This is a genomic window from Halopiger thermotolerans (assembly GCF_054654555.1).
Genome location: NZ_BAAIEU010000004.1, coordinates 499532 through 612300 on the forward strand (window position 1 = coordinate 499532; position 112769 = coordinate 612300).

General features: G+C 66.5%; 103 protein-coding genes, 2 tRNA genes and 1 pseudogene (2 of these 106 running past the window's edge). 62 read left to right on the forward strand and 44 right to left on the reverse strand.

Annotation, left to right across the window (positions count from 1 at the left end):
• Positions 1 to 918, forward strand: the 3' portion of a protein-coding gene (locus tag ACYQ26_RS10145; protein ID WP_459808776.1) for an ornithine cyclodeaminase family protein. Its footprint begins 81 nt before the window's first position; 918 of the gene's 999 nt are visible here — the last part of the coding sequence; its start codon lies off the left edge, out of view; it ends in the stop codon at positions 916 to 918.
• 23 nt (positions 919 to 941) lie between these two features.
• Here ACYQ26_RS10145 and ACYQ26_RS10150 read toward each other — a convergent pair whose 3' ends face one another.
• Both ACYQ26_RS10150 and nirK read right to left on the reverse strand, forming a co-directional pair.
• On the reverse strand, positions 942 to 1382 hold the full coding sequence (locus ACYQ26_RS10150) for a helix-turn-helix domain-containing protein (protein ID WP_459808777.1): 441 nt from the start codon (positions 1380 to 1382) through the stop codon (positions 942 to 944).
• Between the two features lie 151 nt (positions 1383 to 1533).
• Complete coding sequence (gene nirK / locus ACYQ26_RS10155; RefSeq protein WP_459808778.1) at positions 1534 to 2631, reverse strand: copper-containing nitrite reductase; 1098 nt, start codon at positions 2629 to 2631, stop codon at positions 1534 to 1536.
• Between the two features lie 317 nt (positions 2632 to 2948).
• On the opposite strand from nirK, the gene ACYQ26_RS10160 reads away from it, so the two are divergent.
• Positions 2949 to 3953, forward strand: a complete 1005-nt coding sequence (locus tag ACYQ26_RS10160; RefSeq protein WP_459808779.1) for a DHH family phosphoesterase — start codon at positions 2949 to 2951, stop codon at positions 3951 to 3953.
• A gap of 69 nt (positions 3954 to 4022) precedes the next feature.
• Here ACYQ26_RS10160 and ACYQ26_RS10165 read toward each other — a convergent pair whose 3' ends face one another.
• On the reverse strand, positions 4023 to 4496 hold the full coding sequence (locus tag ACYQ26_RS10165) for an Hsp20/alpha crystallin family protein (RefSeq protein WP_459808780.1): 474 nt from the start codon (positions 4494 to 4496) through the stop codon (positions 4023 to 4025).
• A 152-nt stretch (positions 4497 to 4648) separates the two neighbouring features.
• On the opposite strand from ACYQ26_RS10165, the gene ACYQ26_RS10170 reads away from it, so the two are divergent.
• On the forward strand, positions 4649 to 5329 hold the full coding sequence (locus ACYQ26_RS10170) for a DJ-1/PfpI family protein (RefSeq protein WP_459808781.1): 681 nt from the start codon (positions 4649 to 4651) through the stop codon (positions 5327 to 5329).
• A 247-nt stretch (positions 5330 to 5576) separates the two neighbouring features.
• Here ACYQ26_RS10170 and ACYQ26_RS10175 read toward each other — a convergent pair whose 3' ends face one another.
• Positions 5577 to 5885, reverse strand: a complete 309-nt coding sequence (locus ACYQ26_RS10175; RefSeq protein ID WP_459808782.1) for a cyclin family protein — start codon at positions 5883 to 5885, stop codon at positions 5577 to 5579.
• A gap of 470 nt (positions 5886 to 6355) precedes the next feature.
• Between ACYQ26_RS10175 and ACYQ26_RS10180 the strand changes: the two genes are divergently transcribed.
• Positions 6356 to 6529 carry a hypothetical protein gene (locus ACYQ26_RS10180; protein WP_006674019.1) on the forward strand — a complete coding sequence of 58 codons (174 nt, stop codon included), beginning with the start codon at positions 6356 to 6358 and terminating at the stop codon, positions 6527 to 6529.
• 58 nt (positions 6530 to 6587) lie between these two features.
• A tRNA-Leu gene (locus ACYQ26_RS10185) sits at positions 6588 to 6672 on the forward strand.
• A gap of 339 nt (positions 6673 to 7011) precedes the next feature.
• On the opposite strand, the gene ACYQ26_RS10190 is transcribed toward ACYQ26_RS10185, so the two are convergent.
• Complete coding sequence (locus tag ACYQ26_RS10190; RefSeq protein WP_459808783.1) at positions 7012 to 7431, reverse strand: GlcG/HbpS family heme-binding protein; 420 nt, start codon at positions 7429 to 7431, stop codon at positions 7012 to 7014.
• Between the two features lie 180 nt (positions 7432 to 7611).
• Here ACYQ26_RS10190 and ACYQ26_RS10195 point away from each other — a divergent pair, with 180 nt between their 5' ends.
• From ACYQ26_RS10195 to ACYQ26_RS10225, 7 genes are all read left to right on the forward strand, one after another.
• Complete coding sequence (locus tag ACYQ26_RS10195; protein WP_459808784.1) at positions 7612 to 8109, forward strand: universal stress protein; 498 nt, start codon at positions 7612 to 7614, stop codon at positions 8107 to 8109.
• Positions 8110 to 8349: 240 nt separating this feature from the next.
• Complete coding sequence (acs, locus tag ACYQ26_RS10200) at positions 8350 to 10326, forward strand: acetate--CoA ligase (RefSeq protein ID WP_459808785.1); 1977 nt, start codon at positions 8350 to 8352, stop codon at positions 10324 to 10326.
• Positions 10327 to 10470: 144 nt separating this feature from the next.
• Positions 10471 to 12786, forward strand: a complete 2316-nt coding sequence (locus tag ACYQ26_RS10205) for a bacterio-opsin activator domain-containing protein (RefSeq protein WP_459808786.1) — start codon at positions 10471 to 10473, stop codon at positions 12784 to 12786.
• Positions 12787 to 13103: 317 nt separating this feature from the next.
• Positions 13104 to 15080, forward strand: a complete 1977-nt coding sequence (gene acs, locus ACYQ26_RS10210; protein WP_459808787.1) for an acetate--CoA ligase — start codon at positions 13104 to 13106, stop codon at positions 15078 to 15080.
• A 58-nt stretch (positions 15081 to 15138) separates the two neighbouring features.
• On the forward strand, positions 15139 to 15603 hold the full coding sequence (locus tag ACYQ26_RS10215) for a DUF4212 domain-containing protein (RefSeq protein ID WP_459808788.1): 465 nt from the start codon (positions 15139 to 15141) through the stop codon (positions 15601 to 15603).
• Positions 15600 to 17291 (forward strand): VC_2705 family sodium/solute symporter, encoded by a 1692-nt coding sequence (locus tag ACYQ26_RS10220; RefSeq protein ID WP_459808789.1) that lies wholly within the window; start codon positions 15600 to 15602, stop codon positions 17289 to 17291. The genes ACYQ26_RS10215 and ACYQ26_RS10220 overlap by 4 nt, the downstream gene beginning before the upstream one ends.
• Positions 17292 to 17295: 4 nt before the next feature.
• Entirely contained in the window at positions 17296 to 17748 is a 453-nt protein-coding gene (locus ACYQ26_RS10225) for a universal stress protein (RefSeq protein WP_459808790.1), read from the forward strand.
• A 686-nt stretch (positions 17749 to 18434) separates the two neighbouring features.
• On the opposite strand, the gene ACYQ26_RS10230 is transcribed toward ACYQ26_RS10225, so the two are convergent.
• From ACYQ26_RS10230 to ACYQ26_RS10245, 4 genes are all read right to left on the reverse strand, one after another.
• Positions 18435 to 19019 carry a hypothetical protein gene (locus tag ACYQ26_RS10230; RefSeq protein WP_459808791.1) on the reverse strand — a complete coding sequence of 195 codons (585 nt, stop codon included), beginning with the start codon at positions 19017 to 19019 and terminating at the stop codon, positions 18435 to 18437.
• A 416-nt stretch (positions 19020 to 19435) separates the two neighbouring features.
• Positions 19436 to 19783, reverse strand: a complete 348-nt coding sequence (locus tag ACYQ26_RS10235) for a hypothetical protein (RefSeq protein WP_459808792.1) — start codon at positions 19781 to 19783, stop codon at positions 19436 to 19438.
• A 384-nt stretch (positions 19784 to 20167) separates the two neighbouring features.
• On the reverse strand, positions 20168 to 20389 hold the full coding sequence (locus tag ACYQ26_RS10240; protein WP_459808793.1) for a DUF8119 family protein: 222 nt from the start codon (positions 20387 to 20389) through the stop codon (positions 20168 to 20170).
• 161 nt (positions 20390 to 20550) lie between these two features.
• The gene (locus ACYQ26_RS10245) at positions 20551 to 21027 is read right to left on the reverse strand and encodes a cupin domain-containing protein (RefSeq protein WP_459808794.1); all 477 of its coding nucleotides are present in this window, start codon (positions 21025 to 21027) and stop codon (positions 20551 to 20553) included.
• A 141-nt stretch (positions 21028 to 21168) separates the two neighbouring features.
• Between ACYQ26_RS10245 and ACYQ26_RS10250 the strand changes: the two genes are divergently transcribed.
• The 3 genes from ACYQ26_RS10250 to ACYQ26_RS10260 all read left to right on the forward strand — a co-directional run bounded on the left by ACYQ26_RS10250 (position 21169) and on the right by ACYQ26_RS10260 (position 25247).
• Positions 21169 to 21783 carry a tRNA (cytidine(56)-2'-O)-methyltransferase gene (locus ACYQ26_RS10250; RefSeq protein ID WP_459808795.1) on the forward strand — a complete coding sequence of 205 codons (615 nt, stop codon included), beginning with the start codon at positions 21169 to 21171 and terminating at the stop codon, positions 21781 to 21783.
• A gap of 168 nt (positions 21784 to 21951) precedes the next feature.
• Complete coding sequence (locus ACYQ26_RS10255) at positions 21952 to 23883, forward strand: hypothetical protein (RefSeq protein WP_459808796.1); 1932 nt, start codon at positions 21952 to 21954, stop codon at positions 23881 to 23883.
• A 23-nt stretch (positions 23884 to 23906) separates the two neighbouring features.
• Entirely contained in the window at positions 23907 to 25247 is a 1341-nt protein-coding gene (locus ACYQ26_RS10260; protein WP_459808797.1) for a DUF7405 family protein, read from the forward strand.
• A gap of 39 nt (positions 25248 to 25286) precedes the next feature.
• Here the strand turns inward: ACYQ26_RS10260 and ACYQ26_RS10265 are convergent, their stop codons facing one another.
• Positions 25287 to 25979 carry a hypothetical protein gene (locus tag ACYQ26_RS10265; protein ID WP_459808798.1) on the reverse strand — a complete coding sequence of 231 codons (693 nt, stop codon included), beginning with the start codon at positions 25977 to 25979 and terminating at the stop codon, positions 25287 to 25289.
• Between the two features lie 206 nt (positions 25980 to 26185).
• Here ACYQ26_RS10265 and ACYQ26_RS10270 point away from each other — a divergent pair, with 206 nt between their 5' ends.
• The 4 genes from ACYQ26_RS10270 (at position 26186) to ACYQ26_RS10285 (ending at position 28579) form a co-directional block, all read left to right on the forward strand.
• A complete protein-coding gene (locus ACYQ26_RS10270; RefSeq protein ID WP_459808799.1) occupies positions 26186 to 26464 on the forward strand; it encodes an amphi-Trp domain-containing protein in 279 nt (92 codons plus the stop codon).
• A gap of 144 nt (positions 26465 to 26608) precedes the next feature.
• Positions 26609 to 27136: a transcription factor E gene (gene tfe / locus ACYQ26_RS10275; RefSeq protein ID WP_459808800.1), complete on the forward strand. Its 528-nt coding sequence runs from the start codon at positions 26609 to 26611 to the stop codon at positions 27134 to 27136.
• Positions 27136 to 27807, forward strand: coding sequence for a DUF2110 family protein (locus ACYQ26_RS10280; RefSeq protein WP_459808801.1), 672 nt, complete (start codon positions 27136 to 27138; stop codon positions 27805 to 27807). Before tfe ends, ACYQ26_RS10280 begins: the two co-directional genes overlap by 1 nt.
• 1 nt (position 27808) lies before the next feature.
• Positions 27809 to 28579 carry a DUF5803 family protein gene (locus ACYQ26_RS10285; protein ID WP_459808802.1) on the forward strand — a complete coding sequence of 257 codons (771 nt, stop codon included), beginning with the start codon at positions 27809 to 27811 and terminating at the stop codon, positions 28577 to 28579.
• A 28-nt stretch (positions 28580 to 28607) separates the two neighbouring features.
• On the opposite strand, the gene ACYQ26_RS10290 is transcribed toward ACYQ26_RS10285, so the two are convergent.
• The gene (locus tag ACYQ26_RS10290) at positions 28608 to 29117 is read right to left on the reverse strand and encodes a chemotaxis protein CheW (protein WP_459810740.1); all 510 of its coding nucleotides are present in this window, start codon (positions 29115 to 29117) and stop codon (positions 28608 to 28610) included.
• Between the two features lie 160 nt (positions 29118 to 29277).
• On the opposite strand from ACYQ26_RS10290, the gene ACYQ26_RS10295 reads away from it, so the two are divergent.
• The 9 genes from ACYQ26_RS10295 (at position 29278) to ACYQ26_RS10335 (ending at position 40791) form a co-directional block, all read left to right on the forward strand.
• Positions 29278 to 29997 (forward strand): chemotaxis protein CheW, encoded by a 720-nt coding sequence (locus ACYQ26_RS10295; protein WP_459808803.1) that lies wholly within the window; start codon positions 29278 to 29280, stop codon positions 29995 to 29997.
• Between the two features lie 131 nt (positions 29998 to 30128).
• Positions 30129 to 30491, forward strand: a complete 363-nt coding sequence (gene cheY, locus ACYQ26_RS10300; RefSeq protein ID WP_013880061.1) for a chemotaxis protein CheY — start codon at positions 30129 to 30131, stop codon at positions 30489 to 30491.
• Positions 30488 to 31891, forward strand: a complete 1404-nt coding sequence (gene cheB / locus ACYQ26_RS10305) for a chemotaxis-specific protein-glutamate methyltransferase CheB (protein WP_459808804.1) — start codon at positions 30488 to 30490, stop codon at positions 31889 to 31891. The genes cheY and cheB overlap by 4 nt, the downstream gene beginning before the upstream one ends.
• Positions 31884 to 36149, forward strand: coding sequence for an ATP-binding protein (locus tag ACYQ26_RS10310; RefSeq protein ID WP_459808805.1), 4266 nt, complete (start codon positions 31884 to 31886; stop codon positions 36147 to 36149). The genes cheB and ACYQ26_RS10310 overlap by 8 nt, the downstream gene beginning before the upstream one ends.
• 67 nt (positions 36150 to 36216) lie before the next feature.
• The gene (locus ACYQ26_RS10315) at positions 36217 to 36822 is read left to right on the forward strand and encodes a chemotaxis protein CheC (protein ID WP_459808806.1); all 606 of its coding nucleotides are present in this window, start codon (positions 36217 to 36219) and stop codon (positions 36820 to 36822) included.
• The gene (locus tag ACYQ26_RS10320; protein WP_459808807.1) at positions 36819 to 38066 is read left to right on the forward strand and encodes a chemotaxis protein CheC; all 1248 of its coding nucleotides are present in this window, start codon (positions 36819 to 36821) and stop codon (positions 38064 to 38066) included. The genes ACYQ26_RS10315 and ACYQ26_RS10320 overlap by 4 nt, the downstream gene beginning before the upstream one ends.
• A gap of 4 nt (positions 38067 to 38070) precedes the next feature.
• Positions 38071 to 38592, forward strand: a complete 522-nt coding sequence (locus ACYQ26_RS10325; protein WP_459808808.1) for a chemotaxis protein CheD — start codon at positions 38071 to 38073, stop codon at positions 38590 to 38592.
• Positions 38589 to 39407 (forward strand): CheR family methyltransferase, encoded by an 819-nt coding sequence (locus ACYQ26_RS10330; RefSeq protein ID WP_459808809.1) that lies wholly within the window; start codon positions 38589 to 38591, stop codon positions 39405 to 39407. Before ACYQ26_RS10325 ends, ACYQ26_RS10330 begins: the two co-directional genes overlap by 4 nt.
• Before the next feature lie 118 nt (positions 39408 to 39525).
• On the forward strand, positions 39526 to 40791 hold the full coding sequence (locus ACYQ26_RS10335) for a hypothetical protein (protein WP_459808810.1): 1266 nt from the start codon (positions 39526 to 39528) through the stop codon (positions 40789 to 40791).
• A gap of 59 nt (positions 40792 to 40850) precedes the next feature.
• On the opposite strand, the gene ACYQ26_RS10340 is transcribed toward ACYQ26_RS10335, so the two are convergent.
• From ACYQ26_RS10340 to tatA, 9 genes are all read right to left on the reverse strand, one after another.
• Positions 40851 to 41621 carry a DUF7289 family protein gene (locus ACYQ26_RS10340; protein ID WP_459808811.1) on the reverse strand — a complete coding sequence of 257 codons (771 nt, stop codon included), beginning with the start codon at positions 41619 to 41621 and terminating at the stop codon, positions 40851 to 40853.
• Positions 41618 to 42148, reverse strand: a complete 531-nt coding sequence (locus tag ACYQ26_RS10345; protein WP_459808812.1) for a DUF7266 family protein — start codon at positions 42146 to 42148, stop codon at positions 41618 to 41620. The genes ACYQ26_RS10340 and ACYQ26_RS10345 overlap by 4 nt, the downstream gene beginning before the upstream one ends.
• Positions 42145 to 42588, reverse strand: coding sequence for a hypothetical protein (locus tag ACYQ26_RS10350; RefSeq protein ID WP_459808813.1), 444 nt, complete (start codon positions 42586 to 42588; stop codon positions 42145 to 42147). The genes ACYQ26_RS10345 and ACYQ26_RS10350 overlap by 4 nt, the downstream gene beginning before the upstream one ends.
• Positions 42582 to 43256, reverse strand: coding sequence for a DUF7288 family protein (locus ACYQ26_RS10355; RefSeq protein ID WP_459808814.1), 675 nt, complete (start codon positions 43254 to 43256; stop codon positions 42582 to 42584). Before ACYQ26_RS10355 ends, ACYQ26_RS10350 begins: the two co-directional genes overlap by 7 nt.
• 4 nt (positions 43257 to 43260) lie before the next feature.
• Positions 43261 to 43761: a DUF7287 family protein gene (locus tag ACYQ26_RS10360; RefSeq protein ID WP_459808815.1), complete on the reverse strand. Its 501-nt coding sequence runs from the start codon at positions 43759 to 43761 to the stop codon at positions 43261 to 43263.
• 94 nt (positions 43762 to 43855) lie between these two features.
• Positions 43856 to 45931 (reverse strand): type II secretion system F family protein, encoded by a 2076-nt coding sequence (locus tag ACYQ26_RS10365; RefSeq protein ID WP_459808816.1) that lies wholly within the window; start codon positions 45929 to 45931, stop codon positions 43856 to 43858.
• The gene (locus tag ACYQ26_RS10370; protein ID WP_459808817.1) at positions 45928 to 50040 is read right to left on the reverse strand and encodes a type II/IV secretion system ATPase subunit; all 4113 of its coding nucleotides are present in this window, start codon (positions 50038 to 50040) and stop codon (positions 45928 to 45930) included. The genes ACYQ26_RS10365 and ACYQ26_RS10370 overlap by 4 nt, the downstream gene beginning before the upstream one ends.
• 452 nt (positions 50041 to 50492) lie before the next feature.
• Positions 50493 to 50565: transfer RNA gene (locus ACYQ26_RS10375), tRNA-Arg, on the reverse strand.
• Positions 50566 to 50578: 13 nt separating this feature from the next.
• Complete coding sequence (gene tatA / locus ACYQ26_RS10380; RefSeq protein WP_459808818.1) at positions 50579 to 50881, reverse strand: twin-arginine translocase TatA/TatE family subunit; 303 nt, start codon at positions 50879 to 50881, stop codon at positions 50579 to 50581.
• Between the two features lie 431 nt (positions 50882 to 51312).
• Here tatA and ACYQ26_RS10385 point away from each other — a divergent pair, with 431 nt between their 5' ends.
• Both ACYQ26_RS10385 and ACYQ26_RS10390 read left to right on the forward strand, forming a co-directional pair.
• On the forward strand, positions 51313 to 51792 hold the full coding sequence (locus tag ACYQ26_RS10385) for a redoxin domain-containing protein (protein ID WP_459808819.1): 480 nt from the start codon (positions 51313 to 51315) through the stop codon (positions 51790 to 51792).
• A gap of 65 nt (positions 51793 to 51857) precedes the next feature.
• Positions 51858 to 52670 (forward strand): HD domain-containing protein, encoded by an 813-nt coding sequence (locus tag ACYQ26_RS10390; RefSeq protein WP_459808820.1) that lies wholly within the window; start codon positions 51858 to 51860, stop codon positions 52668 to 52670.
• Between the two features lie 322 nt (positions 52671 to 52992).
• Here the strand turns inward: ACYQ26_RS10390 and ACYQ26_RS10395 are convergent, their stop codons facing one another.
• On the reverse strand, positions 52993 to 53217 hold the full coding sequence (locus ACYQ26_RS10395) for a helix-turn-helix domain-containing protein (RefSeq protein ID WP_459808821.1): 225 nt from the start codon (positions 53215 to 53217) through the stop codon (positions 52993 to 52995).
• Between the two features lie 256 nt (positions 53218 to 53473).
• Here ACYQ26_RS10395 and ACYQ26_RS10400 point away from each other — a divergent pair, with 256 nt between their 5' ends.
• Positions 53474 to 53668 (forward strand): XapX domain-containing protein, encoded by a 195-nt coding sequence (locus ACYQ26_RS10400; RefSeq protein ID WP_459808822.1) that lies wholly within the window; start codon positions 53474 to 53476, stop codon positions 53666 to 53668.
• An 83-nt stretch (positions 53669 to 53751) separates the two neighbouring features.
• Here the strand turns inward: ACYQ26_RS10400 and ACYQ26_RS10405 are convergent, their stop codons facing one another.
• The 6 genes from ACYQ26_RS10405 to ACYQ26_RS10430 all read right to left on the reverse strand — a co-directional run bounded on the left by ACYQ26_RS10405 (position 53752) and on the right by ACYQ26_RS10430 (position 58924).
• Positions 53752 to 53940: a hypothetical protein gene (locus ACYQ26_RS10405; protein ID WP_459808823.1), complete on the reverse strand. Its 189-nt coding sequence runs from the start codon at positions 53938 to 53940 to the stop codon at positions 53752 to 53754.
• Positions 53941 to 54114: 174 nt separating this feature from the next.
• A complete protein-coding gene (locus tag ACYQ26_RS10410) occupies positions 54115 to 55950 on the reverse strand; it encodes an FAD-binding protein (protein ID WP_459808824.1) in 1836 nt (611 codons plus the stop codon).
• 8 nt (positions 55951 to 55958) lie between these two features.
• Entirely contained in the window at positions 55959 to 56843 is an 885-nt protein-coding gene (locus ACYQ26_RS10415; protein ID WP_459808825.1) for a succinate dehydrogenase/fumarate reductase iron-sulfur subunit, read from the reverse strand.
• 1 nt (position 56844) lies between these two features.
• Positions 56845 to 57210 carry a succinate dehydrogenase/fumarate reductase transmembrane subunit gene (locus ACYQ26_RS10420; RefSeq protein WP_459808826.1) on the reverse strand — a complete coding sequence of 122 codons (366 nt, stop codon included), beginning with the start codon at positions 57208 to 57210 and terminating at the stop codon, positions 56845 to 56847.
• A complete protein-coding gene (sdhC, locus tag ACYQ26_RS10425; RefSeq protein ID WP_459808827.1) occupies positions 57210 to 57638 on the reverse strand; it encodes a succinate dehydrogenase, cytochrome b556 subunit in 429 nt (142 codons plus the stop codon). The genes ACYQ26_RS10420 and sdhC overlap by 1 nt, the downstream gene beginning before the upstream one ends.
• 185 nt (positions 57639 to 57823) lie before the next feature.
• Positions 57824 to 58924: a succinylglutamate desuccinylase/aspartoacylase family protein gene (locus ACYQ26_RS10430; protein WP_459808828.1), complete on the reverse strand. Its 1101-nt coding sequence runs from the start codon at positions 58922 to 58924 to the stop codon at positions 57824 to 57826.
• Positions 58925 to 59077: 153 nt separating this feature from the next.
• On the opposite strand from ACYQ26_RS10430, the gene ACYQ26_RS10435 reads away from it, so the two are divergent.
• From ACYQ26_RS10435 to katG, 6 genes are all read left to right on the forward strand, one after another.
• Positions 59078 to 59827: a GNAT family N-acetyltransferase gene (locus ACYQ26_RS10435; protein WP_459808829.1), complete on the forward strand. Its 750-nt coding sequence runs from the start codon at positions 59078 to 59080 to the stop codon at positions 59825 to 59827.
• A gap of 309 nt (positions 59828 to 60136) precedes the next feature.
• Positions 60137 to 61609: a flippase gene (locus tag ACYQ26_RS10440; RefSeq protein WP_459808830.1), complete on the forward strand. Its 1473-nt coding sequence runs from the start codon at positions 60137 to 60139 to the stop codon at positions 61607 to 61609.
• Positions 61610 to 61804: 195 nt separating this feature from the next.
• Entirely contained in the window at positions 61805 to 62629 is an 825-nt protein-coding gene (locus ACYQ26_RS10445; RefSeq protein ID WP_459808831.1) for a manganese catalase family protein, read from the forward strand.
• Between the two features lie 220 nt (positions 62630 to 62849).
• Positions 62850 to 64193, forward strand: coding sequence for a RimK family alpha-L-glutamate ligase (locus ACYQ26_RS10450; RefSeq protein WP_459808832.1), 1344 nt, complete (start codon positions 62850 to 62852; stop codon positions 64191 to 64193).
• A 64-nt stretch (positions 64194 to 64257) separates the two neighbouring features.
• Positions 64258 to 64515 (forward strand): PRC-barrel domain-containing protein, encoded by a 258-nt coding sequence (locus tag ACYQ26_RS10455; RefSeq protein ID WP_459808833.1) that lies wholly within the window; start codon positions 64258 to 64260, stop codon positions 64513 to 64515.
• A 392-nt stretch (positions 64516 to 64907) separates the two neighbouring features.
• Positions 64908 to 67046 carry a catalase/peroxidase HPI gene (gene katG, locus ACYQ26_RS10460; RefSeq protein WP_459808834.1) on the forward strand — a complete coding sequence of 713 codons (2139 nt, stop codon included), beginning with the start codon at positions 64908 to 64910 and terminating at the stop codon, positions 67044 to 67046.
• Between the two features lie 210 nt (positions 67047 to 67256).
• Here katG and ACYQ26_RS10465 read toward each other — a convergent pair whose 3' ends face one another.
• Positions 67257 to 68570 (reverse strand): hypothetical protein, encoded by a 1314-nt coding sequence (locus ACYQ26_RS10465; RefSeq protein WP_459808835.1) that lies wholly within the window; start codon positions 68568 to 68570, stop codon positions 67257 to 67259.
• 286 nt (positions 68571 to 68856) lie between these two features.
• Positions 68857 to 69465 carry a DNA-3-methyladenine glycosylase family protein gene (locus ACYQ26_RS10470; RefSeq protein WP_459810741.1) on the reverse strand — a complete coding sequence of 203 codons (609 nt, stop codon included), beginning with the start codon at positions 69463 to 69465 and terminating at the stop codon, positions 68857 to 68859.
• 201 nt (positions 69466 to 69666) lie between these two features.
• Between ACYQ26_RS10470 and ACYQ26_RS10475 the strand changes: the two genes are divergently transcribed.
• A complete protein-coding gene (locus ACYQ26_RS10475) occupies positions 69667 to 70149 on the forward strand; it encodes a hypothetical protein (protein ID WP_459808836.1) in 483 nt (160 codons plus the stop codon).
• 260 nt (positions 70150 to 70409) lie between these two features.
• Here the strand turns inward: ACYQ26_RS10475 and ACYQ26_RS10480 are convergent, their stop codons facing one another.
• Complete coding sequence (locus tag ACYQ26_RS10480; RefSeq protein ID WP_459808837.1) at positions 70410 to 71561, reverse strand: acyl-CoA dehydrogenase family protein; 1152 nt, start codon at positions 71559 to 71561, stop codon at positions 70410 to 70412.
• 116 nt (positions 71562 to 71677) lie between these two features.
• Here ACYQ26_RS10480 and ACYQ26_RS10485 point away from each other — a divergent pair, with 116 nt between their 5' ends.
• Positions 71678 to 73648: a 3-hydroxyacyl-CoA dehydrogenase/enoyl-CoA hydratase family protein gene (locus ACYQ26_RS10485; protein ID WP_459808838.1), complete on the forward strand. Its 1971-nt coding sequence runs from the start codon at positions 71678 to 71680 to the stop codon at positions 73646 to 73648.
• 313 nt (positions 73649 to 73961) lie between these two features.
• Here the strand turns inward: ACYQ26_RS10485 and ACYQ26_RS10490 are convergent, their stop codons facing one another.
• Positions 73962 to 75134: an ISH3 family transposase gene (locus ACYQ26_RS10490; protein WP_459806279.1), complete on the reverse strand. Its 1173-nt coding sequence runs from the start codon at positions 75132 to 75134 to the stop codon at positions 73962 to 73964.
• Positions 75135 to 75302: 168 nt separating this feature from the next.
• On the opposite strand from ACYQ26_RS10490, the gene ACYQ26_RS10495 reads away from it, so the two are divergent.
• Both ACYQ26_RS10495 and ACYQ26_RS10500 read left to right on the forward strand, forming a co-directional pair.
• Positions 75303 to 75875 carry a HalX domain-containing protein gene (locus ACYQ26_RS10495; RefSeq protein ID WP_459808839.1) on the forward strand — a complete coding sequence of 191 codons (573 nt, stop codon included), beginning with the start codon at positions 75303 to 75305 and terminating at the stop codon, positions 75873 to 75875.
• A 240-nt stretch (positions 75876 to 76115) separates the two neighbouring features.
• Complete coding sequence (locus ACYQ26_RS10500; RefSeq protein WP_459808840.1) at positions 76116 to 76547, forward strand: SPW repeat domain-containing protein; 432 nt, start codon at positions 76116 to 76118, stop codon at positions 76545 to 76547.
• Positions 76548 to 76614: 67 nt separating this feature from the next.
• Here ACYQ26_RS10500 and ACYQ26_RS10505 read toward each other — a convergent pair whose 3' ends face one another.
• The gene (locus tag ACYQ26_RS10505) at positions 76615 to 77769 is read right to left on the reverse strand and encodes an acyl-CoA dehydrogenase family protein (protein ID WP_459808841.1); all 1155 of its coding nucleotides are present in this window, start codon (positions 77767 to 77769) and stop codon (positions 76615 to 76617) included.
• A 117-nt stretch (positions 77770 to 77886) separates the two neighbouring features.
• Here ACYQ26_RS10505 and ACYQ26_RS10510 point away from each other — a divergent pair, with 117 nt between their 5' ends.
• Both ACYQ26_RS10510 and ACYQ26_RS10515 read left to right on the forward strand, forming a co-directional pair.
• Positions 77887 to 78555 carry a helix-turn-helix domain-containing protein gene (locus tag ACYQ26_RS10510; protein ID WP_459808842.1) on the forward strand — a complete coding sequence of 223 codons (669 nt, stop codon included), beginning with the start codon at positions 77887 to 77889 and terminating at the stop codon, positions 78553 to 78555.
• A gap of 56 nt (positions 78556 to 78611) precedes the next feature.
• A complete protein-coding gene (locus tag ACYQ26_RS10515) occupies positions 78612 to 79877 on the forward strand; it encodes a sensor histidine kinase (protein ID WP_459808843.1) in 1266 nt (421 codons plus the stop codon).
• Between the two features lie 18 nt (positions 79878 to 79895).
• On the opposite strand, the gene ACYQ26_RS10520 is transcribed toward ACYQ26_RS10515, so the two are convergent.
• The 4 genes from ACYQ26_RS10520 to ACYQ26_RS10535 form a co-directional block, all read right to left on the reverse strand.
• Positions 79896 to 80342, reverse strand: a complete 447-nt coding sequence (locus ACYQ26_RS10520) for a hypothetical protein (RefSeq protein ID WP_459808844.1) — start codon at positions 80340 to 80342, stop codon at positions 79896 to 79898.
• Between the two features lie 146 nt (positions 80343 to 80488).
• Entirely contained in the window at positions 80489 to 80866 is a 378-nt protein-coding gene (locus ACYQ26_RS10525; RefSeq protein WP_459808845.1) for a cupin domain-containing protein, read from the reverse strand.
• 97 nt (positions 80867 to 80963) lie between these two features.
• Positions 80964 to 81392, reverse strand: coding sequence for a nickel-responsive transcriptional regulator NikR (gene nikR, locus ACYQ26_RS10530; RefSeq protein ID WP_459808846.1), 429 nt, complete (start codon positions 81390 to 81392; stop codon positions 80964 to 80966).
• 120 nt (positions 81393 to 81512) lie between these two features.
• A complete protein-coding gene (locus ACYQ26_RS10535; RefSeq protein ID WP_459808847.1) occupies positions 81513 to 82283 on the reverse strand; it encodes a creatininase family protein in 771 nt (256 codons plus the stop codon).
• Between the two features lie 1013 nt (positions 82284 to 83296).
• Between ACYQ26_RS10535 and ACYQ26_RS10540 the strand changes: the two genes are divergently transcribed.
• A complete protein-coding gene (locus ACYQ26_RS10540; protein ID WP_459808848.1) occupies positions 83297 to 84103 on the forward strand; it encodes a mechanosensitive ion channel family protein in 807 nt (268 codons plus the stop codon).
• A gap of 22 nt (positions 84104 to 84125) precedes the next feature.
• On the opposite strand, the gene ACYQ26_RS10545 is transcribed toward ACYQ26_RS10540, so the two are convergent.
• A complete protein-coding gene (locus ACYQ26_RS10545) occupies positions 84126 to 84647 on the reverse strand; it encodes a hypothetical protein (protein ID WP_459808849.1) in 522 nt (173 codons plus the stop codon).
• A gap of 130 nt (positions 84648 to 84777) precedes the next feature.
• Here ACYQ26_RS10545 and ACYQ26_RS10550 point away from each other — a divergent pair, with 130 nt between their 5' ends.
• The 5 genes and pseudogenes from ACYQ26_RS10550 to ACYQ26_RS10570 all read left to right on the forward strand — a co-directional run bounded on the left by ACYQ26_RS10550 (position 84778) and on the right by ACYQ26_RS10570 (position 90320).
• The gene (locus ACYQ26_RS10550) at positions 84778 to 85227 is read left to right on the forward strand and encodes a DUF1467 domain-containing protein (RefSeq protein WP_459808850.1); all 450 of its coding nucleotides are present in this window, start codon (positions 84778 to 84780) and stop codon (positions 85225 to 85227) included.
• 112 nt (positions 85228 to 85339) lie between these two features.
• A complete protein-coding gene (locus ACYQ26_RS10555) occupies positions 85340 to 87484 on the forward strand; it encodes a PAS domain-containing protein (RefSeq protein WP_459808851.1) in 2145 nt (714 codons plus the stop codon).
• A gap of 52 nt (positions 87485 to 87536) precedes the next feature.
• Entirely contained in the window at positions 87537 to 88709 is a 1173-nt protein-coding gene (locus ACYQ26_RS10560) for an ISH3 family transposase (protein WP_459806279.1), read from the forward strand.
• Positions 88710 to 88900: 191 nt separating this feature from the next.
• Positions 88901 to 89761, forward strand: a pseudogene (locus ACYQ26_RS10565) (sensor histidine kinase); the annotation flags it as partial.
• 106 nt (positions 89762 to 89867) lie between these two features.
• Entirely contained in the window at positions 89868 to 90320 is a 453-nt protein-coding gene (locus ACYQ26_RS10570; protein WP_459808852.1) for a hypothetical protein, read from the forward strand.
• Here ACYQ26_RS10570 and ACYQ26_RS10575 read toward each other — a convergent pair.
• Positions 90305 to 90988: an O-methyltransferase gene (locus ACYQ26_RS10575; protein WP_459808853.1), complete on the reverse strand. Its 684-nt coding sequence runs from the start codon at positions 90986 to 90988 to the stop codon at positions 90305 to 90307. The two genes, ACYQ26_RS10570 and ACYQ26_RS10575, sit on opposite strands and share 16 nt — an antisense overlap.
• Positions 90989 to 91083: 95 nt before the next feature.
• On the opposite strand from ACYQ26_RS10575, the gene ACYQ26_RS10580 reads away from it, so the two are divergent.
• The 4 genes from ACYQ26_RS10580 (at position 91084) to ACYQ26_RS10595 (ending at position 95537) form a co-directional block, all read left to right on the forward strand.
• Positions 91084 to 92160: a DUF2891 domain-containing protein gene (locus ACYQ26_RS10580; protein ID WP_459808854.1), complete on the forward strand. Its 1077-nt coding sequence runs from the start codon at positions 91084 to 91086 to the stop codon at positions 92158 to 92160.
• 81 nt (positions 92161 to 92241) lie between these two features.
• Positions 92242 to 92745, forward strand: coding sequence for a dCTP deaminase/dUTPase family protein (locus ACYQ26_RS10585; protein ID WP_459808855.1), 504 nt, complete (start codon positions 92242 to 92244; stop codon positions 92743 to 92745).
• A 164-nt stretch (positions 92746 to 92909) separates the two neighbouring features.
• The gene (locus ACYQ26_RS10590; RefSeq protein ID WP_459808856.1) at positions 92910 to 93887 is read left to right on the forward strand and encodes an ROK family protein; all 978 of its coding nucleotides are present in this window, start codon (positions 92910 to 92912) and stop codon (positions 93885 to 93887) included.
• Positions 93888 to 93980: 93 nt separating this feature from the next.
• Positions 93981 to 95537, forward strand: a complete 1557-nt coding sequence (locus tag ACYQ26_RS10595) for an LVIVD repeat-containing protein (RefSeq protein WP_459808857.1) — start codon at positions 93981 to 93983, stop codon at positions 95535 to 95537.
• 46 nt (positions 95538 to 95583) lie between these two features.
• Here the strand turns inward: ACYQ26_RS10595 and ACYQ26_RS10600 are convergent, their stop codons facing one another.
• Complete coding sequence (locus ACYQ26_RS10600) at positions 95584 to 96015, reverse strand: PPOX class F420-dependent oxidoreductase (protein WP_459808858.1); 432 nt, start codon at positions 96013 to 96015, stop codon at positions 95584 to 95586.
• 159 nt (positions 96016 to 96174) lie between these two features.
• On the opposite strand from ACYQ26_RS10600, the gene leuS reads away from it, so the two are divergent.
• The 4 genes from leuS (at position 96175) to ACYQ26_RS10620 (ending at position 102263) form a co-directional block, all read left to right on the forward strand.
• Positions 96175 to 98835: a leucine--tRNA ligase gene (leuS, locus tag ACYQ26_RS10605; protein ID WP_459808859.1), complete on the forward strand. Its 2661-nt coding sequence runs from the start codon at positions 96175 to 96177 to the stop codon at positions 98833 to 98835.
• Positions 98836 to 99030: 195 nt separating this feature from the next.
• Positions 99031 to 99327, forward strand: a complete 297-nt coding sequence (gene ddfA, locus ACYQ26_RS10610; RefSeq protein WP_459808860.1) for a DdfA family disk-determining factor — start codon at positions 99031 to 99033, stop codon at positions 99325 to 99327.
• A gap of 82 nt (positions 99328 to 99409) precedes the next feature.
• Positions 99410 to 100012: a DUF420 domain-containing protein gene (locus tag ACYQ26_RS10615; RefSeq protein ID WP_459808861.1), complete on the forward strand. Its 603-nt coding sequence runs from the start codon at positions 99410 to 99412 to the stop codon at positions 100010 to 100012.
• Between the two features lie 136 nt (positions 100013 to 100148).
• The gene (locus ACYQ26_RS10620; RefSeq protein WP_459808862.1) at positions 100149 to 102263 is read left to right on the forward strand and encodes a PAS domain S-box protein; all 2115 of its coding nucleotides are present in this window, start codon (positions 100149 to 100151) and stop codon (positions 102261 to 102263) included.
• 21 nt (positions 102264 to 102284) lie between these two features.
• Here the strand turns inward: ACYQ26_RS10620 and ACYQ26_RS10625 are convergent, their stop codons facing one another.
• Both ACYQ26_RS10625 and ACYQ26_RS10630 read right to left on the reverse strand, forming a co-directional pair.
• Positions 102285 to 103058, reverse strand: a complete 774-nt coding sequence (locus ACYQ26_RS10625; RefSeq protein ID WP_459808863.1) for an ABC transporter permease — start codon at positions 103056 to 103058, stop codon at positions 102285 to 102287.
• Positions 103055 to 104038, reverse strand: a complete 984-nt coding sequence (locus tag ACYQ26_RS10630; protein ID WP_459808864.1) for an ABC transporter ATP-binding protein — start codon at positions 104036 to 104038, stop codon at positions 103055 to 103057. The genes ACYQ26_RS10625 and ACYQ26_RS10630 overlap by 4 nt, the downstream gene beginning before the upstream one ends.
• Before the next feature lie 237 nt (positions 104039 to 104275).
• On the opposite strand from ACYQ26_RS10630, the gene ACYQ26_RS10635 reads away from it, so the two are divergent.
• Entirely contained in the window at positions 104276 to 105415 is a 1140-nt protein-coding gene (locus ACYQ26_RS10635; protein ID WP_459808865.1) for a GNAT family N-acetyltransferase, read from the forward strand.
• A 71-nt stretch (positions 105416 to 105486) separates the two neighbouring features.
• On the forward strand, positions 105487 to 106443 hold the full coding sequence (locus tag ACYQ26_RS10640) for a TIGR03557 family F420-dependent LLM class oxidoreductase (protein WP_459808866.1): 957 nt from the start codon (positions 105487 to 105489) through the stop codon (positions 106441 to 106443).
• Positions 106444 to 106491: 48 nt separating this feature from the next.
• Here ACYQ26_RS10640 and ACYQ26_RS10645 read toward each other — a convergent pair whose 3' ends face one another.
• Positions 106492 to 107592, reverse strand: coding sequence for an NADH dehydrogenase subunit (locus ACYQ26_RS10645; RefSeq protein ID WP_459808867.1), 1101 nt, complete (start codon positions 107590 to 107592; stop codon positions 106492 to 106494).
• 208 nt (positions 107593 to 107800) lie between these two features.
• Between ACYQ26_RS10645 and ACYQ26_RS10650 the strand changes: the two genes are divergently transcribed.
• The 3 genes from ACYQ26_RS10650 (at position 107801) to ACYQ26_RS10660 (ending at position 111000) form a co-directional block, all read left to right on the forward strand.
• The gene (locus tag ACYQ26_RS10650; protein WP_459808868.1) at positions 107801 to 108463 is read left to right on the forward strand and encodes a helix-turn-helix domain-containing protein; all 663 of its coding nucleotides are present in this window, start codon (positions 107801 to 107803) and stop codon (positions 108461 to 108463) included.
• Between the two features lie 93 nt (positions 108464 to 108556).
• On the forward strand, positions 108557 to 109546 hold the full coding sequence (locus ACYQ26_RS10655) for an aldo/keto reductase (protein ID WP_459808869.1): 990 nt from the start codon (positions 108557 to 108559) through the stop codon (positions 109544 to 109546).
• A 248-nt stretch (positions 109547 to 109794) separates the two neighbouring features.
• Positions 109795 to 111000, forward strand: a complete 1206-nt coding sequence (locus ACYQ26_RS10660; RefSeq protein ID WP_459808870.1) for a PQQ-binding-like beta-propeller repeat protein — start codon at positions 109795 to 109797, stop codon at positions 110998 to 111000.
• Positions 111001 to 111013: 13 nt separating this feature from the next.
• On the opposite strand, the gene ACYQ26_RS10665 is transcribed toward ACYQ26_RS10660, so the two are convergent.
• Positions 111014 to 112288, reverse strand: a complete 1275-nt coding sequence (locus ACYQ26_RS10665; protein ID WP_459808871.1) for a DUF418 domain-containing protein — start codon at positions 112286 to 112288, stop codon at positions 111014 to 111016.
• Positions 112289 to 112483: 195 nt separating this feature from the next.
• On the reverse strand, positions 112484 to 112769 hold the 3' portion of the coding sequence (gene folP, locus ACYQ26_RS10670) for a dihydropteroate synthase (RefSeq protein ID WP_459808872.1). It continues 2195 nt past the right edge of the window; the window shows 286 of its 2481 coding nt (coding positions 2196-2481); the start codon falls outside the window, past its right edge; the stop codon is at positions 112484 to 112486.

A 112769-nucleotide genomic window follows, 5' to 3' on the forward strand; every position in this document is an offset into this window, starting at 1 on the left:
GGCTACCGCCAACGCGGCGAAGGGGCACCCGCCCAGCCCCGGTCGAAGTTCTTCCGGAGCGAACCGGCCGGGATGCTCACAAGCTACGCCGCCGTGCTCCCCGAGACGGGCGCGATGGGCGGCTACATGTACACCGCCGGCTTCGGCGCCGAAGACGCCTGGTTCATGACGCCGCTGTTCGACGCCGAGAGCGGCGAACCGCTCGCGCTGCTGGACGGCGCGAGCATGAACCCGTTCAAGACCGGCGCAGCCGGCGCCGTCGGCGTCGACGCGCTCGCCCGCGAGGACGCCGACACCCTCGGGATCATCGGCACCGGCGCGCAGGCCCGCGGCCAACTCCGGGCGACGGCGACGGTCCGAGACTTCGCGGACGTTCGCGTCTACTCGCGGACGCCCGAGAACCGCGAGTCGTTCGCCGACGACTTCGACGAGCGACTCGCGGCCGACGTCCGGGCGGTCGACTCGAGCGAGGCGGCCGTGTCCGGCGCGGACGTCGTCATCACGGCGACCACCGCGAGCGAGCCGGTGTTCGACGGGTCGAATCTCGAGCCCGGAACGCACGTGACGGCGATGGGGCAGTACAACCCCGAGAAGCGCGAACTGGATACGACGACGATCGAGCGCGCGACCTACGTGCCCGACCTCCGCGAGCGGGCGACCTTCGACGCCGGCTCCTTTATCGCGGCGCTCGAGGAAGGCGTCGTCACTGAAGATCACGTCCACGCGGAACTGGGCGAGATCGTCGCGGGCGAAGCGCCCGGCCGGACGAGCGACGACGAGATCACGGTGTTCGACAGCGGCGGCACCGGGATCGAGACGGTCGCCGGCGCGTACCTGCTCTACGAGCGGGCGCTCGAGGACGGGGTCGGCAGCGAGATCGAGTTCGCGCCGGCCAGCGAGGCGCTGACCGGGGAGTGATCGAGCGGGAGAGCCGCCGGCTGCTACCGCTCTCCGGGATCCGGGTCGGGCGACGATTCGCGGTCGGCGCCGGCCGCCGACTCGAGATCTGGATCCGACCGCGAGTCCGCCGGCTCCCGAGTCGCGGCCAGCACCGCGTGTACGAGCGTCGACTCGGCCGCGCGGAGCCGCTGGGAGACGGCCGATTTCGAGATCGAAAGCTCGGTCGCGAGCGCCTCGAGGTCGACTTGCCGGGGGCAGTCGAAGTACCCCAACTCGTCGGCTAACTCGAGGGCCTCCCACTGTTTCGGCGTCACCTCGCGGACGTCGATCCGAAGCACCGGCGGTCGGCCGGTCGAATCGATATCGTCGACGACGCGGGCGTCGAGGACGTCGTCGACGCACTCGACGAGCCGCTCGATGGAGTCGTCCTCCGCGAGCGCCACCGTGACGCGGATTCGGTCGCCGTCGGTATCGCTGGTCATTGGAATCCACCGCGGTGATCGCGATCGGTTCTCGCGCTCACTCCGCTATCGGATACTCGTCCGCGGCGTCGCTTTTTGATTCGCATCGTTCCGACTGCGCTGGAAACGGGCGTCGATCACCCGTGGTACGTCGGTTTTCGAAGTGCGCCGGTCACGGGTTCGGGTCGTAGACCTCGGGGTTCTCCTCGCCCTCGACGTCGATGACGGCCAGGGCGCCGCGACGAGCGGCGCGCGTGAGCGCGTGGTCGACGATCTTGACCGGCCCGGGGACCGGGAACTCCAGTTCGGCCGCGGCGGTCGTCCCGGGGGCGACGGGCGCCGTTTCGACGTTCCGATCGGGGGCGGTCAGGAGGTCGCCGTCGCGGTAGAAGCGGCTCCAGACGTTGCCGATCGGGTGCCACGAACTCAGCAGGTTCGGCCCGCCGTTGGCGAAGTACACCCGTGCGGTTTCGCCGGTTTCGGCGTGCATCGGGCCGACGCCGTCCGCGGTGAAGCCGTAGGCCTGGCCGTTGAAGACGACGTACGTGGGCGCTTCGGCGAGCATGTCGTCGAAGTCGAAGCCGTGGTGGCCCTTCTCGCCGAGGTCGCCGTCGGTGTAAATCTCGTGCTGGCCGAGGTAGAACTCCCGGTCCACCTCGGGGAGCCCCTCCTCGGGCTCGACGAGGATCGAGCCGAACATGCCCGAACTGATGTGCCGGTCCATGTTCGGGATCGCACAGTGGTAGATGAACACGCCCGGGTACTCGGCGGTGAAACTGATCCGGGCCGGATCGTCCCCGGGACTGATCGTCGTCGCGTCGGCCCCGCCGCCCGGTCCGTAGACCGCGTGGAAGTCCATGTTGTGATTCGTCGCGTTCAGGTCGTCCGGCACCTCGAAGGTGAGGTTCACGCGGTCGCCGCGACGGACCCGCAGCATCGGGCCGGGCACCCGCCCCTCGAAGGTCATGTAGTCGAACGTAACGCCGGGTTCGATCTCGGCGGTCAGCCGTTCGGTCGCGATCGTGACGTCGTGTTCTCGGGGCTCGGTCCAGTCGACCGGGTCCGGAACGTCGGTCGGGTCGCGGGCGATCCGCTCGACGTCGACGGGCTTCGCCGCCGTCGAACTCGACTCGTTACCGGCTGCGGTGTCGTCGCTCGTCGCTCGATCGTCGCTGCGCGTGTCAGAACCGAGACAGCCGGCGACCGCCAGCGCCGTCGCCGCACCGGCCGTTTGCAGGAACCGTCGGCGGGGTTGGGTACGTCGGGTCATCGTCTGACATCGGATCATCGATTGGTTCGATTATTGAATCGGAGCGTGCGTTTCTTCGGCGTGAGAAGCGTTCTTGAGGGGTTCAGTCCCGTTGCCTCCCGCTGAGAACGCCGCCGAAGATGTTCCGAGTCGACACATAAATCGACGCGACGGTCGCTCGAGCGCAGCGAATCGCCTCGCATCGGCCGTCGGCGGGCGAGACGCGGGCGCTCGAGCGCGCTTGAACCCGTTCCGGCTCGTCCCCTCCGCGGGACACCACGTATCGCCTTCCTGAGAGGCGACGCGGGATTCAAGCGTCTCGTCGTCGTACACCGGGTATGTCCCGCGCGGCCGAGCTCGCGTCCGTCCTCGAGAAGGCCGACTCGCTGGCGATCGTCTGTCACGACAACCCCGACCCGGACTGTCTTGCCAGCGCGCTCGCGCTCGAGGCCATCGCCGTCGAGCAGGACGTCGACGACGTGACGATCGTCTACGGCGGCGAGATCTCCCACCAGCAGAACAGGGCGTTCGTCAACATGCTCGACATCTCCCTGGAGCCGGTCGAGGACGCGTCGATCGACGACTACGGCTGCATCGGCTTCGTCGACCACGCTCGGCCCGGCGCGAACACGCAGGTGCCAGCGGACGTCACGCCGGACATCGTCGTCGACCATCACCCGGGCGAGCCGGGCGACGCCCGCTTTACCGACGTCCGAACGCAGTACGGGGCGACCGCGACGATTTTCGTCGAGTACCTGGGGGAACTCGAGGTCGAACCGACGACGCGGCTCGCCTCGGCGCTGCTGTTCGCCCTCCACCGCGAGCGGCTCGACTTCGTCCGGGAGCCGACCCGCCGCGAGTACGAGGCCGCGCTCGCGGTCTACCCGAACGCGGATCTCGAGACCCTCGAGCAGCTGTACGGCAGCGCGTTCTCGCCGGGGACGATCGACGCGATCGGGCGGGCGATCGCGACCCGCGAACGGCGGGGCTCGTCGCTAGTCGCCAGCGTCGGCAAGACCGCGGAGACCGATGCGCTCCCGCAGGCGGCCGACTACCTGCTCAACCTCGAGGGCGTGGACACGGTGCTGGTCTACGGGATCGTCGACGACGCGATCCGGCTGAGCGGCCGCTCGATCGATCCGCGCGTCCACATGGGCGAGACGCTCGAGGACGGCTTCGAGGGCCTCGGCGCGGTCGGCGGCCACCACGACATGGCCGGCGGCCGCATCGAGTTGGGGCTGTTCGCCGACGAGGCCAACGACGACGAGCAGTTACTCGAGTTCATCGGCGGACGGCTGACGCGGCGGTTCTTCGACGCGCTGAACCTCGACGGCGAGGGGTAACCGCGCCTCGAGGTCGGGGCGCCCGCCGTTGCGGTCGACGGCGAGGGACGTCTGCGAGCGCCGCTCCGCTCACTCGACGTCGATCGACGTCGACTCGTCCGACGGTTCGCGCTTCGGCAGCCGAACCGTCAGGATCCCGTTGTTGACGGTCGCGCTGACCTCGTCGGCGTCGACCGGTTCGGGTAGCCGCACCTGGCGGCTGAACGACTGCACCGCCCGCTCGCGGCGGATGTAGTTCTCGTCGTCGCCCGCTTCTTCCTCGCGCTCGCGTTCGCCCCTGACCGAGAGCGTCTCGCCCTCGAGTCGAATCTCGAGGTCGTCGGTGTCGTAGCCGGGGACGTCGACGGTGACGACGAACGCCTCGCCCTCGTCGGCGAGGTCGAGGCTCGTCGACGACTGGCTCATCGAGAAGTCGAACCGGCCCCCGCCGCCGTCGCGGACGTCCATCTCGGCGTCCCACGAGCGAGCGGCCGTCTCGAACTGCCGGGAGAGTCTGTCGAACAGGTCCGCGATGCTGTCGAAGGGGTCCGATCGGTCTGCCATGGTATCACCTAACACTTCTACGCGGTGAACGGCGAAAAAGACTGTTCGCACTCGACGTGACGATCACCGTCTCGAACAGGTTGTACGCCCGGATTGCGGCAGAATCGAGGGGTGGGCTGGACGTTTTAACGCTGCTGCCCCTATGGTCGCACATGACCGACGCACTGTTCGTCGTTAGCGAGGAGGGGTACTGGGGAGAAGAATGCGTCGAGCCGCTCGAGACGCTCTCGGAGGCGGGCGTCGAGATCACGGTCGCCACGCCCTCCGGGTCGCCGCCCAAGATCGACGAGCGGTCGATCGATCCCGATGAGGTCGGCGAGGAAGCCGCCGAACACATCCAGGAGGTCCACGAGACCGACGAGCGACTGAACGATCCGATCCCGACCGCGCAGGCCGACGCCGACGACTACGACGCCGTCGTCTTCCCCGGCGGCCACGGCACCGAGTGGGACGTCAACCAGGACCACGACGCGCGACGGATCCTGCGGGACGCCGTCGAGGGCGACGACGGAAAGGCGCTGGTCGTCTGCCACGCCGTCGGCATCCTCGCGTTCACCCGCGACAGCCACGGGGCCTTCCTCGTCAACGGCCGCGAGGTGACCGGCTTCCCCAACGAGTGGGAGGAAGGCATCGTCGACGAGAACGACCTGATGCCCAGCGGCCGCAAGCTCCCCTACTGGGTCGAAGACGAGGTCAAAGCCGCCGGCGGCGAGTGGGACGCCGAACTCGACGAAGACACGAGCGTCACCGTCGACGGCGACCTGCTCACCGCCCGCGGCCCCGAGTCCTCGAGCGCGGCGGCTCAGACGCTGCTCGAGGAACTCGGCCTCTAACGGGTCGCGGCGACGCCGCGGTCCGCGGTCGGTGGCGAGCGACCGATCTGTCCGTCACCCGAACCGATCCCTAACTACGGCTCTTTTGTGTCTTTCGTGCGGTCGAATCGGGCGATTACGGGCCGAAACGGAGCCGCTACTCGAGTTCGATAGGGCGTTAACGTCGAAACACACCGAAACGGATATCCGACTCGACTTGATTCGGCTCGACGGTTCCGAACGGTTTCGACCCATCACCCGTTACCCGTTACCATCCCGGCGGCTCGAGCCCCGCCGTCTCGAGGCGGTCCTTCCAGTGTTGCTGGATCGACAGCCGAGAGACGTCGGCGGCGTCGGCGACTTCCCCCTGCGTTCGCCCCTCGCCGGCGATGAGCGACCCGGCGTAGACGCTCGCGGCCAGCATCGCCCGTTTAGAGCGGTCGTCGTCAGGAACGTCCGCCAGAAAGAGATCGACCGCACACGACCGGGCTTCGGTCGAGAGCTCCAGCCGGTCGGCGACTTGCTCGAGTTCCTCGAGCCACGGCTCATACTCGATCCGGTCTCGGGCGCTGTGCATACGGTGCGGTATCGCCCCGACGGGCATAAGTCCGCGGTGCGGGCTCGAGTCGCCTGCTCGACCGCTCGCCGAGCGGGCGAGGCGTCGCTCGCTCGTCAAACGATTCCGTACGGTTCGCCGTAAAGACCGTTTTTACGGGGGACGGCGGCGAGCGAGTAACGGCCAGCGGATTGGACCGGCCGATTACAGCCGGTAATCCCGGTGAAACTCGGCCGCCGGCACCCTTTTTCCGCGGAACTGACGCCGATCGCGGTCGAGCCCGCGCCGCGGATCGTCCGCCGGTCGGAATCGTTTCTCGCCGCCGCAAGACGGTGCTACTTCCGCCAACGTTCAGCTAGTAACGAGTCGGCGAATCAGCCGTTCTCGCTCGATTCCACTAGGAGACGACTACTAAAGCACGACGGGTCCGAAGCGTCGCGTAGCGTCACCGTCCCGTCTCCGTCGGGCCTGTTCGCCACCCGCCACTCGCCATGAAGGAACCAACCTGTAAACTCGTCTGTACCGGGTGCGGCCTCGAGATGCCGTACCGCGATCGTTCGCTGGCCGAACAGGCTGCGGAGTTACACCAGCTTCGCGATCCGGAGCACGTGACGTTCATCGTTCCGCCCGATTGGTCCCCGGAGGAGCCGGTGAAACATCAGTAGCGCGTTGCGTATTGCGGATCGACAGCTTCTTACTCGACTCGACAAAAGCCGTCGGTGAGCGCGGGTAGCCAAGCTAGGCCAACGGCGCAGCGCTTAGGACGCTGTCCCGTAGGGGTCCGCCGGTTCGAATCCGGTCCCGCGCATGCTTCTCCGAGCACTTCCGCGAGGAGAAGCATCACCGACCGGTTCGAGCTCTGGGAACCGAACGAAGTGAGGTTCCCTCCGGCTCGAATCCAGTCCCATGCATTCCTATCAGGAACAATCTCGAGAGCGACAGTGATCGCGCCTGCATCGACCGAGACCGGGACCGAGACCGAGACCGAACGGAAACGGTCCCACCGGTCTCGAGCGCGGCGTCCGGGACCGGCGCTGGCGCTCGCGCTTCGGACTCCCCGCCGGAGAAGCAGCCGCGGTGACCGGGTGGAATCGGAGCGGGAGTCGGTGACCGGGGAGATCGGGAGTCGATACCGGGCCGGGACGACTTACGCAAATCGCTCGTCGAACGCCTCACGGCCGGCCTCGGCCACGTCCCTGTCCTGCTCGACCGCGCCGCCGCTGACGCCGATCGTGCCGACGATGTCGCCGTCGCGGCGGAGCGGGTATCCGCCGCCGAAGATCACGATGCGGCCCCGATCCGTCTCCTGCAATCCGTACAGCGATTCGCCGGGTTCGGCGGGCTTCGCGAGTTCGTGGGTCGGCGTCTCGAGGGCGGCCGCCGTGTAGGCCTTGTTCCGGGCGATCTCGACGGAGGCGAGCCACGCGCCGTCCATCCGGCGCTGGGCGACGAGGTTCCCTTCGGGGTTCGCGACCGCGATCACCATCGGGTTCTCGATCTCGGCAGCGCGTCGTTCGGCCGCGTCCATCACTGCTTTCGCCGTCTCGAGGGTAATGAAATCGCTCACAGACTATCACGGGTCCCGACGGGGAAGTGGTTGGGGTCGTCACGTGCGTGGGGTCCCGCTCGCGCGGTCGGTCCGCGGTCGAACCGCAGTCGAACGGCGGACGGACCGGCGACCCCGCCGGCTCGTCCGATCGGCGGTTCGAGCCGAACATTTACCTCCGCGGTCGTCGGAAACAGTCGTATGTCACTGCTCGTTCCGTTCGACGCCTCACCGCTCGCGACCGACGCCCTCGAGCGAGCGGCGACGTTCGGCGACGCGCTCGACGAGGAGGTGGTCGCGCTGACGGTGATCCCGGACGATCCGGAGTACGCCAGGGAACGCGGCTGGATCACGGAGGGGGAGCCGTTCGACCCCGACGCGATCGAAGGCGGGATCAGAGAGCGAGCGATGAACGTCGCGCCCGAGGCGTCGTTCCGCACGGCGCGCGTGAGCTCGGACGAGCCGACGGCGACCTCGACGACGAACGTCGTTCGCGAGATCCGGCGCGTCGCGGCCGAAATCGAGGCGAGCGTGGTGTTCATCGGCTCGGAGAACGCCGGCTCCGTGATCGCCCCCCAGTCGAGCGTCGGGAGTCCCGTCGCGAGCGATCAGCGGTACGACGTCTACGTCGTCCGCCGGCCCGACGACGACGTCGACGAGGCCGACGTCTCCGACATCGACTCGACGTCGGACCTGTAGCGTCTCGACCCGTGCGCCTACGGGCCCTTCGAGGCACGAGAACACCACAAGATCCTCGCGGGCGTCGACGTCGCTCGAGCGGAGCGATCGCGACGAGCGCGGTCGACGGATAACGCGGCGACCGTAATCGGCGGTTAGTTCCCGATCGTCGACCGCTGACGACGCACCCGTCGTCACCGCGAAAGTAGATCGTTTCGGAGGAACGTTTATTCCGCTGACCGACCTCGATTCGAACGATACATGGTCGATCGGAACGGGTGGGGACGGGATCGGCCCGTCCCGACCGGATCGTCCCGGAGCCCTCCCGACTGGTTCGCCGACCAGGCGAACGTCACGGACGAGCACATCTACGAGGAGTTCGAGGAGAACTGGCCCGACTGCTGGGAGCGGGCGGCCGACCTCCTCTCGTGGGACCGCGAGTACGACACGGTTCTCGAGGACGGCGACGCCCCCTTCTACGAGTGGTTCGCCGGCGGCCGCCTCAACGCCGCCTACAACTGCGTCGACCGCCACCTCGAGGCGGGGCGGAAGAACCACGTCGCGATCCGCTGGGAGGGGAAACACGGCGAGCGCGAGACCTACACCTACCGGGACCTGTACGTCGAGGTCAACGAGTTCGCCGCGGCGCTGCGCGGGTTGGGCGTCGGCGAGGACGACGTGGTGACGATCTACCTGCCGATGATCCCCGAGTTGCCGATCGCGATGCTGGCCTGCGCCCGCATCGGCGCGCCCCACAGCGTCGTCTTCGCCGGCCTCTCGGCCGACGCGCTGGCGACGCGGATGGACGCCGCCGAGAGCGAGTACCTGATCACCTGCGACGGCTACTACCGCCGGGGCGACGCCTTCAACCAGAAGAGCAAGGCCGACAACGCGCGCCTCTCGGTCGAGCGGGACGTCGAAACGGTGGTCGTCGACCGCCTCGGGGACGACCTGCCCCACGTGCTCGGCGACGACGAGCGGGACTACCACGACCTCTGCCGGGAGTACGCCGGCGAAACCGTCGACCCGGTCTCTCGAGACGCCGAGGACATGCTGTTCCTGATGTACACCTCGGGGACGACCGGCGAGCCGAAGGGCGTCGTCCACACGACCGGCGGCTACCTCGCGCACGTCGCGTGGACGAGCCACGCCGTCCTCGACGTCACGCCCGAGGACACCTACTGGTGCGCGGCCGACATCGGCTGGATCACCGGCCACTCCTACATCGTCTACGGGCCGCTCGCGCTGGGCACGACGACGGTGATGTACGAGGGCACCCCCGACTACCCCGACCGCGACCGCCTGTGGAAGATCGTCGATCGGAACGCCGTCGACGTCTTCTACACGGCGCCGACGGCGATCCGCGCGTTCATGAAATGGGGCGCGGACTACCCCGAGCGGCATGACCTCTCCTCGCTGCGGTTGCTCGGGACGGTCGGGGAACCGATCAGTCCCCGGCCGTGGAACTGGTACCGCGAGCACATCGGCCGCGGCGAGTGCCCGGTCGTCGACACCTGGTGGCAGACCGAGACCGGCGCGGTGATCGTCTCGACGCTGCCGGGGATCGACGAGATGAAACCCGGCGCGGCCGGCCCCGGGCTCCCGGGGATCGACGTCGCGGTCGTCGACGAGTCCGGGGAGCCGGTCGAACCCGGACAGGCCGGCTACCTCACCATCGGCCGCCCGTGGCCGGGGATGGCGCGGACGCTGTACGACGGCGACGATCGCTACCGGTCGGAGTACTGGGACCGGTTCTCCGACCCCGACGCGGACGAGTGGGTCTACTTCAGCGGCGACGCCGCGGCGATCGACGAGGACGGCTACGTCACGGTGCTCGGCCGCGTCGACGACGTCATCAACGTCTCCGGACGGCGCCTGAGCACGATGGAGATCGAGAGCGCGATCACCGATGTCGACGGCGTCGCCGAGGCCGCCGTCGTCGGCCGCTCGAGCGACGCGACCGGCACCGAAATCTACGCCTACGTGAGCACGGCGGGCGGCCACGACCCGGACGCGGCGATCCGCCGGCGGATCGTCGCCAACATCGAGTCGACGATCGGCCCGATCGCGAAGCCGAGCGAGATCGTGTTCACGCCCGAACTGCCCAAGACCCGGTCGGGAAAGATCATGCGCCGCCTGCTCGAGGACATCGCGAACGGGGAGGATCTCGGCGACACGAGTTCCCTCCGGAATCCGGAGATCGTCGGCGAGATTCAAGCCGAGAGCGGCACCGAGTAACGACGATCGAGTTCTGGCCCGTTTCGCTTATCCAACTGAAGCGAAACATGAGATGGTTTCACGGCAACACTTTTTTCGATAGGACGGCGATACCGCCGCGTAGAGACGACAGGGTTATGTTCGGGACGCCAGAAACGGCGAAACATGAGTCAGTCGGAGACCGACTCGCCGGTGCTCTCCCGGCGGCAGTACGAGGCGCTGCTCGACGCCGCCGAGACGTACCGGGAGGCGCTCGTCGTTCGGCTCTGCGGCGACGTCGGTCTCCGCCCCGCGGAGGTGGCCCGGCTCACGGTCGAGGACGTCGAGCAGGTGCGGATCGACCCACCGCGGTACCTCGTGCGCGTGCCCGCGGTCGACGACCGCGACCGCCGCGCCGCCTACCTGCCGACCCACGTTGAGCGCGAGCTCCGCCGATACGCCCGGAGTAACGGCCTCTCGACCGACGATCGGATCTTCTCGGTCACGCCGCGACGCCTCCAGATGCTCGTCTCGGAGGTCGCCGACCGGGCGAGCGATCTGGTCGACGATCCCGCCCTTGAGGACGTCTCCTCGAGCGATCTGCGGCGGTATTTCGCCCGACGCGCGCTGGTCGATCACGACGTCAACCCCCGCGCAGTCAAGGCCGCCGGCGGCTGGCGCAGCTTCGAGGCGCTCGAGCCGTACCTCGCCGAGCCGACGGAGGCGGAGCTGGTCGACGCCTTCGAAGCCGTCGAGCGCCCGTCGGAGCCGCGCGACGGCCGCACCGAGTCCGGCGCCGGCCCCGTTATCGGCGACGATAGCGTCATCCGACTATTGCTGGCCGCGAGCGACCGGTACGCGCTCGTTCGGCTGGACGAAGACGGCTACGTCGAGCGCTGGAACCGCAGCGCCGCCGCGATGTTCGGCTACCGGGCCGGCGAGATCGTCGGCACGCACGTCTCGACGTTCTACCCCGACGAGGCCGTCGAGGAGGGCGTCCCCGAGCGGGCGCTGTCGGCCGCCCTCGAGGAGTCGGGCTACGAGGACGACGGCTGGCGGGTCCACAAGGACGGCACCCGGTTCCGCGCGACCGAGGTGATCACGCCGCTGCGGGACGACCGCGGCCGCCACCGCGGATTCGCCGTCTTCTTCCGCGACATCTCGGCCCACCACGAGGAACTCGAGTCCGTTCGCTCGGAGCGCGACGCCCTCGAGCGCCGCGCGGCGATCGCCCGCCGGCACCGCGACCTGACGCAGGCGTTGCTGGACGCAACCGACCACGAGACGGTCGAGACGACGACCTGCGAGACGCTCGCCGACGGGCGCGCCTACGAGTTCGCCTGGATCGATCGGCCGACGGTCGCCGACGCGCGGGATCGGGAGTGGCGCGTCTCGAGCGGCATCACGTCCGCCGAGGTCGACCGACTGCTCTCGGACGAGCGGCCGGAGGGCGGCGAGCAAAGCGGGGCGGACGGCTCGCTCGAGCCCGCGAGGACCGACGCCGAGCTCCCGCCGCCGGACGCCGGGCCGGACGAGACCGGCGCCGAATCGACCCCCGAGGTAACGGTGACGACCGACGTCAGCGCGGACCTGGAGGAGGGGACGTTCGACGGCGCGATCGCCCGCGTTCCGCTCGCGTACGGCGACACCGTCTACGGGACGCTCGCGGTCGCGACCGAGCGCCCGGACGCGTTCGACGAGGCCGAACGCGCGTGGCTCGAGACGATCGGCCGGCTGGTCGGCTACGTCGTCACCGCCGTTCGGCGCCGGAACCTGCTGCTGTCCGACCGCGTCGTCGAACTCGAGATCGCCTGTCGGGACGACCGCTCGTTCTTCGTCGACGCCTCGCGGCGGCTCGGCTGCCGATTCGAACTCGACTCGCTGGTCCCCGTCTCGGAGTCGACGCACCTCTACTACCTGGACCTCGAAGGCGCCTCGCCCGCCGACGTCTTCGAACTGGCCGAGGCCGACCCGGGGATCGCGGACTGGCGACTGGTCGAGACCGAGGCCGACGGCGGCCGCCTCGAGTTCGTCGTCGAGGGATCAGCGCCGACGCTGACGCTCACCGAGTACGGCGTGACCGTTCGCGAGGCGGTCGTCGAGGACGGCGAGGCGACGATCACCGGCGAATGCGCGGCCGACGCCGACCTCCGGACGATCCTCGATGGACTCCGAGCGACGTACCCGGACAGCGAACTGGTCGGCAAGCGCGAGGCCGAGCGCACGGTCCAGACCGCCCGCCAGTTCCGGGAGGGCCTCGAGGATCGGCTGACCGACCGGCAGGAGGCGACGCTGCGGGCGGCGTACTTCGGGGGGTACTACGACTGGCCCCGCGAGAGCACGGCCGAGGAGATCGCCGACGCGATGGGCGTCTCCTCGCCGACGCTGCACAACCACCTCCGGAAGGCCCAGCACGAACTGCTGCGGACCTTCTTCGACGGCCCGTCCGACGAGCGGGATCGGCAGGATGGGGACGGGCGCACGGAGTCCGACGCCGAGTGACGACCCGGCGAGCCGCCCCGGCGGCCCGTCGTTCCCGACCGACGCTATGTAACTAGAACGTCCCTACTATCTATAATCCGATACTAACCCTCTAGAGTGGACGTCGAATCGGGGGTCCGAACCGCCTTACGCGGTCCGAACTCCGGCACTGCTCGAGACGCGCCGGCCGTCCGTTCGGGGGTTCGTATCACTTCGATCGATTGTTTCGAACGTTGGCGTGACGGAATTACCGCTCCGGCTCCGCTCGAGCGGCGATCGATTTTGCACAACTAGAGGCGCCTTTTACTATCATGGTTGTGCATTGATTGTGTTGTACCATGTCACAGGAGGAAGTCAGTCTCGAGGCGCGACTCGAGGAGCAAGAGGCGTTCGACCCTCCCGAGTCGTTCGTCGAGCAGGCGAACGTGTCGGATCCGTCGATCTACGATGAGTTCGAGGAGAACTGGCCGGAGTGTTGGGAGCGCGCGGCCGACCTCCTCTCGTGGGAGGAAGAGTACGACACCGTCCTCGAGGACGGCGACGCTCCCTTCTACGAGTGGTTCACGGGCGGGGAGCTCAACGCCTCCTACAACTGCCTGGATCGCCACGTAGAGGACGGCGCGAAGAACCGCGCGGCGATCAAGTGGGAGGGCGAACTCGGCGAGACGCGCACCTACACCTACGGCGAACTGCTCAACGAGGTCGAAGCGTTCGCCGCGACGCTGCGGGATCTCGGCGTCGAGGAGGACGACGTCGTCACCCTCTACATGCCGATGATCCCGGAGCTGCCGGTCGCGATGCTGGCCTGCGCCCGCATCGGCGCACCCCACAGCGTCGTCTTCGCCGGCTTCTCCGCGGACGCGCTCGCGACCCGGATGAACTCGGCGGACAGCGAGTACCTGGTCACCTGTGACGGCTACTACCGCCGCGGCGACGCCCTCGATCACATCTCGAAGGCCAACGAGGGCCTCGAGGGCGTCGAGCACGAGGTCTCCGACGTCGTGGTCGTCGACCGACTGGGCGACGCGCTCAGCCACTCGCTGGGCGAGAACCAGCACGACTACGACGAACTGGTCGAGGAACACGAAGGGGCGTCGGTCGAACCGGTCTCCCGGGACGCCGAGGACATGCTGTTCCTCATGTACACCTCGGGGACCACGGGCAAGCCGAAGGGCGTCAAGCACACGACCGGCGGCTACCTCGCGTACACGGCCTGGACGAGCCATTCGGTGCTGGACCTCAAGCCGGAGGACACCTACTGGTGTTCGGCCGACATCGGCTGGATTACGGGTCACTCCTACATCGTCTACGGGCCGCTCGCGCTGGGGACGACGACGGTGATGTACGAGGGGACGCCGGATTACCCCGACAAGGACCGCCTGTGGGAGATCGTCGAGAAGAACCGCGTGGACGTCTTCTACACGGCGCCGACGGCGATCCGCGCGTTCATGAAGTGGGGCGCCGAGTACCCCGAGAAACACGATCTGTCCTCGCTGCGCCTGCTGGGGACGGTCGGCGAGCCGATCAACCCGCGGGCGTGGAAGTGGTACTACAAGCACATCGGCAACGAGGAGTGCCCGATCGTCGACACCTGGTGGCAGACCGAGACCGGGGGCATGATGATCACGACGCTGCCGGCGATCAACACCATGAAACCCGGCTCGGCCGGCCCGCCGCTGCCGGGTATCAGCGCCAAGGTCGTCGACGCCGAGGGCGAGGAAGTCGACGCCGGCAAAGCGGGCTACGTCACGGTCGACAAACCGTGGCCCGGGATGCTCCGGACGCTCTATAACAACGACGAGCGGTTCATCGAGGAGTACTGGGACGAGTACTCCGACGAGGAAGCCGACGAGTGGGTCTACTTCCCCGAGGACGGCGCGAAGATCGACGACGACGGCTACATCACGATCCTCGGCCGCGTCGACGACGTGATCAACGTCTCCGGCCACCGCCTCGGCACCATGGAGATCGAGTCGGCCGTCGTCGGCGTCGAAGGCGTCGCGGAAGCTGCCGTCGTCGGCGGCGACCACGACGTCAAGGGCGAGGCGGTGTACGTCTACGCCATCCCCGAGGACGGCTACGAAGGGAACGAGGACCTCCAGGAGCAGGTCGTCGAGAGCGTCGTCGACGCCATCGGCCCGATCGCCCGTCCCGAGGAAGTGATCTTCACGCCCGAACTGCCCAAGACCCGGTCGGGCAAGATCATGCGCCGCCTGCTCGAGGACATCGCCAGCGGCAACGAACTCGGTAACACCTCGACGCTGCGAAACCCCGAAGTCGTCGACGACATCAAGGAGCAGGTCGCCGAGGACTGACACCATCTCCCATTAATTATTAATAACATACGCGAGAAGACGGTTCACGAACGATACTATGTCAGATAATAACTCACGTAACGAGACGGAAGACGGCCGTCCGGAGAGGTCTCGCGACCTCGAGACGGACGGCGGGGTGGCCAGTCACGGCCAGGCCCATCGAAACACCGACTACCTCAGTCAGGAGGTCAACCTGCTCAAGCCGAGCACGCCGTTCATGCGCGATCACCTGCGTATCGTCTGGACGGGCTTTATCATCTGGGTACTCGCCGTCTGGGGGCCGGTGACGCTGACGTACCTGGCGACCGACGTGATGACGACCCAGATGCCGGTACTCGGCTTCCCGCTGCACTACTTCCTGGTCGCGATCGGCGCGCCGACCAGCGCGCTGATCCTGTCGTTCTGGTACTCGCACAAGCGTGACGCGCTCGATGAGAAGTACGGCATCGATCACGACGCGACCGTCGAAACGACCGAGCGAGGCGGCGGTGCGACGGCCGCCGACGGAGGTGCCGACGAATGACGGGAGCGCTGGCCGTTCCGCTGCAGGAGAGCCTCCTGCCGGAGTCGCTCAACATCTCGTTCAAGCTGCTTCCGGCCATCCTGGTCGTCGGGATGCTCGGGCTGTTCCTCGCGATCGGGTTCGTCTTCCGCGTGGCCGACACCGAGAACATGTGGGTCGCCGGCCGCTCGATCGGGAACGTCGAGAACGGGATGGCGATCGGCGCTAACTGGATGTCGGCGGCGTCCTACCTCGGCATGGCGGCCTCGATCGCGCTGGCCGGCTTCTACGGGCTAGTCTTCGTCGTCGGCTGGACGACGGGATACTTCATCCTGCTCATCTTCATGGCCGCGCAGCTGCGCCGGTTCGGGAAGTACACGGCGCCCGACTTCGTCGGCGACCGCTTCAACTCCGACAGCGCGCGCGCCATCGCGGCGATCACGACGTTCCTCATCGGCTTCGTCTACGCCATCGGGCAGGCGAAGGGGATGGCGCTGGTCGGCCTGTACGTCTTCGGCGACTACGGCGGCCTCATCCCCGGACTGGACGGCTACCAGGTGATGGTCGTCGCCATGATGGCGATCACCGTCGGCTACCTGACCCTCTCGGGGATGCTCGGCGCGACGAAGAACCAGGCGGTCCAGTACACGATCCTCATCGTGGCGTTCGTAGCCGGCCTGTACGCCGTCGGCTGGACGCAGGGGTACTCGACGATCCTGCCCCAGCTCGAGTACGGCATGCTGATCGACGACCTCGGTAGCGAGTTCAGCGAACCGTTCGCGACCTCGAGTTACTACCTGTGGGTCGCGACCACGTTCTCGCTGATCGTCGGCACCTGCGGCCTCCCGCACGTGCTGGTGCGGTTCTACACGGTCGAGAGCGAACGAACGGCCCGCTGGTCGACGGTCTGGGGGCTGTTCTTCATCTGCATCCTCTACTGGAGCGCGCCGGCGTTCGCGGCGTTCGGGACCGACCTGTACAGCACGAACGTCCGCCCGACGTACGGTGATCCCGGCATGGCCAGCGCGGCCAGCGAGGTCATCGTCGTGCTGGCGGCCCAGCTGGCGGAACTGCCCCAGTGGTTCGTCGGCTTCGTCGCCGCGGGCGGTATCGCGGCGGCGATCGCGACGGTCGCCGGACTGTTCATCGCCGGCTCCTCGGCGATCAGCCACGACATCTACACGAACATCATCAACGAGGACGCGACGCAGCGCCAGCAGATCCTCGTCGGCCGCCTCTCGATCGTCGCGCTTGGCGCGCTGACCACGCTGGCCGCGCTCGACCCCGCATCGTCGATCGCCGCGCTAGTCGGCTACGCGTTCTCGCTGGCCGGCTCCGTGCTGTTCCCGATGTTCTTCATCGGGATGTGGTGGGAGAACGCCAACCGCCAGGGCGCGCTCGCCGGCATGACCACCGGACTGGTGCTGTGGTCGATCCCGATGATCAACGAGATCGTCCCGAACTACGTCTCGGGACTCGAGGCGCCACTGTCGGCCGGGCTGGCCCAGTGGATGCCGGCCATCGGCTCCGCGCTGATCACGCTACCGATCGTCTTCGTCGTCACCATCGCGGTCTCGCTGGTGACCGACGAACCGGACATGGAGACCAAGCGGATCGTCCGCCAGTGTCACAGCCCGGAACCGATGGCGCAGCAACAGACCGCCGAAGACGTCGTGACCGACGGGGGCGAGACCCCCGCGGACGACTGAGCCCATGTACGAGAAAATACTCGTTCCGACTGACGGCAGTGAGACGTCCGAGGCGGCGGTCGACCACGCGATAGACCTCGCCGAGAAATACGAAGCCGGGCTCCACGCACTGTACGTGGTCGATACCGACTCGATGAGCCTCACCCTCGGCGGAGAACAGCTCGATCGCATCGAGCAGGGACGCTTCGGCGAGATGGACGAGGTCCGCGAGCGCGCCGAGCGCGCCACCGGCTACGTCGCTGATCGCGCGGCCGAACGGGGACTCGATACCGTCGAGCACATCTCGGCGGGACGACCCCACTCCCAGATCGCCGACTACGTCGACGATAACGGGATCGACCTCGTCGTCATGGGATCGCACGGGCGCACCGGCGTCCGCCGGGCGCTGCTCGGGAGCGTTACCGAGCGTACGCTCCGGTCGGTCCGCGTGCCGGTCCTCGTCATCGACAAGGACTGAGCCGCGTCGCGGCTCGAGACGACGTTTTTGTTGGACACTACCGAGCGATACCGACGGTATCGGAAGCTTTGTTTAGATATTCGGAAGTTGCTCGGAATAGCGCGCTACATACAGCGAATGCGTTCAGCGCGATGATCTCGTTTGTTTTACGACCACTCTACTGAATCAGCCGTTCAGTAGGTTTGCGTATGGATCGCTGAACCGCTTTTCAGTACGTCTCCTCTGGCTCGCTTCGTTCTCGATACCACCCGGCCAACCAGATCAATGCCGCGACGAGGATGAGAATAATCCCGAGAAACGAAGTGAGGGGTTCCGGAAAGAGGAAAAGCAGTACCCCGATAATCAGTGCTCCGCTGACTCCGATTGCACTCCAGTATCCTTCCCAATCCATACACTCCAGTAGGGAGGGAAGTGGAAAGGGAATTGTGCTTGCTCATTGTGACTCTGCGTGCAGTAGTACGTACACCTCCTGTAGTGATCGATTTCGGCACCAACGCGCTCAAACTGCGACCGTGCGCGATTCGGGCTCTGTATTCAGCAGGATCTAATAAACCTACCAAACTGCTGTCAAGAGCGGCGTGCTAAATACAGAAGAAGAATTCAGCACGACGACTCTGTTTGTTTCTGTCCCTCTCCATCGCGGTCGCCGCTCGTCGTAGAGCGATTAGGGACGTACTGCCGGTGGATCACGTATCGTCGCCGCCGGCTTCACCAGTATCGCCAGCCCCGCCGTCAGTTTGGTTAGCGCTGCCGGTGGTCTGATTTCCACCGCTGTCGACGGTTTGATTACCACCACCACCACCACCGCCGCCACCGGCGCCGGCCGACAGACCGACTTCGAGCAGGTTGAACTGGCCGGCGAAGAACGAGGCACCGGTCTGGAACGTGTACATCTGGCCCGGCTGGAGGCCGGCCTCCTGCGTGAAGACGAGGAAGTACTCGCCGGGACCGGTGGTCTGTGCTCCCTGGTAGTTGGCGATGTAGGCGTTGAAGTCGGCGGTATCGCTGATCACTGGTTGCCCTTGGACCTGCTGTCCGAGGATGACGTCGACGACCTCTTGCTGGAGATTGACAAGAACTTGGAACGGCCGTCCCGGATGGTAGTCGTAGCTGAATATGTATGCACTGTCGGCCTGTTGCTGGGCGGTCGTGGTCGCCGCGGTCATACTGCCGACGAGCGCGAGGCCGCCAGTCGTGGCTGCCCCTTTCTTCATGAATGATCGACGCGATTCGTCGGTCAACGCTTCGAGAAGGTTATCAGCATCAGTCATCGTCTCTCACTGCCCGAATGGGCATCCATCTCTCGAGGTGGAATCCGGATAAACACCGGAAACCGTTTCATGGGAATGGCGATACTGGTGACCGGTGTCGATACTGTTTCTGAAGTAATTTCAGACCTGATTGATGTTCCGACACTGTTTCGCTGAGAAGGAGAGTACTGAAGGGCGTAACAAACGACTATCGTCTGCGTCACAGACTTTTACTCTCCCTCGGTTTCTCTGCTGGAAACCTCATTCGGGAGCGTGTCGGCCGATCAGCGGTGATCACTGTTTACCAGTGCACCTGGGATTAGATTAGAGTAGCGAGCCATGCTGCGACCATCACCGCCCTCCGTCGAAAAATAGATGGGCTACGATCCGGGTCGGTTGTGAACTAATTCGCCCGTCGTCAGTAGCGACCTCCCTGATCAGTTACCGCCGCTGGCTGACAGACCGACTTCGAGCAGGTTGAACTGGCCGGCGAAGAACGAGGCGCCGGTCTGGAACGTGTACGTCTGGCCCGGCTGGAGTTCAGACTCCTGCGTGAAGATGAGGAAGTACTCACCGGGGCCAGTGGCTTGTGCTCCCTGGTAGTTGGCGATGTAGGCGTTGAAGTCGGCGGTATCGCTGACCACTGGTTGTCCTTGGATCTGCTGCCCGAGGACGATGTCGACGACCTCTTGCTGGAGATTGACAAGAACTTGGAACGGCCGTCCCGGGTGATAGTCGTAACTGAATGCGAGCGCCTGACTTGCTTGCTGAATGTTAGCTGTCATAAGTCTCGTCCCTCCTGCGAGAGATGCTGAGCAGGTGTCGGTGAATAAACGCCAGAAACCGTTTCATAGGAATGGCGACGATGAATATCGATCGGGCTATAGTTTCATCGATAAGAAAAGCGATGACAGTAATCAATCCATGAAAAACGGCATTACTAGTGCTCAAGTCTGACCTTCTGGTGTTCCATATCGGTGATGTAGCACGCTCATGCTGAATGCAGAGTACGTACCAAATTCGTAGTTCTGGCACGATCTCGTGCCGCATTCGCGCCCTGTATTCAGCACGGCTTCGACAACGTCTCACCGAGTATCAATTCCAACCTGGCCTATCGAGAACAATTACAGGCATGGAGAACGGTAGCAGCACCGGACGGACGCTCGAGCCTACTGCTTCTGGCGTTCGGTCGCGAGTTCGAAGTTCCAGATGAACCCGAAGTACGCGACGACTCCGGCGAGCATGAGCATGTAGTACACCAGCGTCGGCGGGCCGAGCAGGTAGTTGATGACCTCGACGATCGTCACCCAGACGACGGCGAAGGCCAGATCCGTCAGGATGCCCCACCGCTCCTCGCGGGCGGTCTGGAGCCACTCGCGGACGCCGGTCATCGCTCGCTCACCCGTTCCCGTCGCCCGTCTACGGCCGTACCGGTATTCATCGTGCGACTATCTCGCACGCACCGGAAAAAGCCTATCGGCGCGCTCGGAAGGCGGTCCCTCGCCGCCCTCCATGCTTGCGGTGCGACCCCAACAGACGACCGGTCCCGCAGCTACGCGTCCCAGTACGGTACGTCCTCGTCCATGTCGTAATAGCCCTCGAGGGATCGTTCGTCCCGACCGCCGGGCGGCGAGCCGACGAAGACGCCGAGCTTGTTCAGTTCCGGATAGACGGTGACGTCGGGCTCGTTCATCGTCGAGATCGCCAGGTAGCGCAGCGGCTCGTCGCCGTCGTTGACGACGCGGTGGCCGCCGCTTTCGTCGGCCGGGAGGGCGATGTAGTCGCCGGCCGTCAGCGGCTCGAGTCCGTCTTCGGTTCGCAGTTTCCCGTTGCCGGCCAGCACGTACAGCGCCTCCTCGTTGGCGGTGTGGTAGTGGTAGGGCCACGAGCGCATGCCCGGCGGGAGTTCGTAGCAGCTACAGCCCAACTCGTCGGCGTCGACGGCGTTCGAGAGTTCCTTTCGCCGGAACGTCGTCTCCTCGCGGTCGTACGTTTTCCACTCGAGGTCGCGTTCGTTGATTTTCTCCATGGTGTAGTGTGCCATCCGTGAGCAAATAACGGTACTCGAGGCGGGAGAGCTGACGTCGGTCCGGATCTACTCCCGCCGAGTTCGAAGCCGAGCGGCCGCGAAAACGAAACCCCCTAACCGCGCCCGGGAGTGGGTACGAGCATGCACGACGAACCCGAGGTCGCCGTCCTCCGGCTCGGCCACCGGCCCGGACGCGACGACAGGATGACGACCCACGTCGGCCTCACGGCCCGCGCGCTGGGCGCCGATCGGGTCTGGTTCCCCGACAACGCCGGCCAGTCGCTCGAGACCGTCGCCGATATCACCGACCGCTTCGGGGGCCCGTTCGAGGCCGAACTGACCGACTCGCCGAAGGCGCTCATCCGCAACTGGGAGGGGAAGGTCGTCCACCTCACGATGTACGGCGAGCGCGTGCAGGATATCGAGGACGAGATTCGGCAGGCCTACTCGAGCGGGCTCGAGGGTGAGACTCGAGGCGAGAACGGGGACGAAGACGAGGATGACAGCGAGGGCGAGCCCCTGCTGATCGTCGTCGGCTCCGAGAAGGTCCCCTTCGACGTCTACGAGGCGGCCGACTGGAACGTCGGCGTCACGAACCAGCCCCACTCCGAAGTGGCCGGCCTCGCCGTCTTCCTCGACCGGCTGTTCGAGGGCCGTGAACTCGAGCAGGAGTGGGAGGACGCCGACCGCACGGTGATCCCGATGGAGACGGGCAAGCGCGTCGAGTCGGCGGGTGAGGAAGACGCGTCCGAGTAGTCGACGCGCCGCTTTTCGCTGTTCGACATCCGGAACACCCTCGCGTCGCATCAGTTGTACTCTCGGTTGCCGGCCGCTCGGCGGGCCCGACGATCACGAGGCCGTGATTTTCACGGGTTGTTGATCCCCCAAAAGCATCTGTACTAGAACGGAATAGCGGTCCGTATTGTGACGGAGGACGATGCTTTCACCCGTCGAAACTACTTGAAACTGGCCGCGATCGGCGGCACCAGCGCAGCGATCGCAGGCTGTAGCGAGTTCGGACGGGGTCAGGAGGCCCAGAACGCCTCGGAGTCGACCGACGAACCGCCGGCGGTAGACGTCCCAGCGCTCCGGATGGAAACCGCCGACTTCGCCTCCGTCCGGCAGTTTTCCAACCAGAACTACGAGCGAATGCACGCCTACCGGAAGCGCCAGGCGATCGAGACGCTGCTCGCTGATCCGGCGGTCAACGACATCGTCGGCGACTGGATCGGCGCATTCGAAGCGTACGAGGTGCTCACGAACCACCTCGAGACGATCAGCCTCCAGGGACCGACGGACATGAGCGTTCAGGTCAGCGGGTTTCCCGACGGCGAGGAAGCCCAGTTCGACGTGACCGCGACGGACCGACAAACCGTCTACGGACTCATCGACCGCCGTCGCAACGAGATCGTCGCCCTCGAAATCACCGACCCCCAGGACATCGAGTGGACGGTCACCCAGACCCCCGGCCAGATGGTGATCGGGCAGGCGATCCTCGAGTCCGACCCGGTCCGCGAGGCGTTCGGCGACATGAGCGAGCGGGACTGGTACCCCTCGTGGAAGGGCGCAACCGGGGGGTACACCGGGCTCGGCCAGGCGGACCTCCGTCACGGCTACGGCGGAACCGCGGTACTGCACGTGAAAGACGGCGACGAGGTACGGATCATTAGCGCGTTCATCGATGGGTCGAACCCCGAGAATCCCGAGCTCATCGAGGTCGCGGTGCTCGATCACGCCGTGCGGTATCCGCCGTACGAACTCGCCGCGTCCATCGAACCGGCCTCGGAATCGGTGCTCGAGGCCGTCCCGGACGTGCCGACCGAACAGCGCCCGTACTACACGGCCAACGAGGGGTACCACCGGATCGAACCGCCGTCGGAGTCGTTCGAACAGGACGGGTGGGCGATCGAGTGGACGCCCGCCGACACCGAGGGGATAACCGTCTCCGCGTCGTTCCGGGGAAGTCCGGTGTTCGAGGCGATGAACACGCCGTACACGTTCACGGGGTACTACCTCCCGCCGCGGGAGGGGCGGAACACGCGCGAATGGTACTTCCCGGACGACGACACGGTGTTCAGCGGCGATCTCCTCTTCTGGGACATCCACTCGTCGAACCCGGGCGGGCCGGGGATGCTCGCGAAACTCGACTTCCCGGCCCGCGGCGATACGCCGACCGGGTTCCAACTCAAGAGCCACTTCCACTCGAGCGCGATCGGCCAGGAGAGCATCGACTTCCACTCCGGGTTCCGCTTTGGCCCCTACAACTACGATCTCGCCTACGAGTTCTACTCGGACGGCGTCTTGCTCCCGGTGTTCCGGCGCGCCGGCCCGGGGTTCGTCACGCAGTTCGTCCGAAAGGTCGAGGAATCCGCCGAGTCGTACGGCGAGAACGGCTCCTATCAGGAGCCGGTCGTCCAACACTACACGTCGGCCAAGGCCATCGACATTACGCCCGGCACCACGGACGGCGTCGCGGTGGAGCTCTTCGACGGGGACGAGTGGACGACGCCCGACTCGGAGTTCTACCTCGAGGGCGAGCCGGGGATGATCGCCCGGTTCAGCAACCCCGACGGAACGGAGACGATCGATATCCCCCTCCGAGACGATCAGGAACTCGTCGTCGTCAGACGGGACGAGTCGGAGATCGGACCGGGCGAGTACCAGGCCCAGCGGCTGTACGACGAGGAGATCCCCTCCCGCCACTACCACCCGGCGCAGTACGTCGACGACCAGCCGATCCAGGGCGAACGGGTCATCGTGTGGCTCCTCATGCTCGGTTCGATCGGTCAGATGCCCCACCCGTCGGGGACGTCGAACTTCGTCACGAAGGGGCGGATAGAGCTGTCCGGGTACTGACCGTCGCAGATGACCGGAACGATATGAAAGACGACGACACGACATCCGATCAGTCGCGGCGGGCGTTCGTCCGCTCGGCGGTCGCGGCCGGCGCGACCGCCGCGCTCGTCGGCTGTTTCGAGGACGAGACGACGCTGCAGGCCCCCGACGGCGTCGAAGCGCCGTCGTCGCTGCCCGACCGGCAACACGCCTGGAACGACGCGCTCCACGAGGATCGGGACGGGAACGTCAGCCCGCCCGAACACCACGTCTTCCTCAGTCTGTCCCTCTCGGCGGAGCCGGACGAGACGGCCCGCGAAACCGTGCGGACGGCGCTGCGCGAGGTCGAACGGGCCATCGAGTGGAGTCCCGAGGGCGTCCTCTTCACGCTCGGGTACACCCCCGCGTACTTCGACCAGTTCGACGCGCCCCTCGACGACGCCGTCGACCTCCCGGAGCCGGAGCCGATCCTCGCGCTCACCGCTGAGAGCGACGTGACGGTCGACACGAACGACGCGCTCCTGCACCTCGCGAGCGACGACGGGGCCGCAGTGCTCGCCGTCGAAGACGCCCTGTTCGGCGAGCGCGACCGCCTCAACGGCCGCTCGATGTCGGCGTCGCTCGAGGACGTCTTCGACCGGACGGCCCGACGAACGGGGTTCGTCGGGCCCGGCCTGCCGGCCGACCGACAAGACGGGCTGGAGGGGATCCCCGACGGCGAACCGGTGCCCGAGGAGGCGCCGTTCTTCATGGGGTTTCGATCCGGCTTTCGCGAAAGCCAGGCGACCGAAGACCGGGTCACGATCTGGGAGGGTCCGTTCGCCGGCGGCTCGACGCAGCACTTCGAAACCCTCGAACTCGACCTCGAGGTGTGGTACGACGAGAGCGACCACGAGCAACGCGTCGCGCGGCTGTTCAGCCCCGCACACGCCGAGCGGGAGTCGGTCGGTCGGGTCGGCGAACGGCTCGGGACCGAAACCGGCGCCGCGTCGGTCGCCGACGACATTCACGACCACGCTCGAGAGGAGGGGATCGTCGGCCACGCGCAGAAACTCGCTCGAGCCCGGGACGACGGGACGCCGACGCTGCTCCGGCGGGACGTGAACACGACCGACGGCGACGTCTGCGGCGTCCACTTCGTCTCCCTGCAGCGGGCCATGTCGGAGTTCACCCGCGTCCGGGAGGCGATGCTCGGCGAGGAGTTCGGCCGGTACGGGATCGGTCCGCGACAGGGAAACGGCATTCTCCGGTATCTTCGCGTTCGACGGTGGGGGAGCTACCTCGTCCCGCCGCGGCCCCGCCGGGCGCTCCCGCGCCCTGATCCGGACGGCAAGCGCCGCAAGGGGGACGACGCGAAAGAAACGGACGGTAGCGGCGACGGCTAAGACGGCGGCGTCCGACCGGACCGTGCGTTCGATTCGGACTCAGCCGGACGGGCGCAGCAGCCGAAACGGCCGGAGCAAGCGCCCGCCGACCAGCCGAGCGACGGTCCGGAGAAACGGGACCACTCCCGTGTCGCTCTCGTCGAGGACGTACCCGGTGCCCACGCGGTCGATCGGTCCCGCTTCGCCGCGGGCATGCTCGGCGAGGACGCGCTCGAGGGCGGCGTCGCTCAGTCCGGTTCGCGAGCGCAGTTCCGCTTCAGTCAGCGGCCGGTCGGCCTCGCGGAGCGCTTCGGCTACTCGGCGGTTGTGTCGCGCCAGACGGACGACCTCGTCTCGCGACGGCTCGTCGGATTCGTCGGCTTCGTCCGCGTCCGGTTCTCGAGCGTCGGCGTCGTCCGAACCGCCGTGGTGCCACCCGTAGAGCCCGTCGAGAGCGATCCAGCCCCCGATCGCCAGGAAGGCGACCCCGATCCGCGGGTCGCCCCCTCGTAGCTGCACGGCGCCGGCGGCCAGCCAGGCGACGCCGAAGGCCGTCCACGCGAGCGCCGGCGCCGGATCGAGGCGATCGAGTGCGGCCTCGACGAGCGGCGAGAGGACGACGAGCACGAGAAAGAGCGCGATCAAATCCGTGGCGGAGCCGAACCCCGAGAGGAGGCCAACGACCGCGATCGAAACCCCGATATCGACCGGATCGTACTGCTCGCGTACCCAGGAGCCGACCTGCCGGAACATATGTCTGCCGTACAACACGATGGGTCCTAAACGTATTGTAAGCAGGACTGAGCGTCGTTCGCTCCGGCCGTTTCGACGGGTGGCTGGCCGCCGGCGGTCGCCGCGGACGTCCGACGGTTGCATCGCACGGCGCGGTCGCCGTCGCGGGCCTCGAGTCGTGCTTTCCGGTCCGAACTTCTTTGTAGCCGGTCGTTGGGGCTGTCTCCATGGCGGAGACGACCACGTATCAGGACGACGTGACGCGCGACGAGGCCGCCGAGCTGGTGGAGGAACTGGCCGCCGAACTTCGGGGCACGGGTCCCGCACAGGTGCAGGTCGGAAACAAGCTGCTGACACTCACGCCGGCGTCGACGGTCGAGTACGACATCGAAGTCGAGGAGCGCTCGCCGATGCTCCGCGGGGACCGCGAGGAGATCACCGTCACGATCGGCTGGGCGGTTCCGAAGGGGGACGCCGACGCCGAAGACGGCGGGGAGGTCGAGTAGCCGCGCCCCAGTCGATCGTGGCGCCCACTCGAGTCGGCCGGCCTCGTCAGATAGCGGGCGTCTCGACTCGACGACGATCGGCGCGCACCGCCGGAGCGGGGCAGTTGACAAGACTTAATGGCCACATGCCGTTACACGTAGGTAATGGCTTTTGAGGACCTGCTCGAGGACCCGGTCATCCAGAAGTACTTGCACGAGTTGGTCGGTCCCAAGGGGATGCCCGTCGCGGCGGCACCGCCGGACGGGGAAGTGACCGACGAGGAGCTCGCCGAGGAGCTCGACCTCGAGTTGAACGACGTGCGCCGCGCGCTGTTTATTCTCTACGAGAACGATCTCGCCAGCTACCGGCGCCTGCGCGACGAGGACTCGGGGTGGCTCACCTACCTCTGGACCTTCGAGTACGACAACATCCCAGAGAACCTAGAGGAGGAGATGTACCGGCTCCACGAGGCCCTGGAGGAGCGCCAGGAGTACGAACGGAACCACGAGTTCTACCTCTGTGAGGTCTGTTCGATCCGGTTCGAGTTCGGCGAGGCCATGGACTTCGGCTTCGAGTGTCCCGAGTGCGGCTCGCCGCTGGAATCGATGGACAACGACCGGCTCGTCAACGCGATGGACGAGCGCCTCGAGGCCCTCGAGGAGGAACTCAACATCGACAGCGCGGACGCCTAATGGTCGTACTCGCAACCAAACTGTACGTCGAGGGCGACGCCCGCGAGCGGGCGCTGGACTCGCTGCGCTCGCTGGTCGGCAACGAGATCGGCGATCTGGCCGTCGAGTACGAGGTCGGCGTGCGCCACGACGACTTCCCCTCGGTCACGATCGAGGGCGAGGACGCCACCGTCGCGCGCAACGTCCTCCGCGAGGAGTTCGGCGAGATCGTCCCCGACCTCGAGGCCGGCGAGACCTACGTCGGCACGCTCGAGTCGTGGGACGACGAGGGGTTCGTCCTCGACGCCGGCCAGGAAGTGCGGATTCCGGCCGCCAAACTCGAGCTCGGTCCCGGCTCCCCCACGCAGATCCGCGAGCGGTTCGGCCTCGTCCAGCACATGCCACTGCGGTTCGTCTACGGCGGGGAGGAGCCTTCCACCCTCGCCGACGAGGAAGTCGACCGCCTCTACGAGTGGACCCGCGGCGCGGGCCGGCTCAACGTCAACAGCGCCACGCGGGCGGAGGTCCGCGCGACGCTCAACCGCGCGGGCCACGCCCACGACTACGTCACCGTCGAACGGCTCGGACTCCTCGAGCAGAGCGTGATCTGCACCGAGAACACGGATCCGCCGGGCCTGCTGGCCAGCGTCGGCGAGTACCTCCCGGCGGAACTGCGCTGCGTCGTTCCCTAACATGAACCGACGGCTCGTTCTCGCGGCGCTCGCGGTCGGACTACTCGTCGGCGCAGCGGGCTGTACGGGATTCTTCGGGGGAATCTCCGAGGAACAGCTCGATCAGAACGCGAGCTACGGCGACCTGCGCGACAGCGACGTCGACGTCGCAGTCGCCGTGGAGGGCGGCGGCATCATCAACGACGGCGAGTTCCGCGCCGTCTACGACCTCAACGGCACGCAGGAGCTGTCGCTGTACCGATCGCAGCTCTACCGCGACGCGGCGCTCGACGTCCGCGCCGTCCGGTACTGGTACCCCAACGGGACGGTCGTGACCGGCTCCGAACTCGACGTCGAGCAGGACCGCTCGAGCACGCAGATCCGGGTGCCCGACGGGAACGGGACGCTCGCGTTCTCGGGCGACGCGGGCCGGCGAACCTTCCAACTACCGGCCTACGTCGAGGGCTCCTACCGGGTGACCCTGCCGGAGGGGTACCGGACGTCGAACTTCCTGTTCGGCGACGTCAGCCCCGGCGGCTACGAGCGCGAGATCGTCGACGGTCGAGAGCGACTGACCTGGGAGCACCTCGAGAGTCCGATCTCGGTGCGGTACTACCAGACCCGGGACATTCCGCTGTTCGCCGGGTTGATCGGCGCCATCGTGCTGATCGGCGGCGCCGGCATCGCGTACTACTACCGGCAGGTCAAGCGGCTACAGGAGCAACGCGAGGAGATGGGCTTCGATGTCGACATCGACGATTCCGACGACGGCCCGCCGCCCGGCATGCGGTGAGCGCCCGGATCGACGCGGCTGCGGCTTTTTACCCGTGAATCGCGGCCTCGTCCAGTAAGATCGCGCTTCCGTCCTCGAAGGCGAACCGCCCGTCGACGTGTTTCGTGTCGGCCCGCGTCGACTCGAGGTCGCGCGTACGAACCGTTCTCGTGACGTCGACGCCGTCGACCAGCCAGCCGTAGTAGGCGCCGGTCTCGTCGGTTTCGTCCAGGACCAGCAACATCGGATCGTCGATCCGCGCGGCCGTTTCCCGCGTCCGCTCCGCGGCGAACACGCGCGGGAGATCGACGGCGCGAACGCGCTCGCCCCGGACGGTGACGGTCCCCGCGTCCCAGGGATCGTCGGCGTCCTCGAGCGGCGCCGTCTCGGAGAGGCCGAGGACGGAGGCGACGGCGTCGGTCCGGACGCAGTAGCGGTCGGACGCGAGCGAGAAGGTGAGGACGGTCAGTCGGTCGTCGCCGTCGACGGCCTCGGTCGCATCGTCGGCGTCGGGGGTAGGACCGGGGTCGGCATCCGCGCGGTCGGCAGGCGTCGTCATCGTATCCGGTACCACCATCGAAAGACCCGAAAATAAACGTTTTGCGTCCCGGCGTCCCGCATGTCGGCGCCGGGATGACCGACACCGGCCGATCCAGGCCCGACTCCGCTCCGGCGGGAGTCAACGTTTTATCACTGGACTTGGATACACGAACGGACACATGGCCCCGGATCTCCCCGACAAGCTGCTCGGCATCGACATCGACGGCGACGACCGCGCGCAGCGGCGGTCCGACGACGGCGACGAGGACGACGAGGAAGACCTGGTACGGCTCGTGCTGTTCGCCGTCGGCGAGCACCGCCTGGCCGTCCCGGTCGACGACGTTCGAACGACGACCGACCTCCCCGACGAACTGACGCCGGTGCCGCGAACCCCGCCGGCGGTCGAGGGCGTCACCGACCTCCGGGGCGAGATCACGGCCGTGATCGACCCGTCCGTGCACTTCCCGACGGACGGGGGCGGGGACCGGGACGGGAATAGGGACGGGCCCACCGCCGGGCGCGAGCAGTTGCTCGTCTTCGATCGCGGCGCCGACGACCAGTCGGCGGCGATACGGGTCGACGACGTTCTCCAGGTCGAATCCGTTCCCGAGCGAGACCTCCTCGACGCCGACGACGTCGCTGCGCGCGAGTTCGAGACGGACGTCCTCGAGCACCCGCTGGTCGACGCGCTCGTCGAACGGGAGCGGCGGCCGACCCGACGGATCGGCGAGACGGTCGTGTCGCCGACGGCCGCAGCCGACGATGACGACGACGGCGACGGTACCGACGCGGCGGCCACGACCGAAGCGTCGCAGGATCGGGACTGCCCGGTCGTCGTCGAACTAACGCCGGTAGTCGACGTCGACGATCTCCTGTTGGCGGCCGGCCCCCGGTCGTGATCGGTAACTACCGGCCGCGGTAGCCTCGCGGACGCGTTGCTCGCCGGCGAATGCACCGGTTATCACGTGTGATAATAGGGAGACAGCATTTATGGTAGTTGTATTTCTACCAGAATTTGGTGTACTAGTGAATGTCGACAGGGGTGCTCATCGTAGACGACTCCCATTTTATGCGGAATCTCCTCCGTCAGATTCTCGAGCAGGAATACCGCATCCTGGGTGAGGCGTCGAACGGGGCGGAAGCCGTCAAGTTGTACAAGGAACACGATCCCGACATCGTGATGATGGACATCGTGATGCCCAAATGTAACGGCATCAAGGCGACCGCGGCCATAAAGAAAATCGACCCCGACGCCAGCGTTATCATGTGCACGAGCGTCGGACAGCGGGAAAAGATGAAACTCGCGGTCAAAGCGGGCGCGGACGGCTACGTGACGAAGCCGTTCGAGGAACCGAGCGTCAGAAAAGCGCTTACGGACGTCACTGCGGCATGACGCGAGTACTCGTTGTCGACGACTCTCAGTTCTTCCGAACAGTCGTCGGCAACGCGCTCGGCGACGCCGGCTACGACGTCGAAACGGCCGACACCGGCGCCGAGGCGGTCGAGGTCGTGACGGGCGCGACCGAGGCTTCCGACGGGAACTCGAGTCCGTCGAACTCGAGCGCCGACCCGAACGCGGCGTTCGTTCCCGACGTGGTGACGATGGACGTCGAGATGCCGGACATGAACGGCATCGAGGCCGTCGAGCGGATCATGATGGCGGCGCCGACGCCCGTCATCATGGCCAGCGCGTACACCGACGCGGACGCGGCGGCGACGCTCGACGCGCTGGAGGCCGGCGCCGTCGACTTCCTCCAGAAACCCGACGGATCGGGGTCGCGCAACATCGCCCACTTCGTCGACGACCTCCGCGAGAAGATCGATCGGCTGGACGGCGCCGACGTGTCGGCGCTGGCTCGCCCGCGGACGACCGACGCCGAGCGGAGATCGGAACCGGACGGCCGTTCCCGGTCGCGCGCGCGATCGGACGCTGACTCCCGTCCCCGCTCGGGCTCGGCACGCGCCGACCGTTCGAATCCGTCGACGGTCAGCGCCGCCAGGACGCAGTCGCAGGGCGAGACGGCGGTCGAGTCGATCGCCCCGGCCGCTCCGGAGACGAAACCGGAAACCGATGCGCGGCCGACCGCAGCGAACGCGGCCGCGCACACCGACGATTCGGCGTCCGCGGTCAGTTTCGACGGTGCGGACGACGGGACGCGCGGCCCGACGATCGTCGTCGGCGCCTCCACGGGCGGCCCGAAGATCGTCGAGCGACTGTTCGCGCGCCTGCCGATCGCGCTCGGCGCGACGGTGCTGGTCGTCCAGCACATGCCGGCCGATTTCACCGGGCGGTTCGCCGACCGACTCGACGCGATGGGGCCGTACGCGGTCCGCGAAGCCGGCGACGGCGACCGGATCGGCCCCGGCGAGGCGGTCGTCGCACCCGGCGACGCCCACCTCGAGGTCGGCGCCGACTTCGGGGACTCGCTGCGGGTCCGCCTCGTCGAGGAGCGCGACGATCGAGGCATCCGGCCGTCGATCGACGTCGCGATGGAAACGGCCGCCGACCGCGTCGACGGACCGCTCTGTGGGGTCGTGCTGACCGGCATGGGCGACGACGGCGCCGCCGGCATCGAGGCGATCAAGGCTGCGGGCGGGCGAACGATCGCACAGGACGAGGCGACCAGCCCCGTTTTCGGCATCCCCTGTCAGGCGATCGAAACCGGCTGCGTCGATTCGATCGCGCCCGCTTCCGCGATCGTCGACGAGATCGTCGCCGCGTTCGCGGACGCGACGTCGGACCCAGACCCAGACCCGGACCTGGACGCGAAAGCGGGTGACCGCGATGACTGAGTACGAGTACTGGACCGACTTCGTCCGAGAGAGCACCGAGCGAATCACGGAGCTGAACAACGCCCTGTTGACCCTCGAGCGCAACCCCGACGACGAGGCGGCGGTGGAGGACGTCTTCCGCGTCGCCCACACGCTCAAGGGCAACTGCGGCGCCGCCGGCCTCGAGTCCGCGAGCGAACTCGCGCACGCGATCGAGGACCTCCTCGACGCCGTCCGCGGCGGCGCGCTCGAGGTCTCGCCGGAGGTGATGGACGACGTCTTCGACGCCGTCGACGAACTCGAGACGATCATCGAGACCGCCGACGGGGCCGACGACGTCGACGCCGATCCGTCCGAGACGATCCACGCCCTTCGGGACCACCTCGAGGGGCCGGCGGCGATCCAGCCGCCGTCGGACGACGAGATCGAGGACGTGCTCTCGCGGTTCGAGCCCCCGGCGGAAGACCGGAACGTCTACCTCGCCCGGCTCTCGGTCGACGAGGACGAAGCCGACGGCGACAACGCCGGCATCCTGATCGTCAAGGCGCTGATCGACGCGTTCGACCTGATCGGAACCGACCCGCCGCGCGACGCGATCGACGCGCACGCGTACAACGGTCGCTTCGACGCCGTCTTCGCGAGCGCGGTGACCGAGTCGGCGATCGAGTCCGGCCTCGAGCCGGTCGACGAGGTCGCGGACTTCGAGTTGCTCGAGGTGACCGACCGCTTCGCCGCGGTGGCCGACGCCGGAGCGGCTGGCGGTGACGACGGCGGTGACGGCGACGCTGGCGACGATGCGACGCCCGCGGACGCCGACATCTCGGCCGACGAAGCGCAGGACCTCGAGGTCGACGAACTGCTCGGCGAGTTCGATCAGTACGACGACCTGGACTCGATGGTCGAGGAGGTCGAGGACGACGACGACCTCGACGCCTTCGACGACATGGGGAAAGCCGGCTCGTTCGACGATCTGTTGGGCGACGACGAGGTCGACATCGACGTCGATCCCGTTCTCGACGAGGACGCAAGCGAGCCGGCGGCCAGCGACGCCGACGATTCCGCCGGCGAGTCGGCGGCCGCTACCGCGACCGACTCGAGCGGTGAACGCGACGAGGGGTCCGAGTCGGCATCCGATTCCGGTTCCGACTCCGAATCCGCAGTCGCCGATCCCGCCTCGGCGGAGGACTCCGTCGAGGACGCCGACGCCGTCTTCCAGGAGCTCAAGGACGAAGTCGAGATGGTCGGCTTCGACGAGCTCCAGGACGAGCTCGCGGAACTCGAGTTCGACGAGTTCGACACCGACGACGAGGTCAGCATGGACGAACTCCTCGGCGACGACGTCGCGGACGGCGCCGAGGACCCGTTCCTCGAGTCGGACGGGACCGACGGTGCGACCGCCGAAGCCGACGATGCAACAGCGGACGCGGATTTGGCTGTCGACGGGGCGGAACCGACCGCCGATCAGCCGTCCGACGGCGACGTCGCCGACGCAGTCGGCGCAGTCGAGGCGACGGACGCGGTCGAGACGGCCGACGAAGCCGAATCCGGCCTCGAGTCGCCTGTGGACGACCGCGATTCGGCGGACGAACCCGCGGAGACAGTCGTCGACGATGCGACAGAGACGATGGAATCGGCTGAAACGCCGGAGTCGGCGCCGGAACCGGAATCGGAATCAGAACCGGAACCGACGACGGCAGCACCGTCCGTAGGCGCAGAACCGGCGGACGACGCTGCCGAAGACGGTGTAATTCCGCTCGAGTCGCCGAGCGCGTCGGCTGCGAACGACGAAGACGACGACCTCGAGGACGCCGATTCCGGCGATGAGGTCGGTACCGACGATGACGGCGGCAGTGGCGACGACGCGCCGACGGCCGTCGCCGATTTCGATTCGGCGACCGGCGGCTTCGAGCCGGCGACGGACGACTTCGAGCCGGCGACCGATGACGAATCGGACGACGCGGCAGCTGCCGCAGACGGCGCCGATTCCACTGCCGGAAGCGCCGGCGGGGACGAGATGGTCGACTTCAGCGACCTCGGTGCGACCGTCGGCTCGGCTGCCGACGCCGACGAGACTGCGACGGCCGACTCGGCAGCCGCCGACGACATAGACGATGACGTGACAGTCGGTAGCGACGATCGGACCGAGGCCGATCCGGAACCGGACGAGACGGAGCGCGTCGGCTCGGCGTCCGCAGACGAGGCGGTCGAAGACGAATCCGACCTCGAAACCGGGACCGAACCCAGTACGCCGTCCGGTACCGCCGACGAGGCGTTCGAGGCGGCGTTTTCGGCGGTCGACAGTGACGAGGACGAGGGAGAGACCGTCGCCGCCGATGACGACGAGTTGGACGTCGATCTCGCGACCGACGACGCCTCTACAGCGTCGACCGACGACGCCGAACTCGAGTCGGAAGCCGACTCGGCAGGTGCTTTCGACGACGGTGCGATCGATTCGGACGAGTTCGACGTCTCGGACTCCGTTACGTCGGCCGGCGACGCAGACGAGTTCGGCGAGGACTCGTTCGCCGAACCGGACGTCTCCAACACCGATACCGACATCGGAGCCGACGATTTCCCCGATGAGAACTTCGCTGACGATGACTTCGAGACGGACGACGCATTCGCTATTGTTGATCCCGACATCGAGGTCTCTCATGAGGACGATATCGACTCGGGAGCGCTCGACTCGCCGGACGTCGACTCGGCGGATCTCGACGACTCGCTCGACGCGCTGGAGTTCGACCCCGATTCGGACGCGTCCTTCGAGGACACCTTCGGCGACGACGCGTTCACCGACCTCGACTCGGAATCCGCATCGTTCGGCGAGTCGGATGTCGAGAACGGGCCCGAAATCGGAACCGAGACCGAAACCGACGACGGGGCCGCGTTCGAACGCGACTCGTTCGGCGACGACGCCTCGAGCGGAGCGACCGGGGCAGACGAGACGCCGGATCGCATCGTCGACGTGCCGGGGATCGAGATTCCAGACGTCACGGTGCCCGAGCCGGAGACCCAGCAGGACGGTGACGACGGCCCCGACGAGATCCAGTCGCTCCGCGTCGACGTCGAGCAGGTCGACGAACTGCTCACGCTCGTCGAGGGACTGGTGACCAGTCGCGTCCGCCTTCGCCACGCCGTCGAGGCCGACGAGGACCGGAAGGCCCTCGAGACGGAACTCGACGCGCTCGAGGACCTGACGACCGACCTCCAGGAGACGGTGATGGACGTGCGACTCGTCCCGCTCGAGACGGTGACGGGGCGGCTGCCGCGGGTCGTCCGCGACATCGCCCGCGAACAGGACAAGGAGGTCGCCTTCGAGATGGACGGCGGCGACGTCGAACTCGATCGGACGATCCTCGACCGGATCAGCGATCCGCTGATCCACCTGGTTCGCAACGCGGTCGACCACGGCATCGAGCCGCCGGAAGACCGCGAAGACGCGGAGAAACCCCGCGAGGGGACCGTCGAGGTGACTGCGACGCGGGAACGCGATCGCGTGACGATTACGGTCGAAGACGACGGCGGTGGGCTCAACCCCGACCGGATCCGCTCCGAGGCGGTCGAGGCGGACGTGCTCACCGAGGCGGAGGCCGAAGCGATGGCCGACGAGGAGGTCTACGACCTCGTCTTCCATCCGGGCCTCTCGACCGCCGAGGAAGTGACGGACGTCAGCGGCCGCGGGGTCGGGATGGACGTCGTCGACCGGACGGTGACCGAACTCGACGGCACGGTCTCGATCGACAGCGCGCCGGGCGAGGGGACGACCGTCACGATGACCCTGCCGGTGTCGATCGCGATCGACGACGTCCTGTTCGTCGAGAGCGGCGGCGAGGAGTTCGGGTTGCCGACCGAGGTCGTCCACGACGTCGAACCCGCCGATTCGATCGAAATGATCGACGGCGAGCCCGTGCTCCCCCGCGACGACGCCGATCCGATCCCCGTGATCGGACTGAACGAGACGCTCGAAACGACGGCGGTCGACGGCGATGGCGATGCCGACGGCGCAGCCGGCGCTGCCGCCGCCGTCGACGGTGACGGCGGTGACGGCGGTGATGGCGGGAGCGACGACGGAATCGCCGGTACCGCCGGCGGCGACGTCCTCGTTCGAATCCGCGACGACGTCCGTCCGGTCGCCATCCGGTGCGACCGTGTCCACGGCCAACAGGAGGTCGTCGTCAAGCCCTTCGAGGGGTTCATGCGCGGTATCCCCGGCCTCAGCGGCGCGACGGTGCGCGGCCGAGGGAAGGTGGTCAACATTCTGGACGTGACGACACTATGAACGCGAACGACGCAGATTCACACGCACACGCAGACACAGACGCACATCGACGGAGGACCAGGAACAGATGACGCTAAAGGTCGACATCCGCAAGCTGAGTTTCATAAACGAGATGGCCAAGGTCGGGACGAACGGCGTCGCCGACAACATGAGCAAGTTGACCGGCCAGGACGCCCAGATGGAGGTGACGAAGACGAACTTCGTCGACGTCGACGACATCCAGTCCCAGCTCGACGACGGGAAGCGCGTCGGCGTCCGCGTCCGCCTGCTCAACCCGCCACACGGTCACATCCTCATCCTCTTCCCGGAGGCGAGCGCGAAGAAGATCACCGCGATCATGCTCGACGACGTCGTCGACGACATGTCCGACGTCTCCGGCAAGATGGCCCGCAGCGCCGTCGAGGAGATGGGCAACATGATGGCCAGCGGCTTCATCGACGGCTGGGCCGACGTGCTCGGGCGCGTCATCGACATCGCCGCCCCGCAGCTCGTCTACGCGCCCACCGAAGACATCGTCACCCGAACGGCCGGACTGGGCGACGACGACCTCGCGCTGTTTTTCGACTCGGACCTCTCAGTCCCGAGCTATCAGATCGAGGCCGAAATCTACGCCTTCCCCGACCTCGAGGAGTTCGTCGAAATGGTCAACGGGATGGACGTGCAATCCGCATGAAACTCGACGTCAACGCGCTGGGAACGTTCTATCGAATGGCTCGAGAGGGGGCCGGACTCGCCGCGGGCCGGCTGACCCACATGACCGACGTCGAGACGCGCGTCGGCGTGACGAAGCTCAACTTCATGCGCGGCCGCGAGATCCGCCGCGACTTCGAGGATTCGTCGGAGAAGGTCGGCGTCCGCGTCGAACTCACGGGCGCGATCGAGGGCCAGTCGGTGATCGTTTTCGAGCGGGAGAACGCGCTTCGGATCGTCGAGACGCTGGTCACCGAGTCCGAGGCCGACGAGTTCGACGAGATGAACCGCTCCGCCGCGACCGAGGTCGGCCAGATCATGAACAACGGCTTCATCGACGGCTGGGCGGACGTCTTAGAGACCGTCATCGACGTCTCGACCCCCGAGTTCGTCCAGGGGCAGTCAGCGGATCCCTTCCTCGGCGACATTGAGGGCGCGAGCGACGAGGAACTCGCCTTGCTCTTTCAGAGCAACATCGAGGCCGTCGGCACCGAAGTCGGCTTCCACCACTACCTGTTCCCGACCCGGGAGTCGATGGCCGACCTGCTGGACCAACTGCGCACCAGCGACGGCATCGAGTACGACAAACTCGACGGCTTCGACCGGATGGCCGAGCGCGGCGCCGAGGAGATCGCCAACACGGCGACGACGCTGACCGGCATCGAGACGAGCGTCGACATCCGCCGGCTGAACTTCCTCTCGCTCGAGGCGATTCCCGAGCAGGTGGCCGACGAGCGGCTGGTCGGGGTCGCGTTCGAGTTCGACGGCGTCCCGAGCGGCTACCTCCTCTTTCTGTTCGACGAGGAGTCGGCCGACGAGATCATCGACGCGATGGTCCCGACGGGCGCCGGCGCGTCCGGCGGCGACGGTGACGGCTACGACGAGATGGGCCGGAGCGCGATTACCGAACTCGGGAACATCATGGCCAGCGGCTTCCTCGACGGCTGGGCGAACGTCCTCGATACGACGATCGACCACTCGACGCCGGAGTTCATCCACGACATCGGCGCGGCCGCGGTCGATCCGGTCGTGATCCACCTCGGCGAGAACCAGGAGTTCGCGTTCGTCTTCGATACAGTCATCACGGCCGACGGCAGAGAGTTCGACTGCGAAGTGTACGCCATCCCCGACGAGTCGGACCTCGAGCGGGCGCTCAACGATCTCGACGTCGACCGCATCGAGGATACGCCGACCACGGCGGACTTTCAGCAAGTAAACGAGTCATGAAATCATGAAAACGTACGGCAGCGAACCGGGCGCGCCGTCGCCGGTCAAGGTCGGCATCTCCGAGCTGGCCGTCGGCGACGGCGACGAGACGCTCAAATCCTACGGACTTGGGTCGTGTCTCGCGATCGCCCTCTACGATCCCGACGCCGAGATCGGGGGACTCGCCCACGCGATGCTCCCCGACGGCGACGCGGCCACCAACAGCGACCGCAAACCGGGCAAGTACGCCGACACGGCGATCCGTGCCCTCCTGCGGCGGATGGTCGAACGCGGCGCCGACTACACGGCCGTCGAAGCGAAGATCGCGGGCGGCAGCGACATGTTCGAGTTCGACAGCTTCGGCGACGGCGTCGGCCAGCGAAACGTCGCCGCCGCGAAGGAGGAACTCGAGAAGCTCGGCGTCCCGCTGATCGCCGAAGACGTCGGCGGCGACCGCGGCCGGACCGTCGAGTTTACGCCGGCGTCCGGCACGCTTCGCGTCAAAACCTCCACCGACGACGGTACCAACGGAGTGACCGATCTGTGACAGACGACTCTTTCGACGATCTGCTCTCGTTCGTCGAGCACGAACTGGATTTCGCGACGAGCCACTACAACGACAGTTACCTCGACCGGCGAGTCTCCTCGCGAATGCGTCGCACGCAAAACGACACCTACGACGAGTACCTGACGTTCCTCCAGCAGGACGCGGACGAACAGGAAGCGCTGCTCGAGGCGATGAGCATCAACGTCACCGGCTTCTTCCGCAACCCCGACGTCTGGGCCGGAATCCGGGACGTCCTCCGGACGCTCTCGGCGGAAAACCGCGAGGTCCGGATCTGGAGCGCCGCCTGCGCCGACGGCCGCGAGCCGTACTCGCTGGCGATGCTCGCCCACGATGACGCCCAGATCGATGCGTCCTCGATCTCGATCCTCGGGACGGACATCAGCGAACCGGCCCTCGAGACGGCCCGCGAGGGCGTCTACGAGGAGTCGCGGACGGTCGACATGGCCGACCAGCTGTCCTTCCTTGAGGACTATTCGCGGTACGTCGACCGAGACGGACGAATTTACCGTATCGACGACGCCGTCAAGCGGACCGTCGAGTTCGAACGCCACGACCTGATCAACGGCGATCCGAAGTCTGGCTTCGACCTCGTCGTCTGCCGGAACCTGTTCATCTACATCGACAACGAGTACAAACAGTCGATGCTGGAAGTGATCGCGCGGTCGCTCCGACAGGAGGGCTATCTCGTCATCGGCAAGGCCGAGACGATCCCGCCGAACCTCAAGTCCGCGTTCTCGGTGTACGACGCCCGCCTCCGGATCTACCAGCGCGACGCGGCAGAAATCTCGTCGTGACGACCTTCCCGGACTCCCGGAGGCGAGCCGTCGATCCCGCGAACGCCATGCGCGTATCGATGCCTGAGTCGCACCCGCTCCTTACATAATCGGTCCCGAACTACGACCGAACGATACGATGTCCGGCCCCGATCTCCGCTCGTTCGTCGGTCGCGCGCGGGCGCTCCTCGAGTCCGCGCCCCCGACGACCGGCCGCGAAACGCGCACGTGGCTCGTCGAGCCCTTCCTCGAGAGCCTCGGCTGGGACGCCCGCGCGGACGCGGTCGCCGTCGAGACGACCGTCGAGGAGACCCGCCTCGACTACGTCCTCGGCGTCGATTCGGTTCCCGCCCTGTTCGTCGCCGTCGCTCCCTACGACGAGTCCCTCGACGAGTCGCGGGCCCGCGGCCTGCTCGAGGCGATGGCGTGGACGGGCGTCGATCGAGCGATCTACACGAACGGCCGCGAGTACCTGTTTCTGGCCGGGACGCGGGACGTCGAACGGCTCGCGTGTCGGCTGCCGGCCCTTCCGGACCACAAGTCGGTGATCGAACACTTCTCGCGGGCGCCCCTCTCGCGCCGTCTCGATCGGGACTCGGAACCCGCCGTCGCGCGGCGACTCGCGGTCCGCCAGGAGACGCTCGTCGAGGCGTTCGTCGACCGGTTGACGGAGACGGCGGGCGATATGTACGCCGACCAGTTCGAGGCCGCCGCCGAGCGGTTCTGCGAGCAGTTAGTCGTCTCCTTTGCCGAAACCAACGCTGAGCGGTTCGACTCTCCGTCGGACGACGTCTCGTTCCAGTTTACCGATCCGACGGCCGCGGATTCGAACTCGAGTTCGACCGGCCGCCGCGAATCGGAACCGTCGCCGAGTCGGGAGCGGAGCGGCGATCGCGAAGGCTCCGACGGCGCGCTCGAGGGGCCGCCACAGCGTGAGCAGTCGGACACGATCGGCGAACCGGACGATACGACCGCGACGCAATCCCGATCGGCGTCGGACGGCGAAGCGACGGCAGCGGAGCGGCGTACGACCGACGCGCCTACGGCGGACGCCGACCGCGACGACGGGGAGTACGTCGCCCGCTTTTTCAACGACCGCGGCTCGATCGGCGCGATCGGCCACTCGAGTTCGCAGCGGGCGCTCGTCGGCGTAACGGAGTACCTCTTCGAACGCGGTCTCTCGGGGGTCTCTGTCCCCTGGAGTCCCGACGACGGTGACGAGGAGCCGACGCTGCTGAACGCCGACCCCGTCCGCGCCGACGGCGAGCCGATGGCTGCCCCCTACGAACTGTCGAACGGACTCTACCTCGAAACCGCCGGCGACGCGGAAACGCACGCCGAGCGTGCGAGAGCGCTCGCCTCGCGTGCGGGACTTCGAGTGCTCCTGACCGGCGATTGGGAGTAGCGAAAAACAGCAGGAGCGGTCGCCTCGTGCTCGAGGCGGCCGTCCGATTCGCCGTCGGTTCAGTATTCGACCTTCGCTTCGACGACCGTCACGAGCACTCGATCGACGGTCCGTTCGTTCGACCAGTCCGTGAGGATGTCGTCTTTCCACACCCCGTGGGAGTCGCCGCTTACGACCGAGACGTTTACCTCCGTCGACCGGTAGACCGCGCTCGTCCGATTCTCGACCGTGATGGTCACCCCCTGTCCGCCGTGACTCTGTATCGAGCGGCCGCTCTCTTCGAGGACCACCAGCGACACGATCGCGACGTCGCGGTCGTCGTCGTACCGAATTCGGGGTTCCTCGAGCGCCACGCTTCCCGTCGCTTCCGTCCGGACGACGCTGCCGCCTTCGTACTTGACCGACGCGTCGCCGGACTCGTACGTGAACGCACCCAGCGGGAGCGAATTGCCGTCCCTGACGTGGTCGAGGTCGAACTCCGACTTGTCGCCGATGAAATCGCCGTCGACGGAGACGTTCAGTGCGACACCCTCGTCGACCGTGATCGTTCCGCCGCGTAGCGTGAGTTCGCCGTACCGCTGCTCGACGCCGTCGGACCGCAGGACATCGTTGAAGTTCGCCGCCAGAGCGGTCATCGCCCGATCGGCGTTTCGCTGCTGTTCGACCTCCTGGTAGTCTTCCATCGCCTGAAACCCAGTCACCGAGAGGACCGCGACCGAACTGAGGATGATTCCGAACACGAGGATGAACGCGATTAGTTCGGAGACCGCCCGCTCGTCTCGTTGCAGCGGGAGCGTCGGTCGACCGCCACCGTCGTGACGGTCGCTCATTCGTCCACCTCCGCTATCGTGATCGTCCCGTCGCCGTCGGCGCTGATCTCCATCGTCCCGCCGGTCGCCGATCCCTCGAGGTCGGCGTCGACGGCGACCGGCACGTACACGACGACGTCGGCGCTCCGCGCGGTCAGCCGCAGACAGGGCCCGTCCTCGATCAGCGGCGCCTCGCTCGAGTCGTTCAACAGTTCGACGGTGTAGCCGCTACTCGAGACCGTCCGCGGGTGATCGACGGTGAGGGTCACGGTCCCAGTTCCGTTGCGACTCGCGATCCGATCGACGTTCGCGATCTCGTCGGCGAGACGCTCGCCGACCGTCTCGAGCGACGTTTCGATCGATCGGTCCGTCTCCGACTCGAGCATCGTGCTGGCGCTCATCACCAGCATCGCGATCAGGATCGTCGTGATGCCGATCGTGAGGACGTGCGTGATCGCGATGGAGACGCCTCGGTCTCGGTCCCGGTCCCGGTTCCAGTTTCGATCTCGACCCTGATTTCGCTCCTCGGACGGTCGTTTCTCGATCATACGTTCTCGGGGCAATCCGCGGGTTCGATTTCTCGCTGCTGGTCGTACCGCAGATCGTACGAATCGTACGTGATGTTCACGGTCGCGGTAATGTCGCTGCCGGTATCGGTCACATCGACGTCGCTAACGGTGATCAGCGTCGTCTCCGATTGTGCGCTCACGTTTCGATAGATCTCTCCGAAAGCCTCGATTTCGTCTTCGGCCTGGGCGGTCTCGGTTCGGTCGTATCGCGTCAGGATACAGCCGATGCTTTGCTCGAGTTCGGCGTCGGTAACGGCCGCCGAACTCCCGCCCTGACTCGCCGTTCCGGACGAGATCGTCTCGGTGTACAGCACGCCGTTGAACACGACGACGATTCCGAGCACGATGAACGCGAGCGCGATCGCGCCAATGAGGATGAGCTGCCCGCGCGATCGGTCGCTCGTCTCGTCGATCACCATACGATCACCCGCACCTCGACGACGTTGTAGATCGGGCTGCCGGAGCCCGTGTCGGGATGTTCCGGAATCGGCGGCGTGCCGCTGGACTCGGCGTCGCTAAGGTTCGCGTACTCGTCCGTCCCGGTCACCGACTGGTTGTCGTACAGCGTCACGATATAGCTCGCCGTCTGTGCGCTCGACGCGGGACTTCCCTGGTAGACGAGGTGCGTCGTCTCGAACTCGCCGCTGCTGCCGTTCGCGTAGCGCAGTTCGACGTTGTAATTCCGGCCGGTCTCCGTCAGTCGCTGGTCGAAGATTTGTCCGAGCGTGAAGTTGCCGCCGAACGTATCCGCGCTGTACACCTGCTCGCCGTTCGGACCGGGCTGGTCGGTCCCCTTGAAGACGATATCGCCGTCGTCTTCCTCCCAGTACCGGAGCATGGTGGAGAGATTCCCGTTTTCGTTCGCAGCGGCGACGGTAAGCGCGTCCTGGGTCTCCTGTTGGAGTTGCGCCTGAACGGTCCGATCGGCCAGCCCGCCGGTCGTCGGGGAGATCACCGCCGACTGGAGTGCGAACAGCACCGCCATCAGGACGACCATCGCGCCGATGAACCCCTCGAGGGTGTAGGCCTGCGCGCGGTCACGAGCAGGGTCGCCGTCGCGATTGTCGTTCGTCGTTCCGTCCGTCATGCGATCACCACACCCTCACGAGGAGCCGATACCCCGGCTCGTCGAAGCCGCCGGAATCGTACTCAACGGAGACGATTCGAGCCGAGCTGGCGGCCGGCTGCTCGTCGTAGGCCGGTCCGACGCCGTCGACGGTCGTATGCTCGACGGCACTGCCGTTGAGATGCTGGATAGTCACGTTTACCTTATCAATATGGACGAAATCACCGCTATCGCTGGTCGTCGACCGGAGGCCGGTCAGATTCGCCAACTGCGCGTCGGACCACGCGCCGTCGACGATCGGCGTCCCGTTGATCTCGTTGGGCGACTCGCCGGTCGAGAGGTTCTGCACGACCCGATCCGCGATCCGGTCCGCCTGCGCCGTCTCCGCCCCGCCGACGGACGAATCGTAGGGCGTCACGATCGACGGTAAGAACGAGAAGACGAACGCGACCGCCAGGATGAAAACGCCGATCCCGATGGCGAAGTCCTGGGTGGTCTGACCGCGGTCCCGCAGCGAAACCGACACCGTCCGCCGTCGGCGGTCTCGCGTCCGATTCCGATCGGCCGTGCGGGCTCGAGATCGGGATCGGTCTCGAGTTCGTGACCGTGCTCCCGCCATGTCAGGCCACCAGCGTCCAGCCGACGAGTGCGATCGTTGCCAGTACAACCGAGTACTTCAGTCCGCTCAGGATGTCCGCGTCCCGGATGTAGCCGCAGATGATCCCCGAGAGGATCGCCTGCATCGTCACCGCGTGGAAGAACAGCACCGACAGCATGTCCACGTTCACGTTACTGCTGAGGTCCGCCTGCGCGAGGTTACCGCCCGCACCGCTCGAACCGCCTCCGGATCCGCCGCTACTACCCGGACTCAGTCCGGCCATCGTATCGATGAACTGCGTCTTGAGGATGGCGATCACGGCGAGGACCGTCATGAACGTCATGACGATGATCACGACCTGCATCCGCGTGCGGGATTTGCGGTCGCGTTCGATGTCGTCGTGGTTCTCGCTCGCGCGCGCGGCGGTGCGAAGCACGTCCGTGATCTGGTTCGACGCCTCCTGGGCCTCGGTGATCAGTCGCGTCGTCCGCGCGAGCCGCGGGATGTGGTACTTGTTATTGAACTCGATGAGCGCCTCCTTCAGGCTCATCCCGTAGTTGACCTTCGTGTGCATCATCTCGAACTCGCGGGCCAGCTTGCCGCTCGTGGTGTCCGAGACGGATTTGAGCGACTCGAGCAGCGTCAGCCCGGTATCGTTCGCGCTGGCGAGCTTGCGCAGGTTCTCCGAAAGCTGGTTGACGACGCCATTTCGGTATCTGACGTTCCACTCGCGGAAGATCGAGAGCGGGATCGCCACGCAGTACAGCGGCAGGTAGACGTAGACGAACGTCCCCCAGATCGGGTTCTCGAGGAGTCCGCTCCACGACATCGGTGCCGCGCCGGTGACCATCGCCGCCGTGATGACGACGAGCGACACGGGCACGGTCAGCGCCAGCGTGTAGAGCGGGTTGTCCCGGAAGAAGATGTGCGGTCGCTTCAGAACCTCGATCGTCTCGTGGGTCCCTTCGCGGTTCTTAATGCGGTCGAAGACGCTGTGCTCGCCGGTGAAGGCCTCGACGAGTCCGAGGTTGAGCAGCCCCTGCTGTTGCGCACGCTTGATGCGGCCGTCGTCGTCGGTCATCGAGAGGAAGCCGTCGCCGGGCTCGTCGTGTTTGACCGTCGAGACCAGCACGAGGAAGCCGATCCCCGTCAGCGGAATCAGCCCGTAGACGGTCATGTAGAGCATATTGTTCGTCACGTCCGCCTGCGGAATCATCTGCATGACGACCATGATGATGATCAGCAAGAGCGGGAACAGCGACAGCGTCATGTACATCTCGCCGAACAGCTCGAGCGTCTCGAGGGTGAGCTCCTGCTCCTGCTTGGCGGTGCGCATGTGCTTTTCCTTCTTGTCCTCGAGGAAATTCTCCATGTCACCGCCGCTGTTGACGATCGAGAGCATGTCGGTCAGGAACTGCGAGAGTTCGTCGCTGGGGGTCTCTAAGGCCTGCTTGCGGATCGCCGTCCGGTAGTCGACGTCGAAGTACTCCGTCTCCTTGACGATGCTCTGGAACTCCTTGGCGACCTCGCCGTAGGTGTCGTCGGCCTGAGCCATTGCCTCGATGATCTCGAGCTGGTTGAGCCCGCCGACCGACAGCGCGTACATGAAGGAGACCGAGTCGGTCAGCAGCATGTTGATCTCGCGCTTCCGGGCCGACGCGCGCGAGTAGGGGATTGCAGCCAGCGATCCGAAGCCGAGCGCGAATCCGATGGAGCCGAACACGAGCCCGGTCGCGAAGATCAGCGCCGGAACTTTGAGCCGCTCAATAATCTGGATCAGCGTCTGGTTGTGGAGCGGAATGCCGAGCAGTTCGCCGACCGTGATCAGTCCCGTCGCGAAGAGCCCGTAGCCGATCGTGAGCCCGATCAGCCACAGGGCCAGCCCGGTGATGAGGCCGATCCCGAGCGCTCGAGCGAGGTAGAGTTCGACCGGATCCGTCATCCGGGCCTGCGCGAGCTTGGTCTCGACGTCGGCCACGAACTCGCTGTCCTCGCCGAACAGCAGGCGGTAGAGCGGGTAGAAGGCGTTTCCGAGCGCATCAGAACTCGACCCGCCGGCGACGCCGCCGGTGTCGCGATCGTCGGTCTGCAGGCTCATGTGTCGGTCTCCTCGTCGTCGCTCTCGGTGTCCGTCGCGTCGAAGATCGAGTCGGATTCGTCGCCGGAATCGTCACCAGTGTCGGCGGAATCGCCGAACAGCGATCCGGGCTCGTCGGGTGCGTCCGACCCGTCGTCATCGCCGAAGATCGAGTCCGAGCCGGAGTCGGGGCCGAAAATCGATTCGCCGTCGTCACCGGTGTCGTCGTCGCTCGTCGACGCGGGGTCTCGCTCGGCGGGCGCAGCGGACTCCGAATCCGCGTCGGCTTCCGAATCGTCGGTCGCCGTCTCCGTCTCGTCGCCCTGGATCCCAGAGCGATCGACGTCGATCGTCGGCGGCTCCGCATCCGTTTCGATCGGCGGCGCGGGTTCGGCGGCCTCGTCGCCGCCACCGTCGGCGTCGCCGGCGTCGGAACCGTCGTCGACGCCGTCGTCGGTAGCCGTCTCCGCCGTCTCGGTTTCACCCGTCTCGGCGACGTCCCCCGGTTCCGAATCGGCGGTGTCGGGGCTCGGCGACGGTTCGTCGACGTCGATCGTCGGCGGTTCGGGCGCTGATTCCGGCTCCGAGTCGGTGCTCGACTCGGCTTCCGGTTTCGGATCGTCCGGGGCGGGTTCCGTCGGTTCCGCGCTTGCGTCCGCCTCCGACGCCGACTGCGACGTCGTCTCGGTCGGCGTCGCCGTCGTCTCCGCGGCCGCGCTCGACGCCGCGCCAGACTCGGACGAGGTCCCGGTCTCGGCGTCGGAATCGGAGCCAGATGTAGGCCCGGACTCCGACGGACGGGTGTCCTCGAGTTCGTCGGTGAAATCGCCGAACGACGGCCCGGTCTCCGCTTCGGGATCGAAGATCGACGCGGAGTCGCCCTCCGTAAAGACCGGCTCATCGTCGGCCCCGTCGTCGACCGAACCCGACGCGGACCGCTCGTCGGCGACTTCGTCCATCTCGTTCAGCGTCTCGTCCATGTTGTCGAACAACCCGCCGAATCCGTCCTCGGGCGCATCGTCTGCCGGGAACACGATGGGGTCGCTCTCCGAGTCCGACGCCGATCCCGCCGCCTGGCCGGCACTCGAGGCCGATTGGCCGCCGGCCGACGGCGTCTCGACCGGGGACATGTCGAACTGTCCCGTCGCGATCTCTCGGTCACCGCCGCTCGAACGCGACGAGCCGGGGCCCGAGTCGGCGCCGGCTTCGGCCGCGCTTTCGGCCGTCGACGAGCCGTCGGCGCTCGCCGTCCAGGACTCGGCACCGGCTCCGGAACCGGCCTCGGTCCCGGTCCCGGCCTCGGCTCCCGCGACGTCCCCCGCAGCCGGACTCGAGCCCTCGTCGAAGCCGATGTCGAAGTTCGTATCGTCGGAGATCCACGCCGGCTGATCGTCGGTTTCGCCCGTTCCGAACCCGTCGTCGGCCGACGCGGCCGCCTGCTCGTCGATCCCCCAGCCGTCGTCGGCGTCGTCGATCGACTCGTCGAACGACGACTCGTCGTCCCCGGCGACGTCGATCGGCTCCGCCTCGTCTACGTCGCCGAGCGCACTCGCGAGGCCGCTGGGAACTTTGCCGCGGTACTCCTCGAACAGCGACTCCTCGGCGCGCTCGAGGACGTCGACCGAGGTGTTGTACGTCTCGCCCGTCGCCTCCGGCCGTGGGACGAGTTCCTCCTTCTCCGGATCGACGTCGATCAGGACGCTCTCCATCTCGCGGAGGTCCTCGAGGCTGTCCTCGAGTTGCCCGTTCGCGATGAGCGTGAGGATCGTGTCGGGATCGTTGATAAAGGCCTGGGCAGTCGCGGCGACCTCGGCGTACGTGTTCAGGCCGTTCTTGATGAGGTAGGCGAGGATGACCTTCCGCTTGAACAGTTCCTCCTCGAGTTTCTCGCGGCTCCAGCCGCGGTCGAACTGGATCTCCTCTAAGGTGTTCGAGTCCCCCATCTTGAGGAACTCGTCGGTCTCGGCCTGCCACTGGTAGACGTCCTGAACGTTGATCTCGTCGTTTTCCGCCTCGTAGTGGTTGATCTCGGTCAGGGACTTGTTCCGGCGGACCTTCCGGCCCTGGACCCGGGTCTGGGTCTGGATCGAGACCAGATCCAGCGCGGTGAACATCGTCTTCGAGACGTTGATCGGGTCCGTCGTGAACCGCTTGAGGACCTCGTCGACGGAGTCGGCGTGGAAGGTCGTGTACGTGGTGTGGCCCGTCGACATCACCTGGAACAGCGTCCGCCCTTCCTCCCCGCGGATCTCGCCCATCACGATGTAGTCGGGGCGCTGGCGGAGCGCGGCCTCGAGCAGGTCGAACTCGTCGACGTCGCCCTGCTCGTCGTCGGAGAACGACGGCCGGGTGACGCTGGCGATCCAGTTTCGCTGTGGCAGTTCGACCTCGCGGGTGTCTTCGATGGAGACGATCTTCGCGCTCGAGGGGATAAACAGCGAGACGGCGTTCAGCGATGTCGTCTTCCCCGACGCCGTGCCCCCGGCGAAGATCAGGCTCTTGTGGTTCTCGATGCAGAGCCAGAGGAAGGCCATCTCGTCGAGCGAGAAGGTGTTCCAGTTGATGAGGTCGATCGGGGTAAAGGGGACGTCCTTGAACTGACGGATGGTGTAGTTGGTCCCGTGGTCGGACACCTCCTCGCCCAGCGTCAGTTGGGCGCGCGAGCCGTCGGGGAGGGTCGCGTCGACCTGCGGGAGGCGCTTGCTGATCCCCTTCCCCGAGCGCTGGGCGAGTTTCACGACGAAGTCGTCGAGTTCGTCCTCGCCGTGGTAGACGTTGGTGATGATCTGCTCGTAGTCGGAGTGGTAGACGAACACCGGCGAGTTGTACCCGTCGCAGGAGATGTCCTCGACGTTGATGTCGTGTTTGATCCCGTCGATGCGCTCGTAGCCGATGAAGTTGCGCTTCAGCAGGTAGAGCAGTTTCTCGACCTGGTACTCGCTTAGGGTGTCCGGGTCCTCCTCGAGGATCGCGGGCTCCGGGCGGACCTCGATCCCCTCGAGTTCGGTCGGGCCGTCGTCCGCCTCGTCGTCATCGTCGTCGTTCAGCAGCGACTGGACCGTCTCGAGCAGGCCGGCCGTCTTGCTGCCGGCGGTTTTCTCGTAGAGGTCGTACCGCTCCAGCAGTCGCCGGGTCTCGTCCTCGATGACGATCCGCCGGCCGTCCTCGTCGGCCTTCTCCTTGATTCCGTCGTCGGAGTACTTGATCGCCGTCCGAAGCTTGCCCGAGAGGAACGCCTGCAGTTCGTCCTCGATCTCGTTCAGGTAGGGTTCGATCAGGTAGTACTTCTTCTCGTTTTCCCGCTCCGAGTGGAAGATGACGACGCAGGCGTAGGGTTTGTTCACCCAGTAGCGCTCGACCTCCTGAAAGTGGGTCTTCTTCTCCATCGGCACGGCTTTCTCGAGGTCGTACCGGTTGGTCAGCGTCGTCGCGCCGTCGACCGTCGAGAAAAAGTCGTCCTCGTCGAAATCCTCCTGCACGTTGACGGTCCGTTCCTCGACGACGTCGTCGAGCTCCATGGCGCGATCCGCGCCCGCCGAGAGCCGCTCCTCGAGCGTGTCGGGATCGAACCCGAGCGCGTCCTCCTTGTCGTGCTCGACGACCTCGCCGTCGCTATCGCGCGGTCGTGAACCGTCGTCCTCGTAGTAGTACTCCCACTTGTAGTGTTCCCACGTCCAGACGTCTTTGACGACCGGCGTCGTCTCCGGATCGACGTACTCGAGAAATTCGTCCCAGAGCGTATCCGCGTTGTCCCCCGCGATCGGCAACACGCGATCCGTCAGGTCGTCCGGGTGGTAGCCGAGATAGGATTCGGGATCGAACGCGACCCGCTCCCAGTCGTCGCCGCTCGGGACCGTCGACGCGTCCGCTTCGCCCGTCTCGAGGCCGAGCTGGTCGTCGTCGGGAGCGGGATCGTCCGGATACAGCGTCGAAATTTCGTCACCGTACCCGTACTCCGCCATGAAATCTTCCCACGTGTACTCGCCGACTCGGACCGACGGCCCCGACCCAGACTCCGAATCCGAGTCCAAATCGGAACCGGCGGCCCGCTCGTCTTCCGACCCGGAGTCGGACGCCTCGCCCGAAGCAAAATCCCCGGCGTCCGACCGGTCACCCTCGTCAATAGCCATTGACTCCATCCAAACCCTCACCCTTCAAAAAATTCATGTTCTCATTACCACTTCTGATAACGAAATTCGTATCGAGCGTTCGAGCGGGTATAATCGTCTGTTCCGGCGTCTCGAGTCCTCAACCGATAGAAATAGCCACCGGATACATCGAATTCAATTCAGATTACTGAACTATCGAGTATAAATAGCGGGTGCGGTTCGAACTGTCGGCGCGAGTGCTCGCGGATCGACGATTCGAGTACCGTTCGGAACTGCGGTAGATCGGTCGGTCCGGGGTCGGTCACCCGCTACGCGGGAGTAGAAACCGTCTCGAGGGAAAGAGCGTCGCTTTGGACTCGTTGGTGGAATCGTGGCTGGATTCGAACCGCGGTCGCAGCGAAGCTGCTCCCTGATTCAAGAATCCCGCCATGCCGGTTCGCTCGACGACTCGCGTCGCTCGTCGTCTCGCTGCACGGGCGTGGCGGGATTCGAACCCACGATCAGAAGGTTAGGAACCTTCTGCCCTCTCCGCTAGGCCACACGCCCCGGAAAAACCGCGTTAGTTGGTTTCCGTTTCGGTCTCGGTGTCGGTCTCCTCGGAGGTTACCGGTTCCGTGTCGACGAAGTCGTCGTCGTTGTCCTCGTCGAGTTCGTCGAACTCGCCGGTTTCGCGCATCTGTTCGAGTTCCGTTTCGACCTTTTCACGCCCCTTCTGGAACTCGCCCATGGCCTCGCCGGTCGACCGGGCCAGCTTCGGGATCTTGTTCGCCCCGAAGAGCAGAATGGCGATGAAAAGGATGATCAGTAGTTCCGGACCCCCGGGTGCACCGGGGATGAACAGCGGTGCAATTTCGGCTACCATCTCTATGCTTGGCTTACCGGCTGGCAATTATAACCTTTTTGGACCACTCAGTTAAGCAAGAGCCACTGAGACGCCGCTCGAGCGTAATATCCGTCTAGAAACGCTATACGACACTGGACAAGGGAGTAACGACGGCAATCGCAGGTCCGCTCGAGGCGGTTCCAGTCGCGAGAGATCGTTCGGCCGGAGCCGTCGACTAACTCCGAATCGACGGTCGGACGACTGCTCCCGGCGGTATACGGGCAAAGAGTCGATCCGACGACCGCCGCTGGTATCAGCTCCCGCTGGTACGTTTCTAAAACTGGGTCCGGATCGTCGGTCGGCCGAACCGATTCGAATCGACCGCCCGCCGACCCGCTGCCGAGCGGTGCAGCGGCCGATCCCGTTCGCGAACGAAACTGTCTTTCCTGCTTGTACGTAATACACGGCCGATGGCAACGAGTGGAGATTCCGCACCCGACTTCACCGCACCGCTCGCAAACGGCGACATCGAGTCGTTCACGCTCTCCGATCGCCTCGCGGACGACGCGCCGATCGTCCTCGCGTTCTTCCCCGGCGCGTTCACGAGCGTCTGCACCGAGGAGATGTGCACGTTCCAGGATCGACTCGCGAACTTCGAGGACCTCGACGCCGCGGTCTACGGCGTCAGCCGCGACTCGCCGTTCACGCTCAACGAGTTCCGCGCCCAGAACGACCTCGAGTTCGGCCTCATCAGCGACCTGAACAAGGAGATCATCGACGAGTACGACATCGAGATGGACTTCGACGACCTGGGCGTCTACGGCGTCGCCAAGCGCTCGGTCTTCGTCGTCGACGGCGACGGCGAGATCACCTACTCGTGGGTCAGCGACGACCCCGGCGTCGAACCCGACTACGACGAGGTCGAAGCGGCCGTCGAAGACGCTGCGTAACGGGACTCGCCCGCGACCGGTCGTCGCGTCGCAGCGCTTTTTTGGACCGGAGCCGACGTTCGCGTATGAGCGATTCGACTGCCGACGACGAGTCCGGTCGCGTCTACGCCCCCGACACCGAGCATAACTTCCCCGACGAGAAACTCAACGAGGTTCTCGAGTTCATCGAGACCGACGAGGAAATCCAGACCTACCTCGAGGCCCAGAACATCAACGCGGTCGATCGGATGCGGTACAACGACCACGGGAAGAAACACATCGAGATCGTCCGCAACCGCGCGCTCTGTCTGTACGACCTGCTGAAGGCCGGCGGCGTCGAGTTCCACGCGGAACAGCAGGGACTCGAGGAGGAGGACGAGTCCGTCATCATCGCGCTGGCGGCGACCTTACACGACGTCGGCCACGTCGTCCACCGGGACGATCACGTCTACTACTCCATTCCGCTCGCGGCGGACATCCTCGATCGCGTGCTGCCGGAGTTCTACGACCTCGCGGAGACCGTCCGCGTGAAAGGCGAGGTCCTGCACGCGATCCTCTGTCACCACACGGCCGAAACGCCGCTGACGACCGAGGCCGGCGTGATCCGCGTCGCCGACGCCCTCGATATGGAGAGCGGCCGCTCGCGCATCCCCTACGAGCAGGGCGGGCGCGGTATCAACACCCTCTCGAGCCAGGCGATCAAGCGCGTCACCCTGACCGAGGGCGACAGCCGCCCCGTGATGGTCGAGATCGCGATGACCAACGCCGCCGGCGTCTACCAGGTCGACAACCTGCTCAAGGCGAAACTGCGCAACTCCGGCCTCGAGGACGAGATCCGGATCGTCGCAGTCAACACGAACGAGACGACCGACCAGCTCGTCGAGCGGATCGAGCTCTAAAGACAAACTTTTGCGCTGCGGGCCAGCGAAGCTGGCCCTCGGCAAAAATTCGATGAAAAGCACTCCTCCTTCCGTTTCGTGACGCTTCACGTCACTCGGCTCACGGCTTCGCCGTTCGCCTATTCGCGGCGCTACGCGCCGCGCACTCCACATCAGTCGTCGGCCCGCTCGCAGCCGTTGGCTGCTCGCGGTGAGTGAAATGGGGGCAGCCTGCCCTTCCCCGGGTCGTGGATTCGCCGCAATCGCGGCGAATCCACTCCCGGCCGAGAGATAGTCAGGACTGGACAGGAAAGACTATCGACGACGCGTTACGAGCCGCGATTCAAACCAGTTCGTACCGACCGTTCCGTCGCTCGAGGTGGCCGCGCTCGCGAAGGGTGCCGGTGATCGAGAGAACGGTGCTCTTGTTGACGTCCAGCGCCGACCGAAGTTCGTCGGCCGTCGCGCTGCCGTAGGCCGTGAGATAGAGATAGACCAGCTTCGCGCGCGGCGAAGCGAGATCCTCCGGCATCGACACGTCGAGTCCCTGCGCCGTTGTCGGGTTCATACTCGAACTCCTGTGTTTCGACGATAATAAACCTATGTTACAACAGATGTCGAAATACGCACGCCTTCGGGGACTCGAGCGCGGTTCGGGATCGCGGTTCGAAATCCCCGAACCGGACCGTCTCCCTCGGTAGCGGTCGATTGCGGGCGATACGGGGGGTTTACCGATCGTCGTGACCGCCGGATCCCCGCCAGCTCGGCGGTCGGCGGGCAAGCGGGTCGCTTTTGTATTCGCGCCGAAGAATCAGTCGGTGGCTATGTCGACGCAACTTACCGTCCTCGCGCTTCTGACCGGGTTGGTCACCGGGGCGCTGTTTCGATTTCTGAACGTCCCGATCCCCGCGCCGCCGGAACTCCCCGGCGTGATGGGGATCGTCGGGATCTTCGTGGGCTACAAGGTGATCGATTACTTCGACGTCGGCGTCGATCTACTCGACGCGCTCGGCATCTGATCGGTCTCCCGGCGCCGACGCGCCGGCCGCGGCCCGCCGTGTGTCGGTCTCCGACGCGACCGCAATCCGAGGCGACCGTGAAATCAGGACGATCGCACCGCCATCGAGAGCCGCGACATCACCCAGGCGAAGCCGAGCACGACGACGAAACAGAGGTAGCTAAACCCCAGCGGCAGGACGATAACCGGGAGCGACTCGTAAAAGAGGTAGCCGGCGCCGAACAGTAGCGGCGCGAGAACGAGATTGACCTGAATGAATCGCTCGAGACTCATCTACCGATAGGGAAGTAACGCGAGACGAAAGGGCTACCGGTCTCCGGTCTCGAGGGACCGGCGCGCGAGCGGGCGACGTTGATCGGCGAGAATCGGTGAGAGTCAGTCCCGGTCGGATATCGCGCGGCCCGAATCACGAGCGGGCCGGCGGGTCCGAATCGCGAACCGGCGACGTTAGTAACTGCGCTCTTTAGGCTCGTAGGTCTTGTTCTCGCCCTCGAGGATGACCGGGCGGTAGAAGATGTCCGGGTCGCCGCCGTTCCACGAGATCAGCGTGTGCTTGAGCCACTCGTCGTCCTTGCGCTCCTGGTGTTCCTTGCGCCAGTGGGCGCCGCGGAACTCGTCGCGCACTAGGGCGCCGAGCGCGATCGTCTCGGCGACGTCGATCAGGTTGCGCGTCTCGTAGGTCTGCTGAAGGTCCGTGTTGAACGTGCGCGAGGGGTCGTCGACGTAGACGTTCTGGTACTCCTCGCGGCACTCGCGGATGATCCGCAGCGCCTTCTTGACGCCTTCCTCCGTGCGGAAGACGTTGACGTAGTCGGTCATCGCGTTCTGGAGCTTCTGGCGGATCTCCGCATGCTGGATGCCGCTGTCGCGGTCCATCAGGCGGTCGACGCGCTCGCGCTCGCGCTCGACGGCGCGCTCGAGCATGCCCTCCGCGTCCGCGGCGACGCCGCCGTCGGCCGCGACGCCGCTTGCCGTATCGAGGCCGGCCGAACCGGGCTGGACCGGCAGTTCGGTGTCGTCGTCCTCAACGTCGTCGCCGTAGCCGGTGCGGATCTCGGCCGGCCCAAGATCGTCGCCGGCGGCGTGGCGACCGGCGCGCTTGCCGAAGACGATGAGCTCGGGCAGGGCGTTGCCGCCCAGGCGGTTCCCGCCGTGGACGGAGACGCAGGCACACTCGCCGGCCGCGTAGAGGCCGTTGACGCAGGTCTGGCCGTTTTCGTCGACTTCGATGCCGCCCATCGCGTAGTGCTGGCCGGGCTTGACCGGCATCGGCTCGACGAGGCCGTCGACGCCCTCGAAGTCCTCCGCGAGGTGGAGGATGTTCTCGAGGCGGTCCATGATGCGGTCCTCGCCGAGGTGGCGCATGTCCAGATGGACGTACTCGTCCTCGATGCCGCGTCCCTCGTCGACCTCGGTGAGTTCGGCGCGGGCGACGACGTCGCGGGAGGCGAGTTCGCCGGAGTTGTTCGCGTAGCCGTACTCGAACATGAACCGCTCGCCCTCGCTGTTGTAGAGGATGCCGCCTTCGCCGCGGACGCCCTCGGAGATCAGGACGCCGGTGGAGGGAAGCGAGGTCGGGTGGAACTGGATGAACTCCATGTCCTCGAGCGGTGCGCCGGCACGGTAGGCCATCGCGTGACCGTCGCCGGTACAGGAGACGGCGTTGGTGGTGTGGTCGAAGGCCTGGCCGGGGCCGCCGGTCGCGAGGACGACGCCGTTGTTGGCCTTGAACCCTTCAATCGTGCCGGACTGGACGTCGTAGCCGACGACGCCGTGGCACTGGCGGTCGTTGGGATCGTCCTCGTCGGTCGTGACGAGGTTCATCACGTACCACTCGTCGTAGACCTGGATGCCCCGCTTGACGACCTGCTCGTACATCGTGTGCAGCAGGTGGTGGCCGGTCTCCGCGCCGGCGTAGGTGGTGCGGGGGTAGGAGAGGCCGCCGAACGGCCGCTGGGAGACCCGGCCGTCCTCCTCGCGGGAGAACGGCATCCCCCAGTGTTCCAGGTTCATCGTCTCCTCAGGGGCGTTCTTGGCGAGGGTCTCGACCGCCGGGGCGTCGCCCAGGTAGTCCGACCCCTTCATCGTGTCGTAGGCGTGGAGTTCCCAGTCGTCGCCCTCCTGGAGCGCGGCGTTGATGCCCCCTTCGGCCGCGCCGGTGTGGCTGCGGACCGGGTGGAGCTTCGAGACGATTGCCGTGTCGGCTCCCGCCTCGTGCGCTGCGATCGCGGCTCGGAGGCCGGCGCCGCCCGCGCCGACCACGATGACGTCGTGTTCGTACATAGATTAGGTTACCAGAACTTCAGGTTCTTCTTGACCGCTTCCCGCTTGAGCTCCTGAATGTGCTCGGTCAGCGGAATGTCCTTCGGGCACACCTCAGTACAGGAGAACTGGGTCTGGCACCGCCAGACGCCGTGTTCCTGCTCGAGGATGCGGAGTCGGTGCTCCTTGATGGCCTCGCTCTCGCGCTCGTCCATCGCGAACTTGTAGGCCTTGTTGATCGCCGCCGGGCCGAGGTACTCGTTGTCGCCGGCCGCGATGTTACAACTGGACATACAGGCGCCACACCAGATACACCGCGAGGACATCTTGATCTTCTCGCGGTTTTCGGGGCTCTGGCGTTGCTCCTCTAGATCGGCCGGGTCAGGTGTGTCCTCGTCCTGGAAGTACGGCTCGACGGCGTGCATCTGGTCGTAGAAGTGGTCCATGTCGACGACCAGGTCCTTGACGACCTCCTGGTGGGGCAGCGGCTCGATGCGAACCGGCTGCTCTAAGTCGGAGATCTGGGTCTTGCAGCCGAGTCGCTGCTTGCCGTTGACGAAGAAGGCGTCGGAGCCACAGACCGCCTGTCGACAGGAGTGGCGGAAGGTAAGCGAGGAGTCGAACTCGTCGCGGGCGTACATGACCGCGTCGAGGACGGTCATCCCCTTCTCGAAGGGGACGTGGAAGTCGTCGAACCGGGGCTCTTGTTTCCCCTCGACTTCGGGGTCGTAGCGGAAGACCTTGATGTGGACGGTCTCGCCCGCGGCTTCGGCTTCCTTCTCGGCGTGCTCGTCGACCATTCCCTCCTGTTTTTCCCGGAGTCGCTCCTGCTGGGGCGACTCGGCCCCCTTCATGTCGGGGTCTTGCGGTGCTTCCTGGCTCTCGGGTTCTTGCTGCTGTTGTTGCGTACTCATGTTAGATCCACCCCGCCATAGCGACTGCGACGTAGACTCCCTGCGCGATCAACGCGCCGCCAGCGATGACAAGGACCGCGAGCACTACTTTCTTCCGGGTGCCCTCGAGGCCCTGGTTGATCAGCGCGTTGTAGACGCCGTTGACGCCGTGGAAGGCGCCGGCGATGAGGAACAGCACCATCGTCAGGAAGTAGCCGACGTTCTCCATGCGGGCCTGCGTGCCCATGAAGGTCACTTCCGCGGCGTGGTTGACGAAGTGCAGCATGAAGAAGTGGAACGCGAGCACGACGACGAGAAACGCCGCCGTGATCCGCTGGAGCAACCACGCGGTGCCGCCGGGGGCGAACGAGGAGTATCGTTCCGCCATCAGAAGCCCACCCCCGAGAGGAAGGTCGGCACGCTCGCGACGGTGATCGCGCCGGTCAGGACCAGCGACGCGTAGAAGCTCCGATCCTGTGCTTCGAGTCCGATGCCGAGATCGACCATCAGCAAACGGAGGCCGTTCAGGATGTGGAAGACGGCGACCGCCAGCAGGCCGACCTCGAGGACGCGGACGATGAACAGTTCCTCGAGTCCCTGGATCGTCGTCGTGTAGACGTCCATCTCCTGTTGGATCAGCGATGCGTCACCGCTCGCTGCGCCGATCGACGTACTCAGCACGGCGATGTGGGTGAACAGGTAGCCGATAAGCATCCACCCGGTGAACTTGTGGAAGATCCACGCCCACATGCCGGCCGAGAACTCCTTCCACCGACCGAAGTCCTCGATGAGGCCGCGATTGTAAGACTGACTCATGCGCTCATGTGGACGGTTTGACCGCGGGGGTATAGAACTTACTTTTATCTCCTCGTTCGCCGGTTTCCCGCGACTAAGAACGTCGGAAAAGAAACTCGGTTTCGAAACATTCCCCGAACAGGTTCGTGCGATCGTCGCCGGATGTTCGCCGCGCGTTCGCGACCGTGTCCGCGATCGCGATCGCGTTACCGCAGTTCCGACCGCGAGCGTTCGGCCGTGTGCTCGCGCTCGAGCGCCGTCCGGGTGTCCGGCGAGAGTCCCACCAGGTGACAGAGCGGGTTCCCCGGGTAGACGACGGGATTCTCGAGGACGCCGACCACGAGGCCGGTGAACGGCGCCTCGACGGTGACGATGTCCTCCTCTTCCTTGAACGGGTTCGTGATGGTGCAGATTACGTCGCCCTCCCTGACGAGTTCGCCGCGGCCGTGTTTCATGTCGACGATGCCGCCGGCGTCGGCGCGGATCCAGGTCTTCTCGTCGTCGTCGTCGATGACGGTCCGCCAGCCGGGCCAGTGGACCGAGGAGTCGGGGTGACAGCCGAACTCGGCGAGGACGCTCGCGACGCCGGTCAGCGCGCGGTCGATGAGGCTGCGCTGGAAGCGGTGCGCCTCGCCCATCTCGACCGTGATCGTCGGGACGTCGGCGTCGGTCGCCTCGCGCCGGAGGGTCCCGGACGGCCCCTCGCCCGCGATGATGACGTTCGAGCTGAACGCCTTGGCGAGCCGGGAGACCTGCGGGTCGGCCATGTTGGCCCGAACGTGGAGCATGTTCGTCCGTCCGCGCGTGGACGTGTGGAAGTCGATTCCGATGTCGCAGGGTTCGATGAAGTTCGTGAATATCTGGTGGGCCATCCGCCTGGCGCTGGTCGACCCCTCGCGGCCGGGGAACGACCGGTTCAGGTCCCGATCGTAGATCGGCAGGTACCGCTCCTGGGCGAGAAAGCCGGGCACGTTCATCACGGGGAGACAGACCAGCGTCCCGTGGAGTTCGGAGTGATCCCAGTCGTGGGCGACCTCGCGGACGACCTCGATACCGTTGAGTTCGTCGCCGTGAGCCGCCGCGGAGAGAAACACCGTCGGTCCTGGTTGCTCGCCGTTGACGATCGTGACCGGAATGCGGACGGGATCGCCGAGGTAGGTCTCGCTGATCCCGTACCGGATGTTCGCGGACTCGCCGGGATCGATCCGGCCGCCGTTGTAGGTGAACGCGTCGTCGATCTCGCCGGAATCGGCCGATTCGTCGGGTGGATCGTCCGATCGACCGTCCGCGCGAGCGTCCTCGCTCATACAGCGGTCTCGGGTGGGATCAATGTGAATCTTGTCTTGTTACCTCCGCACGTTCGGTATCGGTCCCGTAACGCTCAGGATTCCGTGATAGAATCTCGGGAAAATCTCTCCCCGTGGGCATACGTTTTGTACGATGATGTGGTAAGTGATGGCATGGAGATCCGCACCGCGACCGAGGCCGACGTCGATGCGATCCGATCGATCGCCGAGCAGTCGCTCAGTTCCACGTACACGGACTTTCTCAGCGAGGAGACGATCGAGAACGCGATCGAACAGTGGTACGGCGAGTCGTTCCGCGACGAACTCGAGGACGATCACGCGGTCGTCCTGGTCGTCGAACGCGACGGCGAGATCGCCGGCTTCTCTCAGAGCGATCTGGTCGGCCAGCAGTACGGCACCGGCCGGATCCTCTGGCTGCACGTCCACCCCGATCACCGCGCCAGCGGAACCGGCGTCAGACTGCTCGTCCGAACCCGCGAGACGCTCCTCGGGGAGGGGGCCGATCGCGTCGAGGGGTTCGTCCTCGCCGACAACGAGGGCGGCAACGAGTTCTACCGGGAGCACGGCTTCGAGAAGGCCGGCCAGCGCGAGGTCGAGATCGGCGACAAGACGTTCACCGAGAACGTCTACGTCGAAGGCGACCTCGAAGACGAGGGCTGGGGCGCGATCGACGAACTCGAGGTCGACGGCGAGACGGTCTACGTGAGCTACGGCGAGGCGGCGCGGGGCTCGCGGTCGCCGTTCTACAGCGCCTACCGGGACGGCGACCGCGAGGAACTGTACGCCTGGCTCTGCGGCGAGTGCGACTCGCTCGACAACACGATGGACACGATGGGCCGCATCGAGTGTAACGTCTGTGGCAACCGGCGGAAGGCGACGCGGTGGGACGCCTCCTACCTCTAACGCCGGTCCCGGCGTCGCTCCGGTCGCGGTAACCGTCCCGATCCGCCGCGGCCGTCCGTCTCGCGTCCGACCCGCGTTCGCTCTATCGACGGATCCGCGGCGATCGGACCGCGACCGCGGACGCTGTGCGTACGACGTCGTTTCATCGCTGTACGCCGATCTTTCGGCAGTCCAATCGCTCTAGCGCGGCACTTCGGGCGCCGTTGGCACCTCATTACAATTGCCGAATTTCGCTTTCGACAGCATGAGTCTCGTCGGACTCCGGGCGGCGATCGGAGTCCGGGATCTCTCGCCTTTCAGTTCCGTCCTATGAGCACGCAGCAGGATCACATCGTCCGCGGGTTCAAGGCAACGCTCGTCGCTCGAGCGGTCTACATGCTCTCGAGCGCACTCCTAATGCTGGTCCTCGCCCGGTTCCTCCTCGATCCGGAGGGATACGGGGCCCTGTACTGGGCGATCAGCATCCTCGCGATCGTTCAGCTGTTCGCCGACGTCGGGCTCGGCAAGTCCACGGCGCGGTACATCTCCGAGTACAACGAGCGGGATCCGGGCCAGATCCCCCACCTGCTCCGGTCGACGATGGTGTACAAGCTCGTCGTCGTCTCGGTCGTCGCGTACGCGCTGTTGCTCTTTCACGACGAGCTCGCGACGATGCTCAACGAGCCGAGCGCGGCGCCGTTCCTCGCGGCGGGCGTGCTGTACGTCATCGTCAAGTCCTACCAGACGTTCGCTCAGATCGCGTTCCAGGGATTCAACGAACTCGGGTACAGCGCGGCCGTTCAGGCGATCGGCGGCGCGACGCGGCTCCTCTTCGCCGTCGGCTTCGTGCTGGCGGGGTTCGGCGCGCTCGGCGCCCTGTTCGGCTACATCGTCGGCTACGGGCTGGCCGCCGCGTTCGGACTGGCGATCCTCTATTTCAAGTTCTACCGCGAGTACGACGCCGCCGAGATCTACGAGGAGGGGCTGTCGAAGCGGCTGCTCAAGTACAGCGTCCCGCTGACGGCGACCCGCAGCGCCAACGTCATCGACAAGCAGATCGACACCTTCCTCGTGGGCGTCTTCCTCTCGTCGACGGCCGTCGGGTTCTATACGCTCGCCAAGCAGATTACCGACTTCGTGCTCGCGCCCGCCGAGTCGCTCGGCTTCACGATCTCGCCGAACTTCGGCGAGTACAAGACCAACGGCGAACTCGAGGAGGCACGCCGGATCTACGAGTCGTCGCTGACGAACACGATGTTGCTGTACGTGCCCGCGGCGGCCGGGCTCGCGATCGTCGCCGAGCCGTTCATCACGATGGTCTTCGGGGCCGACTACGCCGGCGCGGTCCCCGTCCTGCAGGCGCTCGCGGGCTTCGTCGTCCTGCAGGCGATCACGAACCTCACGAGCGACAGCCTCGACTACCTCGGTCGGGCGCGAGCGCGGGCGGTCGCGAAGGGCGGCACGGCCGCGGCCAACTTCGGCCTGAATATCGTGCTCATCCCGGCGATGGGCGTCGTGGGCGCCGCGATCGCGACGGTCGCGACGCACTCGGTCTACGTCGCAGTGAACCTCTACGTCCTCCACAGCGAGCTGTCGCTTCACGTCCGGCGGCTCGCCCGCACGATGGGACTGATCTGCGCCATCACGGGCGTCATGGCGGCCGCGGTGCTGGTGGTGACGCCGATGGTCTCGAACCTGCCGATGCTCGTCGGCGCGATCATCCTCGGCGCCGTCACCTGGGCGGTGCTGGCCGTCGCGAGCGGGCTGGTCGATCCGGGGGAGGTCCGCTCGGTGCTGGGGTAGCGGTCGCTCGAGTTCGTCGCCGCGCCGCGAGGACCGAGAGAGCCGGTCGCTACCGTCAGGAAAACGCTCGTTTACGATCGGCCTGAGGTTCCCGAAAACGTCTTTTTCGGCCCCTATAATTCTTCTCCCCGACGGTAATAACAGCACTCCCGACGGATGAAATATTTATCTGTTACTTCGGTGTCCATGGAGTGGATGTTCTTCCAAGAACCAGAACTCCAGTACGAGGTTACCGTCGAAGACCCGGACCCGCACTTCGCGAAGCTCCTCCAGCAGGCGATCGGAGGACAGGAGGGCGAGATGCGCGTCGCGCTGCAGTACATGTTCCAGGCGTGGGCGCTGCCGGAAGAGTTCGAGGAGTATCGAAACCTGCTGATGGAGACCGCGGCGGAGGAACTCGGCCACATCGAGATGCTGGCGTCCGCGGTGACCAAGAACCTCCGTGGATCACCGAAGTCGATGCAAGACGAGATCGAGGAGACCGCCTCCACCGCCAGGGCGATGACCGGACAGAACCCCCGGCAGTACCTCTCGTCGGGGCTCTCGGCGATGCCGGTCGACAGCAACGGCGTGCCGTTTACCGGCGCGTACGTCGCCGCGTCGGGGAACCTCGCCGGCGACCTCTACGCGAACGTGATGGCCGAGGCGACCGGCCGCACGCTCGCGACCCGCCTCTGGGAGTACACCGACGATCCCGGCATGAAGGACATGCTCTCCTATCTCATCGCCCGGGACACGATGCACCAGAACCAGTGGCTCGAGGCGCTCGAGTCGCTGGACGATCCGGTGCCGGTGCCCGCGAGCTTCCCGCAGGAGCAGGAGAACCAGGACGTCAACTACACGTTCATGTCGACGCGCCGCGAGGAGCAGCCCGATCCGGAGTACCCCTGGACGCAGGGCGAGTCGCCGGACGGGAAGGGGCAGTTCTCCTACGCCGCCGAACAGCCGGGCGACGGCGAGGTCATCGCGCCCGAGCCGGACCCGGTGACCCACGACAATCCGAACGACACGGACGACTAACGGGTAACGGTCGGTTATCGAGCGGCGGCGACGGTTCGGCGGTCGTTACCCGCTCGCGCGCACCCGGCCGACGGACGAGCGCCGACCGCGATTCCCGTTCCCCGCCGAGGGGGAATCGGATCCGTGGGTCCAGACCGAGCACAGTCTTCCGGGAGACCACCGGCGTCACCTGGCGCGATTTTCGCCAATACTTATCCACGCGGTCGCCGTCTAGAGCGGTATGGACGTCGACGATCCCGTGACGGTGGGGGTACTGAGTTTACACACGAGCAAGGAGACGAAGGCGATACTCAACGCCGTCGAGGATCTCGGCCACGACACGGAGTGGCTCCGGGCCGAAAACACGTCCATCAGCGTCACCGACGGCAGCGTCGTCCTCGAGCCGTCGGTCGACGTCATCGCGAACCGAATGCTGCTGTCGAACACCGAACAGCCCGCGGAGGAACTCGGACTCGCGAACACGTTCGCCCAGCTCGTGCCGATGCTCAACGAGCCGGCGAACGTGATGACGGCGATCCACAAGCTCTCGACGGCGACGACGCTCGCGGCCAACGACGTCCGCACGCCCGACGTCACCCTCTCGCTCAACAGCGAGCAGTTGAACGCCGCCCGGGAGCGCTACGGCGACGAGGCCGTCTACAAGACGGCGATCGGGACCCACGGCGGCGGCACCTGGAAGGTCGGCCCCGACGATCCGGTCAATCCGAAGGTCGGCAACCGCTACGCGTTCTTGCAGGAACTGATCGATCGAGAGGACGTCCGCCACCGCGACGTCCGCGTCTACGTCGTCGACGGCGAGATCATCGCCGCGATGTACCGCTACGCCCCGGACAACGACTGGCGGACCAACGTCGCGCTCGGCGGCAGCGTCGAGGACGCGACCGAGGACCTCCCCGAGGAGGCCCGCAAGATGGCCCGCCGGGCAGCCGACGCCGTCGGCCTCGACTACGCCGGCGTCGACCTCGTGGAAGGCGACGAGGGCTGGTTCGTCCTCGAGGTCAACCCGACGGCCGGGTTCAAGGGGCTCTATCAGGCGACGCAGGTCAGCCCCGCGCCCTACATCGCCAAACTCGCCATCGAGCGGGCCGGCGGCGAGGTCGACGAGGACCGCGTCCGGGACATCGCGAACGTGCTCGACGACTCGCGGCCGGTCGCCCAGCCGGCCGAGTCGGTCGTGGAGGACACGGAGCCGGCGGTGATCGGCTACACCGAGGAGGTCGTCCTCTCGGGGACCAGCGGCTCGAAGTCGGTCATCGCGAAGTCCGACACCGGCGCGACGCGGACGAGCATCGACACCGGCCTCGCCGCCGACATCGGTGCCGGGCCGATCAAGTCCATCACCCGGATCCGCTCGGGCAGCAGCAAGCAGTCCCGAAGCCGACCCGTCGTCGACGTGGTCGTCGGCGTCGGCGGCAACCAGCACACCGTCACCGCCAGCGTCGAGGACCGGAGCCACATGGACTACCCCGTCATCCTCGGCCGCGACATCCTCGGGAACTACCAGGTCGACGTGAGCCGCCGGATCGACGGCGAGGCGCCCGACACGCCGGAAGAGGAGGAATAGCTCGCGCCGTTCCGCCCCGACCACCGGTTAATTTATTGATCGTTTCGTCGAACAGTGGCGTACGATGACGACGGTCCTCGCTTCGACGCTCTCCGGCAAGTCCGTGCTGAGCACGAACGGCGAAGAACTCGGGACGATCGAGAACGTCACGATGAACCTCGCGTCCGGCGAACTCGAGCAGGTGTTCGTCGCGCCCGCGACCGACGTCCCGACCGCGGCCGCCCGCGCGTTCGAGACGACCGACGACGGCACGCTGATCGTGCCCGCCGAGTGCGTGCGCGACGTGGACGACTACCTGCTGGTCGAGCGGCCTGATCGATAGCGGGGTCGGGCGACGGCTCCGACGCCCGACCCCCGCGCGGACGGGACCACCTCCGTTCGGCGTCAGCGGTCGTCGATCGACGGCCGGCCGTGAGTTCGACGGGACGGCCGACGCCCGTCTCGAGTCCGGACGGCGAGACCTCGGGAGCCGATCGCACGCGCTCGTCGCGTACCGCCGGCGCCAAACGAGAAAGTTGATCCCTGCGCCTCGTTCTGACGGCTATAGCGGAAGTGTCAGCGTCGCTGCGTCGGGTTCAGAGCCCCTCGAGCGATGGCCGATAGCGATATCGATGATGTACGTTTGCAGTATCGGAAACAATATGGGGCGAATCGTGAACTGGAAGTTGTGATCGGTACATATATTATTCCAGAATCCAATCATGCATTTGTAGAATGAGCGACTACGAGCGGAAGCAGAACCACGAGTGGTGGCCGAACAAGCTGAATCTCGAGGTCCTCGATCAGAACGCCGAGGACGTCGGTCCGTACGACGAGGACTTCAACTACGCCGAGGAGTTCGAGGAGCTCGACCTCGAGGAGGTGAAGGCGGACCTGAAGGACCTGATGACGACCTCGCAGGACTGGTGGCCGGCCGACTACGGCCACTACGGGCCGCTTTTCATCCGGATGGCCTGGCACAGCGCCGGCACGTACCGCGTCACCGACGGTCGCGGCGGCGCCTCGGGCGGCACGCAGCGGTTCGCGCCGCTGAACAGCTGGCCCGACAACGTTAGCCTCGACAAGGCCCGCCGCCTGCTCGAGCCGATCAAGCAAAAGTACGGCCGCAAGCTCTCGTGGGCCGATCTGATCGTCCTGGCCGGCAACGTCGCCCTCGAGTCGATGGGCATGGAAACCGTCGGCTGGGCCGGCGGCCGCGAGGACGAGTTCGAGCCCGACGAGGCCGTCTACTGGGGTCCCGAGGACGAGTGGGAAGCCCCGCAGCACGACCGCGTCAGCGAGGAGGGTGAGCTCGACGAACCGCTCGGCGCCACCGTCATGGGGCTCATCTACGTCGACCCCGAGGGGCCGAACGGCGACCCCGACCCGATGAAGTCGGCCCAGCGGATCCGCCAGGCGTTCGGCCGCATGGCGATGAACGACGAGGAGACGGCCGCGCTCATCGCGGGCGGCCACACGTTCGGGAAGGCCCACGGCGCCTCCGAGGGCGACATCGGCCCCGAGCCCGAGGCGGCTCCCATCGAGGATCAGGGACTGGGCTGGACCGACTCCGGCACGGGCTCCGAGACGACCACCAGCGGCATCGAGGGCGCCTGGAACCAGTGGCCGACGATGTGGGACACCTCCTACCTCGACAACCTGCTCGACTACGAGTGGGAGCTGACCGAAAGCCCCGCCGGCGCCAAGCAGTGGCAGCCGGTCGAGGAGGAGGCCTACGACACCGTTCCGGACGCCCACGATCCGTCGGAGCGCCACGCTCCAATGATGATGACGACCGACGTCGCGCTCAAGCGCGATCCCGAGTTCCGCGAGATCATCGAGAACTTCCGCGAGAACCCCGACGAGTTCCAGGACGCGTTCGCGCGGGCCTGGTTCAAGCTCATTCACCGCGACATGGGCCCGGAGGAGCGGTTCCTCGGCCCCGACGCCCCCGACGAGACGTTCATCTGGCAGGACCCCGTCCCCGAGGCCGATTACGAGCTGATCGGCGACGAGGAGGCCGCCGAGCTCAAGGCGGAGATCCTCGACTCGGAGCTGTCGATCTCCCAGCTGGTCAAGACCGCCTGGGCGTCGGCCTCGACCTACCGCGACAGCGACAAGCGCGGCGGCGCCAACGGCGCCCGCATCCGCCTCGAGCCCCAGCGCAGCTGGGAGGTCAACGAGCCCGCACAGCTCGAGACAGTCCTCGAGACCTACGAGGAGATCCAGGAGGAGTTCAATAGCTCGCGCGACGATGACGTCCGCGTCTCGATCGCGGACCTCATCGTGCTGGGCGGCTACGCGGCCGTCGAGCAGGCCGCGGCCGACGCCGGCTACGACGTCGAGATTCCGTTCGAACCCGGCCGCACCGACGCCACGCAGGAGTGGACCGACGAGGAGTCGTTCGAGTGGCTGAAGCCGGAGGTCGACGGGTTCCGCAACTACTTCGGCGGCGAGTTCGACGAGCCGCCGGAGGACCTGCTGGTCGATCACGCCGACCTGCTGGACCTGACCGCCTCGGAGATGACCGCGCTGGTCGGCGGCATGCGCGCGCTCGGCGCGAACTATCAGGATTCCGACCTCGGCGTCTTCACCGACGAGCCGGAGACCCTGACCAACGACTTCTTCGTCAACCTGCTCGACATGGGCTACGAGTGGGAGCAGGTTTCCGAGGACGAGGAAGTCTACGAACTGATCGACCGCGAGACCGGCGAGGTCGAGTGGAAGGGCTCGCGCGTCGACCTTCTCTTCGGCTCGAACTCCCGGCTTCGCGCCATCTCGAACGTCTACGCGGCCGAGGAGGAGACGTTCGTCGAGGACTTCGTCGACGCGTGGCGCAAGGTCATGACTAACGACCGCTTCGACCTCGAGTAAGCGACCTCGAGGAATCGACCTCGCGTATCCGCCGGCTCACAGCGCCCTCGCGGCGCTCTGCCGGCGGTCACGACGGGACGTGCCCGTCACAGTCTCCGTACTCGCTCGCCCACCGGGTTCGACCCGTTCGGATCGAACCCGGTTGAACCGGACCGTGTCATCCCCTGGGACCGACTCCGAACGCGACTGACGGCGGCGGTTCCCGGCCGATCAGTCGCCGCGGACGACGATTTCGTCGTCCGTGACCTCCTTTATCTGCGCCGGTTTGACCGGATACTCGTCCTCGTCCTCGCTACCCCAGCCGAGCCGCGCCTTGAGCCGGTCGGCGAGGCCGGGTTCCGGATCGATGTAGACCGTGTCGGCTTCGATCCGCGACGCGATTCCGATCTCCTGTCCCGACTCGTCGACGACGACTTTCCCCCGGTCCTCCTCGCTGACGGACACGTGCGTCTCCGTCGCGTCCGTCGTTTCGACGTCGGTTCCCATCGCCGAGTCGGAAGTTGCCCCCGCTTCGGCCCCCGTTCCGGGCGTCGATCCCGTCGCGGTTCCGGTTTCGGTCTCGATTTCGGTTTCGGTCGTCTCGACCTCCGTATCGTGTTCTCCGACCGTAATCGACTCGTACTCCTCCACGCCGATGATCTCCCCCTCGACGACCTCGCGCTCGACCACTTCGTCTTCGACGAGCTCGGTGTCTTCGAGGACGAACTCCATCCGCTCTCGTTCGTGGATCTCCTCCTCGATCGTCCGCCGCTCGATGAGTTCGCTTCGGACCGTGTCTCCCTCGCCGCGCTTGCTCTCGATGACCTCGCGTTCGACGACCTCGTCGGGGGAGATGTCCGCCTCCACGACGTCGCTCTCGAGGATCGATCGCTGGACGCTCTCGAGTTGGATGTCGGTCTGGATCTCGTCGCTCTCGAGCTCCTCGTCTGACTCGAGGTCGACGTCGACGACCTTACTCTCGACCGTGTACTGTTCGATCTCCTCGATCGTGTCGAGGCGAGTCGCGTCGGTCGTCACCTCGATCAGGTCGGACGAGACGAACTCGGTGTCGACAATGTCCCGGCTCAGCAACTCGGAGTCGACGACCTCCCGGTCGACGATTTCGGTGTCGACGACCTCGCTCTCGATCGTGTCCCGCTCGACGACCTCGCGCTCGATGACTTGCGTTTCGACGATCTCGGTCGTTACCGTCTCACCCTGTCGGAGCTGATCCTCGAGTTCGTTCCGGCCGAGATCGGCGCGGTTGAAGGCCTCCTCGCGCTCGAGGAGGTCGAAGTTCCCGAGTTCACGGGTTCCCATCTCCGTTTCCGTCTCCGTCTCCATCGCCGACGATTCCTCGTCCTCGTATACGAAGACCAGGTCCTGGTTGGAGAACGTCTCCTCGAACTCGTCCCAGGTGGCCTCCTCGTGCTCGTCGGCGTCCTCCCGGCGAACGAGCGTGTACTCGTCGCCGCCGCGCGTCGAGACGGGGACCGCGTCGCGCTGCTGGGCCCACTCCCGAACGCGATCCGGGTCCGTGGTCATGCGTCGCTGTGTCGCCGTTTCGCTGGAATCCGTGTGCTCGGACGAATCGTTTGCCATCGTCGGTACTGGAGTCGTTTGGCACTTGAGTCGGCGTGTCTCTCTCCCCGTTCAGTCCGAGATTTCCTGCGTCGTACAGTCGGCTCGAGACGAACAGAATCGTAATAAGCGATTGAAGCGGACGTCAAAGGGCCGCGTCGCGTACGTCGCGCCGTCGTTGCGGGCCAGCGTGCGATTACGCTTGCAGTCGACGGGAGCGCTAGGTGCCCTCTCGAGCGGTCCCTCGTCGCTACAGGACCGCCGGGGAATCCGCCTCGTACTCCGCCCAGATGTACCGGGTCGCGACGCTGCGATAGGGGCGCCAGGCCTCGGCGACCTCGCGCATCTCGACCCGGGTCATTTCGTCGTCGCCGTCGGCGTACAACCCCTCGATGCCCCGTCGGATCGCGAGGTCGCCCAGTGGGAGCACGTCCGGGCGCTCGAGGACGAACAGGAGGTACATGTTCGCGGTCCACTCGCCGATCCCCTTGATGTCCGTCAGCAGGTCAACGACCTCCTCGTCGGAATAGTCGGCGAGGCCGGCCTGGGTGTAGTCGTTCTCCCGGAACGCCCGCGCGGCGTTTCGCACGTACTCGATCTTACTGCGCGAGAGGCCGGCGTCCCGGAGCGCGTCGTCGTCGGCGGCCAGCACCGTCTCCGGCGTCACCTCGCCGTCGAGGAGTTCGAACACGCGCTCGCGGACGGCCGCCGCACTCGCGGTCGAGAGCTGCTGGTTGATGATCGAGATGCAGAGCCGCTCGTACTCGTCCCAGTCGGGTTCGACGTAGGGGTCGTGGGCCTCGATCAGCCGTTCCATCACGGGGTCCTGCCGCAGGACGGGCTCGGCGTCCGCCATCATGGTCGCGGTCGTACTCGTACTCGAAGTCACGGGTTCGTCTCGGATATCTGGGTACGGTGCCGCGAAAAGTTAGGCGTCTCGGTTGGGATTGGCTGCGCCCCGTAATTCCGTCCGCCGAACCGCCTCGAGGGCTGACCCAAACCGCTGCGGCCGGCCGCAGCCGACAAAGTGGTTTCTCGCTGGGACGCGTAGGATCCGACGATGACGCTCGCATCGCCGGTCGTGATCCCGTCCGTCGCCGGTACACTCGGCCAGTTCTGGTCGTTCTATCGCCGGTACACCGAGACGGCGATCCACACGGCCGCGACGGTCGCGCTGGCTATCTTCGGCATCCTCGTGTTCCTCGACCCCTGGTTCGCGGCGATCGCTATCGGCTGTTACGTCGTCCCGCCGGTCGTCCTATACGCCCTCGAGGTCGATCCCCCGTCGTTCGAGGGCGCCTCGCGCGCCGATCGCAATCGCAGCGAGGAGACGGGGGCGTCTCGAGACCGAGCCGTCGAACCGGTCGCCTCGACGCCGGAGACTGGAGGCTCGAGGACTGGCGGCGGTTCGAACACCGACACGGATACGGATACAGATACAGATTCGGACGACGGCGATACGGATTCGGATTCCGACAGCGACGACAGCGATACCGACTCGGACAGCGACGACGGCGATACCGACTCCGACTCGGATTCGTGACGGACGACTCGAGTCGATCTTCGTGAGTTTGGACACAATCTGGCACCGTGGCCGGGAGCGTGCTCGACGGGTTATGTCGAGCACGCGACTCGGGGAGGGCAGGCGATCGACCAGTTACGCACCGCGAGCAGCCGCAAGGCTGCGAGCGGGCCGACGACCGATGTGGAGGACGCTACGCGTCCGGAACGGAGGGAAGAGTGCTTTTCATCAAAGTTTTGCCGAGGGCCGCCGGAGGCGGCCCGCAGCGCAAAAGTTTGTCTCTAGAAACCCTTTCCGAGCATCTCGCGCGCGATGACGTTCTTCTGGATCTCGGTGGTGCCCTCGTAGATCTGGGTGATCTTGGCGTCGCGGTAGAACCGTTCGACGGGGAAGTCGTCCACGTAGCCGGCGCCGCCGTGGATCTGGACGGCCTCGTCGGCGACGTCGACCGCGACGCGGGAGGCGTACTCCTTGGCCATCGAGGCGAGTTTCGTGATGTCCTCGCCCTGGTCGACGTTCCAGGCGGCCTTGTAGGTCAGGTTGCGCGCGGCTTCGGTGTCGGTCGCCATCTCCGCGAGCTTGTGCTGGATGGCCTGGAACTCCGAGATGGACTGGCCGAACTGCTCGCGGTCCTGGGCGTATTCGAGGGCCGCACGCGTCGCCCCCTTTGCGATGCCGACGCCCTGAGCGGCAACGGCGACGCGGGTCTCGTCGAAGAACTGCATCTGCTGCATGAAGGCGGCGTCGCGCGTGCCGATGAGGTTCTCCTCGGGAACGCGAACGTCGTCGAAGACGAGTTCGGCGGTGTCGGAGGCCCGAATGCCAAGTTTGCCGGTGATCTTCTCGGCGGAGAAGCCGTCGCGGTCGGACTCGACGACGATCTGACTGAAGCCGTTGTACCGGCCCTCGGCGTCGGGATCGGTCTTGCAGAGGACGACGAAGAAGTCGCCGACGGAGCCGTTGGTGATCCACATCTTGTTCCCGTTGATCACCCACTCGTCGCCGTCCTTCTCCGCGCGCGTCGAGACGGAGGAGACGTCCGAGCCGGTGTCGGGTTCCGAGATCGCCGCGCCCGAGATCTGTTCGCCGGCCGCGACCGGCTCGAGGAAGCGTTCCTTCTGGTCCTCGGTGCCGAAGTTCATGATCGCCTCGCAGCCGAACGAGGTCGAGACGATCGACAGTGCGATGCCGGGGTCATAGGAGAACAGTTCCTCGGTGATGATCGCGGTGTCGAGGATCGAATAACCGGCGCCGCCGTACTCCATGGGGATGTGCGCGCCGGTCAGTCCCATCTCGGCGGCCTTATCGACGATTTCGTGGGGGAACTTCTCCTTCCGGTCGTACTCCGCGGCGTGCGGGACGATCTCGTTTTCCGCGAACCGCTGAACTTCCTCCCGGATCTGCCGTTGTTCGTCCGTGAGACCGAACTCCATGAGTACGTCTGTCTATACCGATCGATAAATACCTTTGTAACCAGACATAAACTCAAACATAGTTTTTCCAACGAAGCGGGGAAACGTTCAAACGACTCCCCATCGCATGAGTGTCCATGGAGCTTGAAGATATCAACACCGTCGCAGTTCTCGGCGCAGGAAATATGGGCCACGGCATCGCGGAGGTCGCCGCGATGGCCGGCTACGACGTGACGATGCGGGACATCAAAGAGGAGTTCGTCCAGAACGGCTACGAGCAGATCGAGTGGTCGCTCGACAAGCTCGCGGAGAAGGATCAGCTCTCGCAGGAGGAGGCCGACGCCGCCTTAGAGCGCGTGACGCCGCTTGTCGACATGGAGGAGGCCGTCTCGGACGCCGACGTCGTCATCGAGGCCGTGCCCGAGCAGATGGAGATCAAGAAGGACGTCTACGAGGAACTCGAGGAGTACGCCGCCGACGAGGCGATCTTCGCGACGAACACCTCGAGCCTCTCGATTACGGAACTGGCCGAGGTGACCGAACGGCCCGAGCGGTTCTGCGGCATGCACTTCTTCAACCCGCCGGTACGGATGGACCTCGTCGAGGTGATCACCGGCGCCGAGACCGCGGATGAGACCCTCGAAACGATCGAGGAGTTGGCCGAGGAGTTCGGAAAGACCCCGGTTCGGGTCCACAAGGACTCGCCCGGCTTCATCGTGAACCGCATCCTCGTGCCGCTGATGAACGAGGCCTGCTGGCTCGTCAGCGAGGACGAGGCGACGATCGCCGAGGTCGACTCGACGACCAAGTACGGCATGGGGCTGCCGATGGGCAGCTTCGAACTGGGCGATCAGGTCGGCAACGACGTCAGCTACCACGTGCTCGACTACATGCACGAGGTGCTGGGCGAGGCCTACGAGCCGGCGCCGCTGCTCGAGGAGAAGGTCGAGAACGAGGAACTCGGCAAGAAAACCGGCAAGGGGTTCTATGACTACGAGAACGGCGGCGTCGACATTCCGACCGACGAGCAGTCCGAGCTCGTCGAAAAGCGGCTGCTGGCGACGATGGCCAACGAGGCCGCGAAGCTGATCGGCGGCGACGTCGCGCCGCCCGAGTCGATCGACGAGGCCGTCCAGCTCGGCGCCGGCTTCCCCGACGGCCCCGTGAAACTCGTCGACGACTACGGGCTCGCGGAGTTGCACGAGACCCTCGAGGCGGCCTACGAGGAGACGGGTCACGAGCGCTACGCGCCCGCCGACTACCTCGCCGAGCGCGCCGAAGAAGGCGGCTTCTACGAGTCCGACGGGACCGGGGGCGGCGAAACCGACTTCGAGACGATCCGCGTCGAGTATCCTGCCGACTACGTCGGCCACATCGTGATCGATCGCCCCCACCGGATGAACACCATCAGTAACGAACTGCTCGGGGAACTGTCGGCGGCCATCGACCAACTCTCCGACGACGACGAGGTCCGCACGATCCTCCTGACCGGCGAGGGCGACCGCGCATTCTCGGCCGGGGCCGACGTCCAGAGCATGGCCAGCGGCGCCGATCCGCTGGACGCTCAGGAGCTCTCGCGGGAGGGCCAGCGGACGTTCGGCAAACTCGAGGCCTGCGACGTGCCGGTCGTCGCCGGCATCGACGGCTACTGCCTCGGCGGCGGGATGGAGCTGGCGACCTGCGCGGACCTGCGGGTCGCCAGCGAGCGCTCGGAGTTCGGCCAGCCCGAGCTCAACCTCGGCCTGCTGCCGGGCTGGGGCGGCACCCAGCGGCTCAAGCACATCGTCGGCGAGGGCCGCGCGAAGGAGATCATCCTCACCGCCGAGCGGTACGACGCCGAAACCATGGCTGAGTACGGCTTCGTCAACGACGTCGTCGAGAACGACGCTCTCGAGGACGAGGCGCTCGAGTTGGCGAGCGATCTGGCCAGCGGCCCGCCGATCGCCCAGAAGTTTACGAAGCGCGCGATGCTCACCGGTCGCGACGACACGGAGGCCGGCCTCGAGTACGAGGCGTCGGCGTTCGGTCACCTGATGGCGACCGACGATCTCATGGAGGGGCTTACGGCCTTCATGGGCGACGAGGAGCCTGAATTCGAGGGGGAGTGAAAGTAAGACGGCGGTCGCCGACGGCCGCGATCGCTACAGCGGTCGGGTCGTCCTTCGGTTCGACTCGCCCTTAATCGGTCGATGTCACCGTTTTCGTCGATATAAGTTGCAGAACTGATATTCGGTACTTCCCGAACGTCGCTTCGTGAACTGTGCTGAGTCATGGACGAACGGAGTGAATGCCGGTGTGGTAACTGAGTGAACAGGAAGTAGAATCCACGCATGAGGAGAAGTGAAGTAAGAAGGCTGAGATACGCTGTTCTAGGCGAATGCTGTTGCTCACCCGGAGCTTGCCCAAGGCCGCGGGCTGACCTCAGCCCGCGGCCGGCGCGTATGCTTCTGGCACACCTGTTCCGTTCATCTCGATCTCCCAACTCCGCTCTAGCTCTTCCTCTAATGCATGTCTGATCCAGTCAGAGAACGTCTTGAACGTGAATTCCTCGGGCAGGTCGCGCCCGCCCCGCTGGGGGCGGGCGACGACCGCCCATCGAAGCACAAGCCAGAGGTTCTCCAACAGGAATCCAACCAGGACGAACGCGAAGCGGATGATTGGGTCTTGTGTCGTCGTTACCACTCGTGCTTGGCGAAATACACGGTAGCTCGTTTCGATCGCTGACCGTTTCCGATAGAGCCGTTCGACTTGTTTCGGCGTGCGATCGGCCAGATCGCACGCCACATAGCCTCGCACGACCTCGCCACTTTTCCCGCGATCTCCGGCGTGATATGACACAGCGACCGCGAGCGGGAATTCCAGTTCCCGCTCGCGGCCTTTGTACATCCGATAGGTTGTCATGTACGAGCAGTGCGTATCCAGCTTCTTCCTCATGCGCTTGCCCTTCTTTTGGACGGGAACGACAGTCGCAGCAACCTCCCGTGAGCGGCGCAGAATACGTTCGTTGTAGAAGCCGCGATCAGCCAACAGAAGCTCTATCTCGAAGGGATAGGCCTCGACGCGGTCGAGGACGCGCTCGACCGCGTCGGCCTCTTTCTCATCACTACGGACGTACGTCATCGCCAACGTCACTGGCTTTCCGTTCGAGACGAGATACGCCGTGCAGTACCGGTGGCACGTCGTTGTTCCGTCTTTCGCGTGCATGCGACAGAGTTCACCTTCTTCATCGGCGTACGTTCCGTGGTAGGGGTTATCGACGAAGTCAATGGAGACGATCCTCGACCGATCAGGGTCGAGGATCGTCATCGCTAACTCTCTGAGAAGGCGGTTAGCAACCCGCTCAAGCCACTCCCGGTTGAGCGTATGTAGCCAGTCCATGACAGTATCGTCACAGACAGCGTTGTCGTTGTCCTTGCACGTCTCCCAGATGGACGTCTGATTGACTGCTGCAAGAATGACAACAGCCCAGATATCGCCGGGATCGAGGGGCGAGCCCTCGATCCCTGGCAAGGGGAGCTGGCAGATGACGTCTTCCGCTAAATCTTTCACGTCCGAATCCGAAAGAACACCGTCTGGCTGAGGGATACTGAACACATTCACTCAACCAGACATCTTCCTCATGAGACCAACGCTTTAGCTCCAGCTCTCACACCAGTCGGGAAGTACCGATATTTGGTCGCGAGATTTATCACCCAGAGGTGCCATGCATGACGCGTGGCTGCAATCGATGATGGGTGATGAAGGGAACGGAGGGGGCAGCCGATGAGCGGGGGGCCAGAGGTGCTCGTCGTCGACGACGAGTCGCGTCTCGCCGACTTGTTCGCCGCATGGCTGCAGTCTGACTGGGCCGTCGAGACCGCCTACGACGGCGAGGAAGCCCTCGAGAAGATGGCCGACTCCGTCGAGGTCGTCCTCCTGGACCGGCGGATGCCGGGGCTCTCGGGCGACGAGGTCCTCGAGCGGTTCCGCGAGGAGGGGTACGACTGCCGCGTCGTCATGGTCACGGCGGTCGACCCGGACTTCGATATCATCGAGATGGGGTTCGACGACTACCTCGTCAAGCCGGTCTCGAAGGACGAACTCCTCGAGATGGTCGACGACGTCTCCGACCGGTCCGACTACGAGTCGGCGATTCAGGAGTACTACGCGCTCGTCTCCAAGAAGGCCCTCCTCGAGTCCGAGAAGTCGGACCGAGAGCTCGCGGCCAACGAGGAGTACCAGAAGCTTTGCGATCGCGTCGCCGAGCTCGAGCGGGAGGTCGACGAGACAGTGACGAGCATGACCTCCCACGACGAGTTCGTCGGCGCGTTTCAGGACCTCCAGTCCGAGAACTGACCGGGTGCCGTTCGATTCGCGCTGGTGCCGTGCGTCCCGGATCCTCTCCCGTCCCCGACCGTTCCCGCCTGTCCCGCCCGCCCCGCCCGCGAACGCGCACCTTCTCGATTACTGTTCAGTCGGATTAACGCGATCGTCCGGACGAGACTGTCTCCTGTAGGTGGAAATTACGCCGGCGCGGCTTCCCGACAGATGCAGGCACTGTCGTTTTCGCCCGTCGAGAGCTACTGCAGATGTACCATGAGTGATGCAACCACCGAGACGGCGGCCGAGCGGAACCGGAATACGTTGAACACGGACACGATGCAGTGGCTGAGCGCCCTCATCGCGGTGATCGGGTTGTACATCGTCGCCTCACCGTTCATCTTCGAGGCGACGGACCAGGCGGTCTGGAACGACACGCTCGTCGGGACGGGCATCTTCCTGCTGGCCGGCTACAACTTCTACCGGCTCTCGAAGGACCGGCTGGCCAGCGTCGGCGCTGCAGGCCTGACCGTCCTGCTCGGCCTGTGGGCCCTCATCTCGCCCGCCGTCATCGAGATGGGAAGCAACGAACTCGCGACGGGCACCGCGATTTCGGGCCTGGCCGTGGCGCTCCTCGCCGCGTACAGCGCCTACGCGAACAGCAAGGCGGATATCCCCGCAGACGCCCGTACTCGTACTCGCGGATGAGTCGGGCTCGGGGGCAGTTTTCGATCGTCGCGCCGTTTATCGCGTCATCGTCCGTCTCGCAGCGTCGCTACTGAGGCGCCTGTCTGTAGATCAGGTTCCGCTGGATCTCGTTCGCGCCCTCGTAGATGACCGGGATCCGCGCGTCGCGGTAGACGCGGGCGATCCGCCGGTCGTTCAGGACCGAGCGGCCGCCGTGGAACTGCATCCCCTGTTCGGCGACGTCGACGGCGGCCTCGGTTGCCTTTGTCTTCGCGAGCGCCGCCCAGTAGCCGGCGTGATCGTCGTTCGCGACCTTCTCGCAGGCCCGCCAGGTGAGCGTCCGGGCACTCTCGAACTCGAGGAGCATGTCGGCCAGCCCGTGCTGGACGGCCTGGAACTCGTTGATCGTCCGGCCGAACTCCTCGCGGTCGGCGGTGAACTCCCACGTTTCTTCGATGGCGGCCGCGGCCATCCCGAGGCCGTGGCCCGCGACGGCGACGCGGCCGTGGTTGAAGAAATCGGAGAGCATCCAGAAGCCCGCGCCCTCGGTGCCGATCAGGTTCTCCTCGGGGATGCGGCAGTCGTCGAACGTGATGTGGGCCTGCTTCGAGGCGCGCATCGCCATCTTCTCGGGGATGTGTTCGGCCTCGTAGCCGTCCGTATCCGTCGGAACGATGAACATCGAGTGGTTGTTGTAGCGGTTGTCCTCGTCGTCACCGGTGCGGGCGTAGACGGTGACCCAGTCGGCCTCGACGCCGTTGCCGATCCAGTACTTCTCGCCGTTTAACACCCACTCGTCGCCGTCTTTCTCCGCGCGGGTCTGCATCCCCGCGAGGTCGCTGCCGGTCTCGGGTTCCGAGACGGCCAGTCCCGAGAGCTGCTCGCCGTCCGCGACCGGGCGGACGTACTCCTCGCACTGCTCATCCGAGCCGTACTCGTAGGTGATCTCGCAGCCGAAACTCGCCAGTTGCAGGGTCAGGGCGATGCCGGCGTCCGCGCGGTAGAACTCCTCGGTGAGCGCGAGCAACTGGGGCAGATCGAAGCCGCGGCCGCCCCACTCCTCGGGGATGTCCTGGGCCACGAGGCCGGCCTCCTGACCGGCCTCGAGGATGTCGTAGGGGTACTCGCCGGACTCGAAGTACTCCTGGGCGTTGGGTTCGATGTACTCGGCGGCGAACTCGCGGGCTTCCTGTTTGACGTCGCGGGCGTGCTCCGGGACGATGCTGTCGTCGAGCAGATCCATGCCTTGGCAGTTGCTCGCAAACCGAATATAGCCCGGGGTTTCTGTTCGGCGGCGAACACGACTCGATGACGGTGAGATTGGTGACAGGTCTTTACGGCCGGCCCGTTTCCGGTGGATATGGCGACCGAAGCGACGTTTACGGTACCGGCCGACGAGTTTCCGCTCGGAACCGTGTTCGAACGACTGCCGGAGGTGACGGTCGAGTTGGAGCGAATTATCCCGGCGCGGGACGTGGTGGTGCCGTACTTCTGGGTTCGCGGCACTGCCGTCGACGACATCGAGACGGCGTTCGCCGACCATCCGGGCGTGGTGGACATCCAACTCGTCGACTCCGTCGCCGACGAGTACCTGTTGCGCGTCGAGTGGGCGCTCGAGTACGACGGCGTGTTGAGTACGTTGACCGAAACGAAGGTGCCGCTCGTCAAGGCGGTCGGCACGAACCGGCAGTGGACGTTCGACGTCCGCGGTGACGATCGCAGCGATATCGCGGCGTTTCAGGAGCGCTGCCGGGAGCTGGACATTCCGATTACGCTGACGAAGCTCCACGCGCTCACGCCGATCGAGACGGAGACCGAGCGGGCGCTCACCGATCCGCAACTGGAGGCGCTGGTCCTCGCCCACGACCGGGGCTACTTCAACACCCCGCGGGACGTGACGATGGCGGAACTGGGCGACGAACTCGGCATCTCGCAGCAGGCCGTCGCGTCCCGGCTCCGGCGCGGGATCGACCAGATACTCGAGAGTACGCTCTCCGAATGTGCGGCCCCGTCGGGAGAAGGCATTTAAACGAGTTGTATACTAAAAAGCGGCTCTGAACGGACGGACGGTCGTAGGGAGAGCATATGAGTGGGCGTTCTCTCGAGTTCGACGCGGACTTTCCGTCGCGGAGCTACTGGTCCCGCGCGATTCCCGCGCTGGGCGTGGTGATTCTCCTCAGCGCGCTCGCCAAAGCGGCGGTGACGCTGGCCGGCAGCGGACACCTGCTGGAAGCCGTGCTCGACCTACTGTTAGTCGGCTCGCTGGGCGCCGTCATGCTGTACATCGGGATCTGGCTGCCGAACACGTCGATCCGACCCGAGTTCTATCCGCGCATCCTCTGCTGGGTCGCCGGCGGCATCGTCGTGATGGGGATCGTGCTCGGACTCCGGGTCCTCCACCCCGGCGTCACCGTGCAGTTCACGTTCGGCACGCAGGCGGTGCTGTTGGCGATCGGCTCGATCGCGGGACTGGGGATCGGCGTCCACGAAGCGCAGGCGCTCATCCGCGCCGATGCCCTCGCGGCCCGAAACGAGAAACTGAAGCGGACCGAGCGGCGCCTCGAGGAGGCCGTCGCACAGCTGGAGGCGTCGAACGAACAACTCGAGCAGTTCGCCTACGCCGCCTCCCACGACCTGCAGGAGCCCCTGCGGATGGTGACGAGCTACCTCCAGCTTATCGAGGACCGGTACGGCGACGACCTCGACGAGGACTGTACGGAGTTTATCGAGTTCGCCGTCGACGGCGCCGACCGCATGGACGCGATGATCGACGGTCTGCTCGAGTACTCGCGGGTGGATACGCAGGGCGATTCGTTCGAGGCCGTCGACCTCGACGCGGTGTTCGAGGACGTGTGTACGGACCTCCAGTTCCGGATCGAGGAGACGGACGCGACGATCACGCGGGGGTCGTTGCCCACGGTCGAAGGAGACCCGCGACAGTTGCGGCGGGTGTTCCAGAACCTCCTCGCCAACGCGCTCGAGTACGGCGGCGACGCGCCGCCGCGGGTGCACGTGTCGGCGGACCGGGAGGGAGCGACGTGGACGATTTCGGTTCGCGACGAGGGAATCGGCATCCATCCCGACGATGCCGACCGAGTGTTCGGCGTCTTTCAGCGCGTCCACTCCGCCGGCGAACGCGAGGGATCGGGAATCGGGCTGGCGCTGTGCGAGCGGATCGTCGAGCGCCACGGCGGCGAGATCCGGGTTGACTCGGAACCCGGCGAGGGATCGACGTTTCGGTTCACGCTCCCGACGCGCGCCGCAGCGCCCGACGCGTCCGCGGTCACCGTCGGTTCGCGGTCGGACGAATCGACCGCACGATCCGGGCGGGACGAGCGGCGGACCGACTAAAGGGAGCGGGCGCCCGCGTCACCGCAGCGCGCGCAGCAGTTCCTCCTCGCTCGCGGCCGCGTCGGCGTGGTGATCCAGCCGCCAGATGTCCCAGATCACGTCGCAGACGATGTGCACGTACAGCACCGCCCCGGTCAGAATTGCGAGCGGAATGCTGGCAAGCGTTAGAAGCGGGACGAGAACGCCGACGATCAGCAGGTGGCTCAGGAGTCGCGAGAGGACGCCGACGTCGCCGCGGCCGAAGATCTGATCCTGATCGGCGGCGGCCGCGCCCGGATTCGCGAGGCAGAACCGGACCGCGTCCCACGACCCCGTCTTGAACCGCGCGATGAGAAAGTGGTCGAGGTCGACGAAGACGCCGAGTCCGACGCCGTAGGCGACGACGAGGGCGTCGGGGACCGGGACGCCGGCGACCGCGATCGGCGGGAGCGCGTACGCGAGGACGCCGGCGACGACGAGCGACACGACTGCGTGGTGTTTCGAGTAAATCGAGACTCACCCGATTTCGACGACGGCGGCGAGTTACTAAATCGTCCCGCCGGTCGCCGGCGTCGGCGACCGGGGCCGGCGCTGTCGGCGATCGAGCGGTTCGGGCGACTCGAGCGCGGGCCTCACCCCGCGAAGCCCGAGAGCAGCCACTCGCCGTCGTCGCCGTCTTCCTCGCCGATGCTGGGCGCGCTCACGAGCACGAAGGCGCTCTCGTCGTCGCCGTTGCGGATCTGTCGCGTCGAGTCCGGCGGGATCCAGAGCGCGTCGCCGGTCTCCATCGAGACCTCCTCGTCGTCGACGACGACCGTCGCCTCCCCCTCGATGAGGACGTAGACCTCCTCGTGGTCGTTGTCGGTGTGGTCGTGGGGCTTGCTGTTCCACCCCGGATCGCAGCGCGCGACGGTCACGCCGACCTGTTCGGTCTCGAGCGGATCGCTGAGGAAATGCATCGCGCTCGAGACCTGCTCGACGTCTTCGTAGTTGACTTTCCGGTAGGACATACCGCGGTATTCGCGCGGCACGCAGTAAAACTAGGCGTTCGACTCCATTCTGGCGGCCGCCGACTGCCGACAGCGCGGTCGGTAGCGACCGTCGCCGTCACCCGTCCCGGGCGATCGGATCGAAGCCGTCGACCGGCGTCACCGAGTAGTCGATCGTCAGCGCGTCCTGGGTCGCGCGGATCTTCCCGACGAACGTCGAGATGTCCTCGAGTCGGCCCTCGAGGACGAACAGTTCCATGCAGTGGTGGTCGCCGACGTGGCTGTGGAAGTTCGAGGCGACGAGATCCTCGTGCTCGTGGCGCAGGTGCATCATCCGCTCCTCGACGCTGGTCGTCTCGTAGTCGAAGAGGACGGTGACGATCCCCATCAGGTCTCGATCCTCGAGTCGCGTGTCCTCGAACTCGCCGAGCAAGTTTCGGGAGGCCTCGCGGACGACCTCGCTGCGGCCGGTGTAGCCGTGCTCGTCGGCGAACTGGTCGAGCCGCTCGAGGAGTTCGTCGGGCATCGAGACGCTTACGACTGCCATATAATAACTCGGCGGCGGTCGAATATTAATATTTGCCATCGGTGCCGACGCGGTCCGGCAGAGCGATCTCGTGCGGCGTGGGGCTCCCGCGGGTTTCCGCCGGTTGCGGCTCCGTCGCGCCTACACGTGGTCTTCCGGCAGCAGGTCCTCGAAGTCCTGCGCGGCGAGCCACTCCGCGAGGTGGACGAGTTGGTCCGCGGCCGCCTCGAAGAGTTGTTCGCCCTTTTCGGCGGTCGCGTCCGTCTGGTCGCCGAGGACGCCGTTGTCCGTGTTATCGGCGGCATCGTAGAACGTTCGCGAGCCGTGTTTGACCGTCTCGGCGGCGTCGACGCTCGGCACACCGCCGTCTCGGGCGTCCTCCAGACGATCCTCGTGGACCAGCTCCGAGTCGAGGTACTGGATCATGGCCGTCTCCTTCGGCCCGCCGTGCGGACCGTTCTGCTCGAACAGGTCGTCGACGAGCTCCGGAATGCTCTCGTCCCACATCCACTCGATTCCGTACGCGACCTCGTCTCGGCGGAGCCGGCCGCCGACCTCGCGAAGGTGCGGGACGTTTCCGCCGTGCGCGTTCACGTAGATGACGCGGTCGATCCCGTGCTCGGTCAGGTTCCGGGTGAGCGATTCCACGTAGTTCCGGAACGCCGGCGGCTCGACCCACATCGTGCCGTGGAATTGCCGGTGGTGACCGCTGACGCCGATATTGATGGTGGGCGTACAGAGATAGCCCGTCCTGTCGGCGGCTTCTCGAGCGAAGGCTTCGGCGATGAGATGGTCCGTCGCCTCGGGCAGGTGTGGACCGTGCTGTTCTGTCGAGCCGACTGGAATCAGGGCCAACGATTCGGTCTCAAAATAGTCTTCGAGGTCCGGCCATGCGACGTCTCCGAGGTACATCGTACTAGGCACTCACGACCGGACGGCCAATACGTTGACCGGTAGATTTCGCTCTCGATTCGACGGCGGTCTGGAGCGGGTTCAGTCGCGACCGTACTCGGCCCGAGCCGTCGGCGAGGTCGGCTAACTTCTCGAGACTCCGTCCTACGGCCCCGCGGCGACCCCACGGAGACCGCGACGGGCGTGCGCATCGCCGCAGAACTCGTCCGCGAGGACCGCCTCGAGGACGCCCGCGCCGGCGCGTCGACCTCGATTACGACGCCGAGCGATTCTCGAAGGCCGCGATCGACCGGCTCGCGGCGCTGCTCGAGCGGCTCGACGCGCAGTCCCTCGAGGACCCGCTGCTGGACCTCCACGTGGAGCCGCGTCCGGACGGCAACGGATAGCTCGCGGTCGTCGACCGCCGATCCCGGGCGGGAACGCTAATCCGGGATTACTCTCGTCGGCTGCAGTCGACGGCTCTCGCGGTTCGCACCGCGACCGCGAGCCGTTTGCGCGCGTCCCCGCTGCGCTCGTCGCTCGACGGGCGGTCGCCGGACGCGGCCACGGAACGGCGAAAGGCGAACAGGGCGCCGATTCAACGGCTGTACGTATCGATCTCTGTATAGCGACTCGAGAGGGAGCCTCGCCGCGTCGACCCGGCGGTCGCTCGGCCTCGATGCGGTGCCGAGCGACCGCTCCGTCGGCGGAGTCATGAATGAAACTCGGTACCTCCGGTCCGCGCCGCGTCTCACAATCCGGACGTGGCGTCGCTGCGGCTCGCCGATGATTTCTGAAACGGAGACCAAGACGCGGTTATCGCCCGACGGGAGAGACCTCATCGCGCCGCCGCCGCCGAGTCTTCTCGACCGCCGTCTCGAGAACGGCATCGACACTTCACGGTTCGCTCGAGGCGCAAGTCGGGGTAACGGACACTTCAATCGACGCCCGCTCGACGCCCGCTATCTATTGATTTCACGACATTTAGATAGGCACTCAATTACGAAACGCCCTGGGCGACGAGGGGGAGTTGCATGGTACAGCCACAACCCGCCCAACAGGTACAGGTCCCCGACTGGCTGCAGGAACCGATCGCGGAACTCGTCACGTTCCTGCCGCGTCTGGTCGGCGCGCTAGTGATCCTCCTTATCGGCTGGATCGTCGGCCGACTCGCCGGTCGCGCCGTCCGCAAGATCGCCAACGGGATCGAACTCGACCGCATGGTCCTCGAGACGCCGCTCGGTCGCATCATGGGCGGCACGGAGCAAGCGGTCTCCAGCGCGTTCGGAAAGCTCGCGAAGTGGTTCGTCTACGGGCTCGCGATCCTCGCGGCCGCAAACGCGCTCGCGATCGAGCTGCTATCGCAGTGGGTTTCGACGGCCGTCTCGTACTTCCCGGCGTTCATCGCCGGACTGCTCGTCATCGTTATCGGCTTCGTCGTCGCCGACTTCATCGGTGACGTCATCGAGCGAACGCGGGCCGCGACCGAGAGCGCCTACGCGAGCTGGTTCGCCACCGGCGCTCGGATGTTCCTCTACTTCACCGCGATCGTCATCGGGCTCGACACGATGGGGATCGATGTCGGCGTCCTCTACGTCTTCGCGCGAGCGCTCGCGTGGGGACTCGCCGCGGCGGTCGCCATTGGTGCCGGCGTCGCGTTCGGCTGGGGCGGCAAGGACTACGTCGCCGAGAACATCGACGGCTGGATGGGACGGACGAAGTCCGTCACGCCGGACGAGAACACGGGCGGTCAGTCGGGCGGTCGAGACCGCTCGGGCAGTCAGTCCTCCCGCACCGATCGCGAAACCGGGGCCGGTCCCGGACCGAGCGACGACGACTGAGCGAAGCGACGACCTCCCCCGGTCACTCCGCGGTCGCTCGGACCGTCGGCGCGTCCGCCGACCTCTCTTGCGGAAACAGAGGTTTGACCGGGACGACGACGTACGATTTGACGAGTTCGCCGTCGATCGACCGCCATTTTTCGAGACGCGTCACTGAGTGCGTCTCCGCGTAACACGACTCGAGGCGCTCGAGCGCCTCCTCGAACGCGTCGCGGTCGAACTGCGCGTCGGGGACGGGATCGCTGACCGCCGCGACGCCCTGAACCCGCGCGTAGACGTCCACGCGACCTTCGAAGGCGTACTCCAGCCGTTCGATGCAGTCGTGAACCTCGCCGAACGAGGCGTCGTCCGAGGTCGGCAGCGAGACGTACGCCCGGTAGCCGTCGGGGTGGCCGCGCACGCGCCGCTTCCAGAGTCGCTTTAATAATCGCACGACGGTCCCCCCGGCGCGTGCCGTCGACGGGTCGTTACTGGACGGATCTTCGTCGGCGACCGATTCGGCTGCGCGTTCTCGGGCCTGAGCCTGGGCCTCATTCGTTCTCACCTTCGTCTGGTCGGCGGCGGTAATACGTTCTTTGTTGTCGTCGTCGGTCGACCGGCGGGCCGCGATCTGGCTCTCGAGCGCGATCGATTCGCGAGTGTTTTGGTCAACGGCGCGCTACCGCGGGACAGCTATGACTCGATCGCCCGCCGTTCCCGCCCCGCTGTCGCTCGTCGCTTCCGTCGGCGTCGCCGCCGTCGGCGTCGGCGTTAATACCGGATTGACTGCGCCGTACCGGCTGCTCCCGGCCCTGCTGTTGCTGGCCCTCGGCGTCGCGGGCGTTACCGACGCCGCGCGCAACTATGGCGTCGACCGACTCCGCGTCGCGGCGAAACGCTGGTGGACGGTCGCGTTCGTCGCCTTCCTCCCGTACGCGCTGGCGACGGCCCCCGAGAGCGACGCGGCGGCGGCCGTCGGCGACGCCTTCGCCGGGCCGATCGTCGGCCTCGCGCTCGAGTCGCTCGTCGGCGCGCTGGTCTGCTGTGCGATCGCGCTTACGGTCCTGTACGGGTTCGCGCGGTACGGCGTCCACCCCGGCCGCCCGTCGCCCGAGGAGCGGATTCTCTCCGACGGCAACGAGTAGCGCCGGACGCGCTCGGGTGCAAATCGAGACGAACGGCTGCCCCGGCCGAACCGGTCACCGACGGCCCGTCCTCGCCGCTGGACTTATGCGTCCGACTGGCCTCCGATAAATAATGAACGACCGGGCACCGTCGACCGAAACGGCGTTCTGGGCGGCCGGGGACGAGCGACGGGGCAGTCAGTACTACCGGGCGCTCGTCGACGCCGTCGAGGGCGGCGTCTTCCAGTTGAACGCCGCGAACCGGCTGGTCGCGATCGACGACGCGCTCCTCGAGTTGACCGGTCACGATCGAGAGGCAGTCCTCGACGAACCGGTCTCCGCGCTCCTCGAGACGGACGACGTCCCGCGCTTCGAGCGGCGCGTGCGGGCGCAGGTCGACGAGCACGCGACAGCGGGTCGGAACGTCGCCGCTGAGCGGAATCGGAACAGCGGCACGAGTACCGACACCGGAACTGACGCGGACGATGGGGCAGTCACGACGCTCGAGCTCGATCTCCGGACCGTCGACGGCGCGACCGTCCCCTGCGAGGTTCGACTCAACGTGTTCTGGATCGACGAGGCGGAAGCGGATTCTGGTTCCGAGAACGAGCGGTACGACGGAGGTGCGAACGGGAGCCAGACCAGAAACGGAAACGAAACTGGAAGCGGGACCGAGAACAGGAATCCCCGACGCGCGGTCATCGGAATCGTCCGCCAACGGGACGATTCGGACGAACGCACCGACGACAAACCCGACGGCACTGACAGCGTCGAATACCGATACGGCAGCACACAGGAGCACGAACCGACGACGTCCGACCAGGACGAACCGGGCTCGCTCGCACCCGTACTGGACGAGGCCGACGTCGGTATCTTCGTCCTTGACGACGACCGTCGAGTCGCGTGGGCCAACGAGACGATCGAGCGCTACTTCGGCCTCGAGCGGGCGGCGATCCTCGGTCGGGACAAACGCCGCGTGGTCGAGGAGTCGATCCAGCACCGGACGGCAGATCCGGCGGGGTTTCGGGACGCCGTCCTCGCGACCTACGACGACAGCACCGATCGCGAACGGTTCGAGTGTCGCGTGACCGCCGGCCAGAACCGCGTGGAACGCTGGCTCGAGCACCGCAGCCGACCGATCGAGTCCGGTCCGTACGCCGGCGGCCGGATCGAACTCTACTACGACGTGACCGATCGGCACCGCCGGGTCGACCAGTTGCGGCGACTGAACGCGGCCGTCCGCGACTGGCTCGACGCGGACTCCAACGAGGAAGCCGCCGAGCGGGCCTGCCGTACCCTGCGGGAGACGCTCGGCCTCGAGATCAACGGGATCTTCGCCTACGATTCCGAGCGGGACGCGCTTCGCCCGCTGCGACAGTCCGAACCGGCGGCGACCCTGTTCGAGGAGCCGCCGACGTTCGAGCGCGGGGAGGGCGTCGCCTGGCGCGTGTTCGAGTCCGGGGAGCCCGAACTGTTCGCCGACGTCACGTCGGATTCCGACGTCTACAACCGCGAGACGCCGATCCGGAGCGAACTCGTGCTCCCGGTCGGCGACTACGGCGTCATCGTCGCTGGCTCGCGGCGGCGGGACGCCTTCGACGAGGGCGACCTGTCGCTCGCCGAGATCGCCGCGTCGAGCCTCGAGGCGGCGTTCGACCGCATCGAAACCGAGCGCCGACTGCAGCGGCGCAAACAGGACCTCGAGACCGAGTTGAGCGAGATCCTCGGTCGCGTGTCCGACGGCTTCTACGCGCTCGACGAGGAGTGGCGGTTCACGCACGTCAACGAGCGCGCCGAGGAACTGCTCGGCTACTCGCGGGAGGAACTCGTCGGCGAGGTCGTCTGGGACGTCTTCCCCGGCGGCACCCGTTCGGACCTCATCGACCGGTACCGCGAGGCGATGGAAACCCAGGAATCGATCTCGTGGGAGCGCTACTCCGGATCGCTCGACATCTGGATGGAGATCCAGATCTACCCCTCCGAGACGGGACTTTCGGTATATTTCCGCGATATCACCGAACGCCGGGAGCGCCGGCGCAAGCTCGAGGAGCGCGAGCAACGCTACCGGACGCTGGCTGAGAACTTCCCGAACGGCGTCGTCACGCTGTACGACGAGGACCTGCGGTACACGCTAGCCGACGGGAAGGCGTTCGACGACATCTCGCAGTCGGCCGCCGACCTCGAGGGGCGCCGGCCGACCGACGTCTTCCCGACGCCGGTCGGCGCGGAACTCGAGGAGATGTTCGAGCGGAGTTTCGGTACTTCCCGACTGGTGTGAGAGCTGGAGCTAAAGCGTTGGTCTCATGAGGAAGATGTCTGGTTGAGTGAATGTGTTCAGTATCCCTCAGCCAGACGGTGTTCTTTCGGATTCGGACGTGAAAGATTTAGCGGAAGACGTCATCTGCCAGCTCCCCTTGCCAGGGATCGAGGGCTCGCCCCTCGATCCCGGCGATATCTGGGCTGTTGTCATTCTTGCAGCAGTCAATCAGACGTCCATCTGGGAGACGTGCAAGGACAACGACAACGCTGTCTGTGACGATACTGTCATGGACTGGCTACATACGCTCAACCGGGAGTGGCTTGAGCGGGTTGCTAACCGCCTTCTCAGAGAGTTAGCGATGACGATCCTCGACCCTGATCGGTCGAGGATCGTCTCCATTGACTTCGTCGATAACCCCTACCACGGAACGTACGCCGATGAAGAAGGTGAACTCTGTCGCATGCACGCGAAAGACGGAACAACGACGTGCCACCGGTACTGCACGGCGTATCTCGTCTCGAACGGAAAGCCAGTGACGTTGGCGATGACGTACGTCCGTAGTGATGAGAAAGAGGCCGACGCGGTCGAGCGCGTCCTCGACCGCGTCGAGGCCTATCCCTTCGAGATAGAGCTTCTGTTGGCTGATCGCGGCTTCTACAACGAACGTATTCTGCGCCGCTCACGGGAGGTTGCTGCGACTGTCGTTCCCGTCCAAAAGAAGGGCAAGCGCATGAGGAAGAAGCTGGATACGCACTGCTCGTACATGACAACCTATCGGATGTACAAAGGCCGCGAGCGGGAACTGGAATTCCCGCTCGCGGTCGCTGTGTCATATCACGCCGGAGATCGCGGGAAAAGTGGCGAGGTCGTGCGAGGCTATGTGGCGTGCGATCTGGCCGATCGCACGCCGAAACAAGTCGAACGGCTCTATCGGAAACGGTCAGCGATCGAAACGAGCTACCGTGTATTTCGCCAAGCACGAGTGGTAACGACGACACAAGACCCAATCATCCGCTTCGCGTTCGTCCTGGTTGGATTCCTGTTGGAGAACCTCTGGCTTGTGCTTCGATGGGCGGTCGTCGCCCGCCCCCAGCGGGGCGGGCGCGACCTGCCCGAGGAATTCACGTTCAAGACGTTCTCTGACTGGATCAGACATGCATTAGAGGAAGAGCTAGAGCGGAGTTGGGAGATCGAGATGAACGGAACAGGTGTGCCAGAAGCATACGCGCCGGCCGCGGGCTGAGGTCAGCCCGCGGCCTTGGGCAAGCTCCGGGTGAGCAACAGCATTCGCCTAGAACAGCGTATCTCAGCCTTCTTACTTCACTTCTCCTCATGCGTGGATTCTACTTCCTGTTCACTCAGTTACCACACCGGCATTCACTCCGTTCGTCCATGACTCAGCACAGTTCACGAAGCGACGTTCGGGAAGTACCGAGTTTCGAGGGTGAGGGGCTCGTTCGGAAGCTCGAGTACGAGGGACAGGTCTGGCGCGTTCACGCGGCGCCGATCACGGACGCGGACGGCGACGTCCTCTCCGGGATGGCGATCGCCCAGGACGTCACCGAGCGCAAGCTGTACGAGCGCCGGCTCGAGGAGTCCAACGAGCGCTTAGAGCAGTTCGCCTACGCCGCCTCCCACGACCTGCAGGAACCGCTGCGGATGGTCTCGAGTTACCTGCAACTGCTCGAGGGGCGGTACGCCGACGAGTTAGACGAGGACGGCGAGGAGTTCCTCGCGTACGCCGTCGACGGCGCCGAGCGCATGCGCGACATGATCGACGGCTTGCTCGAGTACTCCCGGATCGAAACGCAGGGCGAACCGCTCGAGCCGGTCGACCTGAACGAGGTGCTCGCGGACGTGCGCCAGGATCTTCGGCTCCGGATCGAGGAGAGCGACGCCGAAATCGTCGCGGAGTCGCTGCCCCGGGTTCGCGGCGACGCCGGTCAGTTGCGCCAGGTGTTCCAGAACCTGCTCGACAACGCGATCCAGTACGCGGGCGAGGAACCGCCGACGATCGAGATTTCGGCGACTCGAGAGGGACGGATGTGGACGATCTCGGTCGCGGACGACGGGATCGGCATCGACCCGGAGCAGACGGATCGGGTCTTCGAGGTGTTCCAGCGGCTCCACAGCCGCGAGGAGCGCGCCGGAACGGGGATCGGCCTGACGCTGTGCAAGCGCATCGTCGAGCGCCACGACGGCGAGATCCGGATCGACTCGACGCCCGGCGAGGGGACGACGGTGTCGGTGACGCTCCCCGCTGCGGCCGGAGCGGGACGGGGCGAGAGCGAGTAAATAGACCGGTTCGGCGGTTCCGAGCGACGGCCGGGAAAGATTCGCCGGCTGCGACCGACACCACCAACAGCTATATATTCGATCGCCCATACGTGCCAGCAAGGCAGTGTCCGACGTGATCCACGCGTACGCCCGTTCGGATCGGCTCCTGCTCGCCGCCTCGTTCGCCTGTTTCGCCGTCGCCGGCCTCGCGACCGCGGCCGTCGACGCGACGGGCGCGACCGTCGGGGCGACCGCGCTCGCGGTCGTCGCCGTCTACGGCCTCGCACAGTACGCGAACCGGGTACGCCGACGGACGCTCGCGCACCTGTCGGTCGCCCTCTGGGTCGCCTTCCTTGCGATCGCGGCCCTGCACGCGGTCGGCCTCGAGACGGTCGGTGCGGCCGTCCCGGGGCCGAACGGGAGCGTCGTCCAGTCGCTGACCGCCGTCACGTGGGCGACCTTCCTGACCGCCAGCACGGCGACCGCGTTCCTCGGCTTCCGGGAGTACGGCGCCTCGCAGACCCACGCCCCCGACGACTACCTCGAGGGCGACACCTCCGATTACTCGACGCGGTAGCTCACCGCGATTCCCTCTCCTAACGGCAGCACGATCGTCTCGAACGCCGGATCCGAGCGGACCCGCTCGAGGTAGTCGACGATGCCCCGCGTCGATTCGTCCAGTTCGTCTTTGTCGACGTCTTCGTCGCCCTCATCCTCGAGCGCAGCCAGCAGATCGTCGAAGACGATCGGGCCCGCGGTGATCGCGTTGTCCGCGACGACGACGCCGCCGACGGGGACCTTCTCGCGGACCGCCTCGAACGCGTCCCGATAGCGGTGTTTCTGGTGGTCGATCAGCACGGTCTCGAAGGGGCCGTCGTAGCGCTCGATCGTCTCGAGGGCGTCGCCGAGTTCGTACCGCGCGCGGTCGTCGTAGCCGCCCCGGGAGAGGTAGTCGCGGGCCAGCTCGAGTTCGTCCTCGTCGACCTCGGTGAGGACGATCTCGCCGTCGTCCGGCAGGGCCTCGGCGAACCAGTAGGCGGAGTAGCCGTAGCCGGAGCCGAACTCGAAGATGCGCTCGGCGTCGCTCGCGCGGGCGACGAACCGGAGGAACGCGCCGACTTCGGGCCCGACGTGGGGGAATCCCTGCGACCGGGCGTACTCGTCCATCTCGGCGAGCGTCTCGTCGGGGTCCGGTCCAGCGGCGCGAACGAAGCGTTCGATCTCGTCGCTGAGTACGTCGACCATACGAGATGCTTCGGCGGATTCCACAAATAGTACCCGGTGATACTCCCTCCCACACCAGCGGAAGGTAGAAGGGGCGACGGCGACACCTCGACGGCATGAATATTCTCGAATCGTTCGATATCGAGGCGGCGGTCGCCGGACGCGTCGAACGACCCGATACCGACATCGCCGCTCGGCTCTCCCGGTACCCGCTCGAGTGCATCGAAACGGAGTACCCTCACCACGTCGGCTCGATCGACGATCCGGACGCCGTTCCGCGACCGGCGGAACGACACCCGGTGTTTTACGGCTGCTTCGACTGGCACTCGGCGGTCCACAGCCACTGGTGTCTGGTTCGCCAGCGACGGCTGTTCGACGATCATCCCGCGGCCGATCGGATTCGAGCGGTCCTCGAGCGTCGGGTTACGGCCGAGAACGTGGCCGGAGAGGTCGACCACTTCGAGCGAAATCCGTCCTTCGAGAAGCCGTACGGGTGGGGGTGGTTCCTCCGGCTCGCGGTGGAGTTACACCTGTGGGCCGACGAGCGCGCCGACCGGTGGCGAGAGATCTTGCGGCCGCTGGAGGACCGAATCGTCGCGCTCGTCGAGGACGAGTTCCTCCCGCAGGATCGCCCATTCCGCGTCGGGACGCACCACAACTCCGCGTTCGCGCTGCAGTGCGTCCTCGACTACGCGCGAGCGGTCGGCGACGACTCGCTCGAGGCCGGCGCGACGGCGACCGCGCGGCGGTTCTACGCGGACGACCAGGACTACCCCGTCGAGTACGAGCCGCTGGGGTGGGACTTCCTCTCACCGGCGCTGACCGAAGCGAACCTGCTTCGGCGCGTCCTCGATCGGGAGGCGTTCGTCGAGTGGTTCGAGGCGTTCTTCCCGGAGACGGCGCCGCCCAACTCGATCCTCGAGCCCGTCGACGTGGACCCGTCGTCGGCCGACGGCGTCGAACTGCACTTGGTCGGATTGAATCTCTCGAGAGCATGGTGTCTGGCCGACCTCGCGTCGGCACTCGAGGGGCGAACCGACCGGTACGCCGCGGCGTTCGAACGCGGCGCCCGAAGACACGCAGAGAGCGGCCTCGAGCACGCGTTCACTGACGACTACGCCGGGGCTCACTGGCTCTCGTCGTTCGTGCTCTATCTGCTCACCAGACGCGAGGACGGGATCTACCCGCGGTGATTCGGACGGCCCTGGAACGGGGCCGTCCGGCGCCGCTCGAGGGGACGATTTTTGACGCTCGCGACCGTCAGTCCGACCGACATGTCCGCCGACAACTCGAGCCAGAACCCGCTCGCCGAGTTCGTCGACAACCTGGTGTACGAGCCGGTACAGGTCCACGAGCACGGCGTCGACCTGACCGCCGGCGCCGTCTACGAGGTCGCCGCGCCGGGTCGGATCGACTTCGGCGGCGACGAACTCGAGGACGCCGACCTCGAGCCCGTCGACACCGAGCTCCGCGAACCCGACGACGAGTACGGCTGGTGGCGCCTCGAGGGCGGCCAGTACGTGGTCCAGCTCAACGAGTTCCTGACGGATCCGGAAGTCCCGCTGTTGCTCCAGCCGCGCAACGAGCTGCTCGCTCGCGGGGGTTCCCACCCGTCGGTGCGGGTGGACTCGCACCTGCCGCTGCTCCCGCTGTCGGTCGCCGACGGCGGCCTCGAGTTGAAGGAGAACGCGCGGATCTCGACGCTGGTGCCGCTCGCGCCCGTCGGCGACGGCGGCTCCGGCGCGAACGTCGCGGACGCGGCGGACCGCGTCGAGTGAGCGTGCTGCGACCGCCGCAATCCCCCGGCTCCGCTCGACGGGCGAGATAGCCGTCGGCGCCGCGTAATCGGCGTCCCGAACCTGTATCGCACGCGAATATTACTCGAGAGCGAGTACAATATATGTAGTTAAGTAGGCCGGTGAGTTGTCCCTAGGTACACAGCATGGTCTACTACGCGGGCGTCGACCTCGGGGCGACGAACGTGCGGGCGGCCGTCGCCGAGGGCGACGGGACGACGATCGGCGTCAGCCGGAACGCCACGCCGCGCGGCCCGACGGGCATCGACGTGACGGAGGGAGTCCTCCGGACGCTGCGGGAAGCCTGCACCGACGCCGGGATCGACCCGGACGAGATCGTCTCGGCGGGGATCGGGTCGATCGGCCCCTTCGACCTCGCGGAGGGGGCGGTGATCGATCCGGCCAACCTGCCCGACTCGATCGATCGCATCCCCCTGACCGGCCCCATCGAGAAGCTGATCGACAGCGACGAGGTCTACCTCCACAACGACACCGCCGCGGGCGTCATCGGCGAGCGGTTCCACGCCGATCGCAACCCCGACGACATGGTCTACATCACCATCTCCTCGGGGATCGGCGCCGGCGTCTGCTGCGACGGCGACATCCTGGCCGGCTGGGACGGCAACGCCGGCGAGGTCGGCCACTGCATCGTCGACCCGCGTGGCCGCCTCACCTGCGGCTGCGGCCACGACGGCCACTGGGAGGCGTACTGCTCCGGGAACGGCATCCCGGACTACGTCCGCCTCTTAGCGGAGGACGATCCGACGATCGCCACCGACCTGCCGCTCGACGACCCCGATTTCACCGCGAAGGACGTGTTCGAACTGGCCGGCGAGGACGAACTGGCCGACTACGCGATCGAGCAACTGGCCCACTGGAACGCGATGGGCGTGGCCAACGTCGTCCACTCGTTCGCCCCGATCGTCGTCTCCTTCGGCGGCGCCGTCGCCCTCAACAACGAGGAGCTCGTCGTCGAGCCGATCCGCGAGCGCGTCTCGGAGATGGTGATGAGCAACGTCCCCGAGATCCGGGTCACCGACCTCGGCGACGACGTCGTCCTCGAGGGCGCCCTCGCGAGCGCGATGACCGAGGGAACCGGCGATCGGCGGCGATTCCAGGGCTGATCGCGGCGGTTCGGTGCGCGACGGCTCCGTGACGGCCGCTCGACGGCCGACCGGTAACCGACGTTATTTGTCGCCCCGCATCCAACGGCGAGTATGCGACGGCGCGCCCTCCTTCGAGCGTCCGGCGCGGGACTCGGAACGATCGCGGCGAGTTTCCCCGCATCCGCCCCCGCGGCCGCGACTCGAGGTCGAACTCGAGTCCCACGCCTGCAAGACGCCTACGAGCCGCTCGCGCGGCTCCCGATCGACAACGCCGCCGAGGCGGTCGTCGGCGACGACGGCGAGACGGCCTACGTCGCCGCGACGACCGGCTTCGTCACCGTCGACGTGAGCGACCCCGCCGAGCCGGCGGTACTCGCGGAAGAACGGCGGCTCTCCTTCGACGAGGCCAGAGCGAACGAGCTCCTCGATATCAAAGTCGACGGCGACCGCATGGTCATCGCAGGCCCGGCGAACCCGTCCGCGGACGCGTTCTTCCACGGCTTCGCCGTCTACGACGTGAGCGACCCCGCCTCTCCCGAACTGCTCGAGGCCTACGAGACCGGCGAACACATCCACAACTGCTACCTCGAGGGTGACCTGTGCTACGTCTGCGGAAACGGTCGCGACGCGAATCCGCTCGTCATCTACGACGTCGCCGACGGCGTCGAGGAGGTCGGCCGGTGGTCCCTGCTCGAGCGCGAACCCGGCTGGGAGGAGGTGTACTGGGTCGCCCGGTACCTCCACGACGTCTACGTGCAGGACGGGATCGCCTACCTCTCCCACTGGGACGCCGGCACCTACCTCATCGACGTGAGCGATCCCGCCGAGCCCGAATACCTCTCGCGGGTGCAACAGGAGAGCCTCGCGGAACAACGCAAGCGCGAGGCCGAAAGCGGGAGCAACGGGCAGGTTGGCCTGCCGGGGAACGACCACTACGCCGCGGTCGACGAGACCGGCGACCTGCTGGCGGTCGGCCGCGAGGCGTGGGCGACGGGAAGCGGCGACCCCGACCGGCCGGGCGGCATCGACCTCTACGACGTGAGCGATCCCGCCGAACCGATCCATCGGGCGTCGATCGAGGCGCCGCGGGCCGTCAACGAGCGCTACAACGGCGGGCTCTGGACGACCGCGCACAACTTCGAACTCCGGAACGGGCGGCTCTACTCGGCGTGGTACCAGGGCGGCGTGAAGATTCACGACGTGAGCGACCCCGCCGACCCCGAGGAGCTCGCGTCGTGGCGCGACCCCGCCGAGGCCGGGTTCTGGACCGCGCAGGTCATCGAGCCCGGGGAGACGTTCGTCGCGACGAGCACCCCGCTGATCCCGAACTCGCCGACGACGGGCGCGCTCTACACGTTCCCGATCGAGGCCGGCCAGCAGGCCGATCCGCCCTCGCTGACCGATCCCGAGGACCTCGAGTTCGACGTGGCACCGCCGACGGACGGCAACGAGACGAACGAAACGGGGACCGACGGGCCGACCGGCCCGACCGATTCGGGCGTCAACGAAACACCGACCGACGAGACCGGCAATTCCAGCGCGAACAACAGTACTGCGAGCGATGGCGACGACCCGATTCCCGGATTCACCGCCGGCCTCGGGCTCGCCGGCGGTGCGGGGGCGGTCGCGCTCGAGTGGCTGCGTCGCCGAAGCGACGACCGGCGGTGAAGTGCGGTAGCGCGGCGTCGGACGGCCGACCGACTGCGACCGACGCTTACTCGTACTCCCGCCCGCGGGTGACGACGTGCTCGGCGGGGATCCGAACGATGACCCGCGGCTCGTCCTCCTCGTCGTGGTGGGGATACTCCTCGACGTCGAGGTACTGGCGCGCCAGTTCGTCGATGTGCTCGTCGGCGCCCTCCTCGGTCAGCGTCGCGTTGCCGCGAACGGAGACGTAGCGGTAGGGATCGTCGGGATCGACGACCGAAATCGAGACCCGCGAGTCCGATCGAATGTTGCGCTCCTTGGTGCGGCCCCGCAGCGTGTTGACGAGCACGGCCTCCCCCTCGTCGTGGTCGACCCAGACCGGGCTGCTGTGGGGGTGGCCGTCCGATCCGATCGTCGCGACGTGGCCGAACGATTCCTTCTCGAGGACGTCGCGGTACGATTCGGGAATCCGTCCGCTGTGGGTTTCGAAGGCTCCCATCGTCGGTGCGGAATCGCGGGATCGGGTTCGGTCTTTCGTCTTTCGGTGTGGTCGATCGCGTCAAGGGTCGCCGGCTCCGGGGCCGGCGCACCCTCGAGCGGCCGAACAATGATATAGCGGGCGCGCCCAGTGGGAGACAACGGAACGGACCCCACGCCAATGACGAGTCACTACGATCACGCGCAGGTGCAGGAGTTCTGGCAGTACGTCTGGGAGCGCGACGACGTCTACAAACTCGACGAGGACGCCGCGGATCCGACCTACGTCCTCGGGATGTTCCCCTACACGTCGGGGACGCTCCACATGGGCCACGTCCGCAACTACGCGATCACGGACGCCTACGCCCGCTACCGACGAATGCAGGGCGACGACGTCCTCCACCCGATGGGGTGGGACGCGTTCGGCCTCCCCGCAGAGAACGCCGCCTACGAGCGGGCCAGCGATCCCCGGTCCTGGACAGAGGCCTGCATCCGGCGGATGCGCGAGGAACTCGAGACGATGGGCTTCGGCTACGACTGGTCGCGGGAGATCACCACCTGCGAACCGGAGTACTACCGGTGGAACCAGTGGCTCTTCAAGCGGTTCTACGAGGAGGGGCTGGTCGAGTACGAGGCGGCCTCCGTGAACTGGTGTCCGGACTGCGAGACGGTGCTGGCGGACGCACAGGTCGCCGAGCGCGGCGGGGACGGCGAAGACGGCGAACGCGTCTGCTGGCGCTGCGAGACCCCCGTCGGTCGCCGCGAACTCGACCAGTGGTTCTTCACGATCACCGACTACGCCGACGAACTGTACGAGGGGCTCGAGGACCTCGAGGGCTGGCCCGACGGGGTCCGCGAGATCCAGCGCAACTGGATCGGCCGGCAGGAGGGGGTTCGAATCACGTTCGACGTCCGGCGCGGAGAGACGACCGACGCCGTCGACGTGTTCAGCACCCGCCCCGACACCGTCTACGGCGCGACCTACCTCGCCGTCTCGCCGGGCCACGAACTGGCCCGCGACCTCGCCGACGCGGACGAGGCAGTCGCCGAGTACGTCGAGCGCGTCCGCGAGCGGGATCCCGACGAGGTCGGCTTCTCGGGGGTCGAAACCGATGCGACCGCCGTTCACCCGCTGACCGGCGAGGAACTGCCCGTGTACGTCGCCGGCTACGTCTTAGAGGACGTCGGCACCGGCGCCGTGATGGGCGTCCCCGCGCACAACGAGCGCGACCACGCGTTCGCCCGCGAGCACGACCTGCCGATCGACGGCGTGATCGCGCCGACCGACGCCGCGCGCGAGGTCGACCTCCAGAGCGAGCCCTACACGGGCGAGGGCATCCTCGAGGACAGCGGCGATTACACGGGACTCGAGAGCGAGACGGCTCGCGAGCGACTCGTGGCCGACCACGACGTCCTCGAGGAAGACGTCACCTACCGCCTGCGCGACTGGCTGATCTCCCGGCAGCGCTACTGGGGGACGCCGATTCCGGTCGTCCACTGCGACGACTGCGGCCCAGTGCTCGTGCCCGACGAGGACCTGCCCGTCGAACTGCCGGAGTTCGTCCGGACGACGGGGAACCCGCTCGAGGAGCACGACTCGTTCCGCGAGACGGAGTGTCCCAAGTGTGGCGGGCCCGCCCGCCGCGAGACGGACACGATGGACACCTTCGTCGACTCCTCGTGGTACTACCTGCGGTTCCTCTCGCCCGACTACGACGACGGGCCCTTCGACACAGAGCGGGCCGAGGAGTGGATGCCGATCGACGTCTACGTCGGAGGCGACGAGCACGCCGTGCTCCACCTGCTGTACATTCGGTTTTTCGCCCGGGCGCTGACCGATCTGGGCCTGCTGGACTGCCGGGAACCCGTCGAGGAACTCGTCAGTCAGGGGACGGTGCTGTACGACGGCGAGAAGATGTCGGCCTCGAAGGGCAACGCCGTCGCACCCCAGGAGTACGGCGCCGAAACCACGCGGCTGTTCGTCCTCTCGGCGGCCCACCCTGAACAGGACTTCGAGTGGACCGCGAACAACGTCCGCGGGGCCTACGACCTCCAGCAGGACCTCTACGCGATGGCGACCGCGTTCGTCGAGGAAGGTGACACCCGCCTCGAGCGCCGCGCCCACGACGAGTACGTCGCCAACGAGATCGACCGCACGATCGCGGCGACCACCGAGGAGTACGAGCGGTTCCGGTTCCACCGCGCTGCGACCGAGATCCGGGAGCTCGCCCGGCTGCTCCGGCGCTACCGGGAGTACGACCGGCCGCACGACGAGACCTACCGCCGCGGCCTGCTGACCTTGGCCGCGCTGATCGCACCGATGGCGCCCCACCTCGGCGAGGAGTGCTGGAACAAGCTCCGCGGCGAGGGGCTGGTCGTCGAGGCCGACTGGCCCGAACCCGAGCGCGAAGTCGAGGACTACCGCCGCGAGCGGCGGCTGGTCGAGCGCACCCTCGAGGACGTCCGGGACATCGTCGACGTCGCGGCGATCGACGAACCCGAGCGGATCGAACTGGTCGTCGCCCAGGAGTGGAAGTACCGCGCGGCCGAGCACCTCCGCGAACGGGAGGACGGCGACGTCGACGTCGAGACCGTCCTCGAGGCCGTCGACGCCGACGTCGACCGCGACGCGGTCGCGAGCTTCGTCGCCGAGCGGGCCGACCGGACGGGTCGGGGAACCGAACCGGCGCTCGAGGCCGACCGCGAGCGCGCCCTGCTCGAGCGCGCCGCGTGGCTCGTGACCGACGAGTTCGGCGCCGACGTGACGGTGCGACGGGCGACCGACGACGACGAGCTGGCGACGAAAGCACGTCCCGGGAAGCCGGCGATCCGCATCACTTGACGCCCGACGTTTTTGTCTCCGTTCTAGCACGATCGGCCGGCCGACGAGTTCCGAGGAGAACTCATAATTCGAAATCGGCTGGTTGAAACGGTCTCTCTCGGACCTTCGATATCGAAGGTAGGTTCCCCGTACGTGTCAAGGGGGCGACCTGGGAAGGACAGCTTTATTCCATCGGACTCGGAATGGGGACGATACATGAAGGGTGGCGGCGATAGCGTCGACGGGACGGTCCACAAAACGCCGAGTCGTGCGGTCGTCGAGGCGGTTGCGGACGCCGAAGGAGTATCGCCGACCGAACTGCGGCCACCCGAGTACGAGCCGTTACACGCGGCGGTCGATCCGGAAGCGCTCGATTCGCTGTTCGCCGATCGGGCCAGCGGGGCGCCGCGATCCGACGGGACCGTCTCCTTTCGCTACTGCGGCTACCAAGTCACCGTCGCGGCCGACGGCTCGGTGTCCGTAGCGCCGGTCGAGGAAGCCGACGACGAGTGACGGGTCGGGGTCGATCCGCCGCCGACGTCGGGTCGGTTCCGGAACAGCAAGACAGATACGACGGCCTTCCTAACAGCCGACAATGGCAACCGCGGACGCGAGACGGCGGCTTCGAGAGCGGCCGATCGGCGCGACGATTCTACTGACGGTAGTCGGATACGCGGTGGTTATCGGCACGTTCGTCCTCGACGTGCCGCTCTACCCGGATCTGACGACCGCACAGATCAACCTCCTGTCGCACGCGATCGCGGTGATCAACTCGACGACGACGGTGCTGCTCGCGCTGGGCTGGTACTGGATCCGGCGCGGCGATGTCGAGAAACACCGGCTGGCGATGACCGGCGGGTTCGCGCTGATCATGCTGTTCCTGGTCACGTACCTCATCAAGGTCGGCGGGGGCGGCGAGAAGCACTTCGTCGGACCGGACCCGGTCTACTACGCCTACCTCGCGATGCTCGCGGTCCACATCGTGCTGTCGGTCGTCTCCGTGCCGGTGGTGCTCTACGCGCTGATCCTCGGGCTCACGCACAGCCCGGCGGAGCTGCGAAACACCGCCCATGCCCGGGTCGGCCGGATCGCCGCCGGATCGTGGATCCTCAGCCTCGTCCTCGGGGTCGTCACCTACGTCCTGCTCAACCACGTCTACGAGTACGAGTTCGCGGCGGCGCTCGTTCCGTTGCTCTGACTCGCGGGCGACCCGTCCGCCCCGAAACGTCGATTTTCGACCGTCTCCGTTGCGCTCTGTCGGCACTGCGCTCTATGTGATGCTATCCCGTCACAATAGGAGCCTTTACGGTCCACTGGCGACTACAGCGCTCGAAATGAACTCGTCGTCCCGCACCTCGAACGAAGCGCTCGAGCGCCGCATCCGCCGACAGGAGGCCGCCGCGGAGTTCGGCGATCGCGCGCTCGAGGCCGACGACCTCGAGTCCCTGTTTCGACGGGCCACGGTGACGGTCGCGGCGACCGTCGCGGCGGACGGGGCCGCGAACGCGGACGGCGGAGATTCGGGATCGAGATCGCGCGCGTCGTCGTATTCGGTCGCGGCCGAACGAGGGGAGAGCGCGCCGTCGTACACCTGCACGCTCCTCGAGTCGTTCGCGGACCCGGAGGCGGATGCGGACCGGTTCCGGCTCCGCGAGCGAGCCGAACGCGCCGCGGGCGACGGCGAGATCGCCGGTCGACCGGAGACGCCCGCCGACGCCGGCGACGGGAAAACGACGTTCCCCGTCGATCGAGCGTCCCACGCAGGACGCGCGCTCCGCACCGGCGAGCCGATCGTCGTCGACGACTTCCGTGCGGACGACCGGTTCCGCGGTCCGGATCCGCCGCTCGAGCGGGCGCGCAGCGCGGTCAGCGTCGTCGTCGGCCGGGCCGACGAGCCGTGGGGCGTCCTGAGCGTCCACGCGACGGCGCGCGGACGGTTCGACGACGCGGACGTCACATTCCTGCGAACCGTGGCGAGCGCGCTCGCCTCGGCCGTCGAACGCCTGCGCGCGGACCAGCGCCGGAGCGAGGAGGCGTCGCTCCGGCGGACGATCCTCGAGACGAGCCCTGTCGGCATCACGCTGATCGACGCCGACGGCCGGAACGTGTTCTCGAACGACCGCGCCGAGGAGATCCTCGGCCGCTCGGCCGAGGAGCTTCGGAACTACACCCACGACGACGAGCGGTGGAACCTCGTCGACGAGCAGGGCGAGCCGATCGAGAGCGACGACCTGCCGCTCTCGACCGTCGCCGAAACCGGCGAGCCCGTCTACGACGACGTCGTGGGCGCCGAACGGCCCGACGGCACGCGCGTGTGGATCTCGATGCACTGCAGCCCAATCTTCGACGCCGACGGGGAGTTCGACGGGGCCGTCTACGCCTTCAGGGACATCACCGAGCGCAAACACCTCGAGAGTCGGCTCGAGGAGATCCTCGGCCGGGTCGACGACGCGATCTGCGCCTTTGATACGGACCTCCGGTACACGCACGTCAACGAGCGGGCCGAGGAGCTGCTCGGGCAGTCCGAATCGGAGTTGCTCGGCGAGCGGCTCTGGGACCAGTTCCCCGAAGCCGAAAACGACGACGCCGTCCGGGAGAGCTTCGAGACCGCTATGGAGACCCAGGAGCCGACGAGCTACGAGCACTACTACGAGCCGATCGACGCCTGGTTCGAGGTGACCGTCTACCCCTCCGAGACCGGGCTCTCGGTGTACTTCCGCGACGTCACCGAGCGCAGGGAGTACGAGCGGAAACTCGAGGCGTCGAACGAGCGGTTGGAGCAGTTCGCCTCCGCGGCCTCCCACGATCTGCAGGAACCGCTGCGGATGGTCACGAGCTACCTCCAACTGCTCGAGGACCGCTACGCGGACGAGCTCGACGAGGACGGCGAAGAGTTCATCGAGTTCGCGGTCGACGGCGCCGAGCGCATGCGCGAGATGATCGACGGGCTGCTGGAGTTCTCCCGCGTCGAGACGCAGGGAGAACCCTTCGAACCCGTCGAGCTGGACGAGGTGCTCGAGGACGTGCGCCAGGATCTCAGCGTCTGTATCGAGGAAAGCGGCGCGGAGATCGAGGCCGAGTCGCTGCCGCGCGTCGAGGGCGACGGCAACCAGCTGCGCCAGGTGTTCCAGAACCTGCTGTCGAACGCGATCGAGCACAGCGGCGACGAGCCGCCACAGATCGAGGTCTCGAGCGAGCGCGCGCCGAGCGGCGACTGGGAAATCTCGGTCAGCGACGACGGCGTCGGGATCGATCCCGACGATCAGGAGCGGATCTTCGGCGTCTTCGAGCGGCTCTACGGCACCGGTGAGCGGGACGGGAACGGGATCGGCCTGGCGCTGTGTCGGCGCATCGTCGAACGCCACGGCGGCGAGATCCAGGTCGACTCTGAGCCGGGCGAGGGAGCGACGTTTTCGTTTACGCTGCCGCCGGCGTCGGCGGACGAGTGAGGCCGACGGCGGCGGGGGTCGTCAGTCGGTCCGCGGAATCGACCGCGCGCCGAGCGCGAACGCGACGACGGCGAGGACCGCCAAAATCGCGAGGTTCGCCAGCGTCGCATCGACGCCGGCGACGGCGGCCGCGTCGCCCGCGGGGAACGTGGCCGCGCGCACGCCGCGGGCGAAGTACGTCAGCGGCGAGAGGTTCACCAGCGGCTCGAACCAGCCGGGCAGTTGCTCGAGCGAGATGAACGTTTCCGAGAGAAAGAGCAGGGGGAGCCCGATGGCGTTGCTCGCGGTGACCGCGCCGTCCTGGGAGTCGGTGTAGCTACCGAGCATCGCGCCGACGCCGCAGAAGCAGACGACGCCGACGAGCACGTACGGCACCAAAAGCGGCGAGAACGCGATCTCGGCGCCGGTCAGCAGGACGACGAGCGCGAGGATCAGCAGGCTCGCCAGCCCGATGATGGCCGCGTTCACGACGGTCTGTGCGAGCAGCCACTCGGCCCGCGTCAGCGGCGTCGTCGCCAGCTTCTCGAAGCGGTTGCCCTCGCGGTGGCGCGCGACCTCGCTGCCCATCCGCGAGAGCGGCGTAAAGAGCACGACGACGGCGAGGTAGCCGGGGACGTAGTAGGCCGGCGGCTCCGTGAACAGCCCCTCGCCGGTCGGGTCCGTCCGGACCAAGGCGCCGAAGATGACGATCAGGATGACGGGGAAGAAGAAGGTGAAGAAGACCGCCGTCCGCCGGCGGATAAAGGAGCGCCAGCCGGCGTTCGTCTCGGCGCCGACGCGTCCGAGCCGGCTCACGCAGTCTCACCCGCGTTCGCGGCGGTTTCGATATCGGGATCGTCGGCCCCGTCGAGTCGCCCCGTCCGCTCGCGCTCCGTCGCGTCCGCCAGTTCGAGGTAGACCGTCTCGAGGTCGGGCTCGGTCCACGAGAGCCCGCTGTAGGCGATCTCGCGGTCCTCGAGGTAGTCGACGACGGTCCCGATCGCCTCGGGCTCGATCTCTCGGACGACGACCCCGGCGTTCCGATTCCGGCCACGATCGGCCGTCCGCTCGACGGGGTACTCGAGGTCGTCGAACGCCGCCGGGTCGGCGTCGGTATCGACCGTCAGCCGGCTCGAGCCGCCGTGCTCGGCGACGAGCGCGTCGGGGGTGCCCTGCGCGACGAGCGACCCGTCGGCGAGCAGGCCGACGCGGTCGGCCAGCCGCTCGGCTTCGGCCATGTCGTGGGTGGTGAGGACGACGGTCGTCCCGCCGGCCGCCAGCTCCTCGATCAGCCGCCAGACGGTCCGTCGCCCGGCGGGGTCGATCCCCGTCGTCGGCTCGTCCAGAAAGAGGAGGTCCGGGTCGTTGACCAGCGTCGCGCCGACGCAGGCGCGCCGTTGCTGGCCGCCCGAGAGGTCCTCGTACCAGGTGTCGGCGCTGTCGACGAGCCCGACGTCCGCGAGCACGGCCGCCGGGTCGCGGGCGTCGTCGTAGAGGCCCGCGTAGTAGTCGAGCAGTTCGCGGGCGGTGAGCCGGTCCGGCGGCGAGAAGTCCTGCGGGAGCACCCCGAGTCGGTCGCGGTCGACGGCGCGGGGCGCGTCGCCGAGGATGCGCGCCTCGCCCGCATCGGGGTCGGTCGTCCCCGTCAGCGCGCGGACGAGCGTTGTCTTCCCGGCCCCGTTCGGGCCGATCAGCGCGAAGACCTCGCCGCGCTCGATCGTCAGGGAGGCCCCCGACAGCGCGACGGTCTCGCCGTAGGTCTTCTCGAGTTCCGTCGCCTCGACTACGGCTTCCATACCGGCGCGTTTCGACGCGTCGCGGGTAAGGGGTTCGATTCCGGCAGCCGGATTGCGCGGTTCGGGTGGCTCCGAAGTCGGTCGGCCCGCTCGAGTCGCGCCGCTGAACTCTCTACTGACCGGTACTGTTCCGATCGGGACTCTGTCTCGAGGTACGTCGTATCTACAGCCCGTATTCTCGCGGTACACCGGCGAGATAGCGAGTCGGTACGGCCGGGAACCGCGCTCGGATTGCCAATGGATCCGCATAACGAAGGGGCGATCCGTCGCCGTTCGATCGAAATGGCGTTCCAGCAGCAATCCGTCGAATCGGACGAGTACACGGTGCGACCGTACGAGCCGGGCGATCGGGACGGCGTGCTCTCGCTGTTCGAGACACAGTGGGGATATCGGCCCAGTACCGACTGGTTCGACTGGAAGTACGTCGACGACCCCTACCTCTCGCACGTGCCGATCACGCTCGCCGAGCGGGGCGGCGAGATCGTCGCCGTGCAGGGGTACGTTCCCTGCCGGCTCCGGCGCGGCGGGCGGATCGTCCTGGCACTGAAACCGGTCGACGCGGTCGTTCATCCGGACCACCGGCGACAGGGGCTCTACTCGCGGATTACGGAACTGGGAATCGAGCGGTACCGCGACCGGGAGGCGGCGCTGTTCTTCAACTTCCCGAACGAGGCGTCGCTGGGCGCCCAGGAGAAACTCGGCTGGTCGGAAGTGACGGTGGTGTCGATGTACTACCGGGTCCAGCGACCCGGTGAGTTGCTGCCGGCGGAGCAGTCGGTCGGGCCGCTGGCGGACGCGGCCGACGTCGCCGCACAGGCCGCACTGGGGGCGTGCGATCGGTTCTCGCCGTCCGACGGCGGCTACGAGATCGAGCAATACGAATCGCCACCCGCCGAACTCCTCGCGTCGGTGTACGAGTCTCGCATCCCGCACGCGTTCCACGCTCACCGCGAGACGCGGTACTGCCGCTGGCTCCTCGAGGCGCCGTCGGTCGAGCACGCGGCGTACGTCGCCAGGCGGGACGGCCGCCCCGTCGCCGCGCTCGTCACGCGAACCGACGGCGACGAGGTGCTGCTGTTCGACGCGGTGCCGCTGGGTTCGGCCCACGACGCGTTCGCCGACCTGCTCGCGGCGGTCGTCGCCGACAACGCGGACGCCGACGTGCTGGCGGTGACCGCCAACACACTCCCGTCGCAGTTGCTCTCCCGGTTCGGCTTCGTCAGCTATGAGACGCCGGTCGTCTCGCGCTTTTGCGATCCGACATACATGGCCGTACGGCCGCTCGATAGGGCCGACGACGGATCGCTCCCGTTCTCGCGTCGCACCCTCACCGACCCGTCGAACTGGTGTCTCTCCTTCCTCGAGGTGAAGGACTGAGACTGAGCGTTCGGCGCTCTTGCCCTCGCAGGGTCAACCGTTACCCGCCGGTTCGTGGTAGCGAGCCGGGAATGCCACGGATTGGGTACACCCTCTCGAGCGAGGAACAGGGCCCGCAGCGGCTCGTCGAGATCGCCGAACGCGCCGAGGAGGCCGGCTTCGACTTTCTGTCGATCTCGGACCACTTCCACCCCTGGGTGTCGGCCCAGGGGGAGTCGCCGTTCGTCTGGTCGACGCTGGGCGCGATCGCGAACGCGACCGACGAGATCGAGGTCGGCGTCGGCGTCACCTGCCCGACGATCCGGATCCACCCGGTCAACGTCGCCCACGCCGTCGCGACGGTCGACGAACTGTTCGGCGACCGGTTCACGTTCGGCGTCGGCACCGGCGAGAACCTGAACGAACACGTCACGGGCGAGCGCTGGCCCGAACACGGCGTCCGCCTCGAGATGTTAGACGAGGCGATGGACGTGATGCGGAAACTGTGGACCGGCCAGACGACGAGCCACCACGGGAAACACTACACGGTCGAGAACGCGCGCCTCTACACCTGCCCCGACGAGCAGCCGACGACAATCGCGAGCGCCTTCGGCCCGCAGACCGCCGAGTGGGTGGCCGACAACGCCGACGGGCTCTGGTGCTCCGGACCGAAGGGAGAGCCGGTCGAGGCCTACGAGGACGCCGGCGGCGACGGACCGAAGTACACGCAACTGCACGGCTGCTACGCCGATAGCGAGGAAGAAGCGGTCGAGACGATCTACGAGCAGTGGCCCAACGGCTCGATTCCGGGCGAACTCGGCCAGGAACTGCCGACGCCGGCTCACTTCGAACAGGCCGCCCAGATGGTCGAAAAAGAGGACATCGCCGAAGCCGGCACGACGACGAGCCCGGACCCGCAGGCCCACATCGACAGCATCGAGCAGGCCGTCGACGCGGGCTACGACCACGTCTATTTCCATCAGGTCGGCGACGAGCAGGAGAAGGCGATCGCGTTCTACGAGGAGGAAGTGCTGCCCTCGTTCCAGTAAGGCGGTGGCAGCGGGATCGGTTCGGCTCTCGAGGCCGCCGACGGCGACTCACCGGGACTCGATCTCGATGGCCGACGCGGACACCGCCGTCACCTCGCCGTCGATCGACGCGTGTTGGGGGTTACTGATCCCGTCGGCGTTCGGCCTCGCGATTTGATCGCCGACGTCGACGTGGTCGCCGACCTCGACCGTCGGCTCGGCGGGTTCCACGACGTCCGGCTCCGGGTTCGTGACGAGCGGAATCCGGACGCGGGACGGCTCGAGCGTCGCGGTCGGTTCGGTTTCTATCTCTCGGTCGGTCCACTCGTCCGCCTCGAGCACGTCGATTCGCCCCTCGCCGTACGTGTTCTCCGCGACGGTGTCCGCGTCGAGGACGAGCAGGCAGTTCGTGTGCTTGCGGACGCCGTAGTCCGCCGGCGGCGCGTCGACAGGGAAACACCAGCCCGGTCCGCCGTCGGCGAGCACCGCGTCTTCCGGTAGCGTTTCGGCTGGGCAGTCGGCCGCTCGCAGCAGTTCGCTCGCGGGTGTGCCGATCGGGGCCTCGAGAAAGCGATCGCGCGGCACGTCGCCGCTGACGTGGACGTACTTGCGGGTGACAGGTGTCCCGTCGGTGAACGCGCGGGCGATGTTGTACAGCGTTTCCGTGTTCTGGACGAGCCAGCCGTGATCGGTGGGGAGGTCGTTTCCGATGACCGTCCCGTCGACGGTCTTGAGGAGAACGCTCTCCATCCCATACTGGTACGTGTTCTCCGTGTAGGCGAACACGACGCCAGATTCCTCGTCCCGGTCGAGCGGCAGTTCGTCCGGCCGGATCACCGTGCCGTCGGTTTCGGCCTCGAGCTCTCGCACGTACTCGTCGCGGTCCTTCCACTTCGCGCTGACGACGATCAGGTCGAACGCTTGCTCAAGGAGGACGTCGAACAGCGCGGCGAACGTTTCCGCCTTCGTTTTCCCGAGCCACTTGTCGATGCGGTAGTTCGGTTCGCTCTCCTGGTGGTTCACGAGGAGGGAATCGACGTCCTCGAGGGCCGTCCACTTCGCGTAGGACGGAAAACCGGCGCCGCCCGCGCCCGCGACGCCGGCCGCCCGGATCAGGTCGCTCCCCTCGGTTCGAACGTCCGGCCACGCCGCGGCTCGAGTCGGCTGCATCCGTGGAGTCGTCATGACAGGCGGAACGTCGTCCGGAACGAGCGTTCGACTTGCTCCGCATATATGAGGGGCGTTTATAACGGCCCGTCGTGGCGTTCGGTCTGCCGTCTGCCGTGCCGGCCGCCGTCCGCCATCCGCTATCCGCCACTCACCAGTCCATCGAGACGGTAGCTTTGTAGGCGGCAGCGGACGTATCTCGAGCAGGGAAATGCGCTATCTCGAGGTGACCCTGCAGCGACCGCGGGCCGAGCAGCATCCGATGCACCGGTTCCTCGTCGAACACGAGGGATACACCGCCTCGAGGCTGCTCTACGGCCACCAGTACGGCGACGAGTACGCGATGCTGTTCTACGTCGACGGTCCGCGACTCCCCTACGAGGACGCCCTCGAGGACGCACCCACGCTGCTCGACTACGAACTCGCCCCGTGTCGCGACGATTCCTTCTATCTGTACGTACGGGAGTCGCTGACGGGGGCCGACCGGACGTTCGTCGAAGCGATCGAACAACCGGGACTGATCATCATCCCGCCGGTCGCGTTCCGCGATGACGGGACGATACGACTGACGGCGGTCGGTCCCGACGAGGCGATTCAGACGGCGGTCGACGACGTGGCCGATACGGCGCGCGTCGACGTCCGCTCGGTCGGCGAGTACTGCGCCGGGCGAATCGACACGCGGGCGGATCTCACCAAGCGCCAGTTCGAAGCCGTTTCCGCGGCCGTCGACTGCGGGTACTACCACACGACCCGGGACGGGTCCCTCGAGGACGTCGCGGAGCGACTGGACTGCTCGAGCGGGACGGCGGGAGAGCTGCTCCGGCGGGCCGAACGAACCGTCATGGAAGGGCTGGTTCACGGCGGGCCGTTCTAAGTGCACTTCCCGTCTCGGACCGATCGCGGGACCGAGACCGTCCGGATTGCCCCGAAGGCAAGGCATACCCGAGACTATCCGCATCGATCACACATGAACCACCGACGACTCGGTTCGACCGGCTACGACGTCTCGGAAGTTGGACTCGGCACCTGGAACATCGGCGGCGACTGGGGCGACGTCGACGACGAAACCGGCCGCGAGGTCGTCCGCACCGCGCTCGATGCGGGCATCGACTTCATCGACACCGCGGACGTCTACGGCGACGGCCGCAGCGAGCGCCACATCGGCCACGTTCTCGACGAGCGCGACGCCCACGACGACGTCACCGTTGCGACGAAGGCCGGCCGCCGGCTCGATCCCCACGAGGCCGACCGCTACAACTACGAGAACCTCTCCGAATTCGTCGATCGGAGCCGCGAGTACCTCAACGAGGACACCCTCGATCTCGTCCAACTGCACTGTCCGCCGACCGACGCGTACTACCAGCCCGACACCTTCGAGGCACTCGAGCGGCTCAAAGACGAGGGCAAGATCGCCCGCGCGGGCGTCAGCGTCGAGAAAGTGGAGGAGGCGCTGAAGGCTATCGAGTACGACGTCGTCGAGACGGTCCAGATCATCTTCAACCCGTTCCGCCAGCGCCCGAAGGAGCTGTTCTTCGAGCAGGCCAAGAAGGAAGATATCGGCGTCATCGTCCGCGTCCCCTACGCCTCCGGCCTGCTGACCGGCGCGCTCGAGCGCGACCAGGAGTTCCCCGAGGACGACCACCGCAACTTCAACCGCCAGGGCGAGGCCTTCGACGTCGGCGAGACGTTCGCCGGCGTCCCCTATGAGACCGGCCACGACGCTGTCGAGGCGCTCGAGCCCCACGTGCCCGAGGACCTGACGATGGCCGAGTTCACGCTGCGCTGGATCTTAGACCACGAGGCTGTCTCGACGGTCATTCCCGGGACGACCTCGCCGGCCCACGTCGAGTCCAACGCCGCGGTCTCGGAACTGGACTCGCTGTCGCACCAGGCGTACGGCGCAGCGCAGGACGTGTACGAGGAGTACGTGGCAGAGCACGTCCACCACCGCTGGTAGTCGACGTGTCGCGCCGCGATCCGGTAGCTCGTCGACTAGTTCGGCTGTAGTTCTTCGTCGTGGCTACCGGCTGCCGTCGGTTACCGGTCCATCCATCGAAAAGTACATTCTGCTGCCACGAGCACGGCGGGACGATGCCCTCCACTCGCCGATCGTTTCTCGCGGCGTCCGTCGCCGGGTTCGGTGCGCTCGCAGGTTGTCTATCGTCCGAAGCGCCGAGCGCGGCCGGAACCTGGACGCGCCGAACGGTGGACGACGCTCGGACCGGCCACTCGACAACGAACGGCCCGACGACGGACCTCCACACGGTCTGGAGCCGGGAGGTTCCCGATAGCGGCGTGGTGAAACCGTCGCCGGTCGTCGACGACGGCGTGTGCTACATCACGTACGCGAGGGATCCGATGGTCGACGAGTACGGCGGCGCGTGGGTCGCGGCGTTCGACGCGGCGACCGGCGAGTCCCGGTGGACGACCGAACTCCTCCGGACCGACGAGTTTCACTACTTCTACTGCTCCGACTCGCTGGTCGTCGACGGCGACCGAGATCGGCTGTTCGTCCAGACGAAACCCGGTCTGACGATGCTCTCGACCGACGGAGCGGAGCGGTGGACGTTCGACAACCTCTACCCCGGACAGCAAACACCGGACGTCGTCCCTCCCGTTGTCACCGACGAGGTCGTCGTAACGGGGACGTACGATTCGGACGTCGAAGACGGACAGCACGAGATCGTCTACGGCATCGATCCCGCGACCGGCGACGAGCGCTGGCGGACCGAATTTCCCGACCGAAGCGGAATGTGGCAACTGTCCGGCGACGACGGCGTCGTCTACGTCCCGTTCAACGGATCCGGGCTCGTCGCGCTCGAGGCGGCAACCGGAGAACGACGGTGGCGGTGGGACGGACCGATCAACGGGACGGTGACCGTCCTCGAGGAGACGCTGCTCGTCCCGCTCTTCCACCAAGACCGGGACGAGCCCGCCCTCGCCGCGCTGGATCGAACCGATCGGTCGATTCGCTGGGAAGTCCCGTTCAGATCCAGATGGGCCGACGCGGAAGCGACCGTCGCCGGCGACCGCGTCTTTCTGATGGCGGACTTCGGTCTCGAGGCGCGCAGCCTCGAGACGGGCGAGCGACGCTGGCGGTTCGGCGGCGAATACGACGGGGAGGAGTCGATCGGACCGCAGTTCGATCTCACGTCCACGCCCGTAGTGTCGGGCGGGGCCGTCTACGCGCCCGGGTACATCCAACGCGAGACATCGTACGGTCGCCTGTTCGTTGTCGACGCGGACACGGGCGAAGAGTCGAGCCGGGTGGGAATGGGCCGAAACGAAACGGCCGATACGGCGACGCCGGCGGTGACGTCGGATCTCGTGTTTCTCGCGTCGAACTACGGCGGTCTCTACGCGTTCGGCGAGCTCCCGATCGACCGTCTCGGGTGCTGTCTGAACGGCTGATGAGGACTCGCACTCACGATTCGCCCTCGTCGGCGCGGTCGGACTCCGTCGACCGACGGCGTCGATTCGCCGTTCGCTCAGCCCGCAGCGGCTGCCACTGCCCGTAGGTGAGCACTCGCCAGAGCCACTCGAGCGGCCCGTACCGGAAGTACCGCAGCCAGAGCACCGACAGCGGTACCTGCACGGCCCAGATCGCGACGACGACGCCGAGCAACTCGAGGCGGCTTAGGTGCCCGAACAGGCCGAGCCCGTGGCCGTAGAAGATGGACGTCGCGAGGGCGGTTTGCAGAATGTAGTTGCTGAAGGCCGTCCGACCGACGGCGGAAAGCGCCCGCGTTACGGGGCCGTCGGGTCGCCACCGGCAGTACAGCATCACCGCTCCGATATAGGCGCCGGCGAGGGCGAAACTGCCCCAGTAGTTGAACTGGCGCCAGAGCAGCGCGACGCCGGCCCCCCAGTCGTTCGCTTCGATGTACCAGACGCCGAGGAGGATCACCGCGAGGCCGACGGTTCCGCCGACGGCGACCAGCCGGCGGTAGAACTCGCTCGAGCGGTCGTTCGTCAGCACGCCTCGCTTGAACAGCGCCATGCCGAGCAGCATCGACCCCGACACGCGCCAGCCGGTGTAGCCGAGCAGCCCCGCCGTCTGTCGCTGGAGTGCCGTCGGAACGCGGTGGCTCATCTGCTCGAACCAGCCGCCGCGGTACACCTCGAGTTCCGCCTGAATCGCCGCCTCGGGCGGGTGCCACGTGCTCGCGATCGCGGCGGGGTCCATGACGAGGCCGGCAAGCGCCTCGATGAGCGAGGGGACGGCCACCAGCGCAAGCCCGAGGCCGGTCAGGGTCCGGGGCTCGAGGTCTCGCAGGACGACGACGGCGAACGCGCAGACGCCGTAGGCGACGAGGATGTCGCCGTACCACAGCAGGTAGGCGTGCGCGAGGCCGAAGACGACGAGCAAGCCGTTGCGGCGGGCGTACAGCCAGTAGACGGACTGACCCCGTTGCTCGGCCTTCCGGGTGAACAGCACGACGCCGCCGCCGAACAGGAACGTGAAGATCGTGATGAATTTCTGCTGGGCGAAGACGTGGCCGACGAACCAGGCCCAGTAGTTGCCGCCGGTGAAATCGCCGTACACCGTCGGATTGGCGAGCGTCGCCTCGGGCATCGCGAACACGCGAACGTTGATGAGCAGGATGCCCAGCAGCGCGAACCCCCGTAGCGCGTCGAGCGCGACGATCCGCTCAGAGGGGGCGGTCGGCCCGGCGTCGGTGCCGGCGGCGTCGCTCATCGGTCCCCCGCGGCGACGGGTGGCGAGCGGACTCGCGTTCGAGCGCCAGTCCCGCGGTCGGCTTTCCGGTAGCGCATCCTACACGATACACGTCGGGCGGTCGATACAAAAGTGTAGTCGACGAGTGGCAGTGGCCGTGACGGTGCGGTGGCCGCGACGGTCCGATGGCGGTGGCAGTGGCGGCGGTAGAAGCAGCTACCACTCGAAGCGGTCCGGATCCCGCGTCGCGAGCGCCGTCCGGACCGCGGCGACGTTCTCGGGCACGTCGTGGACGCGGACGAGGTCGGCTCCCCGATCGGCCGCGAGCGCGCTCGCCGCGACCGTCGCGTCGAGACAGTCGCCGGCCTCGCTGCCAACGTGGGCGAACATCGACTTGTGGGAGTGGCCGAAGAGGATCGGACAGCCGAGCGCGCGGAACTCCTCGAGCCGATCGAGGATCTCAAAGCTCTCGCGGGCCGACTTGCCGAAGCCGATCCCGGGG

What these genes read in the sequence shown, in the direction of transcription:
- ACYQ26_RS10150 (WP_459808777.1), bottom strand. Translation starts at nt 1,382, where the DNA reads ATGACCAGCGATACCGACGGCGACCGAATCCGCGTCACGGTGGCGCTC.
- nirK (WP_459808778.1), bottom strand. Translation starts at nt 2,631, where the DNA reads ATGACCCGACGTACCCAACCCCGCCGACGGTTCCTGCAAACGGCCGGT.
- ACYQ26_RS10160 (WP_459808779.1), top strand. Translation starts at nt 2,949, where the DNA reads ATGTCCCGCGCGGCCGAGCTCGCGTCCGTCCTCGAGAAGGCCGACTCG.
- ACYQ26_RS10165 (WP_459808780.1), bottom strand. Translation starts at nt 4,496, where the DNA reads ATGGCAGACCGATCGGACCCCTTCGACAGCATCGCGGACCTGTTCGAC.
- ACYQ26_RS10170 (WP_459808781.1), top strand. Translation starts at nt 4,649, where the DNA reads ATGACCGACGCACTGTTCGTCGTTAGCGAGGAGGGGTACTGGGGAGAA.
- ACYQ26_RS10175 (WP_459808782.1), bottom strand. Translation starts at nt 5,885, where the DNA reads ATGCACAGCGCCCGAGACCGGATCGAGTATGAGCCGTGGCTCGAGGAA.
- ACYQ26_RS10180 (WP_006674019.1), top strand. Translation starts at nt 6,356, where the DNA reads ATGAAGGAACCAACCTGTAAACTCGTCTGTACCGGGTGCGGCCTCGAG.
- ACYQ26_RS10195 (WP_459808784.1), top strand. Translation starts at nt 7,612, where the DNA reads ATGTCACTGCTCGTTCCGTTCGACGCCTCACCGCTCGCGACCGACGCC.
- acs (WP_459808785.1), top strand. Translation starts at nt 8,350, where the DNA reads ATGGTCGATCGGAACGGGTGGGGACGGGATCGGCCCGTCCCGACCGGA.
- ACYQ26_RS10205 (WP_459808786.1), top strand. Translation starts at nt 10,471, where the DNA reads ATGAGTCAGTCGGAGACCGACTCGCCGGTGCTCTCCCGGCGGCAGTAC.
- acs (WP_459808787.1), top strand. Translation starts at nt 13,104, where the DNA reads ATGTCACAGGAGGAAGTCAGTCTCGAGGCGCGACTCGAGGAGCAAGAG.
- ACYQ26_RS10215 (WP_459808788.1), top strand. Translation starts at nt 15,139, where the DNA reads ATGTCAGATAATAACTCACGTAACGAGACGGAAGACGGCCGTCCGGAG.
- ACYQ26_RS10220 (WP_459808789.1), top strand. Translation starts at nt 15,600, where the DNA reads ATGACGGGAGCGCTGGCCGTTCCGCTGCAGGAGAGCCTCCTGCCGGAG.
- ACYQ26_RS10225 (WP_459808790.1), top strand. Translation starts at nt 17,296, where the DNA reads ATGTACGAGAAAATACTCGTTCCGACTGACGGCAGTGAGACGTCCGAG.
- ACYQ26_RS10230 (WP_459808791.1), bottom strand. Translation starts at nt 19,019, where the DNA reads ATGACTGATGCTGATAACCTTCTCGAAGCGTTGACCGACGAATCGCGT.
- ACYQ26_RS10235 (WP_459808792.1), bottom strand. Translation starts at nt 19,783, where the DNA reads ATGACAGCTAACATTCAGCAAGCAAGTCAGGCGCTCGCATTCAGTTAC.
- ACYQ26_RS10240 (WP_459808793.1), bottom strand. Translation starts at nt 20,389, where the DNA reads ATGACCGGCGTCCGCGAGTGGCTCCAGACCGCCCGCGAGGAGCGGTGG.
- ACYQ26_RS10245 (WP_459808794.1), bottom strand. Translation starts at nt 21,027, where the DNA reads ATGGAGAAAATCAACGAACGCGACCTCGAGTGGAAAACGTACGACCGC.
- ACYQ26_RS10250 (WP_459808795.1), top strand. Translation starts at nt 21,169, where the DNA reads ATGCACGACGAACCCGAGGTCGCCGTCCTCCGGCTCGGCCACCGGCCC.
- ACYQ26_RS10260 (WP_459808797.1), top strand. Translation starts at nt 23,907, where the DNA reads ATGAAAGACGACGACACGACATCCGATCAGTCGCGGCGGGCGTTCGTC.
- ACYQ26_RS10265 (WP_459808798.1), bottom strand. Translation starts at nt 25,979, where the DNA reads ATGTTCCGGCAGGTCGGCTCCTGGGTACGCGAGCAGTACGATCCGGTC.
- ACYQ26_RS10270 (WP_459808799.1), top strand. Translation starts at nt 26,186, where the DNA reads ATGGCGGAGACGACCACGTATCAGGACGACGTGACGCGCGACGAGGCC.
- tfe (WP_459808800.1), top strand. Translation starts at nt 26,609, where the DNA reads ATGGCTTTTGAGGACCTGCTCGAGGACCCGGTCATCCAGAAGTACTTG.
- ACYQ26_RS10280 (WP_459808801.1), top strand. Translation starts at nt 27,136, where the DNA reads ATGGTCGTACTCGCAACCAAACTGTACGTCGAGGGCGACGCCCGCGAG.
- ACYQ26_RS10285 (WP_459808802.1), top strand. Translation starts at nt 27,809, where the DNA reads ATGAACCGACGGCTCGTTCTCGCGGCGCTCGCGGTCGGACTACTCGTC.
- ACYQ26_RS10290 (WP_459810740.1), bottom strand. Translation starts at nt 29,117, where the DNA reads ATGACGACGCCTGCCGACCGCGCGGATGCCGACCCCGGTCCTACCCCC.
- ACYQ26_RS10295 (WP_459808803.1), top strand. Translation starts at nt 29,278, where the DNA reads ATGGCCCCGGATCTCCCCGACAAGCTGCTCGGCATCGACATCGACGGC.
- cheY (WP_013880061.1), top strand. Translation starts at nt 30,129, where the DNA reads ATGTCGACAGGGGTGCTCATCGTAGACGACTCCCATTTTATGCGGAAT.
- cheB (WP_459808804.1), top strand. Translation starts at nt 30,488, where the DNA reads ATGACGCGAGTACTCGTTGTCGACGACTCTCAGTTCTTCCGAACAGTC.
- ACYQ26_RS10310 (WP_459808805.1), top strand. Translation starts at nt 31,884, where the DNA reads ATGACTGAGTACGAGTACTGGACCGACTTCGTCCGAGAGAGCACCGAG.
- ACYQ26_RS10315 (WP_459808806.1), top strand. Translation starts at nt 36,217, where the DNA reads ATGACGCTAAAGGTCGACATCCGCAAGCTGAGTTTCATAAACGAGATG.
- ACYQ26_RS10320 (WP_459808807.1), top strand. Translation starts at nt 36,819, where the DNA reads ATGAAACTCGACGTCAACGCGCTGGGAACGTTCTATCGAATGGCTCGA.
- ACYQ26_RS10325 (WP_459808808.1), top strand. Translation starts at nt 38,071, where the DNA reads ATGAAAACGTACGGCAGCGAACCGGGCGCGCCGTCGCCGGTCAAGGTC.
- ACYQ26_RS10335 (WP_459808810.1), top strand. Translation starts at nt 39,526, where the DNA reads ATGTCCGGCCCCGATCTCCGCTCGTTCGTCGGTCGCGCGCGGGCGCTC.
- ACYQ26_RS10340 (WP_459808811.1), bottom strand. Translation starts at nt 41,621, where the DNA reads ATGAGCGACCGTCACGACGGTGGCGGTCGACCGACGCTCCCGCTGCAA.
- ACYQ26_RS10345 (WP_459808812.1), bottom strand. Translation starts at nt 42,148, where the DNA reads ATGATCGAGAAACGACCGTCCGAGGAGCGAAATCAGGGTCGAGATCGA.
- ACYQ26_RS10350 (WP_459808813.1), bottom strand. Translation starts at nt 42,588, where the DNA reads ATGGTGATCGACGAGACGAGCGACCGATCGCGCGGGCAGCTCATCCTC.
- ACYQ26_RS10355 (WP_459808814.1), bottom strand. Translation starts at nt 43,256, where the DNA reads ATGACGGACGGAACGACGAACGACAATCGCGACGGCGACCCTGCTCGT.
- ACYQ26_RS10365 (WP_459808816.1), bottom strand. Translation starts at nt 45,931, where the DNA reads ATGAGCCTGCAGACCGACGATCGCGACACCGGCGGCGTCGCCGGCGGG.
- ACYQ26_RS10370 (WP_459808817.1), bottom strand. Translation starts at nt 50,040, where the DNA reads ATGGCTATTGACGAGGGTGACCGGTCGGACGCCGGGGATTTTGCTTCG.
- tatA (WP_459808818.1), bottom strand. Translation starts at nt 50,881, where the DNA reads ATGGTAGCCGAAATTGCACCGCTGTTCATCCCCGGTGCACCCGGGGGT.
- ACYQ26_RS10385 (WP_459808819.1), top strand. Translation starts at nt 51,313, where the DNA reads ATGGCAACGAGTGGAGATTCCGCACCCGACTTCACCGCACCGCTCGCA.
- ACYQ26_RS10390 (WP_459808820.1), top strand. Translation starts at nt 51,858, where the DNA reads ATGAGCGATTCGACTGCCGACGACGAGTCCGGTCGCGTCTACGCCCCC.
- ACYQ26_RS10395 (WP_459808821.1), bottom strand. Translation starts at nt 53,217, where the DNA reads ATGAACCCGACAACGGCGCAGGGACTCGACGTGTCGATGCCGGAGGAT.
- ACYQ26_RS10400 (WP_459808822.1), top strand. Translation starts at nt 53,474, where the DNA reads ATGTCGACGCAACTTACCGTCCTCGCGCTTCTGACCGGGTTGGTCACC.
- ACYQ26_RS10405 (WP_459808823.1), bottom strand. Translation starts at nt 53,940, where the DNA reads ATGAGTCTCGAGCGATTCATTCAGGTCAATCTCGTTCTCGCGCCGCTA.
- ACYQ26_RS10410 (WP_459808824.1), bottom strand. Translation starts at nt 55,950, where the DNA reads ATGTACGAACACGACGTCATCGTGGTCGGCGCGGGCGGCGCCGGCCTC.
- ACYQ26_RS10415 (WP_459808825.1), bottom strand. Translation starts at nt 56,843, where the DNA reads ATGAGTACGCAACAACAGCAGCAAGAACCCGAGAGCCAGGAAGCACCG.
- ACYQ26_RS10420 (WP_459808826.1), bottom strand. Translation starts at nt 57,210, where the DNA reads ATGGCGGAACGATACTCCTCGTTCGCCCCCGGCGGCACCGCGTGGTTG.
- sdhC (WP_459808827.1), bottom strand. Translation starts at nt 57,638, where the DNA reads ATGAGTCAGTCTTACAATCGCGGCCTCATCGAGGACTTCGGTCGGTGG.
- ACYQ26_RS10430 (WP_459808828.1), bottom strand. Translation starts at nt 58,924, where the DNA reads ATGAGCGAGGACGCTCGCGCGGACGGTCGATCGGACGATCCACCCGAC.
- ACYQ26_RS10435 (WP_459808829.1), top strand. Translation starts at nt 59,078, where the DNA reads ATGGAGATCCGCACCGCGACCGAGGCCGACGTCGATGCGATCCGATCG.
- ACYQ26_RS10440 (WP_459808830.1), top strand. Translation starts at nt 60,137, where the DNA reads ATGAGCACGCAGCAGGATCACATCGTCCGCGGGTTCAAGGCAACGCTC.
- ACYQ26_RS10445 (WP_459808831.1), top strand. Translation starts at nt 61,805, where the DNA reads ATGTTCTTCCAAGAACCAGAACTCCAGTACGAGGTTACCGTCGAAGAC.
- ACYQ26_RS10450 (WP_459808832.1), top strand. Translation starts at nt 62,850, where the DNA reads ATGGACGTCGACGATCCCGTGACGGTGGGGGTACTGAGTTTACACACG.
- ACYQ26_RS10455 (WP_459808833.1), top strand. Translation starts at nt 64,258, where the DNA reads ATGACGACGGTCCTCGCTTCGACGCTCTCCGGCAAGTCCGTGCTGAGC.
- katG (WP_459808834.1), top strand. Translation starts at nt 64,908, where the DNA reads ATGAGCGACTACGAGCGGAAGCAGAACCACGAGTGGTGGCCGAACAAG.
- ACYQ26_RS10465 (WP_459808835.1), bottom strand. Translation starts at nt 68,570, where the DNA reads ATGACCACGGACCCGGATCGCGTTCGGGAGTGGGCCCAGCAGCGCGAC.
- ACYQ26_RS10470 (WP_459810741.1), bottom strand. Translation starts at nt 69,465, where the DNA reads ATGATGGCGGACGCCGAGCCCGTCCTGCGGCAGGACCCCGTGATGGAA.
- ACYQ26_RS10475 (WP_459808836.1), top strand. Translation starts at nt 69,667, where the DNA reads ATGACGCTCGCATCGCCGGTCGTGATCCCGTCCGTCGCCGGTACACTC.
- ACYQ26_RS10480 (WP_459808837.1), bottom strand. Translation starts at nt 71,561, where the DNA reads ATGGAGTTCGGTCTCACGGACGAACAACGGCAGATCCGGGAGGAAGTT.
- ACYQ26_RS10485 (WP_459808838.1), top strand. Translation starts at nt 71,678, where the DNA reads ATGGAGCTTGAAGATATCAACACCGTCGCAGTTCTCGGCGCAGGAAAT.
- ACYQ26_RS10495 (WP_459808839.1), top strand. Translation starts at nt 75,303, where the DNA reads ATGAGCGGGGGGCCAGAGGTGCTCGTCGTCGACGACGAGTCGCGTCTC.
- ACYQ26_RS10500 (WP_459808840.1), top strand. Translation starts at nt 76,116, where the DNA reads ATGAGTGATGCAACCACCGAGACGGCGGCCGAGCGGAACCGGAATACG.
- ACYQ26_RS10505 (WP_459808841.1), bottom strand. Translation starts at nt 77,769, where the DNA reads ATGGATCTGCTCGACGACAGCATCGTCCCGGAGCACGCCCGCGACGTC.
- ACYQ26_RS10510 (WP_459808842.1), top strand. Translation starts at nt 77,887, where the DNA reads ATGGCGACCGAAGCGACGTTTACGGTACCGGCCGACGAGTTTCCGCTC.
- ACYQ26_RS10515 (WP_459808843.1), top strand. Translation starts at nt 78,612, where the DNA reads ATGAGTGGGCGTTCTCTCGAGTTCGACGCGGACTTTCCGTCGCGGAGC.
- ACYQ26_RS10525 (WP_459808845.1), bottom strand. Translation starts at nt 80,866, where the DNA reads ATGTCCTACCGGAAAGTCAACTACGAAGACGTCGAGCAGGTCTCGAGC.
- nikR (WP_459808846.1), bottom strand. Translation starts at nt 81,392, where the DNA reads ATGGCAGTCGTAAGCGTCTCGATGCCCGACGAACTCCTCGAGCGGCTC.
- ACYQ26_RS10535 (WP_459808847.1), bottom strand. Translation starts at nt 82,283, where the DNA reads ATGTACCTCGGAGACGTCGCATGGCCGGACCTCGAAGACTATTTTGAG.
- ACYQ26_RS10540 (WP_459808848.1), top strand. Translation starts at nt 83,297, where the DNA reads ATGGTACAGCCACAACCCGCCCAACAGGTACAGGTCCCCGACTGGCTG.
- ACYQ26_RS10550 (WP_459808850.1), top strand. Translation starts at nt 84,778, where the DNA reads ATGACTCGATCGCCCGCCGTTCCCGCCCCGCTGTCGCTCGTCGCTTCC.
- ACYQ26_RS10555 (WP_459808851.1), top strand. Translation starts at nt 85,340, where the DNA reads ATGAACGACCGGGCACCGTCGACCGAAACGGCGTTCTGGGCGGCCGGG.
- ACYQ26_RS10575 (WP_459808853.1), bottom strand. Translation starts at nt 90,988, where the DNA reads ATGGTCGACGTACTCAGCGACGAGATCGAACGCTTCGTTCGCGCCGCT.
- ACYQ26_RS10580 (WP_459808854.1), top strand. Translation starts at nt 91,084, where the DNA reads ATGAATATTCTCGAATCGTTCGATATCGAGGCGGCGGTCGCCGGACGC.
- ACYQ26_RS10585 (WP_459808855.1), top strand. Translation starts at nt 92,242, where the DNA reads ATGTCCGCCGACAACTCGAGCCAGAACCCGCTCGCCGAGTTCGTCGAC.
- ACYQ26_RS10590 (WP_459808856.1), top strand. Translation starts at nt 92,910, where the DNA reads ATGGTCTACTACGCGGGCGTCGACCTCGGGGCGACGAACGTGCGGGCG.
- ACYQ26_RS10595 (WP_459808857.1), top strand. Translation starts at nt 93,981, where the DNA reads ATGCGACGGCGCGCCCTCCTTCGAGCGTCCGGCGCGGGACTCGGAACG.
- ACYQ26_RS10600 (WP_459808858.1), bottom strand. Translation starts at nt 96,015, where the DNA reads ATGGGAGCCTTCGAAACCCACAGCGGACGGATTCCCGAATCGTACCGC.
- leuS (WP_459808859.1), top strand. Translation starts at nt 96,175, where the DNA reads ATGACGAGTCACTACGATCACGCGCAGGTGCAGGAGTTCTGGCAGTAC.
- ddfA (WP_459808860.1), top strand. Translation starts at nt 99,031, where the DNA reads ATGAAGGGTGGCGGCGATAGCGTCGACGGGACGGTCCACAAAACGCCG.
- ACYQ26_RS10615 (WP_459808861.1), top strand. Translation starts at nt 99,410, where the DNA reads ATGGCAACCGCGGACGCGAGACGGCGGCTTCGAGAGCGGCCGATCGGC.
- ACYQ26_RS10620 (WP_459808862.1), top strand. Translation starts at nt 100,149, where the DNA reads ATGAACTCGTCGTCCCGCACCTCGAACGAAGCGCTCGAGCGCCGCATC.
- ACYQ26_RS10630 (WP_459808864.1), bottom strand. Translation starts at nt 104,038, where the DNA reads ATGGAAGCCGTAGTCGAGGCGACGGAACTCGAGAAGACCTACGGCGAG.
- ACYQ26_RS10635 (WP_459808865.1), top strand. Translation starts at nt 104,276, where the DNA reads ATGGATCCGCATAACGAAGGGGCGATCCGTCGCCGTTCGATCGAAATG.
- ACYQ26_RS10640 (WP_459808866.1), top strand. Translation starts at nt 105,487, where the DNA reads ATGCCACGGATTGGGTACACCCTCTCGAGCGAGGAACAGGGCCCGCAG.
- ACYQ26_RS10645 (WP_459808867.1), bottom strand. Translation starts at nt 107,592, where the DNA reads ATGCAGCCGACTCGAGCCGCGGCGTGGCCGGACGTTCGAACCGAGGGG.
- ACYQ26_RS10650 (WP_459808868.1), top strand. Translation starts at nt 107,801, where the DNA reads ATGCGCTATCTCGAGGTGACCCTGCAGCGACCGCGGGCCGAGCAGCAT.
- ACYQ26_RS10655 (WP_459808869.1), top strand. Translation starts at nt 108,557, where the DNA reads ATGAACCACCGACGACTCGGTTCGACCGGCTACGACGTCTCGGAAGTT.
- ACYQ26_RS10665 (WP_459808871.1), bottom strand. Translation starts at nt 112,288, where the DNA reads ATGAGCGACGCCGCCGGCACCGACGCCGGGCCGACCGCCCCCTCTGAG.